The organism is Janthinobacterium agaricidamnosum NBRC 102515 = DSM 9628, assembly GCF_000723165.1.
Lineage (GTDB): Bacteria > Pseudomonadota > Gammaproteobacteria > Burkholderiales > Burkholderiaceae_D > Janthinobacterium > Janthinobacterium agaricidamnosum.
The window spans coordinates 2,640,166-2,754,883 of record NZ_HG322949.1; the positions used below are offsets into that span (position 1 = coordinate 2,640,166).

Genomic DNA, 114,718 nt, shown 5'->3' on the forward strand with positions numbered 1-114,718 from the left:
TGAAACCGTGCGCAATGGCTGGGCCTGGTTTCGGGCCAGGGTCGAGGCCGAAATCGGACCGCTGCTGGATGAATACTGGTACGACCAGCCAGACATTGCCGAGGCCGCCAAGCGCAAACTTTTACAACAGCCGGCCTGATGCAGCCGGCCTCCGTGACGCTTCACGCTGCCGATGCGGCTGATGATGCCGCTTATATAGGACGTATTCCAGTAAGGAATCTTTGGCTGTTGATGCTGTATGCATCGGAACTGACCCGGACTGACGGCGTCTTCAAGGCGATTCTCGATGATGAGTTCAATCAGATACCGGACCTGATAGCACGCCTGCTGGCCGATGCCGTCGAACTTCGGCTGCGCCGCGATTTCAGCCGCGGTTATCGCCAGCGCGCCATGCCGTTGAGCCGGGTCAGGGGACGCATCGATGTACTGGTCACCGAGGCGCGGCAATTACTGTCGAAAGGCGAAGTGTTTTGCCATTTTCAAGAGCTGACCATCGATACGCCAAGGAATCGGCTGGTGCGCGCCGCGCTGGAGTCGGTCGCCCATCTCGTGTCGAATAAACCGCTGGCCCACCGGTGCCGCACGTTGGCGGCAGGGCTGGCCCGGCTCGGCGTCGATCGAACGCGCCCTTCGCGCGCCGAGATGGCGAGCGACCAGATCGGCCGCAACGAGGCGGGAGATGCGTCGATGGTTGCCCTGGCGCGGCTCTGTTTTGATCTTGCGCTGCCGACCGAACAGGCCGGTGCAACATCGCTGCCGTCGCCGGTCCGCGAGGAAGCGTGGGTGCGGCGCTTATTTGAAAAAGCGGTGCTGGGTTTTGCGCGCGTGGAATTGGCTCCGCTGGGCTGGCGCATCAAGGGCGGCACGCCGCTGGGCTGGCAAGCGTCATCCAGTTCCGACGCCATGTCGAAATTATTGCCTGGCATGGTGACCGACGTGATCCTGGACCCGCCGGATGGCGGGCGGCGCATCATTATCGATACAAAATTTGCTTCCCTCCTCGGGACTGGGCGTTTTGGCAATGCGACGCTGAAAAGCGGCTATCTCTATCAAATGTACGCTTACCTGCGTTCCCAGGAGGGATTGGGGCCGCAGTGGGACACGGCGGATGGCTTATTCCTGCATCCATCGATCGATATCGCGATGCATGAGCATGTATCGATCCAGCGGCACCGGATCGGTTTTGCCACGCTGGATCTGGCGGCGTCCGCGTCCGCGATCCGCAATGAGCTGCGCGGCATCCTGCTGTGTTCCAGCCGGCCGGCCTGAACAAGTACCCGGGCTGACAACGCCTGACAAAACCGTAGCGAGCGGATCGGAGGCCGTAAATCACCACGCGCAGCAGGTTTTGCCAGGCGTTCTAACTCGCGATACCGTATTTGTGCTGGGTCGCCGCATATTGCTGGCGCAGCGATTCCAGCGTCGGATGTGTCGGGTCGATCTTGCGGATGGTTTGCAACTGGTGCTGGGCCTGTTCCGCCAGCGTCGCTTCCCAGCCCAGCATATTGAGCTGTTTCAGGATCGCCTCGACCGAGGCGAACAGCACCGGCAGGTTGCCAGGCGTCTTGCGCAGCGCCTGGCGCAGCACGAAGACCGCGCCCTTGAGTTCGCCGCTGTCCGACTTGCTGGCCGCGTCGCTCAGCAAGTCTTGCACCTGCTGGCTGATCTGCGCGCCCATGCCTTGCGCCAGGTCGTGGCGGCCGGCTTTTTCAAACACGTCCACCACTTGTTCCATGGTGATATCGCTGTCGCTGTCGTTCATCAGGTTGAGCATGACGTCCGACGCGGCCTGGTCCAGGTCGTTTTTCAGGCAGCTGTTGGCCAGGCCGATTTTCAGCTGGGTCGACAAGCCCTTGCTCGATCCCAGCGCCGTCACCGCGGTATGCAATTCCGCGGCCGCGGCTTCGCCATTGCCGGCCAGTTCATGCAGCATCGCCGACGACACCGCGCGGCACACATCGACGTTGGCGCCGCCGCGCAGCGAGCGTTCCATGTCGCGCACCACGCCGGCCGCTTGCGCCGCGTCGCCTTTCTGGACCAGCGTCCTGACCAGGTTGACGTGGTCTTCCGGATTGCGGAACTCGGAATACTTGGCCTTGCTGACCACTTGCTTGAAGGCCCGCTCGGCGCCGCCGATGTCGCCCGAATCGAACGACACTTCGCCCAGGCGGCGCAGGCGGCGCACCATGTGCGGCGAAATCGCCACCGCGTCTTCGAGGATTTTCTTGGCCAGCAGCGGCTGGCCCATCGCTTCATGGGTTTGCGCCAGCAAGTCGTAGGCGGCCATGAAACGGGGATTCTGTTCGACCAGCTCGCCCAGCGCCTGCTGGGCTTCTTCGTAACGCTGCTGCTCGTGCAGCGTGCGCGCCAGGCCCAGGTGGGCCCAGGCCATCGGCCGGGTCAGCAGCGTTTCCTGGTAAATCGATTCGGCCTCGCTCCATTCGTTCAGCGTCAGGTGCAGCTCGGCGCGCAGCCGGGCGAAATCGGCGGCGTAGCGCGGATGCTTCAGTTCGGCGTCGGCGCAGGCCTTGATCGCGGCGCGCAGATTGCCCTGGCTGATCAATTGAAACGCCGGCAGGAAGATCGCGCGGCGCTCGATGGCGCGGCCGATGCGGCTGCTCAGCACATCGACGGTAAACGGTTTTAATATATAGTCGGCCGGCGTCAGTTCGGCCGCGCTGACCACCTTGCTGTGGATCGCTTCCGAGGTCAGCATGATGAAAATGGTCCACAGCCCGATCAGCTTGTGGTGCCGCAGGTCTTCCAGCAATTGCTGGCCGTCCTGGCCATCCAGGCCGCTGCCCAGGTCGTATTCGCACAGCACGATGTCGAACGGTTTTTTGGCCAGCATGCGGATCGCCGTGCCGGAACTGGCAGCGTATTCGATCTTGGTGATCGCCGACTGGTTCAGCATATTGTGCAGGTTGCCGCGCATGCTGGGATTCGGGTCGATGATCAGGACGGACAGGTCGCTATATTCTTGCATCGTTTCGCTTTCTTACCTTCACGGAAAGATGGGAGTCATTTCTAGTTAGCATACTGCAACAGAAGTAAAAATTGCCAGAAAATGCACCGGTGTGGCAGCGACTGTTGCCAAACCCTATATAAAACAGCGCCAAATGTTGCTTTGCATAGGCAAGATCGGCGGCGAAGCAGGCCGCCATGATGATAGTTAGACTAATAAAACAGGGGTAAAACGGGTATAATGCGCGCAAAGGAAAATCCGCAACACCATGATCGTGCCGTACCTACCTTTAACCCGCAGCCACGCTGCATCAACCACCTTCCAACCATGTTGATACTGCCGGGTTCCAATGCCCTGTCCGTTTTCCGTAGTCACCGCCTGTTAACCCAATTGCAAACCGTGCTGCCAGGCATCACGTCGGTGCAAGCCCGTTATGTCCATTTCATCGATGCCAGCGCGCCGCTGTCGAGCGACGACCGCAACCGCCTCGATGGCTTGCTGACCTACGGCGAGCCGGCCGAAGCCGACCTCACCGATGGCCTGAGCGAGGAATTCTTTGTGATTCCGCGCTTCGGCACGATTTCGCCGTGGGCCTCCAAGGCCACCGACATCGCCCACAATTGCGGCATGGCGCACATCAAGCGGGTCGAGCGGGGCATTGCTTTCCGTATCAACTTGAAAGCCGGTATCCTCGGCAGCAGCATCGGCGCGGCCCGGAAACTGTCGGACAGCCAGGCCCGCGAAGTCGCCGACTTGCTGCACGACCGCATGACCGAATCCGTGCTGCGCAACGCCGACCAGGCGGCGGACTTGTTCCGCACGCTGGAAGCGCGTCCGCTGGAATCGATCGACGTGCTGGGCGCAGGCAAGGGGGCGCTGGAAAAAGCCAATATCGAACTCGGCCTGGCCATGTCGGAAGACGAAATCGACTACCTGGACGCCGCGTTCACCAAGGCCGGCCGCAACCCGACCGACGTCGAACTGATGATGTTCGCGCAAGCGAACAGCGAACATTGCCGCCACAAGATTTTCAACGCCGACTGGACCATCGACGGCGTGGCCCAGCCGAAATCGCTGTTCGGCATGATCAAGAACACCCACGAATTGCAGCCGAAAGGCACCGTGGTGGCGTACAGCGACAATTCGTCGATCATGGAAGGCGCCACCGTCTCGCGTTTCTACCCGCGCGGCGACAGCCACGAATATGCGGCCTCGACCGAATTGACGCACACGCTGATGAAGGTCGAGACGCATAACCACCCGACCGCGATCTCGCCATTCCCGGGCGCCTCGACCGGCGCCGGCGGCGAAATCCGCGACGAAGGCGCGACCGGCCGCGGCGCCAAGCCAAAAGCGGGTTTGACCGGCTTCACCGTCTCGAACCTGTCTTTGCCAGACGCCGTGCGCAGCTGGGAAACGGCAGCATCCGTGACGGCGCCGCTGGCTGGCCGCGCCGAGGCTGATCAATACGGCAAGCCGGACCGCATCGCGTCGGCGCTGCAAATCATGATCGAAGGCCCGCTCGGCGGTGCCGCGTTCTCCAACGAATTCGGCCGTCCGGTATTGGGCGGCTACTTCCGCAGCTACGAACAAAATGTCGGCCCGAACGGCGTGTTCGGCTACCACAAGCCGATCATGATCGCCGGCGGCATCGGCAATATCTCGGCGCAGCACACCCATAAAAACGATATCCCGGTCGGCAGCCTGCTGATCCAGCTGGGCGGCCCTGGCATGCGCATCGGCATGGGCGGCAGCGCCGCGTCGTCGATGACCACCGGCAGCAACACCGCCGACCTGGACTTCGACTCGGTCCAGCGCGGCAACCCGGAAATGGAGCGCCGCGCCCAGGAAGTCATCAACGCCTGCTGGCAAATGGGGCTTGATAATCCGATCATCTCGATCCACGACGTGGGCGCGGGCGGCTTGTCGAACGCGTTCCCTGAAATCACCAACGACGCCAAGCGCGGCGCGATCTTCGACTTGCGCAAGATCCCGCTGGAAGAAAGCGGCATGGCTCCGAAAGAAATCTGGAGCAACGAGTCGCAGGAACGTTATGTGCTGGCGATTGCGCCGGACAATCTGCCGCTGTTCAAGGCGCTGTGCGAACGCGAACGCTGCCTGTTCGCCGCCGTCGGCGTGGCCACCGAAGAGCGCCAGCTGAAACTGATCGATACCGATCTCGGCAACGAGCCGGTCGACATGCCGATGGATGTCTTGCTCGGCAAGCCGCCAAAAATGCAGCGCGACGTGGTGCGCGTGGCCAACGACTTCCCGCCGATCGACCTGACCGGCCTGGAACTGGCCGACGTGGCGCAGCGCGTCTTGCTGCTGCCGACCGTGGCCGACAAATCGTTCCTGATCACCATCGGCGACCGCAGCGTGGGCGGCATGACCGTGCGCGACCAGATGGTCGGCCCATGGCAAGTGCCGGTGGCCGATTGCGCCGTCACCGCGATGAGCTTCGAAGGTTACCTGGGCGAAGCGATGGCGATGGGCGAACGCACCCCGCTGGCCGTGATCGACGCGCCGGCCTCGGGCCGCATGGCGGTCGGCGAAGCCGTCACCAACATCGCCGCCGCCGCGATTGGCGATATCTCCGACATCAAATTGTCGGCCAACTGGATGGCCGCGTGCGGCCAGCCGGGCCAGGACGCGGCGCTGTACGACACCGTCAAGGCGGTCGGCATGGAATTGTGCCCGGCGCTGGGCATCAGCATCCCGGTCGGCAAGGATTCGCTGTCGATGCGCACTACCTGGAAAGATGAAGAACACAGCAAATCGGTGACGTCGCCGGTCTCGCTGATCGTTTCCTCGTTCGCGCCGGTGAGCGACGTGCGCAAATCGCTGACGCCGCAAATCAGGACCGATGCCGGCGACACCAGCATCATCCTGATCGACCTGGGCCGCGGCAAGAACCGCCTCGGCGCCTCGGCGCTGGCGCAAGTGACCGGCCAGCTGGGCAATGAAACCCCGGACGTCGACAGCGCGGACGATTTGAAGGCATTCTTCGGCGCGATCCAGCAATTGAACGGCGACGGCAAGCTGCTGGCCTACCATGACCGTTCCGACGGCGGCCTGTACGCGACGCTGGCCGAAATGGCCTTCGCCGGCCATACCGGCCTGTCGATCAACCTCGACATGCTGACCCTCGAAGGCGAGCATGCGTCCGACTGGGGCGACGCCAAGAACTGGGCCGGCCAGGTGGCCGAACGGCGCAAGGAACTGACCTTGCGCGCCTTGTTCAGCGAAGAGCTGGGCGCCGTGCTGCAAGTGCGCGCCGAAGAAAAATCGCTGGTGATGGACGTGCTGCGCAGCTTCAACCTGGGCGCATGCAGCCACATCATCGGTAAGCCGAACGAGCGCGACGTGATCGAATTCACCCGCGACGCCAAGCTGGTCTACACCCAGCCGCGTGCCGAACTGCACCGGCTGTGGAGCGAAACCAGCTGGCGCATCGCCCGCCTGCGCGACAATCCCGCCTGCGCCGATGCCGAATACGACCGCTTGCTGGACCAGCACGACCGCGGCATGACGCCGGTGCTGACCTTCGACCCGTCGGACAACATCGCCGCGCCATTCCTGGCCAGCGGCGTGCGCCCGCGCGTGGCGATCTTGCGCGAGCAGGGCGTCAATTCGCACATCGAAACCGCCTACGTGATGCACCAGGCCGGCTTTGCCGCGGTCGACGTGCACATGAGCGACCTGATCGCCGACCGCGTCAAGCTGGACGACTTCCAGGGCGTGATCGCGGTCGGCGGCTTTTCGTACGGCGACGTGCTGGGTGCGGGCGAGGGCTGGGCCAAGACCATCTTGTTCAACAGCAGCCTGTCGGATCAGTTCGCGCGCTTCTTCAGCCGTGGCGACAGCTTCGGCCTGGGCATCTGCAACGGCTGCCAGATGATGAGCAACCTGAAATCGATCATCCCCGGCGCGCATGCCTGGCCTAAGTTCACGCGCAACAAATCGGAGAAATTCGAAGGCCGTTTCGCGATGGTCGAAGTGCTGGATTCGCCGTCGATCTTCTTCCAGGGCATGGCCGGCACCCAGGCCGGCATCGCCATCGCCCACGGCGAAGGGTATGCCGACTTCTCGCAAACCGGCGACATCAGCCAGGTCACGGCGGCGCTGCGTTTTGTCGACCACCAGGGCCAGGCCACCGAAGCGTATCCGTACAACCCGAACGGTTCGCCGCAAGGCTTGACCTCGGTGACCACGCCGGACGGCCGCTTCACGGTGCTGATGCCGCATGCGGAGCGGGTATTCCGCTCGGTACAGCAATCATGGCATCCGCAATCGTGGGGCGAGGACTCGCCGTGGATGCGCATGTTCAGGAATGCCCGCAAGTTTGTCGGGTAAGTGTCGAATAGGTATGGAATAAGCGTGAAATAAGCATCGAATAACAGCCAGGGGCGTTGCGCCCCTGGGCTGGATATTCAGTCCAAAAACCGCTGTCGCGATGACAGCGGTTTTTTTTTCGCCCGCTGGCCATGGCGGAGCATGGCCAGCGCCAAACGGGCGTGCAACAGCCCGCAATCGGGCAGCGATGCATCCGCTGCTCCGGCCTTGAAAAGTGACTATCCAATCAATAGTATCCGCTCAAATAATTATTGTATAGATGTAATAATTCATAAAAACAACATTTTCGGGAAAATTTTTAAATTACGATTAACCGTTACTTTTCATTACATCCGTATGACAAAATCATTGGGCCTGATTAAAAAACATCGGGTTTCAATCATAAAAATTGATATTTTTATAAAAATATCTATAAATCCGGGAGTGTGTTTTGAGTAAACAACTAATACTGAAGAAAAGTGTCATCGCTGTTGCGCTGACCTTGGTGTCCTCGCAGTTTTTTCCGGCATATGCACAATCATCGGCTCAGGCAGAAAATAAAGGCGGCGTAGAAAAAGTCGTCGTCACGGGTTCCAACATCAAGCGCGGCGCGGATCAGGAAACGTCGTCGCCGGTGCAAGTGATCTCGCGCGAGGAAATCACGGCGATCGGCGCCAGCACCGTCAAGGATATCCTCGATACGCTGACGGCGAATACCGGCGCCTTGACCGACCTCGGCGGCGGCAATTCCTTCGCCAGTGGCGCTTCCGGCGTTTCGCTGCGCAACCTCGGCAAGGGTTCCACGCTGACCTTGCTCAATGGCCGGCGTATTTCCAACTACGGTTTTGCCGACGGCGGGCAAGAAACCTTCGTCAATATCGATACCTTGCCGACCGAAATCATCGACCGGATTGAAGTGCTGCTCGATGGCGCCTCGGCGATCTATGGCTCGGACGCCGTCGCGGGCGTGATCAACGTGATCACCAAGCGCGAGTTCCAGGGCGTTACGCTGAAGGGCGGCGCGCGCCAGTCGCTGGTGAACAGCGTGATGAACAAGGATCAAACCGCATCGATCACCGCCGGCATCGGCGACTTGCGCACCGATGGTTATAACGTTTTCGGTAACCTGGAGGCATTCCACCGCTCGCCTTATTCAGACCGCGCGATCGAAAAATCGGTGCCGAGCTGGTATACCGACTACGTCAACCCGAGCTTTGGCGTGAAGTCCAGCTATTCTTACCCAGGCAACTATGTCGGCCGCTATCCGGCCAACTATGCCGATCCGGCCTTGGCCGGCAAATCGTTCAACACGCCTGCGCCTGGTTGCGCTCCAGAAAATATCACCGGCGGTCTGTGCCGTTTCGACCAGTACGACCGCCTGGGCGCCCACGCCGAAGCCAAGCGCTACAACTTCTTTGGCGGCGGACGCTTGAATTTGTCGAATGGCATGCAGGCGTTTTCGGAAGTTACCTATTCCGACACCACCACCAGCTACTACAACGCGCCGCCGATCATGCAATACACCGGTTCGGCCAGCACCTGGTACAGCGTCAAGGACCAGGCGCTGAAAAGCTTTACCGAGCCGCGTTTGCCGGTGGGCCATCCCAATAATCCATACAGTTTCCCGGTCGAATTGCGCTATCGCTACGCCGACGATCCGAACATGTTCAAAAGCGTGGCCCATGCCAAACAATACCGTGTGATGGTCGGCCTGGAAGGCTCGGACTATGGCTGGGATTGGAACACCGCCGTCGGCGCGATGGCGTCGACCGCCGACAACCAGATCCGCGGCCCGAAACACGCGGCCAATTACCTGGCGGCAGTGTTGAGCGGCGAATATAAATTCGGCGGCCAGAACAGCGCTGAATTGTTGAACCGCATGTTCCCGACAGTGGTGTTCGGCGGCGAAACGAAGCAAGTGTTCATCGATGCGCGCGCCACGCGTGAATTGATGGCCTTGCCTGGCGGTCCGCTGAGCCTGGCAATCGGCGGCGATTTCCGCACCGACAAGTTCAATGCCTATGTCAGCGACAATATCGCCAACGCCGAAATCGTCGGTTACGGTGCGATCAATGTCGAAGGCTCGCGCCATATGAGCGCCGCCTACGCCGAATTGAATGCGCCGCTGACCAAGGCGCTGGAAGTGAACGGCGCGGTGCGCGTCGACAAGGTAGGCCAGACGGAAACCTCGATCGTGCCCAAGGTGGGCATGCGTTTCGAAGTGACCAGGGGCTTGATCTTGCGCGGCACGGTAGCCCAGGGTTTCCGCGCGCCGAATGCCGCCGAGACCGGCAAAGTGGCCTTGTCCGCGTTCCAGAACAGCATCCAGGATCCGAAGCGCTGCGCCACCGCGCAGGCCATGTATGCGGTACTGAACGCCAGCAGCAATCCACTCGACAAGGCCGACGCCTTGCGCGTGCGCGACAGCCTCGGTTGCGCCACCAGTTTTGCGGTATCGACCGACGGCAATGCCGGCCTGGCGCCTGAAAAGTCGAAGAGCTACAACTTCGGCGTGGTGCTGGAACCGACCCGCGACCTGACCCTGACGCTGGATTACTACCGCATCGAACGCCGCAATGAAATCGGCACCAAGAGCGTCGACCAGGTGCTGAGCAGCGAAGATGGCGTGCCAGGCAGCGTGCAGCGCGCGCCCGTCTCGGCCGACGACCAGGCCGTTGCCGCGCGCGTCAAGGAATTGTCCGGCAAGGATTTGCAATTCTCGGTGGGCCGCGTCAGCGCCTTGTCGCAGCGTTATGAAAACCTGAACAAGACCCGCGTCTCGGGCCTGGACATGGAATTGACGCACCGCTGGAACCTGGGCAGCGCGGGCCGGCTGTCGTCGTCGATCCGCGCCAATTACCAGCTGGACTATCGCAGCTGGGATACGGTGACCAACGACTACACGGAAAACCTGGTCGGCACCTATGAAAACTATCGCTACAACATCCGCGCCACCAGCAACTGGAAAAAAGGCGCGTGGAACGTGGGCGGCGCGTTGACCTACTTGCCAGGCACCAAGCTGATCACCGACAAGTATGACCAGCGTTATACGGCGCAAGGTTGTGAGGACCGCAATTTCCCGGCCGATTATTGCAAACTCGATAAGGACTATGTGGTGGATGCGAACTTGAGCTATGCCGGCTTCAAGAACTCGACCATTTTGTTCTATATCAATAACGTGTTCAACCGCGCAGCCGTGGTCGACCTGCGCGCCAGTACTTCGATTCCTCCGGTACGCGGCCGTACCGCTCGTGTTGCTTACGAGTACAAGTTTTAATCTCGGCCTGAGCCAGGCCGGGCTGTTCGCATAAAGTCCGGCTGGCCTGATGAAAATCCCCGTTCCAGGACGGGGATTTTTTTTGGAGGAGGGTTAAATTTCCTGAAAAATCGTCATGCCTTGCGCAGCCGGTAGTAGGCGATCGAGGTGGCCACGGCCAGATAAATAGTCAACACGGCCAGCGCGCTGATGACATCAGTGAAGTCGAGCCGCTTGGCGCGCAGCCAATGGGCCATCATGATGACGACGGCGGCGCACAGTGCGTTCCAGCCATGTTTGCGCAACGTATTAAAGAATGCCAGTCGAAGGTTTGTCATTTTTTATGTGATCAACGTTGTGTGCCTGGACCCGCGAGTGATACTGCGCGGCTTATGCTGCGTCGTCGTCAGACCGACTTGCTGTCGATATTGCCACTGGAAAGTTGATTGAGCAATAGCAAAGCCAACTTGGCCACGGTTTACATGATGGATTGTTGTATTGCAGCCTCTACCGTGTTGCCGCCGCTATTTGTAAATTTTTGTTGATCATTCAGATTGAGCGGCGCGGCCTGATATAGTCTGGCAATTGTTTTTCGTGTGCAACACTAACCTGGAAGGTAGGCATTTTATGAAGAAAAGTTTTGTGGCTTTACTCGGCTCCAGCCTGTTGATGGCGCTTGCATTGCAGGCGCAAGCGGCGGATGCGGTGCAGCGCATCAGTCCATCGCCGGCCTTTCCTTATTCCAAGGCCGTGAAAGCGGGCGATACCGTGTACGTGTCCGGCCAGCTGGGTACCGACGCCGACGGCAAGCTGGTGCCGGGCTTCGAGGCGCAAGCCCATCAGGTGATGCGCAACGTCGGCGCGGTCTTGAAGGAAGCAGGGCTAGGGATGGACGATGTGGCCAAGTGCACCGTATTCATCAATGACATGAGTAATTTCCCGGCCTTCAATGACGTCTATAAAACCTATTTCAAGGCGGGAAAATATCCGGCGCGCAGCGCGATGGGCGTGAATGGCCTGGCGCTGAAGGCCGATCTGGAAGTAGAGTGCATCGCTTACCAGCCGGCACATTAAACGACGCGGCTGAAGGCCGGCAGCCTGTGATTGCGGGCCTTCAGCCAATCCGGACTTGCCGCGCAGGTTTGCAAGCAGCCGGTCCGGCGACGTTTTATTCAGCCGGGGAACATGGGTATACCGATTACCTGGCAATCGCCGGGTGATCTTATTCCGGCTTGAATGGCCGGCCAATAAAAAAGCGCCCCGCGGGGCGCTTTGTGGCATCGCAGTAAAAACCGGTTACTGGATTTTTGCTTTTTTGATCAAGTCTTCGCGCAGGGTGCGAACGCGGCCTTGTTGCAGCGATTCGGCGATCTGGCCTTTGACTTGTTCGAATGCCGGCAGCTTGGTTGGACGGGTTTCTTCCAGCTTGATCACGTGGAAACCGTATTCACTCTTGACCGGGGTTTCGGTGATCTGGCCTGGTTTCAACGCGGTCAGCGCATCGGCGAACGGTTTGACGTAGGAAGCAGGGCTGGCCCAGTCCAGGTCGCCGCCATTGGCTGCGGAACCGTCTTTCGATACTTTCGCCAGTTCTTCAAACTTGGCGCCGCCTTTCAGCTTGGCGATGATGTCTTTCGCTTCCGCTTCGGTGCCGACCAGGATGTGGCGGGCATGGTATTCCTTGTCGCCGGCTTGCGCCTTGAACTTGTCGTATTCAGCCTTGATTTCGGCATCCTTGACGGGATTTTTCTTGACGTAGTCGGCCAGCATTGCATTGATGATGATGCTTTGACGGGCGTTCTCGACTTGCGCCTTGACTTCAGGACGGGTGCCGTAGCCTTGTTTGTCGGCTTCCTGTATCAACACTTCGCGGCCGATCAGGTCTTTCTTGATCGCATCGCGCAATTGTGGCGAATCCGCTTGTTTGCCTTGTGCAACCACTTGCTTGACGACCTGGTCCAGGCGCGAGCTTGGAATGGCTTTGCCATTGACGGTGGCGACGTTTTGGGCGTAAGCCGGAATGGCGGCGACCGCGACCAAGGCTAACAACAGGCTGGCTGGCTTCAGATTCATGTATAACATCCTATTAAAGTAATAATCGACACGCTTGCGTTGAAAGACGCAATACGCTGGTTCTAATCACGCAATACGCGACCGGCGCCCACAAGGGGCGCCGGCCGGTATGACATGATTACTGGATTTTGGCCTTTTTGACCATTTCTTCTTGGTACGCTTGCAATTTCTTTTGTTGCAGCGCTTCGGCGATCTGTGGCTTGACTTCTTCCAGCGACGGCAGTTTGGCCGGGCGGGTGTCATCCAGTTTGATCACGTGGAAACCGTTCGGGGTTTGTACCGGGGTTTCGGTGATCTGGCCGTTTTTCAGACCGACGAAGGCATCCGAGAAAACTTTAGGGAAGGACGAAGGCGATGCCCAGTCCAGGTCGCCGCCGTTTTCAGCCGAACCGGTGTCTTTCGACGCTTTGGCCAGGTCTTCGAACTTGGCGCCGCCTTTCAGCTTGGCGATCACGTCTTTTGCTTCCGCTTCGGTGGCGAGCAGGATATGGCGCACATGGTATTCCTTGTCGCCGGCCTGGGCCTTGAATTTGTCGTACTCAGCCTTGATGTCCGCGTCGCTGACCGGGTTCTTTTTCAGGTAGTCGCCGACCAGTGCATTGACGACGATGGCTTGACGCGCATTGTCGATTTGCTGCTTGACCGCTGGATCCTTGCCGAAACCTTGTTTTTCAGCTTCTTGCATCAGCACTTCACGACCGATCAAGTCTTTCTTGATCAATTCGCGCAGTTGCGGCGAATCAGGTTGCTGACCTTGTGCCACGACTTGCTTGACGACTGCGTCAACGCGGGACGACGGGATAGGCTTGCCATTGACAACGGCAACGTTTTGCGCGAGAACAGGTACCGCAACAACGGCGAGAAGTGCGATCAGCAAGCGGGCTGGCTTAAAAGTCATTATTAAATCCTGTTAGGGAAAGTTCGTAAAAAACGCGTTGATGAAATTAAATTGCAATTACTGCTGTTTGTTCACTTTTGTTTAATTGGGTATGGCGATTTTCATACTGCGTTAATCGCTGTCCATTATCATACTTCGGACGGCGCCAAAGCCACAATAGCCAATGCATGAATCTCATTATGCATCATATCGTGCACGGAATCATACACGAGTCGATGGCGCGTGACGAGTCTGAGCCCTTCAAATTGACTAGAAACAATCCGTAAATTGTAATGGCCGCCGCCGGAAGCCGCGCCGGCATGTCCGGCGTGGCGTGCCGAGTCGTCTTCGAGCACACATTCGACCGGGGACAGGGCGCTTTCCAGCCGGCTTTTAATACGTTCGATGCGTTCGCTCATGTTTCCTCCTTGATGTGTTTTGCCAGGAACAGGGTTTGGCAAACGATGAAGACAAAGAAAATCCCGGTTGCGCCAAACGCCTTGAAGCTGACCCATGCCGCCGTATCGCCGGCATAGAATACGAACGCGACAAACAGGTTCAGCGCGCCGATCGCGGCAAAAAACGTGATCCATGCGAACAGCAGTTTTTGCCAGACGTCTTGCGGCAGCTTGACTTGCGATTCCATGGTCTTGCGGATGAAGTTTTTCTTGAAGAAAACGTGACCGACCAGCAGCGCCAGGCCCGACAGCCAGTAGATCAGCGTCGGTTTCCACTTGATGAAGTTGTCGTTGTGGAAGTAGATACTGGAACCGCCAAACACCACGAACACCACCAGCGACAGCCACAGCATGCCGTCGACCTTGCGTTTGCGGGCGATCAGGTAGCCGACTTGCAGCGCGGTGGCGACGATGCCGACCAGCGTGGCAATCATCAGCGGCGCCTGGTCGGGCTTGATGATGCCGCCGGAAATGACGCCGGACAGGTATCGCTCCACCAGCGCATGGGCCGCCGCCTGATCGTGCCCCGCTAATTTATAGGCAATAAAGAAAGCCAGCAGCGGGAAAAAGTCGAACAAAAGTTTCATCGTTTATTTACCGATTGTAGTAATAAGGGAAAGGTGATGCTTAATCTTGCGGGTCAAAACGCAGCGATGCCGAATTGATGCAATAACGTAAGCCGGTTGGCGGCGGGCCGTCCGGGAACACATGTCCCAGGTGGGCGTCGCACACGGCGCAGACAATTTCGGTGCGCACCATGCCATGGCTGCGGTCGACGATTTCAGTCACATGGGCCGGATCGAGCGCCTTGAAATAACTCGGCCAGCCGCAGCCGGAATCGAACTTGGTGTCGGAGGCGAACAGCGGCGTGTTGCAGCAGACGCAAGTGTAGATGCCGTGTTCGTGGTGATCCCAGAATTTGCCGGTGAAGGCGCGTTCGGTGGCGGCGTGGCGCGTGACCTCATATTGCATCGAGTCGAGCATGGCGCGCCATTCGGCATCGGTCTTTTTTACTTTGGCGGTGGTCATAATAGTGGTGGTTTATCAAAAAAGTTAAGAAGAGCAGCTCACTTCCAGATGACTGGCCCAGTCCGGCGGCAGCGCGGCATACTGCTCATGCCCCGGCTGTTCATCGAACGGACGCTGCAGCACCTGCAGCAGGCGCGCCACTTCAGTAAAGTCCTTTTGCTGCGCTTTTTCAATGGCAACTTGCGCCAGGTAGTTGCGCAATACGTATTTTGGGTTAATCAAGTTCATCGCCACGCGGCGGCTGCCGTCGTCGCTGGCTTCCAGGCGCAGCCGTTCGCGGTAGCCGACGGCCCAGGCGTCAAAGGCCGGGCGGTCGATGAACAGGTCGCGCAGCGGCTCGTCTTGTTCCGGGGCATGGCTGCGCAAATCGCCGAGGCGGCGGAAGAACAGTGTGAAATCGACATGATTGGCTTGCATCAGCGCAAACATGCTGTCGAACAGCGCCGTATCGTCGGCTTGCACCGTGGACAGGCCCAGCTTTTTATGCAGCAATTCATCCATCTTGGCGGCAAAGGCTGGCTGGTAGACGTCCAGCGCCGCTTGCGCGGCAGACACTTCGCCAATCAGCGGCAACAAGGCCTGGCCCAGCGCATAACAATTCCAGTGGCCGATTTCCGGCTGCATGGTGTACGAATAACGGCCTTGCTGGTCGGTATGGTTGCAGATATGGCGCGCGTCGAACGCTTCCATGAAGCCGAACGGGCCGTAATCGAGGGTCAGGCCGAGGATCGACATATTGTCGGTATTCATCACGCCATGCATGAAACCGACCGCCTGCCAGTGCGCGATCATGTGCGCGGTGCGGGTCGATACTTCCGCCAGCAAACCCTGGTAGGGATTTTCCTGCTGGCGCAAGTGCGGATAAAAGCCGTCGATCACATAATCGACCAGGACCTTCAATTCGTCTTTTTTATTTTTGTAAAACCAGTGCTCGAACGAGCCGAACCGCACGAAGCTGGGCGCCATGCGGGTGACCACGGACGCGGTTTCGACCGTTTCGCGCATCACGCCCTGGTCGGAACCGGTAATGGCCAGCGCGCGCGAGGTCGGGATGCCGAGTGCGGCCATCGCTTCCGAGCACAGGAATTCGCGGATCGACGAGCGCAGCACGGCGCGGCCGTCGCCCATGCGCGAATAGGGCGTGGCGCCGGCGCCTTTCAATTGCAATTCCATCGGGCCGCTGGGCGTGGCCAGTTGACCCAGCAAGATCGCGCGGCCATCGCCCAATTGGCCGGCCCAGACGCCGAACTGGTGGCCGGAATACACGGCCGACAGCGGCAGCGCGCGTTGCGGTACCATGTTGCCGCTCAGCACGGCGATAAAATCGTCGCTGGACAGGGCGGACGCATCCAGTCCCACCAGTGCCGCAGCGGCGGCGCTGGCGGCGACAAAGTAGGGCGCGGGCAGGGGTGTGGGCATCAAGCGCGTAAAAAACGCGGGCGGCAAGGCCGCGAATGAATTGTCCAGTGGCAGGCTGTGAGCAGTAATGGCGGTTCCGTTCTGTTGGTGGTAAGTCTCGGGTATGGATTTTACCGCACCGTGCCAGTTTATTGACTGGCACATCGATTTAATAGCAAGATTACATCCAATAACTTAACCGTGACTGAAACCGCCCCCTGCCATCAGGCTGATTATTGTTTTGATGCCTGCCGGCCATCCAGCGCTTGCAGCAATTGATATGCGGTCGTCACCCGGGCGTCGACTGGATAGTTTTTATTCGCCAATATCACGATGCCGGTCTTTTTCGCCGGTATAAACACCACGTAGCCGCCAAAACCGTTGGTCGAGCCGGTTTTATTGATCAGCACATTGGCTTGCGGCGGCAAGGCCGGCTCGATACGGGTGGCCGGATTCGGGTGGTAGGCCATGTCGCCGGAATTGCCAGCTAGCAGCGGTTTTAATTCCACCGGATACGCATACTGTTCCCAGATCAAGTCCTGGGTCAGCGTGCCGGACCTGAAGTAGCCGGTCTGGGTGTGCTTGATGGCGCGCTGCCATTGGTCATCGACCTTGGCCAGCTGCATGTTAGCTTCGAGAAATTGCAGCAAGTCGCCAGTCCCGGTCTTGACGCCATAGGCTTCGGCGGCCAGCGGCCCGGGCGACACGCGCACTGGCGCGTCCTTGCTGTTATATCCTTGCGCATAGTGCTTGAATTGGCTGGCCGGCACCTTGATGTAGCTGTGTTTCAAGCCCAGCGCAGGAAACAGTTTTTTTTCAAGCGCATCCTCGAACGGGATATCCATGCTCCTGGCGGCGATCCAGCCCAGCAAGCCGATGCCCGGATTGGCGTAAGTGCGGTAAGTGTCTGGCGCATAAGCCGGTTTCCATTGCCTGAAATAGTTCATCACCTGTTCGTCGCTTTGTACCTCATCGGGGAATTGCAGCGGCATGCCGCCCGGCGTGTGGGTTGCCAGGTTCAACAGGCTGACCTGGTCGAGGCTGCTGCCGCGCAGCGCGGGCAGGTATTTGCTGGCCTTGTCCGACAGGGCCAGCTTGCCGTCGACTTCCGCATAGGCCGCCAGCGTCGCGGTGAAGGTCTTGCTGATCGAACCGATTTCAAACAGCGTGTCCTGGTCGACCGGCAGCTTGCTGTCCCTGGACGCCACGCCGTAGTTATAAAAATAGCGCTTGCCATCGACGCTGATGCCGACCGCCATGCCGGGGATATTGTATTGCTTCATCAGCGCCGCGACGGCGCTATCGACCTGGTCCTTGAGCGGCGGCTGCGCATCGCCGGCGGCGTGGCCGGCAAGGGGAAAGGCGCAGGCCAGCAGGGAGATGAGTTTGATTATTTTCATGCGTTCAGGATTCCTGCTTGATGATACGGAAGTCGTCCACTATAGCCGAAGCCGATGCTGGATGGCGCCGCATAGGAGCGGTTTATCTTGCTGCGACGCAACATCGAAAACCGTTGACTGTTTTGGCAAGACCGCACGACACTACGCTTGATATCAATTTTGCAAACTTTCCGGGAGATTGCATGCCGTCTTACCCTATGAGTCCCGTGATGGGGCAAATGATGAATCAGCCGCTGCTGATTTCCAGCATCATCGAGTTTGCGTCACGCCATTATGGCGCCAGCGAAATCGTTTCCCGCAGGATCGAAGGCGATCTGCACCGCTACACTTACCGCGCATGCCACCAGCGCGCACGGCGCCTGGCGAATGCCTTGCATGGCCTGGGCGTGGCCATCGGCGACCGCGTCGCGACGCTGGCCTGGAATGGCTACCGGCACCTGGAAGCGTATTACGCGGTGTCCGGCTCCGGCGCGGTCTTGCACACGATCAATCCCCGCCTGCATCCCGAGCAAATCGCCTACATTACCGGCCATGCTGAAGATAGATGCCTGTTGTTCGACCTGACCTTCCTGCCGGCGGTGGAAGGCATGGCGTCGCAATGCAGGACGGTGCAGCATTACGTGCTGATGTGCGACCGCGACCGCATGCCGCAACACAGCGCCATCCCCAATCTGCTGTGTTATGAAGACTTGATCGACAGCCATTCCGACGATTACCAGTGGCCGCTGTTCGATGAAAATTCGGCCGCCACGCTGTGTTACACGTCTGGCACCACCGGCAACCCGAAAGGCGCGCTGTATTCGCACCGCTCGACGGTGCTGCACGCCTATGGTTCGGCGGTGCCGAATGCGCTGAATGTGTCGGCGATCGATACCGTGCTGCCGGTAGTACCGATGTTCCACGTGAATGCCTGGGGCTTGCCGTATTCGGTGCCGCTGTCCGGCGCCAAGCTGGTGTTCCCGGGCGCCGCGCTGGACGGCAAGTCGCTGTTCGAACTGTTTGAAAGCGAGCAAGTGACGTTCTCGGCCGGCGTGCCGACGGTCTGGCTGGGGCTGATCAATTACGCGCTGCAAAACCAGCTGAAATTCTCCAGCTTCCGGCGCACCGTGATCGGCGGCGCCGCGTGTCCGCCATCGATGATGGATACCTTGATGGACCAGTTCGGCATCGAAGTGGTGCATGGCTGGGGCATGACGGAAATGTCGCCGCTGGGCACCACCGGCGGCTTGCAGGCGCGCCATTTGACGCTGCCGAAAGACGAACAGCGCAAGATCTTGCACAAGCAAGGCCACGCGATTTATGGCGTCGACCTGAAAATCGTCGACGACGATGGCAAGGAGTTGCCGTGGGATGGCACGAGCTACGGCCATTTGCTGGTCAAGGGACCGTGGATCATTGCATCGTACTTCAAGGACGAGGGCGGCGACGTGCTGCAAGACGGCTGGTTTCCGACCGGCGACGTGGCCACCATCGACGCCGACGGCTATATGCAAATCACCGACCGCAGCAAGGACGTGATCAAGTCCGGCGGCGAGTGGATCGGCACCATCGACCTGGAAAACCTGGCGATGGCGCATCCGGCCGTGCTGCAGGCGGCGTGCATCGGGCTGCCCCATCCGAAATGGGATGAGCGGCCGCTGCTGCTGGTGGTCAAGCGGCCCGGCATGGATGTGTCCAGGGAAGAACTCTTGCAATTTTTCGATGGCAAGGTGGCGAAATGGTGGATACCGGATGACGTGGTGTTCATCGACAGCTTGCCGATGGGGGCCACCGGAAAGGTCCAAAAGAATAAATTGCGCGAGCAGTTCAAGGAGTATTGTTTGCCGGCAGCATAGTTTTGTCAGCTGAGCCCGTTGTGTTGGGAAGCGCCAAGGCTACGCGCTTCCCACTGTATTGCTATGCTTTATTGAAACACTCGAGCGCCGTTCTTTACCCAGTCCCTGGGGATAGTGGTCGGTGTGATCTGGTTGATGATGGACGCTACCTTGTGCACGGTGCGTGTGTCGAAGACGGCAATGTCCTGCCGGCCGTGATGGTCGGGGAATCCAAGCTGTGATCCCAGCGTATTCGCCACCAATCGTTTTTGGTTTTCAAGGTCATGCGCCGGCGCGCCGATAAATGACAAGGGGCTATCTTGTGCCGCTTGTTGTGACGATGGCGGCGTGAAATATACGGTTTGTTGCAAACCAACGTGCACGGTGCCGCTGTCGACTTGACGCGGCGGCGTCGTTTCACGCTCGCTGCCGGGATTTTTGGTGGAGTGGAGGAAGTCCACGTTTTTGTTAAGGCCGAAGACATATTCGCCATAGGTTGCGGTTTCTGGCAGGGTAGAAACCCAGGCGCCGGCTGAACCGGTGCCGGTCCGCGGGCTCGACACTTTGATGCCCGGACGTTCCGAGTAGAGGATTTCTTCGCTGTTTTCCTTGGTCGAGCAATGGTAGTAGCTTGGCAAAGCCACCGGCACGCCGGCCTGGTAGCGCTGCATCATCGTGCTCAAGTACTGGCCCATGCGTTTTTCGTCGCGGTTATTCGGGTCCAGATTATGAATCACGGTAGCCAGCACCGCACCGACGTTCAGCGGCGCCGTTTGCGACGGGCGGCTTTCGTATATTGCATCGGTCAGGGCAAGCCTGTTTGCCTCGCCGCCAGTGCTCATGGTTTGGCGCATCAAATTCGCGACGTCGCCGTTAGGCCAGGATTTTGCCGATTGAGAATATTTGGCTTGTTGTGCATTTCTTATCGTATTGCTTGCCTCCTGCTCCAGCTTGGCGACAATCTGGGATTTAAAATTGTTATCCATGTCAGGGGTATTCATCACCTCGTGTTTCAGTGCAAAGAGGTTGCCGACCGCATCGAAGCCTGTCGCCCCCGTCGTCCCTTGCAAGGCACTATTCACGCGCGATTCCAGCGACGGTGGTGCCGCTGGCGTCGTATTGCTTTTGCTCTTGCCTTGTATGCTTTTCACCATTTTATTCCAGACGCCGGGGTGCTTTTGCTGGCGCGGTGCTTTTTGCGATTGCGAGGTGGAAGCGCTGCCTGTAGATGGCTGGGGCTGGTTCAAGGCCGACCGCGACCCATATTGCGCAGCGGAGGCGGTCGATGTGTTGGTATTATTGAAATTGGTATACATATTGATCCTGTCTATGAACGATATCGTCGGTTCTTTGCAATCTCACATGGCAATGTTGTCCGAGTGCGTAGCAATAAGTTGCGACAGGCTGGCAAAAGGTTCCGTGGCGCAAGCCTCGTCTAAGCGCCCCCGTTTGTTGTGAGTGTAAAAATAAAATTCACTTAAAATTTATACATTATTTAAAAATAGAATAATTATTTTTTGCAATTTATTGCTGTGTCCGCTATGGTAGTCCACGGCGCCGCTGCTGTTTTTTCAGCGGCGTACCGCGATGCATACCGGCTGGCCTGGTGTCGGCAGCCGTCTTGCCATCTCCATAATATCAACGTCAAAAGCTTGGAGGATGTATCCATGAATGCAAAGGACGAGCAGCAAGCCGTGTCACAACGTCGCAATTTCTTGAAAAAAACGGCCAAGGCCGGCGCCGCGGGCGCTTTTATCGCCTGGATGCCGCTAGCGCGCATCAGTTCGGCGCAGGCGGCTTCTTGCAGCGTGCCGGGGAATTTTCCGGTTGAAATTTCCTTGTACAAGCAAACCTTTCACAACTGGGCCGGCGATATCAAGGTCGACGATGTGTGGACCTGCGCGCCGCGCAACGCGGACGAAGTGCTGAAGGTGGTCAACTGGGCCAAGGACAATGGCTACAAGGTGCGTCCGCGCGGCATGATGCACAATTGGTCGCCGCTGACGGTGGCGGCGGGCGATGTATGTCCGGCCGTGGTCTTGCTCGACACCACCAGCCACCTGACCGCGGTCAGCATCGATCAATCGGCGACGCCCGCCACGGTGACGGCGCAAACCGGCATTTCGATGGAAGCGTTGCTGACGGCGCTGGAAGGCAAGGGCCTCGGCATGACCGCGACGCCGGCGCCGGGCGATTTGACGCTGGGCGGCGTGCTGGCGATTAACGGCCATGGCACGGCGGTACCGGCGCTGGGTGAACAGCGCTTGCCGGGCGCTACCTATGGTTCGCTGTCGAACCTGGTGCTGTCCGTCAAGGCGGTGGTGTATGACACGGCCAGCCGGGCGTATGTACTGAAAACCTTGGTGCGCAGCGAGCCGGACATTGCCGCCTTGCTGACCCATGTGGGACGCGCGCTGATCGTCGAGGCCACGCTGCAAGTGTCGCAAAACCAGCGCCTGCGCTGCGAAAGCCTGTTCAATATTCCTTACACTGAAATGTTTGCCGCGCCTGGGTCGGCCGGCAAGACCTTTGCCAGTTTTCTCGACAAGTCCGGCCGGGCCGAGGCGATCTGGTTTCCGTTCACCACCAATCCATGGCTCAAGGTATGGAGCGTGGCGCCCACCAAGCCATTCTGGTCGCGCGAGACCAACGTGCCGTTCAATTACACTTTTTCCGATAATCTGCCGGCGGGCTTGAGCGACCTGGCCTATAAAATCGTCACGCAGGGGCAGGGCGGATTGACGCCGACCTTCGGCCAGCTGCAATACACGGTGGCGTCCGGCGGACTGGTGACCACCGCATCGTGGGATTTGTGGGGCTGGTCGAAAAACCTCTTGTTATACATCAAGCCCACCACCTTGCGCGTCACCGCCAATGGCTATGCGGTGTTGACCAGGCGCGCCGATGTGCAGCGCGTATTGCATGAATTCACCACCTTTTACCAGGCCCGGGTCGCCGCTTACCAGGCGCAGGGCCGCTACCCGATGAACGGTCCGGTCGAAATCCGCGTCACCGGCCTGGACCAGCCGGGCGACGTGGCCGGTTCGAACGGCGTGTCGCCGGCCCTGTCTGCCTTGCGTCCGCGTCCCGACCATGCCGACTGGGACGTGGCGGTGTGGCTGGATATCCTGACCTTTCCCGGCACGCCGTATGCCAACCAGTTTTACCGCGAAGTCGAGCAATGGCTGGAAGCGACGTATAACGGCGCTTATGCGGCGTTGCGCCCGGAATGGTCCAAGGGCTGGGCTTATTCCGACCAGGCCGCCTGGGCCGATCCGGTGGCATTGCACACCACGGTGCCGAACGCCTACCGGGCCGGACAAGCGAGCGGCAGCAACTGGGATAGCGCCAAGGCGGTGCTGGACAAGTATGACCCGCACCGTTTGTTCTCGGCCAGGCTGCACGACGACCTGGGGCTGTAGCCGGGACAGGCTAGGCGGCTGCTTCCGGCATTTCCCTGGACAGCCTTTGCAACAAGCGGTCGCACTGGAAGACGCTCAGCGTGTGCCGCTTGCTGTCCGTGCTGATGTCGATCATTTCGTCCATTTCACCGCGTAAATCCTCGCTGCTATGCTCGTTGCGTATCAATTGCGGCGCGGCATAGCGCTGGCTGTCGGGGATGGTCATGATGTTGTCGACCGCATCGACCAGGAAGCCATAACGCTCGTCACCCCGTTCGACGATCATGATTTTCGATTGGCTGCTGTCTTGCAGCGCCGGCATGTTGTAGAGCAGGCGCAGGTCGATGATGCTGATCATCTGTTGCCGCAAGTTTAGAATGCCGCGCATGAAACCGGGCATGCCCGGCGGTTTGGTGATGGCGCCGCCGAAATCGATGATTTCGCGCACTTGCTTGATTTCCACCGCAAAACTGTTTTCGACCGTGAAGGTAATGTAGACCTGGCGCTGGGCCTTGCGCTTGTCGGCTTGCTGCGCCTTGATGGCTTGCTGGTCCTGGTCCGGGTACAGATTGGCGTGGCCGGTGCGCATTTCAACGATTTCACTGTTCGAAAAGATCTCGCCCTGGTTCAGGAAGATGATGTCGCCCAGGTCCGGTTTCGAGATGCAGCCGCCAAACATGCCGGCGCGCGCCTTGCTCAGCAACGGAATCGGCAATATTTCATCTGGAAAGAAGTGCACGATATTATCGACTGAATCGACCAGGAAGCCGATCGTGGCGTCGTCGATGCGGGCGATGACGATGCGCTGTTCGGGCTTGAAGGTACGCATGCCTGGTTCCGGCGCGGCGTTCAGCAGCGCGGCGAAGTCGACCACGGCGACCTGGTGGCCCCGAAAATTGATGCGCCCCAGGCACAACTTGCTGTTCAGTATTGAATTGTGCAATTCCGGGACATTGATGATTTCCTGGATCGCGCCCATTTCAAACGCGAACGTCGAACCGGCGGCGCGGAAGCTGACGCATTGGCGCCGCTCGCTCTGGGCGTGGTAGCGCTGGCTGTGCAGCTTGCCGCTGACCGCTTGTTGGGCCAGCACGCGCGGCACGTTTTCAATCTGGATCAGGCTGGCCGGATTGAGGATTTGCAGCAAGCGCTTGCCGTCGTCCAGCAAGATGGTGCCGGCGATCACGCCATTGCTGTCGGCCGCGCTGTAGCGCAGCGTGCTGCGCTGTTCCGGCCGCACGCGCAGGATTTCGCCGGTATCGTGGAACAGGATGCCGACCAGCACTTGCTGGTAATCGATGATGGCGATTTTATGCTGCTGTCCGGCGCGCGGCGCGTCCGGATCGAACAGGCGCGCCAGGTTGACCACAGGAATGACGCTGCCGCGCAAGGTGAACATGCCCTCCAGAAAGCTTGGCGACAAGGGCAGGGCGGTCATCTTATCCGGGAAATTGACGACTTCGCGGATACAGCTGGCCGGTAGCGCGAATTCGTCGTTGCCGAGGTAAAAGGAACCAAACAGTTCGCTGGCCGCGGCAGTCGCGGCGGTTTCAATATGCTGCGCTTCGCTCATTTCCATATGCCGGCTCCGGTGATTGTGCGACGATCTTGGTGATGGAATAACTTTGGTCGGCGCAATCGATCAGTATTTGCCGGCCGCATCTGCCGCCCAGTTCGCAATATTCGACGTGCAAGCCGCACTGCGACAGGTATTTGCGCGCCGCCGCGACGTTTTGCTGACCCACCTGCAAGCGTCCGGAGCGGCCGCTGAACATGCTGGCGCCGCCCGCCAGCACGACTTCGATATCCGGGTAGTCGGACTGGCGCGCGCCCATCAGGCGCAGCAGCGACGGCACGGCCTGGCTGACGTAGCGTGCGCCTAGGCTGTTATCGGCGTCCGGCGATTCCGGTAATAAACAATGGGCCAGGCCGCAGCGGCCACCTTTTTTCCAGATGAAGGCGATGCCGACGCAGGAGCCTAGCACGGCTTGCAATTGTTCATCGCGCGCGCCGACCTTCAATTGGCCCATGCCGACTTGCTGCAAATGGTGTTCCATCATATGACCCATTACCTCGTCCCTCCAGTGCGGTACACCATCGGGAACTCGAATTGGTATTCGGTGCCGAGGCGTTTGATGGTTTCGGATTCGCCCAGCACCAGCCGGGCGTCGGGTTGCATGCTGTGGCGTGCCTGTTTCAGCACGGTTTCCTGGTGTTCGGCGTCGAAATAAATCAGTACATTGCGCAGGAATACCAGGTCGAACTGTTGCGCCGGGCGCAACACGCCGAGCAGGTTGTGCTGCGCGAACGACACATTTTTCTTCAGCAGCGGTACCACTTGCACGCTGCTGCCGTCGGTCGTCAGGTATTTTTTCGCCATCTCCGGCTGCGACAGCTTGATGCGCTCGACCGAACGGCCGATATAACGCCCGGCGCTGGCGATATCGAGCATTTGCTGCGAAATGTCGGTGGCCAGGATCTGGTAGCGGAAGCTGGGCGCCTTCAGCTGGAACTCTTCGCACAGCATGGCGATCGAATACAGTTCCTCGCCGCTGGCGGCGGCCGCCGACCAGATTTTCAGCGTCTTGCCCGGATGGCGCAGCAGCCAGGCCGGCAAGAACTGGCGCGCAAAATAATCCCATACCTGCGGCGTGCGGAAGAACAGCGTGTCGTTGGTGGTCACCAGGTCGATAAAGTGCGGTATTTCGGCGCGGTCGCTTTCGACCCGCTCCAGGTAATCCTGGTAGCTGTGCAGCGCCAGCGCTTTCAGGCGCGGCTGCAAACGCCGTTCCAGCAAGATACTTTTCCTTTCCGTCATCGCAATGCCGGTGTGCTTGCGCACCAGCGCGATCAGGGCGCTGAGGATGTCGGGCGTCAGTGCTGCGGATGTGTCCATGGCTACTCCTTACCTTACCTTGTCTAGACCACGAAGCCGGAGACGGTTGTGTTCAAGCCGCCGGCGCGGTCGTTCAAGCTGTCGATGGAGCGGGCGATGCCATCGCAATTGGCGGCCGATTTTTCGGTTTCCTCGGCGATATACTGGATCGCCGCGCTGACTTCCTTGGCGGTCAGCAATTGCTCGTTGGCCGCCTTGGAAATGTCGGAAATCGCCAGCGTCGTCTTGCCCACGCCGGATACGATCTTGTCGAACGCATCGCTGGCCTGTTTCGAGATTTCGCTGCCGGTCGACACGCGCTTGACCGACTCATTAATCAGTTTGGAAATTTCCTTGGTCGCCTGCGACGAGCGCTCCGCCAGCTTGCGCACCTCGTCGGCCACGACCGAAAAACCGAGTCCGTGTTCGCCGGCGCGGGCCGCTTCGATGGCGGCGTTGAAGGCCAGCATATTGGTCTGGTTGGCGATTTCGCTGATGACCTTGACGATTTCGCCGATGTCTTCCGACGAGCGGTTGATCAAATCCATCGCTTCGATCGATTTGGCGACGGCCTTGGCGCCCGCCTCGGCCTCGTGCTGGGTCGACTTGGCCAGGAAATCGGCATTCGAGGTGTTTTCCGCGATCGAATGGATGGAGTGGGTCAGGCCGTCGATCGACGCATTCATTTGCTCGACCGTGGCGCCGAGGGCCTGGGTGCCGACCGCCACGCCGGTCGAGCGTTCGGCGATCAGGTTCGACGCTTCGGCAAAGCCGCTGGCCGCCGACACCACGTTGCCGATCACCGAGCGCAAGTCGGCGATCATCTTGCTGATGCCGCCGGCCAGCAAGTCGATCGGTTCATTGCCTTCCACCTTGATGCTGCAAGTCAAGTCACCTTGCGCCGCGCGCGCCACCGAGGCCAGCAATTCCTCGACCTTGTGGGTATCGCTTTGTGCCTTGACCTTGATGCTGTTTTCCAGATTCACCTGGTCGGTAATATCGATCGCGAATTTGACGATCTTGTAAGGCTTGCCATTAAAATCGAGGATCGGATTATAAGTGGCTTGTATCCATACTACTTTGCCGTGATTGCCGATGCGTTTATAACGGCCGCTGTCGAATTCGCCGCGATTCAATTTCTGCCAGAATTTTTTATACTCCGGGCTATTCGCATATTCAGGCTCGCAAAATATGCGGTGATGTTCGCCCTTGATTTCATCGAGCGTATAACCCATGACGTCGAGGAAATTGTCATTCGCGTCGAGCACCTTGCCATTGATATCGAATTCAATCACCGCCTGCGCCTTGCCGATGGCGCTGACCTTGCCCTGGTATTCGGCATTGCGGATCTTGTTGCAGGTAATGTCGGTGGCAAACTTGACCACTTTCAGCGGCTTGCCGTTGGCATCGAAGATCGGGTTATACGTGGCGTTGAGCCAGATTTCGCGGCCATCCTTGGTCAGGCGCTTGTATTCTCCGGATTCATATTCGCCGGCGCCCAGCTTTTGCCAAAAATCGGCATACTCCTCGGTCTTGACATAGTCCGGGTCGCAAAATATGCGGTGGTGCCTGCCTTTGATTTCCTCCAGCGTGTAGCCGACCGACTTCAGGAAATTATCGTTGGCAGACAAAATAGTGCCGTCGAGATTAAATTCGATGACCGCCTGGGATTTGCCGATGGCATTCATTTTACCTTCGTAGTCGGCGTTTTTCTGCTTGCTGGCGGTAATGTCGCTGGCAAACTTGATCACCTTGTACGGCTTGCCATCGGCGTCGAACACCGGATTGTAGGAAGCGTCGATCCACACTTCGCGGCCATCCTTGGTGATGCGCTTGAAGTCGGCGTGTTCGAATTCGCCGCGCGCCAGTTTGGCCCAGAATTCGCGGTATTCGGAAGAGCGGGCATAGGCCGGGTCGCAAAAAATGGCGTGGTGCTTGCCCTGGACTTCGTCCAGCGTATAACCGAGCAGGCGCAGGAAATTTTCGTTGGCGTGCAAGATGGTCCCGTCGAGCTCGAATTCAATCAAAGCCTGTACCCGGTTGAGTGCGGCATTAATAGCTTGTAAATCCAGACCCTGCGATTTGCTTACGTGGCTAGCTGCGTCCATTATATTTCCTTTGATGTGGGCACTTTCGTTATATTTGGATAGATTTAACCTGCCAGCGATTTCATTTGTGATTATTGGAGAGAATCGGGTGCCGATTGTTTCTCTGGTCTCGAATTAAATTATACCTATCCCATAACAAAGAAAATGAGCCGTCCCGATTATTTGAATGCCGTTGTATAAATACAAGGATGGAACCGGTAAAAGTGGCCTGTAACGCATGTTTTAGCCTGCCTCACGATAATCACGAGGTCATCTTGTCATTATGTTTTGCTACTTGGAAAGTTATTCAATCGATAGTCACTCTTGCTATTGTTGTAGTAGTCGCTGGCGATCCATCGCGGCCGATAAACAAGCTCATCTACGATACACGGAGAAATAATTCAAAATCGTAAAAATTGTCAATATGACTTGCCTGACTTCCCGCCAGCATGGCGCAGCGTGTAACATCGGCCACCCGAGCACGGGTGAATAAAAATAATACGATCGTTCTTTTATGCGGTATAGTCACACATCACACTCCGCATGCTGTTTTAACTACAACAAGGAAGAGACATGAGCGCCGAATATCAAGTCAACGGTTCCGTTGCCGTCATTACCCTGAATAATCCGCCGGTCAACGGCCTCGGCCTGGCTACCCGCAGCGCCGCGGTCGCTGGCATCCAGCAGGCGCTGGCCGATACCAACGTGACAGCGATCGTCATCACCGGCGCCGGCAAGGCGTTTTCCGGCGGCGCCGACATCAAGGAATTCAATTCGCCGAAAGCGCTGGCCGAACCGACCTTGCACACGCTGATCCATGTCGCCGAAAGCGCGACCAAGCCGGTCATCGCCGCGATCCACAGCGTGTGCATGGGCGGCGGACTGGAGCTGGCGCTGGGCTGCCATTACCGTATCGCCGCGCCGGATGCGCAAATGGCGTTGCCGGAAGTTAAACTCGGCCTGTTGCCGGGCGCCGGCGGCACGCAGCGCCTGCCGCGCGTGCTGGGCCTGGAAATGGCGTTGAACATGATTGTGTCGGGCAACCCGGTGGTCTCCGACAAATTGGCGCAGACCGCGCTGTTCGATGAAGTCATCGCCCCGGGCGCCGATCTGCTGGCGGCCGCGATCGCTTTGGCCGGCAAGGTCGCCGATCTGCGCCCGCTGCCGAAAGTGCGCGACCGCAAGGTGGATTATCCGAACCACGAAGCGTTCCTGCAGTTTTCGCGCAATACCGTCAAGGCGATGGCGGGCCCGTTCCCGGCGCCGCTGAAATGCGTCGACACCGTGGCCGCGTCGGTGACGATGCAGTTCGAGGACGGCTTGAAGTTCGAGCGCGACTTGTTCATGCAATTGCTGCAGTCGGCGGAATCGAAGGCGCTGCGCCACGCGTTCTTTGCCGAGCGGGTCGCCAGCAAAGTGCCGGATGTCCCGGCCGACACGCCGGTGCGCGCCATCAAGCAGGCGGCCGTGATCGGCGCCGGCACCATGGGCGGCGGCATCGCGATGAATTTCGTCAATGCCGGCATCCCGGTGATCTTGCTGGAAACCAGGCAGGAAGCGCTGGACAAGGGGTTGGCGACGATACGCAAGAATTATGAAAACACGCTCAAGAAAGGCAAGCTGACGCAAGAGAAATTCGAGCAGCGCCTGGCCTTGATCAGCGGCACCTTGTCGTATGACGCAATCGCCCAGGCCGACATCGTGGTCGAAGCCGTGTTTGAAGACCTGGCCGTCAAGGAAACCGTGTTCAAGAAACTCGATGAAGTGATGAAGTCGGGCGCGATCCTGGCGTCGAACACCTCGACCCTGGACTTGAACCGCATCGCCGGCTTCACCAGACGTCCGCAAGACGTGATCGGCACCCATTTCTTCAGTCCGGCCAACGTGATGAAATTGCTGGAAATCGTGCGCGGCGCGGCCACCGGCAAGGACGTGCTGGCGACCGCGCTGGCGCTGTCGAAAAAACTCAGGAAGACCGGCGTGGTGTCGGGCGTGTGCGACGGTTTTATCGGCAACCGCATGATCGAGCAATACAGCCGCCAGGCCGGGTTCTTGCTGGAAGAGGGTTGCCTGCCGGAACAGGTCGACAAGGCCGCCGAAAAATTCGGTTTTGCGATGGGACCGTTCCGCATGGGCGATCTGGCCGGCAACGACATCGGCTGGTATATCCGCAAACGCCGCTACGTCGAAACGCCGGAAGTGACGTATTCGAAAACCGCCGACTTGCTGTGCGAACTGGGCCGCTACGGCCAGAAGACCGGCGCCGGCTGGTATGATTACCAGGCGGGCGACCGCAAGGCGTATCCATCGGAAGTGGTCAACGACATGATCGTGCGCCATTCGGGCGACATCGGTGTCGAGCGGCGCAAGGTCAGCGACCGGGAAATCGTCGAGCGCCTGGTGTATGCGCTGGTCAATGAGGCGGCGCTGATACTGGAAGAGGGCATCGCGCTGCGCGCCTCCGATATCGACATGGTGTACCTGACCGGCTACGGTTTCCCGCTGTTCCGCGGCGGGCCGATGTTCTACGCCGATACGGTCGGCTTGCCGAACGTGCTGGCGGCGATCGCCCAATACGCCAAGGGGCGCCATGGCGATGCATGGAGACCGGCGCCATTGCTGGTCAGGCTGGCGGCGGAAGGCAAGACGTTCAACGGCTGAGTTGACAACTGAGTTGACAAATAACAGGGCGGTTTCCCCACGGCTGGGTAGGCGGGGAAACCGCCCTGATAATAAAAAGAGGTAGGCGTGAATATCGAACGTATTTTGCAAAGCATGAAATTGCACCATGGGGATGACACGATTCAAGGTGTCCAGACGGCTCATCGTATACAACTGGTAACAGCGATGGGCATCAGGCCCGGCATGCGCGTGCTGGAAGTCGGTTGCGGGCAAGGAGATACCACGGCGGTGCTGGCCGAGGCGGTCGGTGCGCAAGGTTTTGTCAGGGGGATAGACATCGCGGATGCGCAATATGGGATGCCGATTACTTTAGGACAAGCAGCCGAGCACTTGAAAGCCGGTCCATTGGGAGCGCAACTGGCTATCAGTTTCGAAACAGATCTATTAACTCTCCCCCTGTCGGAACAATATGATGCGGTCGTTTTCTCACATTGCTTATGGTATTTTGATGGCAAAAAATTATTGCAACAACTCTTGAGAAAAGCTTCGCTGCATGCCGCTGTGGTTCATGTGGCTGAATGGGATATCGTGCAGGTCCGCCCGGCAGCACTGGCTCACCAGATGGCGGCGTATGTCCAGGCGTTTTATGCGACGCTGGAAAAAAATGACAGCAATATTCGTACCTTGTTTACACCGCAGCAAGTAAAAGATGTCTTGGCGGAGTTATTTGCGGATGTTGAACAACAAACCATCGATGCCAGCGGCCTGCAGGACGGCCAGTGGGAAATCGACTGCGCGCGCAGTTTACATTTTGAAGCGGCATCGGAAGATCAGCAGCATTTTGCAGCGTCCCTGCTGCAATCGATGGAGTCATTCGGGAACGACAGTGTTCAATCCTTAAACAGTTTCTTACTCACCGCCACGCAAAGAAAATAATGCGCAAGGCGATACAGCCAGACTACCCGTATCAGTTAGCATGGTGTCGAAGTGCAGCCCGACGCGGCTGCGCACCAGCAGGTCGTGACGCAGGTTATCCGGTCACGCATACAATCATATCAATACCGCACGAGCTTGCTGACCGTTCTTAGAGCCTATCCCAGTAGTGAGCGTCTTTTGCTGGCCGCGCATCGGGAGCGCGGACCAGGCGTGAGGAGGACGCGTGGCGGGCCACGCGACGACGAGCAACGCAGTCCCCGTTCCTGATGAGCGCCAGAACAGGGCGTATTCATCTACTGGGATAGGCTCTTAGTCAGGCCTGTGTATGGCATACCGCCTCGATGCGGTTGCCGTCCGGGTCGAGCAGGAAGGCGGCATAATATGTGGGGTGGTAGTCGCGCACGCCCGGTGCGCCATTGTCGCGTCCGCCATGCAGCAGCCCCGCCTGCCAAAAAGCGTCGACCTGGGCGCGGGTGGCCGCCTTGAAACAATAATGGCGGCGCGGCGCATCTTCCGGCCTGGGACCCAGCCGCACTGAAAAATAGCTGCGTTCGGGATGCTCGCGGTTGCTGCGTTCGCCATAACCGATCCAGGCGTCGGCATGATCCGAGCCGACCTTGACCACGTTCAAGGCGGAAAACACGGCGTCGTAAAAAAGCTCGGCGTTATACAAGTTGGCAACAGTGATAGAGACATGATCAAGCATGTTGATATTGTAATCGAGAATAGTAACAGGAAGTAATAATTGCCCCTTATCGGGCATAAATGACTTTGCCCTTACGGTAAAATAGCGCAAGTTTTGATTAATATTTCATTCACAGTTTCACTGGGAGATCGTAGCATGACAGCAACAGGTAGTGCCGCAGTACCAGGTCACGCATCGGCCATCGATGAAGACCGTCTTTACAGCAAGGTCAGTTGGCGCTTGATGCCGTTCTTGTGCCTGGGTTTTGTCGGCTCCTATCTCGATCGGGTCAATGTTGGCTTTGCCAAACTGCTGATGCTGAGCGACTTGCAATGGAGTGAAACCGTGTATGGGCTGGGCGCCGGGATTTTTTTCCTCGGATATGTGCTGCTGGAAGTACCGAGCAACCTGATTTTGCACAAGATCGGCGCGCGGCGCTGGCTGGCGCGCATCATGATAACGTGGGCGATTATTTCCGGCGCCACCGCGTTTGTGACCACGCCGATGCAATTTTATATCGCGCGCTTTTTGCTGGGTGTCGCTGAAGCGGGGTTCTTGCCGGGCGTGCTGCTGTATCTGACGTACTGGTACCCGGCCAATCGCCGTTCGCTGGCCACGGCGATGTTCGTCTGTGCGATTCCGCTGTCAGGCATCGTCGGCGGACCGTTGTCGGGATGGATCTTGAAAAATTTCCATGCCGTCGGCGGCCTGGCGGCCTGGCAATGGGTGTTCTTGCTGGAGGCGATCCCGTCGCTGGTGATCGGCGCTGCGATGCTGGTGTACCTGAATGACGGCATCCGCAAGGCTGGCTGGCTCAGCGAAGCCGAAAAACAGCTGTTGGAGCGTAATATCGAAAAAGATACGGCCACCAAGCACAGTCACTCCTTGCGCGCTGCGTTTAGCGACAGGCGTGTCTGGCTGTTGTCCCTGACTTATTTCACTACCGGCCTGGGAAATTATGCCTTGCTGTTCTGGCTGCCGTCGCTGATCCAGGCTACCGGCGTCAAGGATGTGCTCAATATCGGTTTGCTGAGCGCGATACCCTACATCGCCGGCGTGGCCGTGATGTTTTGGTGGAGTAACCATTCCGACCAACGCCAGGAACGCCGCTGGCACGCGATGGCCGGCATCACGCTCGGCGCCTTCGGCCTGGCGCTGAGCACCTTCTTCGGCGATAACACGGCGCTGGCAGTCTTCGCGCTGACGCTGGCGTCGATCGGCATCATGTCGTTCATCCCGGTATTCTGGGGCATGCCGACCGCCTTGCTCGGCGGCGTCGCGGCGGCGGCGGGGATCGGCGTGATCGCCAGCGTCGGCAATATGGCGGGTTTTTTCAGCCCATACCTGATCGGCTGGTTCAAGGATGCCACGCACAGCACCAACAGCGCGCTGTTGATCGTGTCGGCATTGATGATGGCGGGTGGGGTCGTCATGGTGACGGCGTTTCCGGCACGCCAGGAAAGCAAATAAACAGCAAGCTGATGCGCCAACTGTCGGGGTACACTCATCAGCAGGAACATGGGGTGGCCAGGAGCAATGCGCTGCGCCAGTTGCTGGCCGCACAGCGATAAAAAAGCCAGCCATAAAAAAACGCCGCCAGGGCTGATGACCCTTGCGGCGTGCTGGGGCTGCATCAATTCAATTTGCTGAATCAATCATCCGCATAAATATTCCTGTCCTTGGTTTCGCCGACGAACAGCGTGCCGATCACCACCGTGATCAGCGCGACGACGATCGGATACCACAGGCCATAATAAATGTCGCCCTTGAACGCGACCAGCGCGAACGCGGTGGTCGGCAGCAAGCCGCCGAACCAGCCGTTGCCGATATGGTAGGGCAGCGACATCGAGGTGTAGCGTATCCGGGTCGGGAACATTTCCACCAGCATCGCGGCGATCGGGCCGTACACCATCGTCACATACAGCACCAGGATAAACAGCAACAGCACCACCATCGGCTTGTTGATCTGCTCCGGATCGGCCTTGGCTGGGTAACCGGCGGCCTTGACGGCGGCGCCGATTTCTTTCTTGAACTCGGTTTCATGTTTCTTGCTTGCATCGTCGAAGTTCAAGCCGTCCGGCGTCATCACCGCGCTGAACGAGGTGAATTCCTTGTCGCCGATGCGGATCCTGGCGATGCTGCCGGCCGGCGCGTCTTCCTTGGTATAGTTGACCGAGCTGTTCGACAGGAAACCGGTGGCGATATCGCAAGACGACGGGAATTTCTTGGTGCCGGTCAAGTTGAACTGGAAGTGGCACGAGGCCGGATCGGCGACCACCACCACCGGCGAATTTTTCAGCGCCGCTTCCAGTTGCGGATTGGCGAAGTGGGTCAGGCCGCTGAAGATCGGGAAGTAGGTCGCCGCCGCGATCAGGCAACCGCCGAGGATGATGTACTTGCGGCCGATGCGGTCCGACAGGGTGCCGAAGAACAGGAAGAACGGCGTCGCCAGCAGCAGCGCGATGGCAATCAGTACGTTGGCCGTGGCCAGGTCCACTTTCAGCGTCTGTATCATGAAGAACAGCGCGTAGAACTGGCCGGTGTACCACACCACGGCCTGGCCGGCGGTCAGGCCGATCAGCGCCAGGATCACGATTTTCAGGTTTTTCCATTGGCCGAACGCTTCGCTGAGCGGGGCTTTCGAGGTCTTGCCTTCGGCTTTCATCTTGGCGAAGGCCGGCGATTCATTCATCGCCAGACGGATCCACACCGAAATGCCCAGCAGCAGCACCGACACCAGGAACGGCACGCGCCAGCCCCAGGCGGTAAAGCCTTCCTCGCCGATCGCCAGGCGGGTGCCGAGGATCACCATCAGCGACAGGAAAAAGCCCAGCGTGGCGGTGGTCTGTATCCATGCCGTGAACGCGCCGCGCTTGCCTTCCGGCGCGTGTTCGGCGACATAGGTCGCCGCGCCGCCGTATTCGCCGCCCAAGGCCAGGCCTTGCAAGATGCGCAGGATCACCAGGATGATGGGCGCGGCGATGCCGATCGACGCATAACCCGGCAGCAAGCCGACGATGAAGGTGGAGCCGCCCATGATCAGGATGGTGATCAGGAAAGTGTATTTACGGCCGATCATGTCGCCCAGGCGGCCGAACACGAGGGCGCCGAAGGGCCGCACGATAAAGCCTGCGGCGAACGCCAGCAGCGCGAAAATGAAGGTGGTGGTCGGGTCGCCGACGAAAAACTGCTTGGCGATGATGGATGCGAGCGAACCGTACAGGTAAAAATCGTACCATTCGAATACAGTGCCGAGCGAAGATGCAAAGATGACCTTGCGTTCTTCAGGCGTGATCGGCGTTCCCTTGGTGGAACTCTTCCGTACGTCGGCCGGGCCGGAGGTTGATGCCATGGTTTGTCTCCCTATCATTATAAGAACCGCTGCCGCCGATGCGATGTCTGTGCATCATGTGCATCCTGTTCGGCAACTGTTCCGGAGTGTGGGCGCTGAACCTTACGTCATGCTTGCTTCAAACTTACGCCGAACTTACAAAAAACTTATCAAAGGAAAAATCTTGTCGAATTTGCGAACGATCGTGCTGAAATGTGCTATTCTCGTTTCAGCGATTCACCGAGCACCAGATAAAACCATTCCATAAGGAGACAATCATGATAGACGCCGTCATCGTATCGACCGCCCGCACCGGCCTGGCCAAATCCTGGAAAGGCGCATTCAACATGACCCATGGCGCCACGCTGGGCGGCCATGTGCTGCGGGCGGCGATCGCCCGCGCCACTATCGAGGCCGGCGAAGTCGAGGATGTGCTGATCGGCTGCGCCAACCCGGAAGGCGCTACCGGCGGCAATATCGCGCGCCAGGTCGCCATCCGCGGCGGCTGTCCGGTGACCACCGCCGGCATGACCGTCAACCGTTTTTGCTCGTCCGGCCTGCAAACCATCGCGCTGGCGGCGCAGCGCATCATCGCCGGCGAAGGCGACATCTATGCGGCGGGCGGCGTCGAATCGATTTCTTGCGTGCAGCAAGAGATGAATATGCATATGTACAAGGAAGTCTGGCTGGAGCAGCACAAGCCGGAAATCTACTGGTCGATGCTGCAAACGGCGGAAACCGTTGCCAGGCGCTACAACATCAGCCGCGAGCGGCAAGACGCATATGGCGTGCAAAGCCAGCAGCGCGCCGCCGCCGCACAGGCCGCCGGCCGTTTCAATGAGGAAATCGTGCCGATGACCACCGTCATGGGCGTGGCCGACAAGACCAGCGGCATGTTGCTGAGCCGCGAAGTGACGATCACCGCCGATGAAGGCATCCGCGCCGATACCACGCTGGAAGGCGTGTCGAAGATCCGCACGGCGCTGCCGGGCGGCGTCATCAGCGCCGGCAACGCCAGCCAATTTTCGGATGGCGCCTCGGTCGCCATCGTGATGAACGCCAAGGTGGCCGAAGCGAAAGGCTTGCAGCCGCTGGGCATCTTCCGCGGCTTTGCCGTGGCCGGCTGCGAACCGGATGAGATGGGCATCGGCCCGGTGTATGCGATACCCAAGCTGCTGAAAAAGGCCGGCTTGAGCGTGTCCGATATCGGCTTGTGGGAATTGAATGAGGCGTTCGCGGTGCAAGTGCTGTATTGCGCCGACACGCTGGGCATCCCGATGGACCGCTTGAACGTGAATGGCGGCGCGATCGCGGTCGGCCATCCTTACGGCGTATCGGGCGCCCGCCTGACTGGTCACGCCTTGATTGAAGGCAAGCGCCGTGGCGTCAAGTACGTGGTCGTGACCATGTGCATCGGCGGCGGCCAGGGCGCGGCGGGCCTGTTTGAAGTAGTATAAGCAGCGCCAGCTACCAGCGGGCGCCCGGTGCAGGCGCCCGTTTTTTCATACCATCAGGGACACTATGCAATCAACCATCCTGTCGCGGCGCGATATCGACTTCATGTTGTACGAATGGCTGCAGGTCGAGGCATTGACCGACCGGCCGCGCTTCCAGGACCACAGCCGCGAAACCTTCGACGCCGCCATCGATACCGCCGAGCAGATCGCCAGCGAATTGTTTGCGCCGCATAACAAAAAGAGCGACCAGCAAGAACCGCGGGTGGTCGATGGCGCAGTGGTCATCATTCCCGAGGTCAAGACCGCACTCGACGCATTTTCGGCGGCCGGCTTGATGGCCGCCGGCCAGGATTACGAACTGGGCGGCATGCAATTGCCGGTGGTGCTCGAAAAAACCTTGTCGGCCTATTTCACTGCGGCCAATGTCGCCACCGCGTCCTATACCTTCTTGACGGTCAGCAATGCCAATACCTTGCTCACGTGCGGCACGCCGCTGCAAGTGGAGCGTTTCGTCAAGCCCATGTTCGACGGCAAGTTTTTCGGCACCATGTGTTTGTCGGAACCGCAAGCCGGCTCCAGCCTGTCCGACATCGCTACCCGCGCCGAGCCCGATCCGGCCGATGGCCCGGAAGGCGAACGCCAGTATCGTTTGAGCGGCAACAAGATGTGGATCTCCGGCGGCGAGCATAATCTGGCCGGCAATATCGTGCATCTGGTGCTGGCCAAGATTCCCGGCCCGGACGGTCGCCTGATTCCCGGCGTCAAGGGTATTTCACTGTTTATCGTGCCGAAATTCCTGGTCGAGGCCGATGGCGCCTTGGGCGAACGCAACGACGTGGTGCTGGCCGGTTTGAATCACAAGATGGGCCATCGCGGCACCAGCAATTGCCTGTTGAACTTTGGAGAAGGCAAGTTCCAGCCGCAAGGCAAGGGCGGCGCGATCGGCTACCTGGTCGGCCAGCCGCACCAGGGGCTGGCGAATATGTTTCACATGATGAACGAGGCGCGCATCGCGGTCGGGCTGGGCGCGGCGGTGCTCGGCTACACCGGTTATCTGCATGCGCTCGATTATGCGCGCAACCGGCCGCAGGGGCGCCATCCGGCCGCGAAAGATCCGGCCCAGCCGCAAATCGCCATCATCGGCCATACCGACGTGCGGCGCATGCTGCTGGCGCAAAAGGCGTATGTCGAAGGCGGCCTGGGATTGGTGCTGTACAGCGCCAGCCTGGTCGATGAAGCGCGCAGCGCCGAGACGCCGCAAGCGCGGGCCAAGGCCAACCGCTTGCTGGATTTCCTGACGCCGGTCACCAAGTCGTGGCCGTCGCAGTGGTGCCTGGAAGCGAATAGCCTGGCGATCCAGGTGCATGGCGGTTATGGTTATACCCGTGAATATAATGTCGAACAGTTTTACCGCGACAACCGCTTGAATGCGATCCACGAAGGCACGCACGGCATCCATGGCTTGGACTTGCTGGGCCGCAAGGTGGTGATCCAGGATGGCGCGCTGTTCAACACGTTTGGCGACGAAATCGCGGCCACCGTGGACCAGGCGCGCAGCGCGGCTGGCCTGCCGGCGCCGTTGAGGGCCGAATTGCAAGGCCACGCCAGCTTGCTCGAGTCGACCTGGAAGCGGGTCGGACAAGTCACCCGCGGCTTGTATGCGGTGGACGACATGAACCGGACGCTGGCCAACGCCAGTGTCTACCTGGAAGCGGTCGGCCATGTGGTGGTGGCCTGGATCTGGTTGCGGCAGGGCTTGCTGGCGGCCGGCAGGGACGACGACTTTTATCGCGGCAAAGTGCAGGCTTGCCGTTATTTCTTCCACTGGGAATTACCGAAGGTCCAGCAACAGCTTGATTTATTGGAAAGTGTAGACACCACCACGCTCGATATGCAAGATGCGTGGTTTTAATCCGGAGCGCCGAAAAAACGCCGATGGCGGCGTTGCATTGCCCTGAGCATTTTTCGGCGCTGTTACATAATGAGCAAAGATACCCATGATCAAACACATCGTTTTTTGGAAATTAAAGGAACACGCCGAAGGCAACGACCGCGCCACGAACGCCATCAAGGCCAAGCAATTGCTCGATGCTTGTTCGGCACTGGTGCCGGGCATCTTGAAATTCGAGGCGGTGATCGCCCAGCCGGGGCTGGAAGCGACCTATGACCTGGCCTTGTACAGCGAGTTCGACAGCAAGGAATCACTGGACGCTTACCAGAACCATCCGGAACACGCATTGATCAAGCCATTCTTCGGCGCCGTGCGCGAAGCGCGGCAATGCATGGATTACGCAGTCTGAACAAAAAGGGACATGATGCGCACTACACAACAATTGTTCGATTTGAGCGGTAAAACCGCGCTGGTCACCGGAGGCTCGCGTGGCCTGGGCTTGCAAATGGCGCTGGCGCTGGGCGAGCAGGGCGCCACGGTGGTGATTTCTTCCCGCAAGCAGGCCGAGCTGGACCAGGCCGTGGCCTTCCTGGCCGAGCACAAAGTCACCGCCTACGCCGTCGCCGCCGATTTGTCGCAGGACGCCGCCGTCACGCACCTGGTCGATAGCGCGCTGGAAAAGCTCGGCCACATCGATATCCTGATCAACAACGCTGGCGCCACCTGGGGCGCGCCGGCCGAGGATCATCCGGTCGAAGCGTGGGACAAGGTGATGAACTTGAACGTGCGCAGCATCTTCCTGATGTCGCAAGCGGTCGGCAAACGCTCGATGATACCGCGCAAATACGGCCGCATCATCAATATCGCGTCGATCGCCGGCCTGTCCGGCAATCCTCCCGGCACCATGCAGACCATCGGCTACAACACCTCGAAAGCGGCGCTGATCAACTTTACCCGCACGCTGGCTGGCGAGTGGGGCGCGCATGGCATCACCGTGAACGCGATCGCCCCGGGCTTTTTCCCGTCGAAGATGACCAAGGGCATCCTGCAGCAACTGGGCGCAGACGAATTGTCGAAGGGCGTGCCATTGCAACGCATCGGCGACGATGAAGATCTCAAAGGCGCGGCGCTGCTGTTCGCGTCCGACGCAGGCAAGCACATCACCGGCCAGACGCTGGCGGTGGATGGCGGCGTTTCCGCTGTTTAAACAGACTGACAGGAGTTCCCATGACAACCTTCCAACGCATCGTACTGGCATCCCGGCCGCAAGCCGAAGTTCATCCGGAAAACTTCCGGCTTGAAACCCAGGAAATCCCGGCCATCACCGATGGCCAGGTGTTGATTCGCAACCATTATCTGTCGCTCGACCCGTATATGCGCTGGCGCATGAACGAGACCAAAAGCTACGCCGCGCCGCAAGCGCTGGACGAAACCATGATAGGCGGCGGCGCCGGCCAGGTGATCGAATCGAAGAACCCGAAATTCGCGGTCGGCGACTTTGTCACCGGTACCCTGGGCTGGACCGAAATCGCCGTCTCGGACGGTACCATGCTGCGCAAGGTCGATACCACCCATATTCCGTTGTCGGCGTTTGTCGGCGTGGTCGGCATGCCCGGCATGACCGCCTGGTTCGGCGTGAACCAGATCATGGCGCCGAAAGCCGGCGAAACGGTGCTGGTGTCGGCGGCCAGCGGCGCGGTCGGCGGCGTGGTCGGGCAATTGGCGAAATTGCGCGGCTGCCGCGTGGTCGGCATCGCCGGCGGCGCGGAAAAGTGTGCCTACGTGGTCGAGCAACTGGGGTTCGACGCCTGCATCGATTACAAGGCCGGCAATTTGCAAGCCGACCTGGCGGCCGCGACGCCGAACGGCATCGATGCGATTTTCGAAAATGTCGGCGGCCAGGTGTTCGACACGGCATTGCCAATGACCAATGCCTTTGCCCGCGTCGCGCTGTGCGGCTGGATTGCCGGCTACAACGGCGAAGAAACGCCGATCCGCAATGCGGTCTTCTTGCTGAGCAACCGCATCACCTTGCGTGGTTTTGTCGTGGTGGAAAACATGGAATTCTGGCCGCAAGGCTTGTCCGAACTGGGCTTGCTGGTGGCCAGCGGCAAGCTGATTTTCCGTGAAACCATCGCCGACGGCTTGGCCGCCGCACCGCAAGCGTTTATTGGGCTGCTCAAGGGCAAAAATTTCGGCAAACAACTGGTGAAACTGATCTGATGAAAAATTTCCACAATAAGGTTGCCGTCATCACTGGCGGCGCCAGCGGCTTGGGCCGTGAATTCGCGGTCCAGGCCGCACGACTGGGCATGAAGCTGGTGCTGGCCGATGTGCAGCAAGATACGCTCGATGCCACCCGGACTGACCTGGAAGACGCCGGCGCCGATGTGCTGGCGATGCTGTGCGACGTGCGCAAGGGCGAGCAAGTGCAAGCGTTGGCCGACGCCACGATGGCCAAATACGGCGCGGTGCACCTGCTGTTCAATAATGCGGGCGTCGGCTCCGGCGGCTTGATCTGGGAAAACAGCGAGGCCGACTGGGAGTGGGTGCTGGGCGTCAACCTGTGGGGCGTGATCCATGGCGTGCGCATTTTTACCAGGCTGATGCTGGACTGCGCCAGGAAAGATCCCGATTACCAGGGGCATATCGTCAACACCGCGTCGATGGCCGGTTTGTTGAACGCGCCGGTGATGGGCGTCTACAACGTCTCCAAGCATGCGGTGGTGTCGCTGGCGGAAACCCTGTACCACGACTTGAAACTGGTCGAAGCGCCCATCGGCACCTCGGTACTGTGTCCATACTTTGTGCCGACCGGCATCAACCAGTCGCACCGCAACCGTCCCGACGACGTGCGCATCAGCGGCCGGCCGACGGCCAGCCAGTTGGCGTCGCAGGCGTTGACCGATAAAGCCGTGACCTCGGGCAAGATATCGGCTGCGCAAGTGGCGCAGCTCACCTTCGATGCGATCCGCGACGAGCAGTTCTATATCTATTCGCACCCGCAGGCGCTGGGCGGCGTGCAAGAACAGATGGAAGCGCTGGTACAGCATAAAAATCCGCCCGATCCTTACAAGGCGACGCCGCATGTCGGCGAATTGCTGCGCAAGAGCATGAAAGCTGCAAGCTGAGACTTGCCGTGCGACAATCATGGCTTGTTAAACTTTGCCAGATGCAACATGACGATGAGCAGCCATGAAATCCGCTTCGGCGCCTGGGATGCCTTGGGCGCCGACGCGACCGCGATCCGCTTTGAAGTATTCGTCGACGAACAGAATGTGCCGGCCGAGATCGAACTCGACGACATGGATGCGCTATCCCTGCATGCGGTCGCGTACGATGCCGCCGGCATCGCGCTGGGCACCGGCCGTTTGTTGCCGGATGGCCATATCGGCCGCATGGCGGTGCGCAAGGCTGGGCGCGGCACCGGCGTCGGCGGCGCGATCTTGCAAGCGTTGATGGCCAAGGCCCGCGAGCGTGGCGACAAGGTGCTGGTGCTGAATGCCCAGACCGTCGCCGCGCCGTTTTATGCGCAACATGGTTTTGTCCAGCGCGGCGCGGAGTTTTCCGAGGCGGGCATTGCGCATATCGAGATGACGCTGAATTTTTAAGCTCGCAAGCCGGGGCGTCTGCCCCGGCTATCGTCATCTTTACTGAATCACCAGCTCGTGCAATTCCCCCGGCGCATCGGCGTACAGCTTGACCACGGTCGAGGTGCGCGTGCCGTAGCCCGGTGTCTCGATGCAGACCGCCGACAAGACCCGTTCCAGGTCGAGCGGCACGCCAGTGTCCGGCAGGCGGAAATCCGGCGCGCGGGTGGTGTCCGCCAGCATCTCGAAATACGCTTCGTCCGGCGCACCCTGGCATAACAGGCTGGCGAATTGCGCCTTGGTTTTCAGCACTTTCGGCCATGGCGCGTCGAGCAGCGCGTTCGACAAGCCGTAAATGCCGGGTTCCATCGGCAAGCCGTTGCGCTGGTCGCCGTCGCCGCGGTTGGAAAACCAGATCAGCGTATCGCGGTCGCCCAGCACCAGGTTAAACCCGTTATACGCCTCGCCGCCATCCTTGATCTGACGCACGTATTCCTGCGCGCTCATGCTGCCGGCCAGGTAATCGGCCACCAGCGCGCCGCGCGACGGGGCGTCGCTGCGCCGGTCTTGCGGGCTGCGGATATTGGTGATGGCGGCAAAGCGCGAATTGCCATTGCCTTCATCGGTGATGCCCATCCAGCTGCCGCCGGCGCGCAGGTCACGTCCGCCATAGATTTTCGGGTTTTCCGGCCAGGCGCCGGCCGGTGCGCTGGCGCGTTCATAAAATTCGTCGCGGTTGGCGGCGGCGATCAGCGGCACGCCGGGAATGACTTTCCAGGCAAAAACAATCAGGCACATGGCGGCAGGTCCATAAAAATTTCTGTATGGCGCGGCCCTGCGGTCCAAGCCGGCAATCCGGCATCCAGCACGGCGCTGTCGAGCGCGAACTGGAAGCCGTCCGGCGTGGCCGGATACACTTCCATCCAGGTCAGCATGCCGTCCTTGCTGCCGGGACGGCGCTTCAACTGGCCAGGCACGCCGTGTTCCTGCGACAAGCGTGCTTGCATGCCGGTCACCAAGCCTTGCAAGACGGGCGCATGTTCTTCCCGCACCTGGTAATAAATATAGAGATCGATCATGGCAGCCGATTACAGATCGAGTGCGTCCAGCACGTACGGCATGCTCAGGAAGCGCAGCGGCGCGCCGGATGCGGAACCGAGGCGCACCGATTGCTCCAGGCCGTGGCCTTGCGAAATCGCCGCCAGTTTCATTTCCACCAGCGCATCGATGCCGCCGTCGCCATTCGGCGCCGCGTTGACGATCATGCCGCATGGCTGTTCCGGATCGGCCACCGCAAACACTTCATCGCCCGGCTTGGCGCTGCTGTCGGCGATGCTGACCAGCGTGGTGCGGCGTTTCAGTTTGCCGAGGTATTGGCTGCGGGCGACGATTTCCTGGCCCGGGTAGCAGCCTTTCTTGAAATTGACGCCGCCCAGCAATTCGTAATTGACCATTTGCGGCACGAATTGTTCTTGCGTGGCGCTGCCGATTTGCGGCACGCCGGCATGCACCTCGGACAAGCGCCAGGCATCGTTGCCGCCCTTGGACAGGGTCTGGACCAGCAATGGCCAGACGCTGGCCGCGGTGCTGGCCGACATCAGCCACTGGTAGCGCGGCGCGCCGAACGCGTCGGCCACGCGCAGCAGCGTGCCGTGTTGATGATCGAGTTTTTCATGGGCCGCGCCAGGCAGGCTTGCAAACCAGCGCTGCAGCGCCACATCGGCCTTGGCGCCGCCGATGCCGAGGATGACTTGATTGGCTTCGTCGGCGCTGGCGTCGTGCAGCTTGGCCTTGGCGCGCAGCACGAACATCTGCAAACGCTTTTGCAACGCGGCCTGGATGTCGCGCGGCAGTTGCAGATAAATCGTCGTTTCATTGCGCCACATCAAGAAGCTGGCCAGCAGCCGGCCCTTGGGCGAGCAATAACCGGCCAGGCGGACTTGGGTCGAAGTCAAATGTTCTACGTCATTGGTCAATTGACTATGCAGGAAGGACGCCGCGTCGTCGCCAGTGATGCCGATCAAGCCCTGGTCGGTGACTGGCGCGACAAAACCGTCGGCCAGCTCGGCGGCCGTCAGCGTCTTGCCAAAGTCACTGATACGCTCGTCGCTGATATTCGCGCCCTGCAATACTAAAAATTGATTCCAGTTGTTCATAATTTCCAATAGATTGACGATTAAAGCATTATCATTACGGGCTCATTATAGTGATGTCCCGCGAATCGCGCCGGGCAGTGGAAAAACAGGACCAGCGGCAACGGTGGTTACCAGCAATAACAACATGCACAAGATGAATCGTTACGATGGCTTTTATAAAAAAAATTGTAGTTAGCTCCATCATTGCCGTACTGGCCGCCGGCGGCGGTTTTGCGTACTGGGCGCGGCAAGCCATCATCCAGGACGAGCCGGCGATCGACTTCACGATCGCACCGGGCAGCGGCGCCCACGCGGCCGGCCAGCAAATCGCCGAAGCCGGCGTGCCGATCGAACCGTTGCTGTTCAATCTGCTGGCGCGGCTCACCAACCAGACGTCGCGCCTGAAGGCCGGTTCCTACGAATTGAAACCCGGCACCACGCCGCTGCGCTTGCTGGCGCAATTGGCGCGCGGCGAATTCGCCCAGGAATCGCTGACCATCATTGAAGGCTGGACTTTCAAGCAGATGCGGCTGGCGATGGCCAATCACAAGGGCTTGAAGCACGATACCGAAAATCTGAACGATGCGCAGCTGATGGCCAGGATCACGCCGGAATATCAAAAGCCCGAAGGCTTGTTTTTCCCGGATACCTATCTGTTTGCCAAGGGTTCCAGCGAGTTACAGATTTTCAAGCAGGCGCACACGATGATGATGGCGCGCCTGAACGAGGCGTGGGAAAAGCGCGACCCGGCCTTGCCGTATAAAAATCCGTACGAGGCGCTGATCATGGCCTCGATCGTCGAAAAGGAAACCGGCCAGAAATCCGAGCGCGCCATGATCGCCGGCGTGTTCGTCAACCGCCTGAAGGTCGGCATGCTGCTGCAAACCGACCCGACCGTGATCTACGGCATGGGCGACAAATACGATGGCCGCATACGCAAACGCGACCTGGAAACCGACACCCCGTACAATAGCTATACCCGCAGCGGCTTGCCGCCGACGCCGATCGCCTTGCCGGGCGTGCAATCGCTGACGGCGGCCTTGTCGCCAGCCAGGACGCCGGCGCTGTATTTCGTGGCCCGCGGCGATGGCACCAGCCAGTTTTCCGGCAACCTGGCCGACCATAACCGGGCAGTGAACCAATATATACTGAATAAATAATAAACTAAATAAATAACAAGTTCCGATAAGAAGCGACGTTTCATGACACAAAGCACCACACCCGCCCGTTTCATCAGCTTCGAAGGCATCGATGGCGCCGGCAAATCGACCCATATCGGCTTTGTCGCCGCGTTCCTGCAGCAGCGCGGCATCGCGCTGGTATCGTCGCGCGAACCGGGCGGCACCGAACTGGGCGAAAAGCTGCGCGATTTATTGCTGCACCAAAAGATGCACCTGGAAACCGAAGCGTTGCTGATGTTCGCCAGCCGCCGCGAACACATCGCGCAAGTGATCGCGCCGGCGCTGTCCCGTGGCGAGTGGGTGATTTCGGACCGGTTCAGCGACGCCAGTTTTGCCTACCAGGGCGGTGGCCGCGGCCTGGATTTGCAAAAAATGGAAGCGCTGGAGCAGTGGGTGCATCCGCATTTGCAGCCGGACCTGACCTTGCTGTTCGACGTGCCGCTGGAAGTGGCGCGCGCGCGGCTCGACGCGACCCGCGCGCTGGACAAGTTCGAGCAGGAGCAAGCCGACTTTTTCGCCGCCACGCGGCGCGAATACCTGCGCCGCGCGGCGCAGTTTCCCGGCCGCTTCCGCATCATCGATTCGACCCGCGGCATCGCCGACATTCAAGTGCAACTGGCGGCCATACTTGAAGTATTACTTGAGACAGGTGTTCCAGGGTATTGATTTCAATTTCTGGAATTCACTTCAATATAGCTTCATAAGTATTTGTTTTTAAAAAGAATATCATCATGAGCAGTTCACTTTATCCATGGCAGGAAGCCGCCTGGACGCAATTGCAGCAATTGCGCCAACGCATGCCGCATGCGATCCTGTTCCATGGCGCGGCCGGCATCGGCAAGTCGGGCTTCATCGAGCACTTTGCCCAGTCGCTGCTGTGCGAAGCCGTGCGGCCGGACGGCCATGCCTGCGGCGCTTGTGCATCGTGCGGCTGGTTTTCGCAGCACAACCATCCCGACTACCGCCGCGTGCGGCCGGAAGCGCTGGAAGACGAAGCGCCGGCCGATGGCGAAGAGGGCGAAGCGGATGGCGCGAGGAAAACCGCCAAGTCGACCAAGGCGCCGTCGAAAGACATCAAGATCGAGCAAATCCGCAACCTGGCGGACTTCATGAATATTTCGACCCACCGCCAGGGCTTGCGCGTGGTGGTGCTGTATCCGGCCGAGGCGCTGAATACGCCGGCCTCGAACGCCTTGCTGAAAACGCTGGAAGAGCCGCCGCCGGGCACCTTGTTCTTGCTGGCGTCGAACAGCCTGGATCGTTTGTTGCCGACCATCTTGTCGCGCTGCAGGAAATTCGCCTTGCCGATGCCCAGCCATGAACAGGCGCTGGCCTGGCTCAAGGGACAGGGCTTGAACGACGCCGACAGCTGGCTGCGCGAGCAGGGCGGTGCGCCGCTGGCGGCGCTGGCCCAGTCCGAGACCGGCAGCCGCGACGATACTGAAGCGTTGCTGCAATTATTGGCGCATCCAAGCGTTGAAGGCGCGTTGAAAATTGCCGACAAATTGCAGAAAGCACCGCTGGCGCCCTTGGTTGCCTGCTTGCAGCGCTGGCTTTATGATGTCTTTTCGTACAAACTGGCAGGAAACATCCGTTACTATCCGCGTTATCGGCGTGAACTGGACAGCTTGGCCGGCAAGATCCATATCGGCCGGCTGATGGCCGCGCTCAAGAGCGTCAACGACCGGCGCGCGATCGCCGACCATCCGCTGTCGCCGAAGCTGTTCATTGAAGACATGCTGCTCGATTACGCCGCATGCTGCGCCTGAAAGGATTTGCATGAGCATGAACGACAGCCTGCCGGAAAACAAGACTGCGCCGTTGGCGCGGCCGACGGTACTGTCGCTGGCGATCCGTGAAAAGGCTGCCTTGTACGCCGCGTATATGCCATTCCTGAAAAATGGCGGCATGTTCGTCCCGACCCAGCGCACCTTCAAGATCGGCGACGAGGTCTACCTGATCATGCTGCTGATGGACGACGCCGACAAATACCAGGTGGCCGGCAAGGTCGCGTGGATCACGCCGGCCGACGCCAACAATAACAAGGCGCAAGGCATCGGCGTGCATTTCCCGGACGACGACAGCGGCCAGCGCACCAAGGCGCGCATCGAAGACATCCTCGGCGCCGCGTTGCGCTCGTCGCGCGCCACGCATACCTTGTAGAGTTTCCTGTGCTGGCGAGCCGCGCGCCGCTCGCGTACAATCGTGGCATGTATATCGATTCCCATTGCCACATCAATTTCCCCGAGCTGGCCGCTCGTATGCCTGAAATCCTCGCCAGGATGGCGGAAAACAAGGTGACCCACGCCTTGTGCGTATCGGTCGATTTACCGGACTTCCCGCAAGTGCTGGCGTTGGCCGAACAATATCCGCACATCTACGCTTCGGTCGGCGTGCATCCCGATTATGAAGATACGCCGGAACCGGGCGTCGAGGAGCTGGTGCGTCTGGCCGATCACCCGAAAATTATCGCCATCGGCGAAACCGGCCTCGATTATTTCCGCCTGACCGGTGACCTGGAATGGCAGCGCGAGCGTTTTCGGACCCACATCAAAGCGTCAAGAATCACGCGCAAGCCTTTGATTATCCACACCAGAGCGGCCAGTGAAGATACCATTCGCATCATGCGCGAAGAGGGCGCCGGCACCGAGGCGGGCGGTGTGGCAGGCGTCATGCACTGTTTCACCGAATCGCTGGAAGTGGCCAGGGCCGCCATCGACATGGGTTTTTATATTTCATTTTCCGGCATCGTGACCTTCAAGAGCGCCAAGGATTTGCAGGCGGTGGCGTTGGCCGTGCCGCTGGAGCGCATCCTGATCGAAACCGATTCGCCCTATCTGGCGCCGGTGCCGTTCCGCGGCCGCATGAATGAACCCGGTTATGTGATGCACGTGGCGGAATACCTGGCCACGCTGAAAGGCATTCCGCTGGCCCAGGTGGCGCAGCAGACTTCTGATAATTTCTTCAAATTATTCAATCAGGTACGGTGACCTTTTGATGTTCAATATAACGGTAAAACGCAGCATTGCAGCCATCCTGACGGCCTGTGTCTGGTCGGTTCACGCGGTTGCCGGTGCGGCTTCCGACGAAGTGGCGTTTTCCCGTTCGGCACAGATCGACGACGTGCGCACCGTGCAACAGATGATGGAGCAGGGCATCGATCCCAACATGAAGGAACGCCAGCGCGGCGATCCGATGATGGTGCTGGCCTTGCGTGAAGATTCCAACAAGGTATTTCAATTACTGCTGGAACAGCCGAAGATCAACCTGGAAGCGCGTTCCGGCAATGGCGACACGGCCTTGATGATGGCGTCGTACAAGCATAACAAGCCGGCGGTGCTGGCCTTGCTGGCCAAGGGCGCGCAGGTCAACCAGACCGGCTGGAGCGCGCTGCACTATGCGGCCGCCGCTGGCGATGATGAGATCGTCAATATCTTGCTGGCGCGTCAGGCCGACCTGAACGCCCGTTCGCCTGACCAGATCACGCCGCTGATGTTCGCCGCGCGCGAAGGGCAAGACCACATCGTGGCTGTGCTGCTGGCGGCCGGCGCCGACGCCACACTGAAAAGCGTGCATGGCTGGGATGCCGCCCAATTCGCGCGGGCCGCCGACAAACCGAAGATCGCCGCCGTCATCGACGCGCATCTGAAGGCCGGGGGCGGTCAATAAGCAAGTAAACGTAGTAGTAGCTTCCTGATATCTTTCCCTGGCGCCAACAGTTGAATTGGCGCACTAATCCCAGCCATCTCCCCGCTTTGGTTTTGCTCCTGATTAACGATAATGGCCCTGTCGCCATATTCCATCAATCAGGAGAAAACTGCATGGGCCGGAAACATCACCTTGGACGCCGCTGGTATTGCAGGCGTCCTGAACCCAGTCCTTGCGATATCACTGCTTTTTGGAACGACAAGACCAGCCGGTTTTCCTTTGAGGAAGAAGCTGGTGCACCCGCAGTAGTATCCAAAAGGACAGATATGCTGAACGAACGAGAAATCGAGAGCTGTTACCTGGGACAATTTATTCCCGTCCATTACCATCACAATATGCTGATGGACCAAAATCGCATGCACGGCTTCAAGTCGGCCATCGATTATGCGGTCAAGCCCGGTATGAAGGTGTTGGAATTAGGCGGCGGCACCGGCGTCCTGTCCTGGTTCGCCGCCGCCAAGGCGGAAAAAGTATGGTGTGTCGAATTTAATCCCGACATGGTCAAGGAAGCGCGCAAGATGTTGGCGCTCAATCCGAACGGCGAAAAAGTCGAAGTGGTGCACGCCGACGCGTTTGAATACCTGCCGCCGGAACCGGTCGATGTCGTCATTTGCGAAATGATCCATGTCGGCATGCTGCGCGAAAAACAGGTCGAGGTGATCGAATCGTTCAAGCGCCGTTATGCGCAGCGTTTTGGCGGTCCGATGCCGGTATTCTTGCCGGAAGCGGTGATCATGGCGGTCCAGCCGATGCAGCAGGAATACGATTTCGAAGGTTTTTACGCGCCGATCGTCAAATTCCAGGAAACCACGGCGATCCATCCGGGCACGCTGGAGCTGGCGGCGCCGGCGGTGTACAGCATCATCGATTTCAGCCAGCCGACCGACAGCGTGTTTGGCTACGACGGCAAGTTTGTCGTCGAACGCAGCGGCACGCTGAACGCGATGCGTTTTGTCACCAAGAATATCCTGGCGGTGGTGCCCGAGCGCTCGACCACCATCGACTGGCTGAATCACTACATGACCTTGCCGCTGGCCGAGCCGATCGACGTCAAGGCCGGCGACATCCTGCAAGTGAGTTTCCAATACCGCGCCGGCGGGTCGATTCCGTCGCTGGAAGCGTCGCTGCGCGCCACGGTGATTTACGATGCGGCCTTGCAGCCGGTGATACAGACGCCGGTCTACGCCTGAGACTGCTTTCTGCGGAAGCGGCGCTTATGCCGTAGCGCCGCTTCCGGCATATTTATAGGCGAATATGTCATGTGTCAGGTATATTCCGTCTTTTCTCTTTTTACAGACAATTTGATATGGAACAGATCGATCAGCGTTATCTCGTGCAACAAAACAAAATCAGCGATGCGGAAACCAAGCCGCCGGTGTTTGCCAAGGTAATGCGCAGCAAGGAAGGCGTGTTTGAAGGCGTGTCCTTCATCAAGTCCAAGGAAAAAGCGACCGTGATGACGATCGCCGAAGCCAACCAGGCCATCAAATGGGCCGCGATGAAAAAGCCCAACGCCCACGAATACATCACCAAGATTATTTGCGTCGGCCAATAATCCCTGCCCGATAGCCGCTTCTTTATTGAAGCACCTGCTGTCCATTCCCGTTTTTCCGCCGTTTATCCGCTGAATCCGCAGTTTGTCGCATCGCCGTTGCCGAAGCAATACCGTGTTTTATATAGTGTCGTCACAGTAGCGGAGCAAGCACAGCTTGTTCCGCACATTTATTTGAAAGGCGACGCGATGCTCGGATTTTTGCTGTGGCTGTTACTGCTGATGGCGTGCTGGCCGCTGGCCTTGCTGGCGCTGATCCTGTATCCGCTGGTCTGGCTGCTGCTGTTGCCATTGCGCCTGATCGGCATCGGCGTCGACGCGGTGTTCGACTTGCTGCGCGCGATAGTGATGTTGCCGGCCCGCGTACTGGGCGGCAGCCCGCGGCGCTGACCGTACCCTATCGTTTCAAAAAAGCCAGGCTCCTTGAAGGAGCCTGGCTTTTTGTTTTGGCATGACGTTGCGCTTAAAAGTCGATCAAGAAACCCGCGCCCAGCGATTTTTGCGAATAGTTGTAATCGATCAGGCTTTGGCCATATCCCGAAAATAATTGCAGATAGCCTTTCAGGTTGGACACCACCGGGAATGCCCAGCCAGCCTGGATCGAACCGTGGCGGGTGCTGAAATTGCGCCGCGCGGTCATCGAAAACTCGTGGCCGTTATGGCGGTACGCCAGGCGCAGGTCGCCATGGCCCAGGTAGTCGGTGATATCGATGTTGTCGTTGTCCGACTTGTCATTGTCGAGCCGGCGCCACAGCCGCAGCGCGCCGCTGACATCGCCCCGGTCCACGCCCAGTTCGCCATAGATCCGGTTCCAGCTGCGCGACAGCGTCGAGGTTTGGCCGTTCGACTGGTGCACCAGCCCGAAATTGAGATAACGGAAATCCAGGCCGGCAAAATTCTTGTTGATCGGAAGCACCGCCATCAGCTCGGGCTGGTAATTGGTTTCGCGGAACGGGCTGGACGCGGCGCGGTTATACGCCTGCCAATAACTTTGCTGGGTGTAGCCGAACCACAGGTCGACCGGCGAGCCGGCAATTTCTTCCAGCATCTTCATCTTGAAGCTGAGCTGGTAAGTCAATTCCACGTGCTTGCTCTCGATGCCGGCCGGCGTGAAATCCTTGAACGGTTCATCGTTCGACGAGGTGCTGTAATTGGCCAGCAACAGATAATTGTCGCGGTGCGGGCGGAAGGCGAACACGCCGCGCTTCGATGGCTGGTCCAATTCCCATAATTGGGTGGTGCGCGAAATCGGCGATTCCGGCGGTGCGCTATTTTGCGAGGCGATCGCCGGGATATGGCCGGGATCGGCTTGCGCGGCCGCCGCACCGACTGCCGCGGCCGGCGCTGCGCCTGGCGCCACGGCGCCGGTCGCGGCGCTGGTCCCGCCACTGGCGATGGTGGCAACTTCCGCCGCTTTTGATAATGCGTCGAAGCATCCGAGCCGCGCGCTGGGGTCGCCGACCACTGCGCACTGCTGCAGTTGCCGCTCCAGTTCGCCGGCCTGGACCAGCATCGGGGAGAGCAGCAGCGAGGTAATGATGACTGCGTTCTTTTTCATCACGCCTAACACGGAATTCTGGTCCGGAATTTGATTACGCATAATGTTCTAAGAAATATAAGTCTTGAAAGTATATAGCATTACCTCATTTATCCTTTGCAATAAACAGCAACCGTGTGCACCCTGATTCCTCGGTATTCGACCGGGTTTGCGTGTGCCGGTCACCTGCTAAATCTTTGTCTGATACACTGAAATACCACTCCACAATTGAGTGCCGTGGCTTAAGGAGATTGTGATGACCCGCAAGACACCCATTGAGCGCTACCGCAACATAGGCATCAGCGCCCATATCGACGCCGGTAAAACCACCACGACCGAGCGGATCCTGTTTTATACCGGCGTGAACCATAAAATTGGCGAGGTGCACAATGGCGCCGCGACGATGGACTGGATGGAGCAGGAGCAGGAACGCGGCATCACGATCACTTCGGCCGCCACCACGGCCTTTTGGAAAGGCATGGCCGGCAATTTGCCGGAACACCGCATCAACATCATCGATACGCCGGGCCACGTCGATTTCACGATCGAGGTGGAACGCTCGATGCGCGTGCTGGACGGCGCCGTGATGGTCTACGACGCGGTCGGCGGGGTGCAGCCGCAATCGGAAACCGTGTGGCGCCAGGCCAATAAATATGGCGTGCCGAGGATTGCCTTCATCAACAAGATGGACCGGGTCGGCGCCGACTTCCTGCGCGTGCAGCAGCAAATCCGCGACCGCTTGAAAGGCACGGCCGTGCCGATCCAGATTCCGCTGGGCGCCGAAGAGCATTTCGAAGGCGTCATCGACCTGGTCAAGATGAAGGCCATCAGGTGGGACGATGCCAGCCAGGGCGTGCAATTCTCGTATGGCGAGATCGCGCCGGACTTGCTGCCGCTGGCGCAAAAGTGGCACGACAATATGGTCGAGCAAGCGGCCGAGGCGAGCCCGGAATTGACCGAACGTTATCTGAACGGCGTAGCGTTTACCGAGGAAGAGATCAAACACGCCTTGCGCTTGCGTACGATCCGCAATGAAATCGTGCCGATGCTGTGCGGAAGCGCCTTTAAAAACAAGGGCGTACAAGCGATGCTTGATGCAGTGGTCGAATATCTGCCGTCGCCGCTGGAAGTGCCGCCTATCATCGGCCATGATCAAGATGATCAGGAAGTCGAGCGCCACGCTGCCGACGACGAGCATTTTTCGGCGCTGGCGTTCAAGATCATGACCGACCCGTTTGTCGGCCAGCTGACTTTTTTCCGGGTCTATTCCGGCGTCGTCAATTCGGGCGACATGGTGTACAACCCGACCAAGAGCCAGCGCGAGCGTCTCGGCCGCATCTTGCAGATGCATGCCAACGAACGCAAGGAAATCAAGGAAGTGTATGCCGGCGACATCGCGGCGGCGGTCGGCCTGAAAGCCGTGACCACCGGCGACACGCTGTGCGCGCCGGACCATATCATCGTGCTGGAAAAAATGATTTTCCCGGAACCGGTGATTTCGCAGGCGGTCGAGCCGAAAACCAAGCCCGACCAGGAAAAGATGGGCATCGCGCTGAACCGGCTGGCGCAGGAAGACCCGTCCTTCCGCGTGCATACCGACGAGGAATCGGGCCAGACCATCATGTCCGGCATGGGCGAGTTGCACCTGGAGATACTGGTCGACCGGATGCGGCGTGAATTCGGCGTCGAGGCCAACGTCGGCAAGCCGCAAGTGGCGTACCGCGAAACCATCAACCGGCCGGTCGAAGACGTCGAAGGCAAGTTCGTCAAGCAATCGGGCGGGCGCGGCCAGTACGGCCACGTGGTGCTGAAGCTGGAACCGCTGGAGCCGGGCAGCGGCTACCAGTTCGTCGATGCGATCAAGGGCGGGGTGGTGCCGCGCGAATTCATTCCGGCGGTCGACAAGGGCATCCAGGAAACCCTGAAATCGGGCGTGCTGGCCGGTTATCCGGTGGTCGACGTGAAAGCCACGCTGACCTTCGGCTCTTACCATGACGTCGATTCGAACGAAAACGCGTTCCGCATGGCCGGTTCGATCGCCTTCAAGGAAGCGATGCGGCGCGCCAGTCCGGTGTTGCTGGAACCGATGATGCAAGTCGAGGCGGAAACGCCGGAAGACTTCATGGGCAACGTGATGGGCGATTTGACGGCACGCCGCGGCATGGTGCAGGGTGTGGACGACATCCCGGGCGGTTCCGGCCGTATCGTGCGCGCGCTGGTGCCGCTGGCGGAAATGTTCGGTTATTCGACCACCTTGCGCTCATTGACACAAGGGCGGGCCACCTACACGATGGAGTTCAAGCATTATGCCGCCGTGCCGAAGCACATCCTGGAGCAGATCGCCGCGAATGGGCGTTCTGCCAAGTAGCTAAGTTGAGTGGCAGGAAATTGACAGGATGTGCATCAAGAGGAGGGCACATGGATATTGCTATATTTGAAGGAATATAGCGAGTCTGTCAAGGCCGTGTGGAAAAGGGCTATCGTGGCGGGGAGATAACGATTAAATCAGCGGAAAGGAGCGGACGGGAATACGAAAGCTCAGCGAGAGACGGAACCAAACAGGCGACTTGGTAACTTAGTAATACACAAAACTCGAGGCCACCTCATGTATTCAATCCGTAATACCGCAAACCCGTATATTCCGTCGCAACCGGAGCCCACCAGGCAAGACCCTGTCCATGCAGCCGTTGTCAGCGGCGATAGCCAGCGGGTGCTGCAACTGCGCGCCGCGGGCTGGCGCGCCAATGTGCTGGACGGTGCGCGTCGCTCGCCGGTGGACGTGCTCGACACCATGCGCGGTATCGACAATCGCAGCTATTCGGGCATGCGCCAAGCCTTGCTGCAATCGCTGAACCCCACGGCGCCCAAGGGCTATACAAAGCCTGAAACGCTGCATGGATCGCCCTGGGGCCTGGAGATACTGGTGTCGGGGGCACTCAAGGGCGGGGTCAACGATGAGAAGGGCGGCGCCCAGTCACTGAATGGCAAAGTATTCTTTTCCGACCGCACGCCGCAGGCAGATACCGATACGACAACCCGGCAAAATTTGCGTACCAAGGCCCGTACCTATGCCCAGGGTCATGTGAGCGTGAGCGCTTCCGCGTCATCCCGTGCCCAGCAGCACCGCTTAACGCAAATCATCGGACAGACGCTCGATAAAGGCATGCCGTTGTCGCTCTCCGAGCGGGGCGGAGTTTTACGCGTAAGCGACCCGGGAAATATCCAGCAGGAGGCGGCCGCCTGGATGGAGAGTTTTCTTCATGATAAATACATCTATGGCAAAAGCGCGTTGCCGCTGCTTGCCGCGCCGCTGGAGCAAAGCGCCAAGGCGCTCAAGCTACCCGGAAAATTAACCCTGAAGTCCGAGCATGGCCCCGATCAGGTTTTGGAGGGCGCGCAGCTGCAGAGCTTTTACAAGATGGCGGCCGGCGGCTTGCGCAAGTCGTTGGAAGGCGGCAAGGCACCTTACTTGAGCATGCTTAACCAGGGTACCGTGGTGCCGGTCGTGTTCGGCTTTGACAAAGTCAGAAACCTCGGTTCCCACGGCATTCAAAGCATGATTACTAAATCCTACAGTTATTATTCCTACCAGAATCATGATCACCCGCTGTCCGGCAGCGCCAATGGCGGCAGGCTCAAGGAAGTGGAAGTGCGCAGCCTGGCGGATCTGGCGACGCTGTACCTGGGGTGCGAGGTCAAAGGCGCGCGGTTGCCGGATGACGTGCTGGTACGGATCAAAGGTGCGAAAAGGGACAAGGCCGAATACCTGGCGCCAGGGCAGTTAAAGCAATTCCGGGCCAATGTGCTGGCCCAGGCTGCTGCCCATAGTCCGGACAGGGGCGCCCGGCCTCTTCGGAAGCAAGCCTTGAGAGACTTGCAACAGATCAATACGACACTGCGCAGCCACGATCTCAGGGCTTACTTGAGGAGTCCCGAAGCCCATGTGCGGAAAGCATAATGGATCGGGCCTTGGCTGGTATAGAATCGGGCTGGCAGGAAGCGCCATGCGCACTGGACAAACTCATGTATCAGGAGACTATATAGATGAGCACGACAACAGAAAGCAGTGAAGAATTTGTCGTTACCCGCATCCTGGATGCGCCGCGCGAACTGGTGTTCAAGGCGTGGACCGAACCGGAGCGCCTGGAGCGCTGGTGGGGGCCGGCCGGTTTTGTCTTGAGCGTGCTGACGCTGGAACTGGAAGCGGGCGGCGTGTTCCATTACGGCATGCGTTCGGCCGACGGCCATGAAATGTGGGGCAAATTCACTTACCGCGACATCGCGCCGCCGGAGCGCATCGTGTCGGTGCTGTCATTCGCCGACCGGGAAGGCCATCCTGTCCGTCATCCGATGAGCCCGACCTGGCCGCTATTTACCTTGAACAAGCTGACCCTGGTCGAGGAAGATGGCAAGACCGTCATGACGCTGCGCTCGGTACCGCTGGAGGCCAGCGAGCTGGAGCGTGAAACGTTCAAGCAGGGCCATGCCTCGATGGCAATCGGGTTTGGCGCCACCTTCGGCCAGCTGGAAGCGTACCTGGATACCATCAGGCCCTGATGGACACGCTTATATGCCGAGCGCCTTGCGGATCTCGGCCAGTATCAGCGGCCACGACGGTGAATGGACCGCCACTTCATCGTAATGGCTGGCGCCCGGCAAGATCAGCACCTGCGCCTGATCGCCGGCCTTGATCGCGCGCGCCGCGTAATCGTGGGCCGCGCGCGGCGGCGACACATCGTCCAATTCACCGGTGATCAAGACCGTCTTGCTACCGTTCGGCATCAGCTCGGCCGCGTTGGTATCGGCAAACACGTCCGGCCGCTGCGGACTTGGCACGCCGGTCAGTTGCGTCAGTTCACACTGGCAACTCGATTGGATCAAGCCCGCTTCATTGCGCAAGTCGGCCAGGCCGCCCAGGCTGATGATATTGCTTACCGGCAAGAACGCAGCCTGATACAGCGGACTGCTGTGCGGCAAACGGGGGCGTCCAGCCAGCCATTGCACCAGCTGCCCGCCGGCCGAATGGCCGACCGCGACCACGCGGCGGGTATCGAGCCGATACGTGGCCGCCTGTTTTTCCAGCGTATCGATGGCGGCGTTGATGTCCAGGTAAGTGCCGGGATAACCGCCGCCTTGCTCATCGGCCCGGCGGTACTCGACATTGAGCACGGCGATGCCTTGCCCGGCCAGCGCGCCAGCCATATTGCGCATCTGGCGGATGCCGGCGTATTCCACGGTCCAGCAGCCGCCGTGTACCAGCAGCACCACCGGGAACGGGCCATTTCCTTGCGGCTGGAACACTTCGACGAATTGCGACGGCGCCTTGCCGTAGGCGATGTGCGCGGTCGGCTCCGGCCCGCTCAATGCCAGGTAATCCTGCACCGTCATTGGCGCGGCGGTGGCTGTACCCAGCGCCAGCCTGGACAGCAAGGTGGCGGCGATGGCCGGGAGGCGCGTGTGCTGGGACATGTCTGTTTCCATGGAAAGAATGGCGGGATGTATTTCTTATTTTCATATTGTAACGGCCCGGCTTGCCACGGGCCAGTCCATGGCAAGCGGCTGTGTGAATACCGTTGCTTTCGTATCATGGGAAACCGCTTGCACATGGTATATTCCTGCATCCCTCACATGGCATAACGATATCGTGCACGCAAATAAAATCATCGCGCTCCTCGACGCCGAGCACGCCGCCATCGCCGGCATCGCTTCCGGCGCGACGCTGGCCACCGGGCTGGAACGGCTGGCGGCCGCGATCGAAGCGCAAGCCGACGATGCCATGCAAGCGTGTTTTTTGCTGCTCGATGAAGCCGACCGGTTTACCGAATTGATCGGCTGCGGCTTGCCGGCTGCGTTCAGCGCGCTGTTGCCGGGCAGTGAAGCGGGGCCGCGCACCCATCCTTTCGGCGCCGCCGCGTTTTCCGGCGCGCCGGTATTTTGCAGCGATATCGGACAAGACCTGAGCTGGACCGTGGGCCGCAAGGATGCCCTGGTGCATGGCTTGCGGGCTTGCTGGGCGGCGCCGGTGTTCAGCGCCAGAGGCCGTATCCTCGGCGTGCTGGGCATGCTGTTCCATGCGGCCAGGCATCCGACCCAGCCGGAAACCGAATTGATGCATGTAGCGGCGCGCGCCGGCGCCCATGTGATCGAACGGTATCTGTCGGAAAAGAGCCTGGGCGACAGCGAAGACCATTTCCGCCACGCGTTCGAGCTTAACGCGCAAGTCTTGTGGACGGCGGATATCGACGGCCAGCTCGACTATGTGGCGCGGCGCTGGCGCGAATGGACCGGTAATTCCGGTCTCGGCGGCAGCTGGAGCGAGGCAATCCATCCGGCCGACCTGGTCCGCACGCAGCAGGCCTGGCGCCATGCAGTCGCCAGCGGCGACCCATGCGATGTCGAACACCGGGTGCGCATGCAGGATGGCCGCTATCGCTGGGTGCGCTCGCGCGCCATGTGCCGCCGCAATGAACGGGGCCACATTGTCAAATGGTATGGCTCGACCGAAGACATCAACGAATATTGGGTGGCGCGTGCCAACTTGCTGAAAAGCGAGGATGAATTCCGTTCGCTGGCGGAGGCGATGCCGAACCAGGCCTGGCTGGCGCGCAAGGATGGCTTGATCTATTGGTTCAACGAACGGGTCCATGAATACAGCGGCACCGTGGCCGGGGTCGCGCAAGAGGGCGACTGGAACCGCATCATGCATCCGGACGATTTCCCGGGCGCGCTGGCGGCGTGGCGCCAGGCGGTAGCCAGCGGCCAGGGTTATGAAATCGAATTCCGGCTGCGGCGCGCGTCCGACCATAGCTACCGCTGGTTTTTGGCGCGGGCGGTGCCGGTGTACGATGAAAGCGGCGCCGTGGTGCGCTGGGTCGGCACCAATACCGACGTGCAGGAACAAAAGAATGTATTTGAAAAGCTGGCTTACCTGAATTCCTCGCTGGAAATCGAGATGGCCAACCGTACCGCCGACCGCGACCGCATGTGGCGCTTGTCGACCGATATCATGCTGGTTGCCGATTTCAGCGGCAGCATCATGGCCGTCAACCCGGCCTGGTCGGCGCTGCTCGGGCGCGCCGAGGGCGAATCGCTGGGCATGGACTTTGTGCGCCTGGTGCATCCGGAAGACCGGGCCAGTACCTGGTCTGAAATTTCCAAGCTGGAACGCGGCGCGGCCAAGCTGCGCTTTGAAAACCGCTACCTGCACAGCGCGGGATCTTACCGCTGGATATCGTGGACCGCCGTCGCCGCGCAAGAATTGATCCACGCCATCGGCCGTGACGTCACCGATGAAAAGGAAGCGCGGCTGGCGCTGCTGCGCAGCGAACAGGCGCTGTTGCAGGCGCAAAAGCTGGAATCGATCGGCAAGCTGACCGGCGGCGTGGCGCACGATTTTAATAATGTGCTGCAAATTATTTCCGGCAATTTGCAATTGCTGGAACTGGCGGTGCAAGACAACCCGCTGGCATTAAAACGGATGGAATCGTCGGCCGCGGCGGTCGAGCGCGGCGCCAAGCTGTCGTCGCAATTGCTGGCGTTCGCCCGCCGCCAGCCGCTGAAGCCGCTGGTGACCAACCTCGGCTTCTTGCTACGCAGCATGGAAGAACTGGTGCGGCGCGCCATCGGCGACGGTATCGAGGCTGAAATCATGGTCAGCGACGACTTGTGGCATACGCTGGTCGACCCGAGCCAGATGGAAAACGTGCTGCTGAATATGGCGCTGAACGCGCGCGATGCGATGAATGGCAGCGGCAAGCTCAGTTTTGCGCTGAGTAATGTGGTGCTCGACGACGTCTATGCGGCTAATCATGCCGATGCGCAAGCCGGTCAATACGTGTTGCTGTCCATTAGCGACACCGGCCATGGCATCGAGCGCGACATCATCGACCAGATTTTCGAGCCTTTCTTCAGCACCAAGAAAGAAGGCGAGGGCACCGGCCTGGGCCTCAGCATGGCCTACGGCTTCATCCACCAGAGCGGCGGCCATATCAAGGTGTACAGCACTGCGGGGCAAGGTTCGACCTTCAAGGTTTACCTGCCGCGCTCGCTGGAAGCATTGTCGGTATTACCGGCCAGCCTGAGTGGCCCGCTGCAGGGCGGTACGGAAACCATTTTAGTGGTGGAAGATGATGCGCAAGTGCAAAGCACCGTGGTCGACATGCTGCGCGGCCTCGGTTACCGGGTGTTGAAAGCCTACGACGGCCTCAGCGCGCTGACGATCTTGCAGAGCGGCGTGCCGGTCGACTTGCTGTTTACCGACGTGGTGATGCCCGGCGAACTGCGCAGCCCGGAGCTGGCGCGCCAGGCCAAGGCCTTGCTGCCGCGGCTGGAAGTATTGTTTACGTCCGGTTATACGCATAACGCCATCATGCATGACGGCCGCCTCGACCCGGGGGTGGAATTGCTCAGCAAGCCCTATCTGCGCGAAGACCTGGCGCGCAAGGTGCATCATCTGCTCTCCAGCCGCCAGCCGGCCGGTGTGCGGGTGGAGGTGGCGGCCGACGCGCCATCGTTGCATGGACGCCGGATCTTGCTGGTCGAAGACAATCCCGACGCGCGTGAATTGACCACCGAATTGCTGCAATTGCTGGGCCACACCGTGCATGGCGTGTGCAGCGCCGAAGAAGCGCTCGGCATGCTCGATATCGCCGGCCTCGACGTATTGATCACCGACATCAGCCTGCCGCACATGTCGGGCATCGAACTGGCCAGGCAGGTACGACTATCGCGGCCCCAGCTCGATATCGTATTTTCCACCGGCTACGACCGGCGCAACATCCTCGTAAAAGACGAGGCCGCCCGTTTCTTGCCGAAGCCGTTCAGCCTGGAAGAACTGGAAGCGGTATTGAGGGTCTAGGAATCCACCGCACCCGACAGCGGCAAGGTCACGCAAAACAGCGCGCCCTTGCCAGCCTGGCTTTGCAGCGTGATCGCGCCGCCGTGGGCGCTGACCAGTTGCCGGGTAATGAATAATCCCAGCCCCAGTCCGCCGGTACCGTCTTGCTGCGCGATGCGCTCGAACGCGTCGAAGATGCGTTCCTGGTCGGCGGCGCTGATGCCGATGCCATGGTCGCGCACTTCGATGACGGCGCTGTTGCGGGTCGCGCTGACGCTGATGTGCACGCTTTTGCCATCGCCGTAGCGCAACGCATTGGTCAGCAGGTTGACGACGATCTGTTCGACCCGGAATGCATCCCAGCAGCCTTCGACCGCTACCGGCGCGCGCACTTCCAGCGTACTGCCGAACGAGGCGCCGTACGGCGCCAGGTCTTCCGCGACCCGCGTCACCAGCGCCGCCAGCTCGACCGGCTGACGCCGGATCGACAGCTTGCCGCTGTTGATGCGCGACACGTTGAGCATGTCGTCGATCAGCCGCACCATGCTGCGGATCTGGCGGCCGTCGCGCGCCACCATTTTTTGCAATTGCTCCAGCCCGAACGCGTCGTGATTGCCGCGCTCCAGGTTCAGGGTGCGCATCTGGGTTTCCAGGAACAGCGTATTGAGCGGGGTGCGCAATTCATGCGCCACCATCGACATGAATTCGTCGCGCATCTTGAGCGAGCGCTGCAATTCGGCCTGGGTGACGCGTAACTCCTGCAATAACGCCTCTTGTTGCAGCCTGCTTTGTTCCAGCGCCAATACCTGACGCCGGGTTTCATTACGCTGCTGGTACAGCGCGACAAACACATTGACCTTGCTTTGCACCGCGTTGATGTCGAGCGGCTTGTACAGGAAGTCGACGGCGCCGCTTTCATAACTCTGGAAGGCGTAATTCATTTCCTTGCCGGCCGCAGTGACGAAGACAATCGGAATATGGCGGGTTTTATCGGTGCCGCGCATCAAGTGGGCCAGTTCAAAACCGTCCATGCCCGGCATTTGCACATCCAGGATGGCCAGCGCAAAATCGTGTTCCAGCAGCAGGGCCAGCGCTTCTTCGCCGGACGATGCCTGGTAGACGCTGCGGTCGTCGGCGCGTATCAGCGCATTCAGCGCACGCAGGTTTTCCGGCAAGTCATCGACGATCAGCAATTTGGTGCTGGTTTTACTCTTCATAAGCTCTTTCAGACGCTACGTTTACGGTATAGTTTTTGATGCAACTTGTCATTACCCAACGCTTCGAAGCTGGCCGCATGGGCCGAAAAATTGGCGCTCTCTTTACTGCCCAGACCGAGGAAGCCGCGATGGCACAGCGATTCCCGGAACAAGCCCAGCGCCCGGTCTTGCAAGCTGCGCTTAAAATAAATCAACACGTTGCGGCAGCACACCAGCTGGGTTTCGGCAAATACGCTGTCGGTCGCCAGGCTGTGGTCGGCGAAAATGATGTTGCTCGATAGCGTGGGATCAAATTGCACGGTTTCATGCACCACCCGGTAATAATCGGACAAGGCTGACAAGCCGCCCGCTTGCTGGTAGTTACTGGAGTACAGGGCCATTTTTTCCAGTGCAAACACGCCCTTGCGCGCCTTGTCCAGTATCTGCGGATTGATGTCGGTGGCGTAGATGGTGCTGCGCTCCAGCAAACCTTCTTCCTTCAATAAAATCGCCAGCGACAATGCTTCTTCGCCGCTGCTGCAGCCGGCCACCCAGATTTTCGGTGACGGATAGGTTTTCAGCACCGGCACCACCTGTTCGCGCAGCGCGGCGAAAAACTCCGGGTCGCGGAACATTTGCGTCACCGGTATGGTCAGCATTTGCAGCAATTGCATGAAGGCGGCGCTGTCGCGCACGACCAGCTTTTGCAGGGCGGGAATGCCATCCACATGCAAACCCTCGACCGCGCGCTTGACGCGGCGCCATAAGGACGCCACCGAATAGTCGCGGAAATCGTAGCTGTATTGCTCGTAAATCGCGTCCATCAACTGGCGCATCTGCTCCAGTTCCGGCCCATGCTCGTGCTGGCGGTGCGACATACCAGGTGCCCCCTTAAATCCGTTCCATCTTCGGCATCCACACGCGCAGCAGGGAATACAGGCGGTCCAGCTCGATCGGCTTGGCCAGGTAATCGGACGCGCCGGCCTGCAGGCATTCTTCCTGGTCGTTTTTCATTGCCTTGGCGGTGATCGCGATAATCGGCAGCTTGGCAAAGCGCGGGTCGAGCCGGATCTGGCGCGTCGCTTCCAGGCCATCCATGCCCGGCATCATCACATCCATCAGCACCAGGTCGATATCGCTGACGCTGGCCAGCTTGCTGATCGCTTCAAACCCGTTGCGGCCGATTTCGACCACCACGCCTTTTTGCTCCAGCGCATTGGTCAGCGCAAAGATATTGCGCACGTCATCGTCGACCAGCAAGATCTTGCGGCCTTCGAATACCCGTTCGCGGCTGCGCACCTGTTGCAGCATGCCTTGCCGTTCGCTCGACAGTTCCGACTCGACCTTGTGCAGGAACAGCGTCACTTCATCGAGCAGGCGTTCCGGCGAACGGGCGCCCTTGATGATGATGGAGCGCGAATATTTCATCAAATCCGCTTCTTCTTCGCGGCTCAGGTTGCGTCCGGTGTACACGATGACGGGCGGAAAGGAACACAGTTCTTCATGTTCCATGCGTTCCAGCAACTCGTTGCCTTGAATATCCGGCAACTTCAAGTCGATGATCATGCAATCGTAGATATTCTTGCGCAGCAACTCCAGCGCTTCCTCGCCTAGTGCCACGGCGGTGATTTCGATATCGTCGTCGCTGATCAGATGCATCACGCTTTCGCGCTGGCGTTCGTCGTCCTCGACCAGCAAGATACGCTTCATCTTTTGGGTGAACTTCGATTCCAGCTTCAGGAACACGTCTTTGAGTTGCTCGCGGCTGCGCGGCTTGGTCGCATAACCGATCGCGCCCAGTTGCATGGCCGCTTGCACATGGTCGTTGCCGGATACGATATGCACCGGAATATGGCGCGTGGCCGGATCTTCCTTTAACTTTTGCAGAACCAGCAAACCGGGACTGTCCGGCAAGCCCATGTCGAGCAAGATGGCATCCGGCAAGTATTGCGCCGCCAGCTTCAAGCCTTCGTCGGCGCCGTGCGCGACCAGGCAGCGGTATTGCATTTCATGGGCCAGGTCGAACAAAATGCCGGCGAACGACGGTTCATCCTCGATCACCAGCACCGAGCGCTGGCCGGGGCGGCCGTTGTTGCGGTCATCGTTGAATGAGGGGACCGCGGCCGGCTGCGGTTTGGCTTCGGCCGTTTCCGGCGCCGCCGGCGCAGCGGCAGTGGCGGGCGGCTGCAAGGTGGCCGGGACGATCGCTTGCGGCGCGCGCCATTCCAGCGGCAGCGTCAAGGTAAACGTGCTGCCCTGGCCCGGCGTGCTGCTCAGGCTGATGGCGCCGCCCAGCAAGGCCGCCAGGTCGCGTGAAATCGACAGGCCCAGGCCGGTGCCGCCATAACGCCGGCTGCTGGTGCCGTCGGCCTGGTGAAAGGCGTCGAATATTTTTTCCTGCTGGTCCAGGGCGATGCCGATGCCGGAATCCTCGATGACAAAGGCAGCGCAAGCGTCGCCGTCCAGCCTGACGCTGATGCCGACCTTGCCGTGGTCGGTGAACTTGATCGCGTTCGACAACAGGTTCTTGAGGATTTGTTCCAGGCGCTGGGTATCGGTGACCAGCGACGGCGGCAATTGCGGCGCCAGCTGGACGCTGAATTCCAGGCCTTTTTGCTCGGCCGACGGCCCGAACAGCATCTTCATGCTGGTCGTCAAGGCGGCGAATTCGACCGCTTCCGGCCGCAATTCCAGCTTGCCGGCCTCGACCTTGGAAATATCCAGGATATCGTTGATCAGGTTCAATAAATCATTGCCGGCCGAATAAATGGTTTGCGCAAACGTCACTTGTTCCGGCGTCAAATTGCCGCCGTTATTATCGGCCAGCAGTTTCGACAGGATCAGCGAGCTATTCAGCGGCGTGCGCAATTCATGCGACATATTGGCCAGGAATTCCGACTTGTAGCGGCTGGCGCGCTGCAATTCGCCGGCGCGCGCTTCCAGTTGTCCATGGGCTTCGACGATCGCCATATTCTTTTGATCGAGCGCCAGCGCTTGCACCGCCAGTTGCTGGTTCGATTGTTCCAGCGCCGCTTTTTGATTCTCCAGGTGGGCTTGCGATTGTTCCAGCACGCGCGATTGTTCGCCCAGTTCTTCATTGGCGGTCCGTAATTCCTCTTGCTGGACCTCCAATTCCTCATTCAATTGCTGGGTTTCTTCCAACACATCCTGCAAACGCTGGCGGTATAGCGCCGCTTCCAGCGACATGCCGACATTGCTGCCGATCAGGTGCAGGAAGTCCAGTTCACGGGCGGTCGCCGGACGCGTAAAACCCAGTTCGATGACGCCATTGACCTTGCCTTCATTGACCACCGGCACCAGCACCAGGTCGAGCGGGGCGCCGTTGCCGAGGCCGGATGAAATGGTCAGGTAATCGCGCGGCATCTGGCGCACGTGCATCAAGCGGTGTTCGCGCGCCGCTTCGCCGACCAGGCCTTCGCCGCGCTTGAATACCTGTTTCTGCTGGCCGCCTTCGCTGCTGAAACCGTACACGGCGGTGCGCCGCAAGCTGCCGTCGTCGTCGCTGACATACATGGCCGCCACGCCCAGGTCCAGGTAACGGGCCAGGAAATCGAGGATCTGGCGCCCCAGTTGCGGCAAGGCCAGTTGCCCGCTGGTAAATGCCGCCAATTCACTCTGGCCAGTGCGCAGCCACGCTTGCTGCTGCAATACTTCATTATTGGCCGCTTGCTGGTCCAGCGCGGCATTGTAGATTCCCGACAGGCGCAGCAATTCGCGGCGCCCGAAAAACGCCAGCAAACCACTGAACGACAGGCTCAGCACCACGAAAACACCCACCGCGATCGCGCTGCCTTGTTCGGCGGCATCGCTGTTTTCTTGCCGCATACGCTGTTCCATCGCCAGGAAGGACTGCACTTCGCGCCGGATTTCATCGAACTCCAGCTTGCCTTCGCCTTGCCGCACGCGGGCCAGGTATTCCTGGTTGTGCTTGCGCTGTTCGATGATGCTTTCGGCATAGATATTCCATTGCTTTTGCAGCGCGCGGACGCGTTTTAAACGGTCCACTTGCAGCGGGTTGTCGCTGACCAGGTCCAATAACGTGTCCATTTCGACGCTGATCTTGGCCTTGCCGGCCTTGTACGGCGCGAGGAAAGTTTCATCGCCGGTCAGCAAGAAGCCGCGCATGCCGGTTTCCAGGTCGACCGACAGTTTCATCACTTCATTGGCGTTGCCGATCACCCGTTCCGAATGCTCGACCGAGCGCAGCGCCGACAGCAAATACAGGATCAGGCCGACAAACACGGCGGCGGTGACCACCCCGACCAATAGCGGCAGGGTGACGTTGCGGGCCAAAATACGGCGGAAGCTGAAGGGATCGATCGCGGCTTTGGAGTTCATCATTGAGCATGACTGCAACAAATAAAGGTGCACGATTTTAACGTATCTATAAAAATTGCAAGTATTGCAAACGTGCGTGCGCTGCCTTGCGCTGCCTGTGCACGGCAGCCAAAAATGAGGGTGTTTGACAGGAATTTCGGCATTTTGTTATGATGCGCAAGTCTATAACCGCTACGCCGATGAAAACATCCCGCCCATTCCGCTTTGTGACTGTGCTGATTGCACTGTTCAGCATGCTGTTCATGCAGCTTGCGGTGGCGGCGTACGCCTGTCCGAATACCGGCATCGCACCCGATAGCGAGGCGGTGCTGAAGGCGTCTGTCGCTGGCATGCAAAACATGCCAGGGTGTACCGGCATGGACGTTGAACATCCGAGTTTGTGCCACGCCCATACGCATGGCGAAAAGCAATCGCTGGATAAACCCGATTTTCCGCAAGTCCCGCCATTCATGGCAGTCGGCCTGACGCTGACCCTCAGTTATATCGAAGCGGCCGATATTGCGCTGCCGGCCCAATCGCCGCCGTTGTTATTGCTGCGCAGTACCGCGCCGCCGCTTGCCATCCGCCACTGCTGTTTCCGAATTTAATCTTCCAGACCGCTTAGTCCGCCGTCGCCATGCGCTGTGCATGGCCGATGCTGTTCCATGTCGTCTGGAGATTTATCATGTCTTACCTGATAGGCGCGCCGAAAGCGGCGCGCACCTTGTCCTTGTTTGCCGGCCCGGCTTTTGCCGCGCTGCTGGCTTTTTCCATCCATAACCATGCGCATGCGGGCGAAATCAGCGGCATTCCGCTGACGCTGGCCCGCGCCCAACAATTGGCCATCGAACGCAGCCGGCAACTGGCCGGCCAGGACGAGGCGGCCGCCGCATCGCGCGACATGGCGGTCGCGGCAGGCCGCTTGCCGGACCCGGTCTTGAAGTTCGGCATCGATAACTTGCCGGTCAGCGGCGCCGACCGCCTCAGCGTGAATAGCGATTTCATGACCATGCGCCGGGTCGGCCTGTCGCAGGAATTGACCGGCGCCGACAAGCGGCGCTTGCGCAGCGGCCGGCTGGAACGCGAAGCCGAAAAATCGCTGGCTGAAAAAGAAGTATCCAGCGCCGCCATCGAACGCGATACCGCGTTCGCGTGGCTGGACCGGTTTTATGCCGAAGCAATGTTGACGCTGATACGCGAGCAGGGCACGGCGGCGCAGCTGGAAGTGCAGGCCGCCGACGCCGCGTATCGGGGCGGACGCGGCAGCCAGGCCGATTGGCTGGCGACGCGCGCTGCGCTGGTCGCGCTGGACGACCGGGCCAGCGAGTACAAATTGCGTGTCCGCAACGCCAATACCATGCTGCTGCGCTGGGCCGGTCCCGCCGCGGATACGTCACTGGCCAGTGCGCCCGATATGAGCGCGATCCCGCTCGACCATCCGCGGCTGGATGCGCAATTGAAGCATCACCCCGAACTGGCGCTGCTGGCCAGGCAGCAGGAAATCGCGCGCACCGATGTGGCATTGGCCAAGGCCGAGCGCAAACCGGATTGGAGCGTCGAGTTTGCCTATCAACAGCGCGGTTCGGCATATTCGAACATGGTCTCGGTCGGCTTGTCGGTGCCGTTGCAGTGGGACCGCAAGAATCGCCAGGACCGTGAATTGTCGGCCAGGCTGGCCATCGAGCGTCAGGCCGGCGACGCGCTGGAAGAAGCGCAGCGCATGCACCTGGCCGATATACAGGGCTGGATAGCCGAGTGGAACAACAAGCGCGAACGGAGCCAGCGTTATCAGGATGAATTGTTGCCGCTGGCCAAGGAACGCACGGCGGCGCTGCTGGCCGCCTATCGTGGCGGCAAGTCCGGCCTGGCCGATGTGCTGGCCGCGCGGCGCGCTGAAATCGAGCTGCGTTTGCAGGCGCTGCAACTGGCGGCGGACACTGCCCGGCTGTGGGCGCAACTGACTTTTATCTTTCCGGACGGCGATAAATCAACTGCTCCGGCCCCTATGCCCATGTCGCTGTCGCTGAAAGGAAATACACCATGAAACCACGCATGATCATCATCGCCTTGCTGGCGGCAGGTGTACTGGCCGCCGCCGGCGCCGGCTTGTACCGCCTCGGCGCCAGCCACGCCATGCAGGCGGGACCGGCCATCGACGCCATCCAAGCAGAACCGGCAGCAGGCGCGGGCGACAAGAAAGTACTGTATTGGCACGACCCGATGGTGCCGGCCCAGAAATTCGACAAACCCGGCAAATCGCCATTCATGGACATGCAACTGGTGCCGGTGTATGCCGATGGCGCCGATAGTGGCGCTCATGAAGGCGGCGTCAGCATCAACCCGCAAGTGCAGCAAAACCTCGGCATCCGCACCGCGCCAGTGACGAAAGGACATCTGACGGCGCCGTTCGACGTGGCCGGCAATATCGCCTATAACGAGCGCGACGTGGCGCAGCTACAAGCGCGCAGCAATGGTTTTGTCGAAAAACTGTATGTGCGGGCGCCGCTCGATGCGGTGCGCCAGGGCCAGCCACTGCTGGACCTGTATGTACCGGAATGGGTCGCCGCGCAAGAGGAATACCTGTCGGTACGGCATATGGCGGGACCGGGCAGCGAGGGCTTGCTGGACGGCGCGCGCCAGCGCATGCGCCTGGTGGGCATGACGGAACAGCAGATCGGCCAGGTCGAGCACAGCGGCAAGACCCAGCCGCGGCTGACCATCACCGCGCCGCTGGGCGGCGTGGTCACCGAACTGGGCGCGCGCATCGGCATGACGGTGGCGCCGGGGATGTCGCTGTTCCGCATCAATGGCCTGGGCACGGTGTGGGTCAATGCGGAAGTGCCGGAAAGCATGGCTGGACAAGTACGTCCCGGCAATACGGTCGAGGCGCGCCTGCCTGCCTTGCCGGATACTGTATTCAAGGGCACGGTCGGTGCGATCTTGCCTGGTGTGAACACGACCACCCGCACCTTGATCGCCCGCATCGAACTGCTCAATCCCGGTGCGAAATTGACGCCCGGTATGTTTGCCACCATCAAGCTGAACCCCTCCGCACGTGGCGCTCAGGGTGAGGTGTTGCTGGTGCCGAGCGAGGCCGTAATCCAGACCGGCACCCGCAGCGTGGTGATGCTGGCTGTGGGCGGCGGCAAGTTTGCGCCGGCCGAGGTGGTGGTCGGCCAGGAAGCCGGCGGCCAGAGTGAAATCCGCAAGGGATTGCAGGAAGGCCAGCAAGTGGTGGTGTCCGGCCAATTCCTGATCGATTCGGAAGCCAGCCTGAAAGGCACGCTGACGCGCATCGGCGATCCGGCGGCTGCCGCTAGCGGCGCCGGCGCGATGAATATGCCGATGAGCATGCCTGAAAAGGAGGCGCCATGATCGCCAAACTCATCCGCTGGTCCATCGTCAACCGCTTCCTGGTCTTGCTGGCCACCGTCATGTTGAGCGCATGGGGCATCTGGTCGCTGGCCCATACGCCGCTCGATGCGCTTCCCGATTTGTCGGACGTGCAAGTCATCGTGCGCACCTCGTATCCGGGGCAGGCGCCGCAAATCGTCGAAAACCAGGTCACGTATCCGTTGACCACCACCATGCTGTCGGTGCCGGGCGCCAAGACGGTGCGCGGTTATTCCTTCTTCGGCGATTCCTTCGTGTATATCTTGTTCGAGGATGGCACCGATCCGTACTGGGCCAGGTCGCGGGTGCTGGAATACCTGAACCAGGTGCAGGCGCGGCTGCCGCCGCAAGCGAAGACCGCGCTGGGGCCGGACGCCACCGGCGTCGGCTGGATTTATGAATACGCGCTGGTCGATCGCAGCGGCAAGATGGATTTGTCGCAACTGCGCGCCTTGCAAGACTGGTTCTTGAAGTATGAATTAAAGGCGTTGCCGAACGTGGCCGAGGTGGCCAGCGTCGGCGGCGCCGTGCGTCAATACCAGATCGTGCTGGATCCGGCCAAATTGGTGGCCTACAACATTCCACACGCGATGGTGATCGATGCGGTGCGCCGCGCCAACCAGGAAACCGGCGGTTCGCTGCTGGAACTGGGCGAAGCCGAATACATGGTGCGTTCGTCCGGCTACCTGACGTCGCTGGACGATTTCCGCAAGATACCGTTGAGCACCAGCACCGGCGGCATCACGGTACGGCTGGGCGACGTGGCGCGGGTCCAGGTCGGGCCGGAAATCCGCCGCGGCATCGCCGACCTGAATGGCGAAGGAGAAGTGGCGGGCGGCGTTATCATCATGCGCTCGGGCAAAAACGCGCTGGACACCATCGCCGCCGTCACGGCCAGGCTGGAACAATTAAAACCCGGCTTGCCGGCCGGCGTGGAGATCGTGCCGGTGTACGACCGTTCCCACCTGATCAGGCGCGCGGTCGATAACTTGCAGCACAAATTGATCGAGGAATTCATCGTCGTCGGCATCGTCTGCGCGCTCTTTTTATTCCACGCGCGTTCGGCGCTGGTGGCGATCGTCACTTTGCCGGTCGGTATCTTGATTGCCTTCATCGTCATGCATTATCAGGGTGTCAACGCCAACATCCTGTCGCTGGGCGGCATTGCGATCGCGGTCGGGGCGATGGTCGACGCGGCGGTGGTGATGATAGAAAACGCCCATAAACATATCGAAGCGTGGAACCATGCGCATCCGGGCCAGAAACTGCAGGGCGAGCAACATTGGCGGGTGATCGGCGATGCGGCGGCCGAAGTCGGCCCGGCGCTGTTTTTCTCGCTGCTGATCATCGTGCTGTCATTTATTCCGGTATTTACGCTGGAAGCGCAGGAAGGGAAGCTGTTCGCGCCGCTGGCTTTCACCAAGACGTATGCGATGGCGGCCGCGGCCGGGCTGGCGGTCAGCCTGATTCCGGTGCTGATGGGATATTTGATACGCGGAAAGATTCCCGATGAAAGCAGCAATCCGCTGAACCGTGTCCTGATCAGGCTGTACCGGCCGCTGCTGGAACGCGTGCTGCGCTTCCCGAAAACCACCGTGCTGGCGGCGGCGCTGCTGGCCCTGGTCACGTTATGGCCGCTGGCCCGGCTGGGCGGCGAATTCCTGCCGCCGATCGACGAGGGCGACTTGCTGTATATGCCCTCGGCCTTGCCTGGCATTTCGGCCGGCAAGGTGGCGCAACTGTTGCAGCAAACCGACCGCCTGATCAAGACCGTGCCGGAAGTGCAAAGCGTGTTCGGCAAGGCGGGCCGCGCCGAAAGCGCGACCGATCCGGCGCCGCTGGAAATGTTCGAGACCACGATCCAGTTCAAGCCGCGCGATCAATGGCGAAAGGGCATGACGCCGGATAAGCTGGTCGATGAGCTGGACCGCATCGTCAAGGTGCCGGGACTGTCGAATATCTGGGTGCCGCCGATCCGCAACCGGATCGACATGCTGGCCACCGGCGTCAAGAGTCCGGTCGGCATCAAGGTGTCGGGCGCCAATTTGCAGCAGATCGACCGCGTCACCGCCGCCATCGAAGCTGCCGTCAAGCATGTGCCGGGCGTGTCGTCGGCGCTGGCCGAGCGTCTCAATGGCGGGCGCTACATCGATATCGACGTCAACCGCGACGCGGCGGCCCGTTACGGCATGAATATCGCCGACGTGCACAGCATCGTCGCGTCAGCCATCGGCGGCGACAATATCGGCGAGACAGTAGAGGGCTTGCAACGTTTCCCGATCAACTTGCGCTATCCGCGCGAAGTGCGCGATTCGGTCGAAAAACTGCGCCAGTTGCCGGTACTGACCGAGCGCGGCGCGCAAATCCACCTCGGCGACGTGGCCAGCATCCGCATCAACGACGGGCCGCCGATGCTGAAAAGCGAAAATGCACGCTTGTCCGGCTGGGTGTATGTCGATATCCGCGAGCGTGCGCTGAGCGATGCGGTGCATGATATGCAGCAAGCCGTGACTAGCCAGGTCAAGTTGCCGCCGGGTTATTCGATCGCCTGGTCGGGCCAGTTCGAATACCTGGAACGGGCCACCGCGCGCCTGAAAATCGTCGTGCCGGCCACCTTGTTGATTATTTTCGTGCTGCTGTACCTGACCTTCCAGCGCATCGATGAAGCGGCGCTGATCATGGCAACATTACCGTTCGCGCTGGCCGGCGGCATCTGGCTGCTGTGGCTGCTGGGCCACCATCTGTCGGTAGCCAGCGGGGTCGGCTTTATTGCGCTGGCGGGGGTGTCGGCCGAATTCGGCGTGATCATGCTGCTGTACCTGAAACAGGCGTGGCAGGCGCAACTGGATCAGGGCCGCGATGGCGAAAGCGGCTTGCTCGATGCGATACGGGAAGGCGCGGTGCTGCGCGTGCGGCCCAAGGCGATGACGGTGGCGGTCATCATCGCCGGCCTGGTGCCGATCATGCTGGGTAGCGGCACCGGTTCCGAAGTGATGCAGCGCATCGCCGCACCGATGGTCGGCGGCATGATTACCGCGCCGCTGCTGTCGATGTTCGTGGTGCCGGCCGTGTATTTGCTGCTGCGCCGGCGGCAACTGCGGCGCAAGGAGCAACAGTCCGGCGTCTGACGCAGCTCATTTGATTTATATCAAATGCTCGTCATGCTGTAATCCTAGGATGGAAAGACGTCGCCGCGCCCCAGGCCAGCAGCAAGCTGGCCAGCGGGCCCGGTGCCCTTCTATGCGTAAAGGAGCACACCATGACTAACAATCTGACATCCCGCGATCCTTTTGGCGGCTTGGCCCGCTTCGACCCGTTTACCGATATTGACGATATCGTGCGCGATTTCTTTTCGCCCCTGTCGCTGCGCCACCGCGACGTCGCAGCACGCATGCGGGTCGACATTTCTGAAACCGAGCAATCGTACCAAGTCAATGCCGAAATTCCCGGCGTCAGCAAAGAAGACATCAAGGTATCGATCGACGGCCACCGCGTCTCGATCAGCGCCGAAGTCAAGGAAGAGCGGCGCAGCGACGATGGCGCCGGCAAGAGCGTGCGTAGCGAGCGCATCTATGGCCAGCAATACCGCAATTTCACTTTGCCCCAGGAAGTGGACGATGGGGCCGCGCAAGCCCGCTACCAGGACGGCATCCTGGAATTGACGCTGCCCAAGAAGGCCGGCAGCGGCGGCAAGCAATTGACGATTCAATAATGCCGCCTGCCGATGCCGGGCTGGCGCCTGGCAGCCACGGGGAGGGCGCTTGATGGCTACGCGGCAGCTGCGTTTCCGGCTGGCGCTGATCCTTGGCTTGGCGCTTTCCTTGTTTTTGCTGCTGCTGTTGGCCGCCTATGGCGCGTTGCGCGCCAGCTTGCCGGCGCTCGGCGGCGATGTCACGCTGCCCGGCTTGAGCGCGCCGGTCAGCATCCAGCGCGACGCCGGCGGCGTGCCGATGATCGCCGTAGCGGATCGTAACGACGGCGCTTATGCGCTGGGATTCCTGCACGCGCAAGAGCGGTTTTTCCAGATGGACTTGCTGCGCCGTTCGTCGTCCGGCGAACTGGCGGCCTTGTTGGGGCCGGCCGCGCTGGAACAGGATAAAAACCATCGGCGCTTCCGTTTCCGGAGCCGGGCCGTCGCGGCGCTGGCCCAGCTGGACCCGGCCAGCCGGACGCACCTGCAACACTATACGGCCGGCATCAACCAGGGTTTGCAGCAACTGACGCTGCGGCCGTTCGAATACCTGGCGCTCGGTGCGGCGCCGCAGGCATGGCGCGCCGAGGACAGCTTGCTGGTGGTGTGGAGCATGTACCAGCTGTTGCAAGGCAATCTGGAACCGCGCGAATTCGCCCGCGGCTGGATCAGGGAGCACAGCAGGCCGGAACAATTGGCGCTGCTGTTGCCGGAAAGCAGCCGTTTCGATACGCCGCTCGACATGGATGGCATCGCCAGTCCGACTCCGCCATTGCCGGCCATCGGTCCCGGCTGGATCGGCCATGCATCCGGCGTGGCGATGCGGACGCCGCAGTTGGCGGTCGGCAGCAATGCCTGGGCCTGGTCCGGTCCGGCCAGCGGACACGGCGGCGCGATGCTGGCCAACGATATGCACCTGGGCTTGCGCTTGCCCAATACCTGGTACCGCGCGGCGATGCGTTATCCGGCCGATGGCGGACAACGGCGCGTGGTCGGCCTGACCTTGCCCGGCACGCCGCTGTTCGTGGTCGGCAGCAATGGCAAGCTGGCCTGGGGCATGACCAACAGCTATGGCGATTACCTCGACCTGATCGAAGTGCGGCGCGATCCGGGCCACCCCGGCCAGGTCGATCGCGGCGCCGGATGGCAGCCGGTCAGCGACTATCGCGAAACCATCGTCGTCAAGGGCGGCGCTCCGTTCATATTGATGGTGCAGGAAAGCGCCGGCGGCCTGTTGCGCCAGGTCGCCGGCCGCGAATACGCGGTGCACTGGATCGCCCAGGATAATAACGCCGTCAACCTGCAATTGTTCGGCATGGAGTCGGCCGCCAGCGTCGCCGAAGGCGCGACCGTGGCGGCGCGCGCCGGCATTCCGGCACAAAACATCACGCTGGCCGATGCGGCCGGACACATAGGCTGGAGCATTGCCGGTCCGCTGCCGCGCCGGCTGGCGACCTTCGGCGCCACGTTTCCGTATGCGGCGGGTGGCGGCCCGGACTGGCACGCCATGCTGGACGGCGCGGACTATCCGCGCGTATTCGATCCCGCCAATGGGATCTTGTGGAGTGCCAACAACCGTCAATTGGGCGGCGCCGATTACGCGCGGCTCGGCGACGGCGGCGCCGATCTTGGCGCGCGGGCGCGCCAAATCCGCGACCGGCTGCTGGTGCTGCGGGAATGGCGACAAGACCAGCAGCCGGAAGCGGCATTGATGGCGATCGCGCTCGACACCAGCCCGAGCTACATGGCCGAATGGCGCGCGCTGGCGCTGGCCGCGTTGACGCCGGCGGCAGTTGCCGGCCATCCGGCGCGCGCCGAATTGCGCCGCTTGCTGGAATCGGCCTGGGATGAGCCGGCCGGCGTGCGCAGCGTCGCCTACCGGCTGGCGCGTGGCTACTCGCGCGCCATTTACGATGCATTGTTTGCCGATGCCGATGCGCGCATGGCCGCCGCCGGGCTGGCACAAGCGAGCGTCGAGATCGCCAATCCGCGCTGGAGCGAACTGGCGATGCGGCTGCTCGGCGAGCGCCCGCCAGGCTGGCTGCCTGCGGGAACCAGCTGGCAGCAGCTTGAACTAAGCGCGATCGACAGCGTCATCGGCACCTTGACCGCGCATGGCCAGCGGCTGGCCGACGCCAGCTGGGGCCAGCGCAACCGGGCCGACATCCGCCATCCGCTGGCCACGGTATTGCCGTTCGGCGACTACTGGCTGGCCGCGCCGCGCGATCCCTTGCCGGGCGACGACGACATGCCGCGCGTCAGCGCCCCGCAGTTTGGCCAGTCGGAACGGCTGGTGGTGGCGCCAGGCAGGGAAGAGCAGGGCTTGTTCAATATGCCGGGCGGACAGAGCGGCCATCCGCTGAGCCCATTTTTCCTGGCCGGCCATGCCGACTGGGTCCATGGCAAGGCGCAGCCTTTGCTGCCGGGTGCGGTTCGATATACGCTGACGCTGCGGCCGCGCCGACGCTGAATAAACGATGCTGTTAGATTGGATGCCGATTATCAGTGCCGATTATTCGGTGCCGATATTGGTAAACGTCTTGTTGACGATGCTCCATTTGCCCTCCAGCCGGCGCAGCGTCAGGTACAGCTGGTAATTAAAACCCAGCATCGGCGAATGCAGCGTGGCGGTGGCGATGCTGCCGAGCTGGTCGACGGCCAGCAAACGCATGCGGTAAGGCTCGCCCAGCGCCTGCGGACTCTGGCGCGACGCGACGCCGTTGAGGTAGGCGGCGATCGGCTTGTGGTAAGCGTTGCCGTCAATTTCGCCGAAAACCTGGGCGTTGACATTGAATAACTGGGCCAGCGTGGTTGTGTCGCCGCTGTAGACGCTGCTTAAATAAGCGTCGACGATGGCCTCGATACTGGCGTGGTGGTCGCTCTGCATGGCATGGTTCCTCTGATGACACTATGGAAATAGGAACGGGAAGGGCCGGGCGGCGCCTTCCCGTGACTGGCCTTTCGGCAAGATGGCTGAAACTTATTTGCTCTCGCTGAAGGTCGCTTGTCCCAGGTTCTTTTCAATTTCCCCTGGCTGTTGCAAGCCCTTGTCGATCAGCGCCTTCAAACGTTGCCGGGCGGCGGGACGGTGCACCGAAGCGATGAAGGCGTCCCATCCCGGCTGCATCTCGGCGTCCGGCGGCAGGCTGGCGCGGTTCACCAGTTTCTTGGTGTCGATGATCGCCGCGCGGTCGAACGAGGCGATGCGCCTGGCCATGGTATCGACAAAACCGTCCAGTTCGGCGTCTGGCAGTGCGCGGTTCACATAACCGTAGCGCTCGGCGACGTCAGCGTTGATGTCATCCGACGCGATCAGGATTTCCAGCGCGCGGCCACGGCCGACCAGGCGCGGCAAGCGGGCCATCGGGCCGCCGCCGGCAACCAGGCCGGCGCCGACTTCCCACTGCGACAAGACGGCTTTTTCGCGGCTGGCGAAACGCATGTCGGTGGCCAGCACCAGTTCGCTGCCGATGCCGGTGGCACGGCCACGAATCGACGAGATCGTGACGATCGGCAGGCGGGCGATGCGCACCATCATGTCCGGCACCGGATGCATGCCGGTCGGTCCCGGTTTCATGCCGGTCGATTCCTGCAACGGCGTCAGCAAGTCGTAGTGGGCGATGAAATAGTCAGGCAGGGCGCTGTCGAACACCACCACCTTGACTTGCTTGTCGGCCTCGATCGCTTCGACGATCTTGACCAGTTCGCGTACTTCGGCCGGGCCGACGATGTTCAGCGGCGGGCTGGCGAAGGTGACTTTCCAATAGGCCGGGCTGACGCGGGTCAGGCGGATCTTGGCATCCGGCGCTTCGGCGGCGATCGGCGCGGTGCTTTGCACGACGGCTTCATGCGCCGCGGATGCCGGCGCGGCGGAAGCCCCGGCGGCGTACAGTGCCACGGCGGCGGCGATCGCGCCGGCCGCGCTTTTAACCAGGGTAAGCTGTCTCATGGTCTCTCTCTATCTTGATGGAATCAGGTTCAATGGAATCCGGTTGCAGGGATCAGGCCAGGCGCGCCGTGACGTCGCGCAGGCGTTCGCCGAACAGGCGCGCGGTGGCCAGGTCGCCGGCCGGGATTTCGTCGGGCGACGCATCCGACGGCGAGGCGGTGGCCAGGCCGGCGAACGAGGACAGGTAATTGATGTCGTGGCGGGTGGCGCTCTTGGCGTTACTTGGCATCATGCCGGTGCCGGCCCACAACATGCCGTGCTGCTGCGCCAGCGTGAACAGGGTGTACAGCGTGGTTTGCTTGTCGCCGGCGACCGACGCCGAATTGCTGAAGGCGGCGCCCAGCTTGTCCTTCCAGCCCTGGCGCGCCCACACCGCCGACGACGCGTCGGCGAAACGCTTGAATTGCCAGCTGACGTTGCCCATATAAGTCGGGCTGCCGAAAACGATGGTGCGCGCCTTGTCCAGCACATCCCAGCCGTCGTCCGGCAAATTGCCTTCGGCGTCGATGGCGAGCAATTTGGCGCCGCTGCCCGCGGCGACGGCTTCGGCAATCCTGGCGGTATGGCCGTAACCACTGTGATATACGATGACGATATTCGAACTCATGAATTTTCCTTTGAGATAGTTAAAAAACTGTTCATGTCGGGCACGCGCAAGTGTCGGTAAAGATCAGTCTTGCGGCTTGTCGCCGGCCTTGGCGCGGGCTTCACGGGCGCGCAGCGTGGTGATGTTTTCGCGGTTCAAGCCCCAGCTGTCGGTTTCGACTTCATCGATGATGACGAAGGTGGTCGCAGGATTCTTGTTCAGCACGCGGGTCAGCAAGTCGGTGGCGCCTTCGATCAGTGCCAGTTTTTGCTCGGGAGTGACGCCTTCTTTGGTGATCCGAATATTTACGTATGGCATGGTAAGACTCCTGTTTTGTTGTTTGAGGAGTTCACTATACTTATGCCGTTTGAGTAGATAAATGCCGTTTTCTGAAAATTACTTGATACCCTGTGTAATATATTGAGGCGAAATCAACGTTCTATATTCCATGCAGATCAGGAGGCGGGGGAGGGGACGCCATGCTGTCCCTTGCGCTTGAAGTGCTGGGGTGGCTGGTCGAAGATGCGGCGGAATGCCCTTCTCATGCGCTCGGGGTCGCCAAAGCCGGTCGAATCGGCGACCCGTTCAATCGAATGGCCGCCCGATTCCAGCAGCATGCGGGCGCTTTCGACACGGATACGCTCGACGGCCTGCGCCGGCGGTTGGCCAATTTCCATCTGGAATTGCCGAGTGAATTGCCGCTTGCTCAAGTTGGCGATCCCGGCCAGGCGCTCGACGCTCAGCTCATTGCGCAGATTATCCTTGATGAAGATCAGTGTTTTGTGGATGCGGTCGGACTGCGGCTCCAGTTCCAGCAGCGCCGAAAACTGGGCTTGTCCACCCGGGCGCTGGTGATACACCACCATTTGGCGGGCAATAAAACGCGACGCGGCCAGCCCCAGGTCGTCGCCGACCATCGCCAGCACCATATCGATGCAGGCGGTCATGCCGGCCGACGTCCATATCCGCCCTTCGGCGGTGAAAATGCGGTCTTCGGTGACATGAATTTTCGGGAAGCGCTGCTGCAGCTGGCGCGCCAGCGCCCAATGCGTGGTTGCATGGCGGCCGTCCAGCAAACCGGCTTCGGCAAAGATAAACGCCCCGGTACACACACTGCCGAGCCGCCGGGCATGCGGTGCGGCGCTGCGCAGCTTGTTCAGCAGGCCGGGCGGCGCCGTCAGCACCTGGGTACTGCCGGCCATTAATAAAGTGTCGAATTCCTGGTCGGCCAGCGCGACCGTGCGGATCTCGACCCCCATCGAACTTTTCACCAGGCCGCCATCGACGGACAACACTTCCAGCGTGTAGTGCGGCTTGGGCGATGCCGCATTGGCCATCTCGAATGGCGTCAACGCGGCAAGTTCAAGAAGTTGAAATTCGGGAAATACGATCAAACCGATGCGTTTCATGGTGACTCAAAAGGAGGGCTAAATGGCAATTGGGGCGTTGTTGCCGCTACTACACTTGTTAGTGTCAATGTCGACGCGGCAGCGGCCAGGTCCGCTGTCTCTTTTCCAGCTATTTCTAAAGGAGTATAAATTAATGAGCACCCAACTTCCGCCACTGTTACTCGAAGCGATCGCCGCCCATGGCGGCCTGGCACAATGGAACAAGTTCAGCCAGGTCTCGGCATCGGTCGTGGTCGGCGGCTTCCTGTGGAGCATGAAGGGCATCGACATGGATGACAAGCCGCGTACCGCCACCGCCGACCTGCAAAAACAATGGCTGCGGGTGGATGGCTTTGGCGATCCGAACTGGCAAATGACTTTCACTCCAGAAAAAGTATTGATTGAAACCAAGGCCGGCGAAGAAATCGCCAGCCAACCCGATCCGCGCGCCACCTTTGCCGGCCACACTTGGGAGAGCCCGTGGACGCCAACCCAGCTGGCTTATTTCAACGGCTACGCCACCTGGCTGTATTTCGTGACGCCGTTCTTGCTGGCACGGCCGGGTTTCACTTTCAGCGACGTGCCGCCGATCAGCCATAACGGTGAAACCTTGCGCGGCCTGAAAGTGCGCTTTCCCGCACACATACACACGCATAGCCAGGAACAGGTCTTGTACTTTGGCGACGATGGTTTGCTGCGCCGGCATGACTATAAGGTCGACGTGGCCGGCGCATCGCCGGGCGCCCACTTCCTGTCGGAGTACCAGGAATTCCAGGGCATCCGCTTCCCGACCAAACGCCGCGTGTTCGTGCGCAATCCGGACGGCAGCCCGCAATGGGACAAGAACACGGTCACCGCCGACTTTTCCAACTATCAACTGAGTTAAGCCAGGGAGGCGGGCGCTGCTCATCATGGGCCTCCGCCTTTTCCCTGATGCGCAACGGCAGGGCGCTCAGCTCCGGTAGCCGGGCTGCACCGAATCAATCTCGGCGCTGAAAGCCGGCAAGTCCTTCAGGCCGTTCGGATTGAGCGCGCGCGCAATCGACAGCACATCCAGGAATTCGCGCAGATGGGTGATCCGGCCACCCTCGACCACCATCCTGGCCGCGAAAAGATAGCGGACTTTCCGCTGTGTGCCGCGGGTCGTCACGCGTGTGACATATTCGGCGTAGAGCTGTCCCGGCGTGTCGATCAGCACCCTGGTCTGTGCGCGCGAAAAACCGAAATCCACATACAGGTCTTTCAGCGAATCGTAGAATGCGGCGATCGCGGCCCGCCCGACATAGCGCGGTTCCAGGCCCAGCGAGTACAGATAGGGCAGTTCAAGAATACCGTCCGGCGCGAACAGTCCGGCGGCCTTGGCGCCGTCCGGAATCGCGTCGATCAGCCGGTACAGCAGGTCGCTGGCCCCGGGCGTGGTTTGCGCCGCGGCAGCGCAAGGGCTGAAGCCCAATTGGGCGCTTGCGATCAGTCCGCCTATCGCGGCGCTTCCGCCCAAGAAATGGCGGCGCCCCAATCCGCAGCCGGCGTCGTCTTGCGGTCCGATAAGTTGTTCTTGTTGAGACATGTGATGGCTCCTTTCTTGACGTGTTTGCATGATGCGAGTGAGCTTAACGCGGCAGGAAATGCGCTGAATGCCATCTGTCCCTCGTTTTACGCCAAAGGCATCGCCGCAAGGCTGCCAATAAAAAAGGCCGCCGGGCAGGTATCTGCGCGGCGGCCTCCGGTTTTGTAAAAACTTACAAAACGTTGTTTACATCATTACAGCGACTTCATGAACGTCAGCAGCGCATCGCGATCCGCTTTCGACAGCTTCTCGAAACGTTGACGCGATGCCTCCGCTTCACCACCGTGCCACATGATGGCTTCGGTCACGTTACGCGCACGGCCGTCATGCAGAAGACCTGCTTTACCGGTACCGCCGGCGACTTTATCGGCGTAACCGATGCCCATCAATGGGGCGGTACGCCAGTAACTGCCCTTGGCCTGGCCTTCGATAAACTTGTCGGCCAGCTTAGGACCCATATCGTGCAGCAACAAGTCAGTGTACGGACGGAAGGTCTGATTGCGCAGTTCCGCCAGCAGGTGGCCAGAACCCGTCTTCATTTCGACCGTATGGCAAGCCGCGCAGTTCATGCTCTTGAACACCTGGGCGCCCAGGTTGACTTGCGCCGGATTGACATCCAGATCTGGAAGCGGAGCAACGCCTTTCGGGAAACCGCTGGCTACACTGCGTTGTGCCGGTACGGCGAGCAGCTCGAGGTAGTGAGTGATCGATTGCAGATCAGCCTCGCTGATACCTTTCTGCGTGCCACCGGCCGCGCAACTGACAGGACCGTTGGCGCAAGCGCGGTTAGGATAGATAGGCGAGGTCACCGACATATCCAGCAGCAACGCTTCGGCGCTTTGCTGACGCAAGCTCGCTTTGGCTGCTTTCCAGCCGAAGCGGCCCAGGCGCACTGCACCGGTTTCCGGATCGTAGGCGAAGTTAGCCACACCCTTGACGCCATCGGCATCAGGAGTGGTGCGGACGCGGGCAAGAATGTCCGCTTCCGGCACGGCTTCCAGCAGACCCACGCCGACCATCCGCTGGGCGGAGCGCAGCGAGAAGTTTTCCGGTACCGGACCATCGAAGGCCAGCGTCGGCTTGCGCAGCTCGACGGAGGTACCGTCGGCCAGTTTCACCGTGCTGGTTTCGAAGCCCGCTACACGCACACCAGTACCCCAGTCTTGCGGCGCGCCGTTGGCGGCGGCGCCGTTCATCTGGATCGCGGTGCCGTATTGCGGATGCGGCACTTGCTGGCCGTTGGCGTTGGTGACGGCAACCCGTACCGACATCTTGTCGAGGCGCTGGTTCACTGCTAACGGTGCCGGACTGGTGCCGTTGCCGTCATGGCAGGCGAAGCAGGAGGACTGATTGAAGCGTGGTCCTTGCAGGCCGGCCACTCGCGTGAAGCGGTCATTGCCTGGCTCGTTGTGTTCGCCGGTCGTCAGGTTGGTATGAATCAGGCGACGGCCTTCGACAAAGCGCTGCATGTTCTGCATGCCGATGTTGGTTGCAGGCTGCTGGAACATCCAGCTGCCGTTATCCGCGTAGTCATACGACACCGAACCCAGGCCACCGGTCAATGTTTCAGCCGGCAATGGCGCGGAGTTCAGGCGCGGGAAAACGCCGACCCATGGCCGCAGACCCTGGCCGACCACATACATCATCTCGGTCGAGTAGTAGCGGATGCCGCCGTTGTCGCCCTTGGCGGGCATCGCACCCGGTGCGGCGAACATCGACGGCGACATTTCGATCGCATCGCCGACTACCAGCGGACGCGCCGGTACGTTCTTGCCGTTCGGGTAACCTTCTGCATCCAGGTCGCCATGGCCCGGGTAGTCACGGATCAGCAGCGTACAGGAGCTGTTGATGCCGTTGGCACTGTACAGCCGGCCATTGGCCGGATAAGGCGTGGATTTGCAGACCTTGCCGTCGTTCACGGCCAGTTCGCCATTGTTCATCCAGCCGTAACCGGTTGCACCCGGCCGGTCGAACGCGCGGAAGAACGCGATGCCGCCAGCGAGGTTATCGGTTTGCATGTACTCGTTGACCTTCAGCATAGGCTTGGTTACACCGGGCACGCGGCTGTTATCGATCACCTCGATACCCCAGGTACGGTTCTGGAAGTAGTTCGGCACGAAGGTCAGGTAATTGCCCGGGCCTTTGTCCACCGGCATGCCGGTGATTGGATCGATGGTCTGGTTGATGGCGCCTGGGAAACCGACTTCCCAATCCTCACCGCGCTCGCGGCCATGGCGGCCGACGCCGCGTACGCCGAAGCGTGTCACCAGCGTACCGTCCGCCAGCGTGAACTGCAACGTTTCCAGCGGCTCGTCGTAAGTCGGCAGCGGAGTCCAGCCATTGCCGCTGGCCGGGAATCTAAATGCCGACGTTTCAGCGGTCGGCACCGTGTTGTCGCTGCCTGGCGATTTGAACTCGACCTCGAACAAGGAATAGCCATACTGCGTGGCGCGCTGTACGCCTTGCAATTGGATATAACGGGAATTGACGCCGAGGTTAAAGAATTCCTCGGTACCGCCCTTGCCATTGGTGATGTAACGCAGTTGCGACCAATTGACGCCGTCATCCGACACGCGCAGCTTGTATTGCTTGCCGTAAGAGTTTTCCCACAGCAGCTTCATGTAGCCGACTTGCGTCTTGACGCCGAAGTCGAACTGGATCCACGCGTCGTCTTCGGACTTGCTGGCCCAGCGGGTATTGGCTTTGCCGTCGATCGCCAGTGCCGCCGACAGACCGCCGTTTTCCGGGGTCGACGAAGTTGCCGCCACCGGTTTGACGGGGACACCCGGCTTGGTGGTGTCGATCGGACCAGGATCCGGCAACGGAACAGGATCCGGATCCGGTTCCGGAGTCGGATCAGGCGCTACCACCGGCGTGCCGGAGAATGCCTGGATCTCGAAGATCGAATAACCGTATTGCGACGAACGCGCGACACCCTGCATGCGCAGATAGCGTCCCTGGCCGTTGACCAGCACGTCTTCGGTGCCGCCCTGGCTGTTGTCCACGGTCTTGATGGTGGTCCAGTTCTGGTTATCGTCGGACACTTGCAACAGGTACTTGGTCGCGTGGGCGTTTTCCCAGTCGATGCGTACCCGGCTGATCTGTTCGGATTTACCGAAATCGAGCGTCAGATACTCGGTGTCGGAAAATCCGCTGCCCCAGCGGGTATTCATATTGCGGTCGATGGCCGCCGCGCCATTCAGGTCGCCACGCTCGGACGAACTGCCCGTCGCGCTCACCGGGGTGAGCGCGACTTCCGCCGCGGCATTTGCCGAAACCTGGGACTTGAGCGAGGTGTTACCGCTGGACGATGAATCGCCGCCGCCGCAAGCTGCCAGCAACAACGTCAGCGCCAGTGGCAAGCCGTGTGTTGAAAGATGCCGTAACCGCCCAGAGTTCAGACCGCTACGAAGTGGTGTTTTTTTCATGATTCTCCTTTTTTGGTTTATTACTGTTACTGCTGATACATCTGCTACTGGTACATCTGCGTCGAAAAATCGACCGCATCGCGAGCGGTCAAAATCATCCCTTGGTTACTTGCCAATAAAACATTTTCCATTGCAAGTATGACACTCGTCATGTTTGTTTCTTAAATAAAAGCCACTGGAATGCGGCTGTACTTAAATTCTATGAGCAATGAAAACATTGCCACATGGAAATATTTTTGGGTAAGATATCGTGAGTCTTTCGACATGTCAAGCTTTCAATTCTCCAGTGCGCAGGCTGATTTAATGGCCATGTTGGCAAAAGATGGCGGTTTCAGTCTTAAAGCTTTGGAAACGGTTCCATAGAAGGTTGCAAAATAACAACTCACGTTACAACTTTTGCGTTGCCCAGTATTGATCGGTGTAAGATCTCGGCTTGATAAAAAAGAATCTTTCGGGTATCGCGTGTGAATTTGCAGCCTGACGCATAGCGTAAAAGGAGCGCTGAAGATGCGAGCTTCTCATGTTTCATCCACCACGGAATCCAGGCACCCGGGGAGCTTCATCGGCCAGCGGCCACAGCTGGTGGCGCAAGGCAAGCTTGTCGGCCTGATCTTTCAAAGTGCCCGGATGGCCACGCAGGCATGAACAATTCCGGGGGAAAACACTGATGAGAACTTCAAGTCAGACATGCTGGAGGACAGCGACAAGAGCCGTGCACAGCTGCAAGACTACGGCACAGCGCTGCAGGCCGATACCCCGGTATCCCTGGGGAATACCATTGACCAGACTCAGCTCCGGTCATTAATGAAGGCCATGAGGAGCATGGGTTAAGTACTGGGTGGCAAGAAGAGATGATCCCGACTGGAAATCGTGTTTGCGATTGGGATACATGCTGAGGCGACTGGCCGTGTGTGGAAGGTTTGTCCATGGGGACATGGGCCGTAACGGTATTTTATAATTTCGCATAATTTATATTATGTTAAATTGTCTACAGGAAACACTGCGATTTTCATCGTCCTGATATTAGTACGAACGCTCTGATGTAAAGGTATCGGGTTGATTGATCTAATCGTACCGGGTATGGCCGAAACCGCATTTTCTGGACTTACCCGGTATGTATAGATCAAAGTACGCCAACATGAGTCTGGGTGTTTTGCGACATCATCATGGGGTGTTTGCGAAATCGTCGAAAAGGTACCACTAGATGTCGCGCGGCTTCTCCGCTTTGTCGCCAAGATACGAAAGTCACTAAATTTGTTCTTTCCACCATGTCTTGACAACCGCAGAGATGGCGGTGATCGCTGCGAGGTAAAAAGCATCTACTTGCGCTCGAGCTTCTGCCCGCCATACTAGGTGACAGCCGGTAGTCGCTGATGGCCCCTCATATTTTGTGTACCTGTCCATGCTGCTGTATCGCCGCTAAAAAGACACTAGAATTGTTCTCAATTTATGTGAAAGTCCATGGCTTGGTCGGATATGCCCCATATTAGCTGTACAGCTAATATGGGGTAAGTCCCTAATTTAGGTGTAATCCTGAGTCTAGCGGCGCCTCGAAGGAAAAATGAGATACATGCAGCTGGCCGATGCTAAATCAACGCGTTGCCGCTGTCTAGCATGCTTCTCCCGACTTCGACGACTCGACGTCTTCTCTTGCAGCACGTCCGTATGCTCGAAGTTGGATTTCGGGCTGGAAAGTTACGCTGCGAAAAAGCATTATAGATTTATCCCCCTATCAAGAGCAAAGAGCAAGCTCCATTTCCAACGGCCTCCCTGGAATGATTCATTCCACATTGCGACGTACTTCCCACACATCTTTCCGGCAGCGTCTCAGGCAAGAAAGTCACTAAAATTGTTGGCCTCTTTAAAGGCCAGAGAAAGCCGGGCTATACAGGATCATAAGACCGCGTGGCAGGATTTTCTGGTGACAGAAAATCTCACCATTGTTGTCGACGAATAATAAAGTCTGACACAACGGTCCATTAAAAATCAATGACTTATCCCTTTAGCTTCGTACCGACGAGCGAAATAAAGTTTGACACAAAGGACGACTTTCACGCTGGTGCCTAGATTCTTGCAATAATAAAGTTTGACACAAATGCGTCGAAGCTTGGTCGGCCATGGCTCCCTCTCGGCGCACCTCATAACTGCAACGCCAGCACGTTAAAGGTCTGTGCCGCAATGGGCCGGCCAACTGGCGCGCCTTCCGGAAGTCCTTATCTGCCGCAGGGTAATGGTGGGCGCCGAGTGCTCGTCCAGCATAATGTCTCAAACAGGCAAGCCTTACAGCAGACACGTTCATCAATTAGAGGGATTTGACAACGCGCTTCTCTGCGATCTTGGATCCCCTGATGCGCGCAGTGGTGTGGTTGTTCGTCAATGAAGAACGACCTGGGCTTGCCAGTGCGCGGCATGGAAATGGCTCCAGTTTCTCCCCCCTCTCCGTCTGCATGACATTCCCTCCAACGATGGTAACGGCAAGCGACTTCGGGTGCCAGCTTTAGAAAGTGCGTTGCTGTCCCCGTGATTAACAACCAGTGGTCTAATGCTGTTGGATGTCGCCGCACTAATAATTTTCTTCTGACGCCAACTTCGCCTGAGTTACTCGGATAGCCAGGGAACTCATCCAGGCTCGAGGTCGGTACGTCACGTCCGAGATACTCGTTGACTCGCCTGAGTAGAGCCTCGGCTGCATTTGCCACCTGGGTCAAGTGAGGCTCTAGCGCAAGGTTCATATCATCAACCGCTCGGTTGTAGGACAACTCCAGCGGTTCGGCGCCTTCGATAACAGTCAATAGCGCGCCGTCATTGCTCCGAAGCACAAGCGCCGGGTAAACCAGAATGCGCGGGCGAGGGGAAAACAGCTGCGATCCGCTAGCTTCATAGCTGAGATGAAGCGCATGGAAGCAATCGACGACGGCCTCGGGAGCGACGTAGTTGAGCACCTGCGCCGCGCGAATGCGAAACGGAAGTTCAACTCGAAGTGTTGCCGCGGAGAGTAGGCCATACAGCTCGCTTGCCCTCCTGACGAAGTCCACCTTGCGAAACACTTCGATGTCGGTTGCGCTTGGCACCTCGCGACAAAACGTCGCGATGGGGCGCTTAAAAACGACTAACCACTGTCCACTTGTTAAGACCGCCCGCGGAAGCTCGTGTTCGTACCGGTCAAGAAGTCCACACACGTAGCCGCCGACCTGCTCAACATAGTCATGCCATTCCGCTGTCGCTGGCGACGTGGCCCGATCCCCCTCATTTCGCCAATGATTGATCGCTTGAGCAATGAGGGACGAGAATTCGTAATTGGTATTCGTTCCACGAGGCGTAATAAATGGCTTATCCCAGGCCTTTGCTTCAATAAGAAGGACAGGCGTGTTCGTCTCGGACGCGACGCCTAAGTAGTCCATGCGCGTCACAGTGCCATTTCTCAGCCGGGCCTCTTCAGCCATATCACCGCCAAGCCCAAGCTTCCAGCCAAGCAGCTCCACAAACTCGTCGAGCAGATGTACGCGCGTCACATGCTCATTGGGGGCGCCAGCGGCCTCCCCAATGTAGGGCCCGGGCGCGTCGCTCTCGAGTGAGCGATCGAATCTCGTGAGCAACTCGGTGAGATCACGCTCGAAAGTTACTTCGTCGGTCTCGCGCGTCACTGGATGAGCTCCGGCAAGCGGTACAGCAGGCGCCGCGCCGCAGTCCATCCCGCGTCCATAAAGATCTCAAGACAATCAACTAGTGCCTTACGGCGTGTTTCGTTCTCGAAAATCTCCTTGTTATCCGCTAGGAAGGTACCTACCATTCGAACCATCAAATCGGCGCCAAGTGACTCGAAATGGTAGCCCCCTTCGACGCCACCAGAACGGATTGCGTGAACGGTGAGATCGAAGGCCTTCGCCGCGTCATAAGGGGCAAGAATTTCGATCAACTGCATAAGATAATAGATCGTGTGTGGTGACGCACGATCACCGATGCGTTCAATTGTTTCCGCCGTCTCAGCGAGGAAGGCTGTGCAGGCAGCGTTGCTCAGCCCCGCAATTTCTCCCCCTGCTCTCCCAGTTGCGAAATACAGTTCCGAGCCTGCGGAATCCAAAAGATCCATACACGCGCGAAACGCGTCCACCTGTTCCGTTGGCACCTCGACCCGAGGGTCGTAATTGATAAGCACACCGTTCGCGGACAGTACGATTTGGTGCAACACTGCCTGCGCGCGGTGACGGACGCTGCTGTCGTCCGGTTCGCCGGGCCGAAGCCCAAGTGCGATGGCTCCTCTAAGCGTCGCGATGATCTTACGCAGCGGCTTGACATACGAAACAGGGTCTCCGATCCACCGAGACTGTAAAGCCACTGCAGCTTCACTCGAATACGTTATTGCCAAAATAGCGACAATGTCGGCCGTCAGCTCAACAATCCTGGCGTGGTTTACTGTACCGTCGAAGCGCTGCAGAGCAACAAGAAGTTGAGACTCCGTTCGATCATGGTCGGCATGAAGTACTCTTCGCAAGAGATCGGCGAGATGGCTTAGTACGCCGAAGTTGGTCTCATTTCTGAACCGCGCATCTAGACGCGTCCAAAACGACTCGCGGTCGATGTCCCAGATACGTATTAGGTGAGTCGCCGCTTGCAGGCGCGTCGCGGGGTGCTGATCACCGAGTAAGCGATCGATATCGTCGCCCAGACGAGCGTATAGTTCCGGGCGCGATAAACATACGTCGAGTGCTGCCACTGCAGCCTCAACGCGCGGGGCAGGCGAGCCCCATGCTTGAGATTTCTCGAATTGAGCTTCGGTTTCATCGTCCACCGTCGGGTTTTCCGACTCAACGGCTATCCGCAGAAAGCTCAGGAAGCGGTCAGCGGGATCGCTCTCCTCATCATTGCAAACAAGTCGCTCACCCTCAGCGAGCAAGGCGCAGGCCTGACCTATGATGCCTTCGCCCATTCGCCGGAGGTCAATATTAAGTTCCTTTGGTAAGAGGCATTGCGCGACCGGCTCCAACACATCGAACACCCTTGATGTTTCTACCTCGTGTTTTGTCGGCTGCCCTGATTCGCCCAGGTAATCTCTCGCCGCTTCAATTGCCGTTATCATGGAAGCGTTGCACGGCAACGACCGGTCAAGATTCCGAATCCAGTCAAATGCGCCGCTCACAATTGAGCGAACATCGACGCGGAAGATACGCTCATTATTTTGATGAGTTTCCTCGAGCCCGGAAGTGACATGCATTCGAGCCTCATTAGTAACGAGCTGATCAGCGCCTACCGCGTTGAAGAGCCGCCCTAGGAAGGCTTCTTTTGCCGCTACTGGGTCCATATAACCACTCGTGTCAAATGTAAGTGCCATCTGTTCGAGAGCTTGCTTTTCGACAGGCGTGCGCTTCGAATATCCGGCGGCCACCACGTCGATCGCGTCTTTACGTGTGTCTGAGAGTGTCAGCCAAGATCCGCTTGCAGCGATAGGCCACAGCAGATCGACGAGACTGTCCTGTCGGCGCACGGCAGCAAGAAAGAGCCTTGCCCAAAAGATCGCCGACTCAATTCTTGAGAGCATATAATTCGCCACCGAGACTGCAGCCGTCTCAGGCAGGGCTATGAGCGCTTTGGTGAACTTCGCAATTAGAGCTTCGCCGTCTTGACCATATTGGCTGTCGGGGTCGTGAGCCCAAATATGGCTTCCATCTGATTTGAGGCGCAATATTCTCCCGTCAATGCTTACTGGCACGACTTCGCCTTCGGCGCCTACGAGATTTGCATGCTCCCTAGAGATATATGCATCGACCGCGCCGACCAGCGCATCGACTGCTTCCGCTGGATGACCAGATAGAAAGTCTGGGAAGTACTCCGACAGCGAGTACAGCGCCATGCTGTAGTCTTGCCCCGCGTTTGAAGTAAGGGAAAGGATTTTGCTCTCTCCCAGGCGAGTCACTACGTCGGAGTTGACGCTGCCAGCATAGGTATTGGAATAAACCTGAGCTACAAACCCGGGTGCTACCTGCGCAAGCTTTTTGATCTCCCTGCATAACGCAGGTACGTCTTCCCACCGGTGAGTTGCAGCGCGCGTTGGATCGAAGACTTTGTCGAGTAGCGTAGTTGACTCGGTTGGGTCGGTCGAAAATGTGGCGACGACTAGTGGAATGAGAGATGCAGCACGCCCCCCGACCACTTCGCGCGTAATGGAGTCACGAAGCAAGGCACGCGCGGCCTTGCCAACCTCCACCGTTAGCTGCGGCGGTTTGGCGGCATTTACGAGCAAGTGAGTTAGGAATCGTAGAATGTGAGACACCCGCTCTACGTTATCCGCAATCGCCCCGGCCAAAGTGACCCAAGGGTTGAAGAAGACGTCTGAATCGTCCTCCAGTCGAACTGCCAGGGCTGCGACAACGTGACCGAGTGCTGTCAGAGCGCGCACATCTCCTGTCATCACGTGCTGGGCTAGAGACCTGGAATCCTCTGAAACCTCGGGGAGTTCCGCACTTAGTCGACCAGCCGCACTTCGCAGTACAGGATCCCCTTCCTTATCGCCGATGATTTGCTCGACAGCTGTCCAATAGCGACTGCGGTCTGTCTCGCTCGCCCACAACTCTTGCAGCAGGAATCCAAGTGCTGGAGCTAGCATTAACCCTTTCGCCTCGGCCTTCGGAAACCTCATTCGTCCAGAGGTAATGGCATCTGGGTCTAGTAGCAGGCGAGAGGCAACGTAATCGAACAGTAGGTGGTGCCGAAATTGCACATAACGATCATTTTCGACTCGGATCAGCACGCCGCGGTGGCAAAGCTCGTCAAACGCATGCGAGTTCGTAGCACTTGCAGCCTGTGCTGTAGAACGGAGCATTCGGGCATCGAGCATAGTTTGTACGACTTGGCGCAGACATGCTTCCGCTCCTACCCCAAGGGAAAGGACTCTGTAGTCCCAAAATAGGTGCAAGAGGTGTGCCTGACTGCCTAAACTCCGCAAGGTTTCCGCGACAACTCCATTCTGAAGCAGCTCGTAGATGAGCCGCGTGTTGAAGGGAACCTCCGCTAGATGTTGCAGTTTCGTGGGTGCACCAGCCAGTGCGGTGGCCAGTTCCGGCGCCTGAACCAGTACTTGCTTGAATTCGTGCTCCGACCATGCAGGGACGAGCACGTGCCGCACGTTAGGAAAGGTCGGGTCACGGTATCCGGCATCGGGAGCCTGTCCGGGAAAAAGTTCACGAAACCTGATTCCCATTCGTAAATCGAAAGTTCTAATAGATGCGACTACCTTCCAACGCCCTTTAAGCGCTAAAACGCGTTCAATCAGCGAGCGGAAGGCCCCTTCGCCCCGTCCTCCCCGAGTTGCATCAAGGGCATCGATGATCAGCCATCCGTCGGTCGGTCCATCCCAAGCTTCGATTACGTTGACAAGGCTGTTTTGGAGTCCAAGTTCAACACGCAGATCATCTAGGCTCTCGACGTTGTAGCGATCCACAGCGAGCTCAATCACATCACCCTTTTGGCGAAGCTCTCTCGCTAGCGCATTGATAACCGCGCTCTTGCCAGCCCCAGGCTCGCCAATAAGCAATACCGACTGCTGCTCTGCCGCCAATAGAACCGCGCCTTGGCACTCACGTGCAACTTTAATATTTCCTGCTGCCCAGTCGATAGACTCGTATCGTTCCAATTCTTGAGCGATCTCGCGAGAATGCTTTTGAAGAACGCCAATATCTTCGGTGAAGAGCGGCGGCGCAGCTAGTGACACATGCTCTTGCATCAACGCGAGTCGTAGCCGCCCCGAATCGGCACCACCTCGTTCAGCCATCCAACGACTACAAAGGTTGAGCAAAGCAGCTAAAAGCGCACGTGACTGACCGGGTGCTGCGACCATCTCCGCGATGGTTACCATTACCCTCGAGTCTGCACCATCGGGATCAAACGTCCAAACGACGACAAGGCGAGCAAGTTCGTTAACGTATTCTGGGTTCCAAGGCTCGGAAGTCGTTCCAGTCCACGCCAGCTCGGCGCACTTTTCAAATACCCGAAATGCATGCTCTTGGTCTCGGGTCAAGGCAGCAGATCCAGGTTGAAGCCGTAACCGAAGGGCTGCTGGCAAATCGCTACGAACAGATGCCGGGGTGCCTGGGCCTACCGCGAGAACGAGCCGATCTCGGTCTGGGGCCAGCGGGCGGTTCCACGCTTGCGAGCCATCTCCGTCTCGGCATACGAGCCAATGTCGCACAAATTGTTGCACTGTCTTTGCTAACCCGCCATTTGGCGCGGCCGAAAGGTTGACAGAGGTCTTGGCCTGAACGGCAACGAAACCGCCTACAGACGTTGCGACCAGAATATCGTCTACAGGCGCTTCGGACTCGAATCGCATCCAGAGCGGAGCAGTATTCCCTAGTCCCAGTACGGGGTCGATCGCGCGCGGGTTAATGATACCAAGGGCAAAATAGGCGCCGAGCTGCGCCTGAAAGCGCAGCCCGCCAGCGGCCGCTGCACCGCCGCTGGAAACGGTTGTTTCAGGATTGGGTGGGAATGATGAATTTACCATGTTAGATTTTAGCACTTGCGTTAAATGCAGCCCGGTGCAGCTGATGTATCATGCTCTAATGCCATCAATAGCTTCCACTGTCAATCGTTCGCCCCGGGCTGTTTTCTCTCCTGCTATGACCGCATAAAGCGACGCACCAACGTCATCGGTATCTTCCCCAATGACCAGGCCATTATCCGACTCGTCGGCGCCATGATGCTCGAACAAAACGACGAGTGGTCGCTGCAGTCGCGATACATGCAGCTTAAAGGATTGCAATCCATGAGCGGAAATCAGTCTGCACGGCTCTCTGCCGTGATCAACTGACCAGGGACCCAGCCCCTTGAGAATCACATCTCATACACCACGTCTAGGGACACCATTACACAAATCGGAAATTATGCCCTGATGGGTCTAGGGCACTGGCAGGCCCAGAAGTACGCCTGCTGTGCCTGGGCAGACCTTATTCTTTGATTGACATGAGGAAGGAAACACACCGCTTGAAAGCCGCTGCCAGGGCCAAAAGCCACGCCAGGCGGCCTTTGTCAGACTTTATTATTTATTGTCAGACTTTATTGTTTGTCCACAATTGTTACTCATTTTTCATCAAAAAAACAAGTCTTAAATCCAGAATTCCTTTGTAATTTTAACTTACCTTAATGCGTGCTAAGGTAAGCAGTGATATTTGACAGTTATATTTATGACTGTTATCGTACTCGTAGATTATCTTGAAATGCCACCATGTCTAGGCCTGCCTTCTCCCTTACAGACGCGCAAGCCCGTGCGCTTTCCTTGCGAACGGCCGAGCTTCAGGCGCTCTTTCCACTTGACCCGCGCAATCACCGCTCTTTTGTGCGTGCCTTTCTGCGCGCCGTGCAGGAAATTACGGGCAATTTTTATATAGCCCTGCCATTTACCATCGCCTACTGAGCGCCTACGCGCAGGATCGGCGCCCTTCAACCAGTACGCTCGCTGCAGAGAAGCAGGCGCTGGCCAATGAAGTCGCTTCGATGCCCACCACCGTGGCTACTCTTGACGAGCGAGACGCGCCGCGGCCGCTCGACGATTCCGGATCCCTGCGAGCAGTGGTCGCAGAGGTGATCGAATCGACATTGTTGAGGGTTACTCGCGGTACCGGCCAGGCAGACCTGGCGCAGGTCAATTTCTACGCATCGAGATTACGGGAAGCTGAGGTACAGGTTCGTGATCTGCGCGTCAGCTGCGCGCGGCTGACAGCTGAACTGAAAGTCGCGCACCAAGCTATACAGGCGCAAACGCAGGAAGCTGAAGGCTCCGCTCGAGTATTGAGTCAGCATCTGGTGACCGTGGTGAAACTGACCGGTGAAGTGTCCGACATACGTACCTTCGCATTGCAATCGATCGATGAAGCACGAAGCGAAGCTCGGGCATGGAAGGAGCGCTACGCTGCGATCGAGGCGCAGCGCCAAAAGGATTTGTTGCTTCTGGAAACGTTTCGACAGCAAGCATATCGTCATGGCGCATCTATTCCATCTTCTCTCTCCAAGGACACATTACCGTGAACGAAATTCGTGTCTTGGATTCGGCCACATTATCAACCGCCCTGCCCGTTTCTCATGGACTGGGACCAGTGGAAGACGACTGGGAAGCAGCCCAGGTATGGCTTCGCGCCATTGCCAGCCGCGGCCGGCGAAATTCCCCGGAGACTGTGGCGACCTACGGCTATCATCTGGCAAAACTGCGCTGGTTCTGTGAAAACGTGCACTTGGTACCACCCTCTCGCTGGGCTGCCCAGGACGTCGAGACATTTTTCGCATTCCTCAACGATTTGCCTGAAAGCGCCTTGTGCGCGCAGGATGCTGAAACTTTGCGATACGCACGGTCTGACGAAGACGGGCATACGCCCTTCCGCACGCGACCGTCTAAGAGTAGCCGTTCTGACATCCAGCGATGTATCCATGCGATGTTTCGGGCCTGGCGAGAGATGGGCTACATTCAAATCAATCCAATGGGATTGCATGGTGCTGGCTCGGTCAGAAAAGTGAATACCAATCGTGCTGTAGCTCCCGACCTGTATGACATCGTGCTCGAAGCAATGGATGCCGAGGAAAAGCCCACCTTTAGCCGGCGCCAGGCGTATGCCCGCGACCGATTCATCTTTATTGCACTGAGGGAGTTGGGTCTTCGCACGAGCGAGCTGGTTAAGGCCACGATGTCTGCCTTTTATCGTCTATCCGATCCGCAGGATGGAAAAACCTATTGGGTCATGGTGGTTCGTGAAGAAACTGCAAAGGGCCAAAAAGAACGAAAGATACCAGTGCCCCGCTCGGTGCTTGAGGCACTCGAAATCTATCGCGAAGCCTTTGGGATGGCGGCACACCCTGATACAGCCGAGAACAGCGCATTATTACTGTCAACGCGAACGAATAGGACCGCTGTGCTATCAGGCGGTAGCGCAATCAAAGACGTGCAGTCACGGCGCTATTTTCAGGCTTGGCTACCTGTAACAACGCGACATGGCCTATACCACATTGTGAAGAAACGCCTTGGTGAGGCCGCAGCTTTTCTGGAATCTGTTGGCGACATTGAACGGTCAATTCTATTACGTCAAGTATCTCCACATTGGCTGAGACATACCTTTGCGAAGGCAGCGTTACTGACTGGCCAAGACATTCGACATGTAGCCTCCTTGCTAGGACATAGTGACTTGACTACCACGATGGTATATACAGAACAAGATGCCTTGGATTTGATACGGTCAACTAACCGAATAGTGCCCGGCTTACTGGCAACCGATATGTCCTCCGTCGTTTAGCTATCTTGCTTAGCCTGAGCATTTTTACTTAGTCAAGGTCTGCTCGCTAGTGTTGCCGTCCGCCAGATGCCGCTCCCATGGTTATTTGGAATGTAATCGCCAGGTGTGTTTTATAGTTGGTAGCCGTGCATTCATATCAGGGCTATAATTCTAGCTGGTTACCGTCACCTGCCGCACGCGCCTGAGAGGGTACGACAAAGACGGGGTATACCCAGAATCCTTCCATATCGTGGTTTTTAACTATGGGCGGCCCGCAAAGCGTGCACCGGAAACACCGCCCGTGGAGAAACCATGAATACTCAACAGCTCAAGCAGTTGGCGGTGCGCCTGCGCGCCCTTTTAGAGGACGCCGCCGTCGAGATCGGACACGGCCAGGCACTGGACCTCAGCGCTTCGCTCGTCGGACTGCGAAATTGGCCTGAAGTCCAGGCATTCCCCCAGCGCGTTCAAGCACAAGAACTTGACCTTTCAGCTACAGCTCGCCTGGCCTATCGGCTTGCTAATAAATACAATCACGAAGCCAGTTCTACTGAACTACTGCAGTTGCTACTTCCACCTGCTGACCTGAGAAATGCCTCGACACCCTATATCTGGCCAGCAGGCCCTGAAGCCGGGGTATATATCACAACGACGCAGACGGCAATCGATGCGTTGGTGGAGCGGTACCAGGAGGCGACGGACGGCGCTGTGTTCTATGCCGAACGCGCCGGCATGGAACATGACGCCGCCATTAACCTCGGTGACGACGGACTCTGGTCGGGTGGACTGGAACGAGTCCCTAGCGGTACATTGGTCGTGCTTGGGCCGATCGAACTCGATCAGCAGTCGTGGCGCGAAGCGAGTGACCGGGTCGAGATGGCCTGCATTCGGGCCGAGAGTTCCGGTCATCGGGTAGCGATCCTGTTCGACACGCTGTTGCCTGCAATGGTAGGCGCCGACGCAACCGTAATGTTGCTTAACAAGGGGGACGACGACCTTCACGAAAATTTGGTCGGCACTGTAGGAGACGACGGCAATCTTCAGCCTGGCCTCGTTCGCCAGTACAGCCAACCGATCAAGGGGGCTACAGTGACAGATACGAGCGCCCTTCCAAAGCCGGTGGCAGACCAGCTAAAGGCAGTGTTTACGAAGAAAAATCGAGGCATCATTGCGCTGGGATCTATAGAGGACGTCGAGAATCATGGTACCAAAATTGGTGAGGCTGTCCTTGCCTTGACGGAGCATCTGGGCTTGGCAGCGCGCATTTTGCCGCGACACCGCAGCACGATGAGCAAGTTCGATCAAGTACCGGCGGCCGTAAGTCAGCTACCTTTTCTTGCATCGATCGAAAGTGCATATGCTCAAGGATACAGGCGGTTCTTGATCGATCCACGCTATACCAAACCCGAGGTGCTGGCCCGGTTTGTCGACGATTCCTTGTTCATCGCCTGTACCTACGCAGCAACCGTCGAAGAACTCGCCATGTGCACTGTGGCAGCAAATGGCCGCAGCCCATCACTGTTACCCTGGCTGCTCGCTGCTGTTGTGGTTGCGCCCATGCAGACTTCAGAGGGGACGGAAATTTTGACGGACGTTTATATCGGTGTCGAAGACGTTCACATCGACAATGCCGGCCACGTTTTTGACTTCGTGGCTAGACACCGAACGATACGAATTGAAGATCAGTTCAAGGCGTTGGTCGACAGTGGTGAAATTGATATCGCCGTCGCAAGCGATGCCGGGATTGGACAGCGAACGATAAAGCGTCTCGCACGGCTTTTCGACGCGGAGAGGTAGCGCAAGGCGAAAGGGGAGCTTTTCCCCTTTCTTCCTTCCAGGACCTTTGGGGTTAGCGTATCTCCTGTATTGTCTGCACTCCCTTATCAATTTCAGTCATGACATCATTGCAATGTGGGAAGATTTAGGTGCTCATTCAAAAAATCGATTAGTGTCCGGGGCAATCTTGGCATACGCTGTCGAGAAAGATATACAGCAAACATGCCTAAATTTTCCGTCTAGGCTTCGGAAAACAATTTTTATAAAAAGCAGGAAGATTTGAGCACCGACTAGGCTATTGGCTACCAAACTGCGAATCGAACGCTGATTCTCTCGGCCTTGCGGTGCGCCCATTTGGGTAGGAAACCAACGTTGCATGTCAGCCACTATGGACATGGCGCATCGCGGCAAACTATTCGCTCGTGTACGGGAGACCTGTCACACGGACGAGTGCGGCATTTCGGTCGAGGCTAACGACAGCGCGAATTGTTTTTGCTTGAAAATTTCCGTCAGCAAGGGTATCGCAATGGTGCTGCCATCCCTGCTCCCCTGGCAAAAGATCATTCGGAATGAGTGAATTGATATCTGTTCAAAATTAGCCAGAGGCAGTTTCCTTACCTGTGTGTCATGGATTTTTTATGTATCATTTTGATAATGTTGAGTATCAATAAGCTCCAACGCTTCTTTGACATTTGAGGCGACTTTCACGCCGATCCCACGAAATCCCGTGTTCATGAACACATGACGTCCGCTACGGGCGCAATGGAGCTCGCATTGCTCACCTGCGGCATCGGTCCTGGCGACGAAGTCATTACATCGACGCAAAGCTTCTTTCCGACGATGAACATGATCGTCAAGGTGGGGACGCGTCCGGTCTTCGTCGATTGCGATCTGGTCACGCGCGATCAGGTCAGGCTAAAATTTCCAAACAACAAAATGGATTGTAAGATATGCCATAATTCGAGGGTCGGCCGGGATTACGGTTTTTTTCGCAGAAAGATACTTAACTAATTGATTTATTTGGAGAATTCCACTTTGTAGTTCATCGGCGCCACTCCTAGCCTCGGCCGAGATGGGCGCTGCAAAGGACGAAGCTCAGAAAGCTCGCGCGATGGCCGCCAAGGCACGCGAGGCTGAGGCCGAATGGAATGGTAATGTCGAGGAGCTGCGCGCCCAATTGGTTGTACACGCCGCAACTGAGGGGGGCGGGTCAAAAGTCTAGGGCACCGGAGCGCCGAACTCAGCTAGTGGGCCGAGAACGATCTGAGACTGGACGATGCTGGCAATGGTGAACGATCAACGGGCGGCGTTAACGGCATGGGTCGTCAATTAACAGCCTTAATCCAGTCAAAGCACTTTTTGAATTCAGGCATTTTCAAGTCTAACTCAGCTGCGTCCAACTCGCGTAATTCCGCTTCCTGAGCAATTATCGCGTCCTCCCCTTTCTGATCATACCGGGTTACCTGCTCAATGCAGCCGTTTGGCCACATCCAAATTCCCAACGTCTTCAGTTCATCATGAACACTCGTTGCGATGCCCTTACCGACGTCATCTTGTGCCCACAGCGCCCATGTGTCTGCTGCTTGCCAGTTTGATTTTTTATCTTTTGCTGGCAGTCCATTATCGCCCAAATGGAACTTGTGAACTTCCTGCATTCGTTTCAATGCATCCTTCGTGTTTTGCACATCTGCGCGATCCTTTGGCAACAGCGAGGCATTGCCTTTACGAGCATCAACAAAGGCAAAATCCAAGTCAACAATGGCACATGCCTTGATTCCCATCGCGGCTAAAACTGGCATCGCTTTGGGAATATCCGAGCAAGCCCCCATTGAGACAAATGTGATTTGATGCAGTTCAGGAGCCACGCCAAATAGTCGTTCATAGGCAAGCGGCAGTAGACGCCGATCAGTTTTACCTTCGCATAAAACTACTCGTTCGGAAAAATATATTTCAGCTACATTGCCAAGCTCAAAGAGTGTTCTTGACTGAGACTCAGCATCATCTAACGCTGATTGCACTGCAGCCCGGAGTGGAATGCGAGCCGTTGTCCCTTGATCTTTCGTCTTGCCAACAATTACGGTGTCTGATGCGTTTTCTCTGCTTAGCATCAACGGTGAATGTGTGGAAAAGACAACTTGAAAACCTGCCTTCGACAGCTCAAAAAGCGCTTGCCGTAACCTGCGGACCCCTTGCGGATGCAAGTACAGTTCGGGTTCGTCAATTAAAAGTACGCGGCGGGCTGATGTAGCGGGATCCGCCGTTTTAACCCTTGCCAAGTAGCGAATCAATGCCATTTGAATGGCCCTTTGCGCCCCCGTCCCGATTTGATCGAATTTACGGCGGTCCCCAGTGATTTTATCTGTCACATGAAGGTCTCCAGCCTTAAAGAACTCTTTGATATCAACAATTTGGAGATCTAAATCGAGAGCTAAACCAGGAAAAAATGGCTCCAGAGCAGTAGTAACGCCGGTGTCGAAATCCTTCAGATGCTCTGATCTGTTGGCCCCCTTTGCAGTGAGAATTCCTCTCACGGTTGTCATAGCTTCGTTCAACGCAACATGAGTCTTGAGAATCGGGGCCATGATCTCATCAAGTAATGCCTTAATTGTCGTGCCAGCCTTTGCCTTACCTAAATCCTCTCCAATGTCATCCATCGCTTCAATATGCAGTGGCTCTGGAAGCAATGCCGACACCGCTTGAGGCAAGCCAGTAGGATAGTCTCGCCAATTCACAGGCACGCCAGTGCCTGTGTAACTGTCGAAGTCATAAACCTCAGCTTTCCACGCCTTAGCGCCCGTGCCTGTGGCACTTGCCCGAATCCAAAGGCGGCCGCCATTACAGTACGGTGATATGGCTGTCCGGTGCTTCTGTTCGGGTAAAAGGTCGATAATTGCCTGGCTAATTCCATCAATCCGAGCACACACTTCTACAGGCTGACTCGCATCCAAGAAATCGGTTTCAGCTAGCGCTCCTGGCTTCAACACCCACTTTATCGCATCTAGTATGCTTGACTTGCCAGTGTTGTTTTGGCCTACCAAGGGCGTAAATCCTTCAAGTGGCAGCTCTACTTCCTTGCAAGCGCGGTAGTTTTTAATTCGTATGTAGCTCAGGGAATGCATGTTATTCCTTATCGTGAAAGATACTTGCATTATTGACAATTTGCTGCCGAACATAATAACTGACAATAATCACAAAGCACAACAAAAAGCTACAGACAGACAAAGAATTAGATTTTCGCGTCCGCGAAAATCATGGTAGCGCTTGCGCCCGGCAGCTTCTCCACCGCGAACACGCCCAAGGCATGCAATACCTTGCCGATCAGCGCGACGCACTCGGAAATGAATTCGTCTGTCATGTAGCATACCCAGGGTTTGGAATCGCTCGTCGCCCACGCGAACCAGTGATCTGGCCATTTATCGTTGACGATGAGCGCGCGGAACTTTTCCCGTTCATCCATTGGCCATTCGAATCCAAGGTGGAACATCTTGTTGCGGTACGCGAACACCGCGCCCAGCGTTTTTCGAAGGTCGGACGGCAGAAATTCCTCCAGTCCGGTCGCGTTGGACAGCTGCATGATGCCTTCGATCAGATTTCCCCTCCTTTCCCCATTTTTCCAAATAAATCGGCAGTCCCAGCAGACCTCCGGATCCGCCTTCCATCTCGGATGCTCGGGCAGCAGATCGGTCGAATCGCCGAAGTGGGTCCGGGCGGATTGGAACGCCTGGTAGAAAACCGATTCGATGAACGGTGCCAGCATTCCGATTGCGGCCATGCTGTGCGCCGCGTCCGCATACACCGACGTGTTCAGGAGGTCGACCCGCTCGTCGTTCGCTTGGTGGCTTCGCATGCCGCTCAGGCGCGGCAGTTCACGCTCGATCTCCAGGATCCTTTCGCTGCTGCGCCGTTCGTTCTGCCTGTGCTGTTCCAGCAGGGAGCCGATGGCTTGAAGCTGCGACTCGTAGTCGACGGCCGGAAGCAGGATGCACGCGAAGTCACGGGGCGCCATGCTGAAGGATTCCTGGGAGCTGGTTATATCAGAAGGCTGCCCTTCGATGTTTTTCATAGATCCACCTTCCTGAATCCAGAGCTAGCGCTTGCCGACTTTGTAAAGTAGCGCATATGGACGCCGAAGATGTCCTTGAGGCGCGATACGGTCTCCTGTATTGGCTGGCCTTTCATCGCGCTCGCCTCGTCGCGGAGCATGAGGTGGTAGAAGGCCAACCAGAAAATCGTGGCCCGGTCGAAGTCGATCTTCCTGTACGGGCCGACCACGGAAAGGCATCCGGTTTCCGAGAACAGAGACGCTGCGCACTCGGCATTGGTGACGGAGCAAGACGAAAAGAAGACCCTACGGCCCTTCAGTGCCGGCGCGAGGATCTCGCCCAATTCGTCGAACGATAAATTGTCCAGCGTAAGGGCTATGCCATGCCGGTTGCCGTGGCACGATATGTGCAAATATCGGAACCTGCTTTTCTCAAAGAGGGCGACGGCCTTTTCGAGTTCTCTGCGCGTGCGTAGGTACATGTACTCGGGCTCGGAGCCGCTGAGCCGGAGCATTCGGGAAAGGATGCCACCTTCGAAGCGGTCCTCCTTCTCGTCGGAGAACCCGAGGGACTCGATAATGAAGACGCGCGGTAGGGTTGCCATGTGATCGTATCCGGAATTGGCGCAGTGCAGGCGCCGGGTTATGCTGCCTCGGACGTCACGAAGACGGCCAGGTCCTGTTCGGAAATCGGCGGCACGGCCGCCCCACGGACTCCGCCTTGCCGTAACTTACGGCGAGCTGCTTGCATCGTTCGTAGATCGTGGCGTCGTGGTAGTCGGACCGCATTTTGGCGACATGGCTTTCGAGCGCCCGCCACCAGTAGCGGACCGGAACCGAAAAGCTGTTTTCGATAAGGCCGTCGTCCAGCCATTTTCTTTGGTGGAGATTGGAAACGGTTTCAAGCACGTCCAAAAGCGGCACAAAAACCTCCTTGAGGGACGGGCCAGAATGGTTAAGTCCAATTGCCAGTCAGAGATAATTGGTCGAGGGATGCTCGCCGCAGCTTGCCGCTTGAACTCTGGGTTTGAAGCGGCGCCATGGGCTCAGGGGGCTTGCGATACCAACGCGTAGTGATTTCAATTAGATCACGGTACATCGGCTCTTTCAGGAAATACTGCACCATATACTGCGACAACGCTTGATTTGCCAAGAAGTGGCAGTCTCCTTTTCTCTGTAAGTTGTAATGATGATCTGCGAGGGTCGACTTCGGACGTTGCAGCATCCAACGTGGAACGTCTTTCCTATACCCCCTCGCGCGCATGGCATCGCCATACAGTGGTGCCATGAAATCATGGGGTACCCTGACTTTTTCGGACACTCTGGTTTGGTAAACTTCACCAACTGGAGAACATATGACACGCTCAAAAACCTACACACCGGAGCTTCGGGAAGAAGCGGTAAAACTGGTCCTGACACAAGGCCTGACGCTGGAAGACGCCGCGTTGCGCCTGACCATTCCAAAGGGCACGCTGGCCAACTGGGTGAGTGCGGCAAAGCGCGGTACGTCGCCTAAAGTGGCTCCTGGCAGCCGCTCCGTGCCTGAGCTGGAAGCCGAGGTAAGCAAGCTGCGCAAAGAGCTCGCCGAGGCACGCATGGAGCGCGATATCGTAAAAAAAGCGGCAGCGTACTTTGCGCGGGAGTCGCTGCCAGGTACGCGGTCATGAAGACCTTGCGACTCGAATTTCCCGTCACCGTCATGTGCCGCGTCTTTAGCGTCTCGCGCAGCGGTTTCTACGCTTGGGCGAACGGCAAACCGTCGCAGCGGGCGCAGGACGACGCGCGCCTGAAGGTCGCCATCGAGGCCGTGCACGCGCAGAGCCGGCAGACCTACGGCCCGTTGCGCATGCAGCCGGAACTGACGGCGCAGGGCTTTCCGGCCGGCCGTGATCGTATCGTCCGTCTGCGTCGCGAGCTCGCCTTACGCTGCAAGCAAAAGCGCAAGTTCAAGGCCACTACGAACTCGAACCATGACTTGCCGGTGGCCGACAACCTGCTCAATCAGACCTTTGCACCAACCCGGCCGAACGAAGCCTGGGTGACCGACATCACCTATGTAGCCACCGGCGAGGGCTGGCTTTACCTGGCCGGCATCAAGGACGTGTTCACCTGCGAGCTGGTGGGCTATGCGATGGACGAGCGCATGACGCAAACGCTGACGGCAACGGCCCTGTGGAAGGCTGTGCGCAACAAACGTCCTGCGCCGGGCCTGATTCACCACTCCGACCGCGGCAGTCAGGGCGGATTCAACCGGTCGTCGCAACACTACATTGTAGAACAGATTTTAGGTGCTCGTTCAGTGCTTCGGCCGGTGTCTTCCAGCCAAGCGTTTTCCGTGGCCTGGAATTGAGCGCGTTGGCAACGGCCTGCAGCTCTCGTGAGCTCCAACGAGACAGATCTGTCCCCTTTGGAAAGTACTGCCGTAGGAGGCCGTTCGTATTTTCGTTCGTGCCGCGCTGCCATGGACTGTGTGGGTCGGCAAAGAACACCTGCACCCCGGACTCGATCGTGAAGCGGGCGTGATCGGATAGTTCCTTACCACGATCCCAAGTCAATGACTGCCACAACTGGGCAGGCAATTTAGTCACCGTTTTCTTGAGCGCGTTGGTCATCGTAATAGCTCCATAGCCAGCCAGCGCGGGGCCATTCTTTGTTCTGGGAATCACCCCGTAGCCTTCCTCACGAGGTAGGTGAACAAGCATAGTGAATCGGCTTGACCGCTCAACCAGCGTCCCAATCGCGGACCTGTTCAGTCCGATGATCAGGTCCCCCTCCCAATGGCCCGGGACAGCACGATCTTGCGCTTCTGCAGGCCGGTTAGAGATCATCACATCCTCGTTGACGTGTGCCCATGCCTTCGCTTGCGCCCTTGCCCTGGGCACGCGCAACGCCCGTCCGCTACGCAGACAGCTAACCAGTTCACGCTTGAGAGCCCCTCGTCCCTGAATGTAGAGTGCTTGATAAATGGCTTCGTGAGAAATGCGCATAGATTCGTCATATGGGAAGTCGGTCTGCAGTCGGTTCGAAATTTGTTCGGGTGACCAAGCATTGACCCATTTGCGGTCACCGCGATGCGGCTTGTTTCTTCCTATGAACGGTGCTTGCACCGGTCCAGAAACGTGACGGCCCCTAGCGTCGCGAACCATGCCCTCCAACCTATCTTGCACGTACTGGCGCAACCGTGGATTAGTCGCGAGTTTGGATGGCTTGGGTCTTTTAGCAACCAGCTCCGCTTTCCACTGCGCAACCGAAGCGCGATACTCAAGTCGGCCGCCACGAGTTGCAGCGTTACGTGTTAGTTCTCGCGAAACCGTTGATGGGTTGCGTCCAATACGGCGCGCAATCTCTCGTATCCCGACACCTTGGCACGAAAGCAGTCCAATTTCCTCTCGCTCCGCGAACGACAAATACCGCCCGGATATCGGGCTTAACATGGAAAGTGGCATGCCGCCATTATGACGGAACCAGCGAGTCCCCACTGCCTGCGACACGTCCACTGCCTCTGCAGCCTTCTCAGTTGTAATGCCTGTTGCAATTTGCTTCCAGAATTGCCGCTCAGTTTCCCGTCGATGCGAAGGTGCACCTGGCGAACGCATCGCTCCTCGCCCCGTCAACTTATACATCCACCCCGCTGGTCGTCCCATAAACACCTCCTCGAATAAGGTGTTGCGACGACCGGTTGAATCCGCCCAGTACTGCGCTCATGACTATCAAAAACTGGTGAAGCAGTTCGGCATGCAGCCGTCCATGTCGCGCCGGGGAAACTGCTATGACAACGCGCCCATGGAGAGCTTCTGGGGTAGCCTGAAAAACGAGCTGGTGCACCATCAACGTTACGCCACCCGGGCCGATGCGAAAGCTGCAATACAGGAATACATCGAAAGCTTTTACAACCGCCAGCGGCGCCACTCGCGCCTCGGCAATGTTCCGCCCGCGTTGTTCGCTGAAAAATTCAGCAAACAGCCACGGGCGGCTTGAAACAAGAGTGTCCGCTATTGACAGTACACCTCATCAATCACGTACTCTCCAGCATCGACCCACGCATGATAGTGGTCTGGGTCGCTACCTACGTCATCACCGTCCAGCTTCCCAAAACTGAGAACATCCCGTGACACATCGTCGAGGAGGAGAAATGCAGCGCCGAACATTGGTCTGGCGGCGATCTGATAGTGCGTAAATAAAATGGTCGCACCCATCAAGGCAAAAAACTGGCAGGCATGAGCAGTAGCGGCGTCCTCGCTGTCGAGGACGGTTTTGATGGATTGGGTGATGCGTTGGTAGTCTGCTATTGGGAGCATGGGGGTGTACTTATCTCTTATGCTTGAAATAGGATTTTTTGCACTCGGCACGCGAAAAGCATACTTAGTCACCAACTCTAGACGCCGCTGAGCCGGCGGCCATTTTGTCGAGGTAGGTTCGCAATTGCTCGCCAATTTGCTCTTGTACCTGTAATTTCGCGTTGGCTTGAGCGTAAGCGTAAAGCCAGCGCCGTCTTGAACCCGGCAATGAATGAGAAGATGATGGCATCGCACCGCTGGGAAGCGGCGTGTTGTTTAAGCCGAAGGGAGCTGTGCGGCGCAGTTCCAGGGCAGGAAGTCGTCGACCCGGTTGACCGGATGATCGGCGATGTGGGCCAGCACATGGCGCAGCCAGGCCTCGGGGTCAACACCGTTGAGTTTGGCCGTGCCGATCAGCGAGTAGATGGCGGCGGCACGCTCGCCACCGCTGTCGGCACCGGCAAACAGGTAGTTGCGCCGGCCGATGGCAACACCACGCAGCGCCCGTTCAGCGGCCGAGTTGTCGATCTCGATGATGCCGTTGTCGCAGTAGCGCAGCAGCGCCGGCCACAGATTGAGCGCGTACTGGATCGCGGCCGCTGTGTCCGACTTGCGCGACAGCTTTTCAAGCGTGGCGCGTAGCCAGTTGCCGAAGTCGTCGAGCAATGGTCGTGATCGTTGCTCGCGCACCTGCTGTCGTTCATGCGGCGGTCTGCCGCGTATCTCGGCCTCGATCACATACAGCTCGGCGATCCGGTGCAGGGCCTCGGTCGTGATGGCCGATGGCCTGGCTGCATGCAGATCGTGGAACTTGCGGCGCGCATGTGCCCAGCACGCCGCTTCCTGGATGGTGCCATCGATATAGAGTGCATTGAAACCGGCATACGCATCGGCCTGCAGCACGCCCTTGAAGGTGGCCAAGTGAGTTTGCGGGTGGATGCCTTTGCGGCCCGGCGTGTAGGCGAACCAGACGGCCGCCGGCGTGGTGTCGCCGGCGGCGCTGTCATCGCGCACGTAGGTCCATAGCCGTGCCGTCCTGGTCTTGCCGTTGCCCGGCTCCAGCATCGGGATCGGGGTGTCGTCGGCGTGCAGCTTGGCGCCAGCGAGCACATGGCGCCGGATCGCGTCGACCAGCGGGCGCAACAAGGCGCTGGCGGCACCCACCCAGTTCGCCAGCAGCGCTCGCTCCAGTTCAACGCCTTCGCGGGCATAGATCACCGACTGCCGGTACAGCGGCAGATGGTCGGCAAACTTGGCCACCAGCACATGTGCCAGCAAGCCCGGCCCGGCGATGCCGCGTGCAATCGGTCGGCTTGGCGCGGGCGCCTGCACAATGGTGTCGCAGCACTTGCAGGCCAGTTTCGGACGCACATGACGGATCACGCGGAAGCTGCCTGGTATCCACTCCAGTTGCTCGGCGACGTCCTCACCCAAGGGACGCAAGCTACCGCTACAGGCGGGGCAAGCTTCGCCTGGCGGCGGGTACATTTTCTCGTCTCGCGGCAAGTGTTCTGGCAAGGGACGGCGCACCGATTGCTTGCGCGGCGCCTGGTCGGCCGCTGGCATCTCGCGCGCCGCTTCGCCCTCGTCAGCCTGCAGGTCTTCCAGCTGCAATTCCAGTTGCTCGATCTGGTGGTCGAGCTTCTCCGACTTGCGGCCGAACTGCATGCGCCGCAGTTTGGCGATCTGCAGCTTGAGATGCTCGATCTCGACATCGCGCGTGTTGAGCTGCTCAGTCAAGCCGGCGACGACCTGCTGCTGCGCGAGCAGCAGTGCTTTCAAGGCATCGATATCGTTGGGCAGGTCGGCGAGGTTGAGCATGGACCGAGTTTACGCGAGGGCGCCGACGTTTACAAGGCCGATGATGGTTGCCAGGTACGCTCTGGCCGCCGCCAGTCGATGCCTTCGAGCAGCATCGACAGCTGTGCCTGCGATAGCAATACCGTGCCGCTGGTCGCCTGCGGCCAGACGAAGCGGCCGCGTTCAAGCCGCTTGGCCAGCAAACACAGCCCATCACCACTCCACCACAGCACTTTGATCATGTCGCCACGCCGCCCACGGAACACGAACACGTGACCGCTGAACGGGTCTTCGTCCAGGGCCGTTTGCACCCTGGCCGCCAGGCCGTTGAAACCAGAGCGCATGTCGGTCACACCGGCTGCGATCCAGATGCGTGTGCCCGCCGGCAAGCCAATCACGGCCGCAGGCTTTGCAAGACGAGCTGGAGCAGCGCGGCGTCGATGCCGGCATGCAGACGCACGATGGCATCGCCAAGGATGATCTCGATCATGCTGCTTGGCTCAACCGTGTGCGGTGATGGTGACCGTGTCGTGGCAGGCTGAATATGCACCGGCAGCAGCGCAGGTGCGACCGGCTCAAACAAACCGGCACGCAACTCGCGGCGCCACTTGAACAGCATATTGGCGTTGATGCCGTTCTGCTGCGCCAGCTTCGACACCGAAATACCAGGTGTGCAAGCCTCGATGGCGAGACGCCGTTTGAAGTCAGCCGGATAGTTGGGGTGCCCTTTGCGGTTGCCTGCCGTTTTATCTGTATCCAAAGTGATTCCCATCAAAAAAGTGACGGAAACTACTTTGGGGTATGTGGACTTTTAAAGATAGACGGCGGTGGGAAGACGCTTACGCTTGAGCGAGCAAAAGCTCAAGTTCACGAACCTGTTCCTTCACCGGCGCCATCTGGTCGTTCGCCTCTCTCAACTGCCCGGCGAGCACTTCCACTTCGGCAATTTTACTGGCAAGTTGCCGCTCTGTGTCGGAAGCGTTTACCTGCAGCGATTGCAGCATGTCGATTTTCTGCTCCAGCTTGCGATTTTGCGTGATTTGCTCGTACAGGCCCTGTTTTGTATGGGACAGTTCCGCCACGCGAGTGAACATGGCCGGGTTCCCAGCCACGTGTGGACAAACAATAAAGTTTGACAGAAGCACTCCTGTGAGGAGATCAATTACAACACGCTCCGTATGCAAATAAAGTTCGACACAAACGCCAGCTGAAGCACCTGCAACCCTCGATTGCAACAATAAAGTTTGACACAACCTACGGTTTTCGCTGGACCTACGCAACTTCTATCTGCAATCGTCGTCATAATTGTCGGGATTATTCATCCAGTCAGGTTCAATATCGTTGAAGTACATGCCCTGTGTTACGGGCAGCAATTCGACACTATCTAGTGTCAACCCATCTGCATCGATCTGAACCGTCACTAGCGCCTCAAATCTAATATCAACGTCTTCATGGATCGTGGTGCTGCCCATAGCAACATAGTCGCGATCAATGCTGTCAAATTTTTCGAAGCTAAAGTGTGCGTCAATTTGCAAGAAAGCGGTTCCGCTAACTTTAATCACTGCCTGCCCGTCGTCATGGGATATCGTATCTAGCGTGGCGCCGGTTGCATCGGGAATGTCGAGGCTGATATCGTCAACTGTTAGCTCAACGCCATCCTCTTCCACTGAGAACTGGGAATTGGCTTCGATACGAAATTCAAACTTGTCTACCTGATCTCGGATAGCTTCGAGTACGGCTACATGAAGCTGGATAGCGTCTCCGGTCACAAACAGTGTAGCCAGGCGTACTGCAGGCTCACGGGCCACTCCCAACCCTTGAACGGTCGAGAGCGCATCGGCGAGATCGTCGATAACAACGAGACGCTTTGATTGCGCACCGTATCGATGCCAATCTTTGTCATGCGCGACAACCAGAATTTGCGTGTTGCGGTCCTCCGCCCAGCCTTCGAGGGTCGCCAGCGCTACTGCATCCGGGAATTCTTGTTTCTTCTCGCCGGTTTCTGCGAACGGTGGCTCACCTGCCTCGTATCGCCGCATAATCTCACCTATGGAAGCAAATTCGTCCTCGTGAAGAATCTCCGCGCCTACACGCTGCGCCCAGTCGTCAAAGCGCTTGCGGGCCCGCGTATCATCATCGGACACTGCGAGATTGATTAGCTCGGTCAATGCTTCCTGATGCTTCGAACTCAACGCTCGATGCTTGGCGGTATGGGCCAGCGCAATGCGCAAAGACTTTGTTGCGTCCGTTGCATTTTTTGCGAGATGCCGTTTCACCTCGTTAGCCACGGTGTTCGTTACGACAAGTTCAAAATCGCTTTCACGAAATTGCTCCAGCTGTGCCAGCAGCCCGCTTTCCAGCGCGAGGCTGTTACGTTCGAAGATGGATGTATCGATTGTCAACGCGGTGATCTCACCGGCGAGGATCTGATTATTGATTTTCTCGTCCATGAACGTTTGTGTATTTATCCTATCGTTTTTCGAGTACTTATGAATGGCAGTAGAAGTTCCTATGAGCATGTCCGTCCCAGGCTCTTGTGTCAAACATTATTGTTTTGTGTCAAACTTTATTGTTTTATGTTCAACTTTATTGTTCATCCACACCACGTACTTGATGATCCAATTCTTTTGAGTAGCCACGGTATTTCCCCATGTATTGTGAACCGTCAGTTCGTCGTATTAATTGCAACCCATTTATGCCCCCATTCCTTCACAGTTTTTCGGGAGCGACTTTGAACTAATGGGAAGTAACGAATCTGGTACTTGCAACCATTGTGGCTAACGACGGACTTTGCGGCAGCATTTGGGTATAATCCGTCAAGTTCATCATTAAGTTTTTCTTCCTCTGTCTTCTCAATTATTCCTGAGAGCTTGAGAAGCTCAGTAATTCGCCTAACCTTGGACCCCGCATCCCGCCGTTGCGCCGCGTACTTGTTCGGATTGTTACTGCTGTCGTTTGCGAACGCATCGTTCCAGCGCTCAAGTTCATCTTTTGCTTTGGCAAGGTCATCCAATGTGTACATAGCCCTTGTTTCCTTCACGTGGTTCGGTCAGCAATCATCATAGCGCTAACGTTTTCGATAATGACTTTTGCAACCTTTGATTTGAGGTGGGATACTCCAATGTTGATACGGGCCAAATACGGAAAAGGCCGCCCCAATTCAGAGTATTGTTCAGCTGTAGGGTCAATGATTTCGCCAGCGGCATTCTCCAGCCAGTAGTGTTTTATTCCAAGTTCATCGACCGCCTTACGTACTTTGTATCCTTCAGCCTTCCCGCCCAGCAGGTTGTACATCGCAATGGTCGCATGGTGACAGTGGCCGCAATACTCACTATCTACTACCCCACGATATTCGACGGGAACGTATTCTGCTTTCAGCTGACTTCGAACCAGGTCGAAGACACGTTGTTCAGATGGATTCATGTTTTCCTATGGCCGGCTCATGAATTGGAGGAACGGATTTAGACTCGTGAATTTGCTGCAAGCAGCCTTCAGCTCGGGAGCTGCATTATCCCAAAAAACCACGTGTACCACGTAGCCTTCCTGGACTAGATCTTCAACGACAGGACAGAAGTCTTTATCACCGGCGACAAGCGTAATCTCATCCAAACCCTTGCGAATTTTTCCGGAGTAAGCATCCTTGGTAATCTGATGTGCGATTGCGACATCTACCTTTTTCTCTTTACCGGCGAAATTCTTATCAAAAGTTTTAACATCGAAACCTTTGCGACCAACCATAGTCCAGAATGTATCGCTCGGCGGTGGAGACCCCCATAGTTTAGCTCCGCCAATTTCAGCCTTGTCACCACAAGCGAATTCGTGCAGATGCCCGTAGTCGAGGTTCCAGTCACGATCTACAACTTGGTTGTTCATCGCCTCCACGTAATTCTCAGCACCAGAGAGCTTCTTTGCTACAGCAGATGCACGGCAGCCTTCGGCATACACGTTGGAATTATCCACGTATGTGAAATTCATCTAAGTTCTTTCCAAAAAATCCGGCAACTGCCGGGTGCGTTGCGCCAGGTGGCACGTTTTCCTAGTTATACTTTAGTCGCCTGGCAAACCACTATTACAGTACCAGTAGTACTTTCGCGTGGTGCCTTCAATCGTAGATTGATAGGTGAAGGTCGCACGCTTACTTTGAAGTCTGGCTATTCCTTGAATTTCGCTATTCGATCATGAATCAGGTTGTTAACTTGATCGCCCGTCACCCCAATTTGAACCATCCGTACTTGCTCTGCTCGCATCCGTCCGATTAATGCCTCACGTTTTGGATCGTGCAGGGTCATCCTACGAAGTTGGTTGTGCAATTCAAAAAGGGGCCTTAAGCGTTTGTCGTGTAATACCATCATCCCGAATTTTTTCCTAGCAAGCACTGACGAGAGATGCAATTGTGCATCTGGAATTGCACAGGTATGTCCGGTTGCCAGCTTTACAAGCCCATCCCCTTACTTTATTTTCAATGGTTTTCCGTATTCGTCAGGTTGCTTCTATGTAGTGGTTTAAGGGCACCTCGAAAAACCTTGGCTGACATAGCAGCAGGTCGGTAGAATTCTGACATCGAACGAAGCCCAAGAGTTGCGTGATGATGAAGCCCCGAATCAGCCTGTTTGCCGAGCAAGAGCGCGAAGAGCGCCGGTCGAAGATCGGCGATCCTTTGGTCGGCTTGGCCGAGCATGTGGACTTCGAGGCGCTGGCAGCACGGATCGATACAGCTGCACCGCGGCCATCACGCGCCAAAGGCGGCCGGCCGCCATATCCGACGATCTTGATGATCAAGATCCTAGTGCTGCAACAGCTCTACAATCTGGCTGATGATGCGCTGGAGTATCAGTTACTGGACCGCCGCAACTTCCTGCGCTTCCTCGATCTGACCGAGAGCAGCAGCATCCCAGACGCGAAGACGATCTGGCTGTTTCGTGACCGCCTTGCCTAGGCCGGCGTCGGTAATCAGGTATTTGAGCAAGTCCAGCAGCAACTGCTGTCGCAAGGTTATCTAGCGCGCTGCGGCCAGATCGTTGATGCCTCGCTGGTGCAGGAGCCGATTCAGCGCAACAAACGAGAAGAGGCCGATACCGTCAAGGCAGGAACGATGCCGCTGGAGTGGAAGGCACACAAGCGCGCCCAGAAGGACGTCGATGCGAAGTGGACGAAGAAGCACGGCAAGAGCCACTTCGGCTACAAGCTGCATGCCAGCGTGGACAAGCGTTGCAAGCTGATCCGAAAGATCGCCGTCACGCACGCTGCGGTAGCCGACACGAATGTCTTTGAAGAGCTGCTCGACCCAAGCAACACCAGCCGTGATGTGTACGCTGACCGGGGTTATCCCAGCATCGGGCGTGAGGCCAGATTGAAACAGGCTGGTTGGCGCGTGCATATTCAGCGCCGGGGGCATGCCACGAAAGGCATTTCAGAAACGCAGAAGCAGCGCAACCGCGCGATCGCCACGCCACGCGCCCGGGTTGAACACGTATTCGGGGCGCTGACCCAGATGGGCGGCAAGCTGGTGCGATGCCTGGGCATCGTGCGCGCCACATTTGCTTTGCAGCTGAAAGCAGCCAGTTACAACCTCAAGCGCCTCGTTTTCCTGAAAGAGCGCGGCCTGGCACCGCTCTAAACCGCGAAGCTAGCGGCCTACGGCCGCCTTCTTGAATGTCCCTGCACTTTATTGTATTCAATGCTGCATCGGCGCCACGACAATCAGCAGCATAGCGGTTGACGTGGCTGCGCGAAAAGCGAGTTATTCGAGGTGCCCCTAATGTACCTGGACACCAATTTAGGCGAGAATGCTCGCCATGGAGAGGTGTTTGATGAGCAAGCAAAGACGTACATTTTCCCCTGAGTTCAAACAGCAGACGGCACGCCTGATGGCCTTTTAATCTCACCGAAGCTGCCTTGCTCGGACTGGAGCAAGCAAATGCAAATCATCGATCGTGGGGAACGCGGTTGCTCCTTCCCACCATAGTTGTTCATTCTCATCCTCCACAATTTCGCTCCACTGTATCAACGAGGCGCCCTCTGAGCTTTCAGCGTATTTTAATGAGCGCAGAGGCTTGTTTACCGAATTCAAGATTCGAAGGTACCAAGTGGCGTACATTGCTAGGAATGAGATGAACCACCCTATGCGAGGCGTCCTGTCTTGATGAAGCCCTAGGTCAATCGCGGGTTCGTCGCGGAGCGTCGTTAGATATGGTGTCCACGGGCCACCCGCCCAAGCTCGATCTTCAAGCTGTTGTCTCATGCATAGGAAAGCCAGCAACCGTGGCTTGAAATCCCTGATCTGATCACAATCGGAGATTAGAGCCGCATTAAATTGCATTTCGCTCCACCCTTCCCGCTCGCAAATCCAGCGCTGTAGACGGCGTAGAACACACCGATATACAGCTGACGGTGTGCGTACCCGATCTTGCCAATCCCGCCTGTATTTTGGCCAAAGAACTCTAGGAATTACCTCCGTAGCAATGCGAATGCGCCAAGGTAAGATGGTGATGGATGTGACACTTGGCATATCAAAGCAGTCAGGAGGTGGGATCTGCAGTAGCGTTAGGCCGCGATGTTCGTTTGCTGGCCGGATTGACCCTCTCAGTTTGACCCTCCCTCCAAGTCCTT

General features: G+C 58.6%; 90 protein-coding genes and 5 pseudogenes (1 of these 95 cut by a window edge). 46 read left to right on the forward strand and 49 right to left on the reverse strand.

Going from position 1 to position 114,718, the window contains the following annotated elements:
- Together GJA_RS11175 and mcrC are read left to right on the forward strand one after the other, a co-directional pair.
- Positions 1-139, forward strand: the 3' portion of a protein-coding gene (locus GJA_RS11175) for an AAA family ATPase (RefSeq protein WP_038492116.1). Its footprint begins 1,634 nt before the window's first position; the window shows 139 of its 1,773 coding nt (coding positions 1,635-1,773); the start codon falls outside the window, past its left edge; it ends in the stop codon at positions 137-139.
- Positions 139-1,269 carry a 5-methylcytosine-specific restriction endonuclease system specificity protein McrC gene (mcrC, locus tag GJA_RS11180; protein ID WP_038492119.1) on the forward strand — a complete coding sequence of 377 codons (1,131 nt, stop codon included), beginning with the start codon at positions 139-141 and terminating at the stop codon, positions 1,267-1,269. The genes GJA_RS11175 and mcrC overlap by 1 nt, the downstream gene beginning before the upstream one ends.
- Before the next feature lie 91 nt (positions 1,270-1,360).
- On the opposite strand, the gene GJA_RS11185 is transcribed toward mcrC, so the two are convergent.
- Positions 1,361-2,986 (reverse strand): response regulator, encoded by a 1,626-nt coding sequence (locus GJA_RS11185; protein WP_038492122.1) that lies wholly within the window; start codon positions 2,984-2,986, stop codon positions 1,361-1,363.
- Between the two features lie 306 nt (positions 2,987-3,292).
- On the opposite strand from GJA_RS11185, the gene purL reads away from it, so the two are divergent.
- The 3 genes from purL (at position 3,293) to GJA_RS11195 (ending at position 10,577) form a co-directional block, all read left to right on the forward strand.
- Complete coding sequence (gene purL / locus GJA_RS11190; protein ID WP_038492125.1) at positions 3,293-7,321, forward strand: phosphoribosylformylglycinamidine synthase; 4,029 nt, start codon at positions 3,293-3,295, stop codon at positions 7,319-7,321.
- Positions 7,322-7,462: 141 nt separating this feature from the next.
- Positions 7,463-7,759 (forward strand): hypothetical protein, encoded by a 297-nt coding sequence (locus tag GJA_RS27275; protein WP_144241488.1) that lies wholly within the window; start codon positions 7,463-7,465, stop codon positions 7,757-7,759.
- Positions 7,752-10,577, forward strand: a complete 2,826-nt coding sequence (locus GJA_RS11195) for a TonB-dependent receptor domain-containing protein (RefSeq protein WP_081905349.1) — start codon at positions 7,752-7,754, stop codon at positions 10,575-10,577. Before GJA_RS27275 ends, GJA_RS11195 begins: the two co-directional genes overlap by 8 nt.
- Positions 10,578-10,690: 113 nt before the next feature.
- Here the strand turns inward: GJA_RS11195 and GJA_RS27280 are convergent, their stop codons facing one another.
- The gene (locus tag GJA_RS27280) at positions 10,691-10,894 is read right to left on the reverse strand and encodes a hypothetical protein (protein ID WP_144241489.1); all 204 of its coding nucleotides are present in this window, start codon (positions 10,892-10,894) and stop codon (positions 10,691-10,693) included.
- A gap of 289 nt (positions 10,895-11,183) precedes the next feature.
- Here GJA_RS27280 and GJA_RS11200 point away from each other — a divergent pair, with 289 nt between their 5' ends.
- Positions 11,184-11,630: a RidA family protein gene (locus GJA_RS11200; protein WP_081905350.1), complete on the forward strand. Its 447-nt coding sequence runs from the start codon at positions 11,184-11,186 to the stop codon at positions 11,628-11,630.
- A 222-nt stretch (positions 11,631-11,852) separates the two neighbouring features.
- On the opposite strand, the gene GJA_RS11205 is transcribed toward GJA_RS11200, so the two are convergent.
- The 7 genes from GJA_RS11205 to ampC form a co-directional block, all read right to left on the reverse strand.
- Positions 11,853-12,629, reverse strand: a complete 777-nt coding sequence (locus GJA_RS11205; protein WP_038492130.1) for a peptidylprolyl isomerase — start codon at positions 12,627-12,629, stop codon at positions 11,853-11,855.
- A 118-nt stretch (positions 12,630-12,747) separates the two neighbouring features.
- The gene (locus GJA_RS11210) at positions 12,748-13,527 is read right to left on the reverse strand and encodes a peptidylprolyl isomerase (RefSeq protein WP_038492133.1); all 780 of its coding nucleotides are present in this window, start codon (positions 13,525-13,527) and stop codon (positions 12,748-12,750) included.
- Between the two features lie 128 nt (positions 13,528-13,655).
- A complete protein-coding gene (locus tag GJA_RS11215) occupies positions 13,656-13,925 on the reverse strand; it encodes a BolA family protein (RefSeq protein ID WP_038492135.1) in 270 nt (89 codons plus the stop codon).
- Positions 13,922-14,551, reverse strand: a complete 630-nt coding sequence (locus tag GJA_RS11220) for a septation protein A (RefSeq protein ID WP_038492138.1) — start codon at positions 14,549-14,551, stop codon at positions 13,922-13,924. Before GJA_RS11220 ends, GJA_RS11215 begins: the two co-directional genes overlap by 4 nt.
- Positions 14,552-14,591: 40 nt before the next feature.
- The gene (gene msrB, locus GJA_RS11225) at positions 14,592-14,993 is read right to left on the reverse strand and encodes a peptide-methionine (R)-S-oxide reductase MsrB (RefSeq protein ID WP_038492141.1); all 402 of its coding nucleotides are present in this window, start codon (positions 14,991-14,993) and stop codon (positions 14,592-14,594) included.
- 24 nt (positions 14,994-15,017) lie between these two features.
- Positions 15,018-16,412 (reverse strand): protein adenylyltransferase SelO, encoded by a 1,395-nt coding sequence (locus GJA_RS11230; RefSeq protein ID WP_038499522.1) that lies wholly within the window; start codon positions 16,410-16,412, stop codon positions 15,018-15,020.
- A 212-nt stretch (positions 16,413-16,624) separates the two neighbouring features.
- Positions 16,625-17,791 (reverse strand): class C beta-lactamase, encoded by a 1,167-nt coding sequence (gene ampC / locus GJA_RS11235; protein ID WP_038492143.1) that lies wholly within the window; start codon positions 17,789-17,791, stop codon positions 16,625-16,627.
- Positions 17,792-17,973: 182 nt separating this feature from the next.
- Between ampC and GJA_RS11240 the strand changes: the two genes are divergently transcribed.
- Positions 17,974-19,626 (forward strand): 3-(methylthio)propionyl-CoA ligase, encoded by a 1,653-nt coding sequence (locus GJA_RS11240; RefSeq protein WP_038492145.1) that lies wholly within the window; start codon positions 17,974-17,976, stop codon positions 19,624-19,626.
- A gap of 68 nt (positions 19,627-19,694) precedes the next feature.
- Here GJA_RS11240 and GJA_RS11245 read toward each other — a convergent pair whose 3' ends face one another.
- Positions 19,695-20,921, reverse strand: a complete 1,227-nt coding sequence (locus GJA_RS11245; protein ID WP_038492149.1) for a hypothetical protein — start codon at positions 20,919-20,921, stop codon at positions 19,695-19,697.
- A gap of 351 nt (positions 20,922-21,272) precedes the next feature.
- Here GJA_RS11245 and GJA_RS11250 point away from each other — a divergent pair, with 351 nt between their 5' ends.
- Positions 21,273-23,027 (forward strand): cholesterol oxidase substrate-binding domain-containing protein, encoded by a 1,755-nt coding sequence (locus GJA_RS11250; RefSeq protein WP_038492152.1) that lies wholly within the window; start codon positions 21,273-21,275, stop codon positions 23,025-23,027.
- 10 nt (positions 23,028-23,037) lie between these two features.
- Here GJA_RS11250 and GJA_RS28690 read toward each other — a convergent pair whose 3' ends face one another.
- The 5 genes and pseudogenes from GJA_RS28690 to GJA_RS11270 all read right to left on the reverse strand — a co-directional run bounded on the left by GJA_RS28690 (position 23,038) and on the right by GJA_RS11270 (position 27,989).
- On the reverse strand, positions 23,038-23,574 hold the full coding sequence (locus tag GJA_RS28690; protein WP_422567932.1) for a chemotaxis protein CheW: 537 nt from the start codon (positions 23,572-23,574) through the stop codon (positions 23,038-23,040).
- Positions 23,575-23,637: 63 nt separating this feature from the next.
- Positions 23,638-24,585, reverse strand: a pseudogene (locus GJA_RS28695) (chemotaxis protein CheW); the annotation flags it as partial.
- On the reverse strand, positions 24,557-25,075 hold the full coding sequence (locus GJA_RS11260; RefSeq protein ID WP_051780675.1) for a chemotaxis protein CheD: 519 nt from the start codon (positions 25,073-25,075) through the stop codon (positions 24,557-24,559). The gene GJA_RS11260 and the pseudogene GJA_RS28695, both read right to left, overlap by 29 nt.
- Entirely contained in the window at positions 25,075-25,902 is an 828-nt protein-coding gene (locus GJA_RS11265; protein ID WP_038492155.1) for a CheR family methyltransferase, read from the reverse strand. The genes GJA_RS11260 and GJA_RS11265 overlap by 1 nt, the downstream gene beginning before the upstream one ends.
- Positions 25,903-25,925: 23 nt before the next feature.
- On the reverse strand, positions 25,926-27,989 hold the full coding sequence (locus tag GJA_RS11270; protein ID WP_081905352.1) for a methyl-accepting chemotaxis protein: 2,064 nt from the start codon (positions 27,987-27,989) through the stop codon (positions 25,926-25,928).
- Positions 27,990-28,541: 552 nt separating this feature from the next.
- On the opposite strand from GJA_RS11270, the gene GJA_RS11275 reads away from it, so the two are divergent.
- Together GJA_RS11275 and GJA_RS11280 are read left to right on the forward strand one after the other, a co-directional pair.
- Positions 28,542-30,629 carry a 3-hydroxyacyl-CoA dehydrogenase NAD-binding domain-containing protein gene (locus tag GJA_RS11275; protein ID WP_038492157.1) on the forward strand — a complete coding sequence of 696 codons (2,088 nt, stop codon included), beginning with the start codon at positions 28,542-28,544 and terminating at the stop codon, positions 30,627-30,629.
- Between the two features lie 87 nt (positions 30,630-30,716).
- On the forward strand, positions 30,717-31,526 hold the full coding sequence (locus tag GJA_RS11280) for an SAM-dependent methyltransferase (RefSeq protein WP_144241490.1): 810 nt from the start codon (positions 30,717-30,719) through the stop codon (positions 31,524-31,526).
- A 313-nt stretch (positions 31,527-31,839) separates the two neighbouring features.
- On the opposite strand, the gene GJA_RS11285 is transcribed toward GJA_RS11280, so the two are convergent.
- Positions 31,840-32,232, reverse strand: a complete 393-nt coding sequence (locus tag GJA_RS11285) for a VOC family protein (protein WP_038492160.1) — start codon at positions 32,230-32,232, stop codon at positions 31,840-31,842.
- A gap of 135 nt (positions 32,233-32,367) precedes the next feature.
- Here GJA_RS11285 and GJA_RS11290 point away from each other — a divergent pair, with 135 nt between their 5' ends.
- The gene (locus tag GJA_RS11290; RefSeq protein WP_038492165.1) at positions 32,368-33,681 is read left to right on the forward strand and encodes an MFS transporter; all 1,314 of its coding nucleotides are present in this window, start codon (positions 32,368-32,370) and stop codon (positions 33,679-33,681) included.
- A gap of 181 nt (positions 33,682-33,862) precedes the next feature.
- Here the strand turns inward: GJA_RS11290 and GJA_RS11295 are convergent, their stop codons facing one another.
- A complete protein-coding gene (locus tag GJA_RS11295) occupies positions 33,863-35,563 on the reverse strand; it encodes an MFS transporter (protein ID WP_038492167.1) in 1,701 nt (566 codons plus the stop codon).
- Between the two features lie 257 nt (positions 35,564-35,820).
- Here GJA_RS11295 and GJA_RS11300 point away from each other — a divergent pair, with 257 nt between their 5' ends.
- From GJA_RS11300 to GJA_RS11330, 7 genes are all read left to right on the forward strand, one after another.
- Positions 35,821-36,999, forward strand: a complete 1,179-nt coding sequence (locus GJA_RS11300) for an acetyl-CoA C-acyltransferase (RefSeq protein WP_038492171.1) — start codon at positions 35,821-35,823, stop codon at positions 36,997-36,999.
- 64 nt (positions 37,000-37,063) lie between these two features.
- Positions 37,064-38,911, forward strand: a complete 1,848-nt coding sequence (locus GJA_RS11305; RefSeq protein WP_038492174.1) for an acyl-CoA dehydrogenase — start codon at positions 37,064-37,066, stop codon at positions 38,909-38,911.
- Between the two features lie 85 nt (positions 38,912-38,996).
- Positions 38,997-39,299 (forward strand): Dabb family protein, encoded by a 303-nt coding sequence (locus GJA_RS11310; protein WP_038492177.1) that lies wholly within the window; start codon positions 38,997-38,999, stop codon positions 39,297-39,299.
- 15 nt (positions 39,300-39,314) lie between these two features.
- Positions 39,315-40,097, forward strand: a complete 783-nt coding sequence (locus GJA_RS11315) for an SDR family oxidoreductase (protein ID WP_038499536.1) — start codon at positions 39,315-39,317, stop codon at positions 40,095-40,097.
- A 20-nt stretch (positions 40,098-40,117) separates the two neighbouring features.
- On the forward strand, positions 40,118-41,113 hold the full coding sequence (locus tag GJA_RS11320) for an NADP-dependent oxidoreductase (RefSeq protein ID WP_038492180.1): 996 nt from the start codon (positions 40,118-40,120) through the stop codon (positions 41,111-41,113).
- A complete protein-coding gene (locus GJA_RS11325; RefSeq protein ID WP_038492183.1) occupies positions 41,113-42,021 on the forward strand; it encodes an SDR family oxidoreductase in 909 nt (302 codons plus the stop codon). Before GJA_RS11320 ends, GJA_RS11325 begins: the two co-directional genes overlap by 1 nt.
- Positions 42,022-42,075: 54 nt before the next feature.
- The gene (locus tag GJA_RS11330) at positions 42,076-42,501 is read left to right on the forward strand and encodes a GNAT family N-acetyltransferase (RefSeq protein ID WP_422567933.1); all 426 of its coding nucleotides are present in this window, start codon (positions 42,076-42,078) and stop codon (positions 42,499-42,501) included.
- 39 nt (positions 42,502-42,540) lie between these two features.
- Here the strand turns inward: GJA_RS11330 and GJA_RS11335 are convergent, their stop codons facing one another.
- Genes GJA_RS11335 through ygfZ form a run of 3 tightly spaced genes read right to left on the reverse strand, consistent with a single transcriptional unit; the run spans position 42,541 to position 44,636 of the window.
- Positions 42,541-43,278: an NRDE family protein gene (locus GJA_RS11335; protein ID WP_038492190.1), complete on the reverse strand. Its 738-nt coding sequence runs from the start codon at positions 43,276-43,278 to the stop codon at positions 42,541-42,543.
- A complete protein-coding gene (locus GJA_RS11340; RefSeq protein WP_051780679.1) occupies positions 43,269-43,559 on the reverse strand; it encodes a DUF4936 family protein in 291 nt (96 codons plus the stop codon). The genes GJA_RS11335 and GJA_RS11340 overlap by 10 nt, the downstream gene beginning before the upstream one ends.
- 9 nt (positions 43,560-43,568) lie before the next feature.
- Positions 43,569-44,636, reverse strand: coding sequence for a CAF17-like 4Fe-4S cluster assembly/insertion protein YgfZ (ygfZ, locus tag GJA_RS11345; RefSeq protein WP_038499542.1), 1,068 nt, complete (start codon positions 44,634-44,636; stop codon positions 43,569-43,571).
- Positions 44,637-44,782: 146 nt separating this feature from the next.
- Here ygfZ and mltG point away from each other — a divergent pair, with 146 nt between their 5' ends.
- From mltG to GJA_RS11390, 9 genes are all read left to right on the forward strand, one after another.
- Entirely contained in the window at positions 44,783-45,775 is a 993-nt protein-coding gene (gene mltG, locus GJA_RS11350; protein ID WP_174525973.1) for an endolytic transglycosylase MltG, read from the forward strand.
- A gap of 42 nt (positions 45,776-45,817) precedes the next feature.
- Complete coding sequence (gene tmk / locus GJA_RS11355; protein WP_038492193.1) at positions 45,818-46,462, forward strand: dTMP kinase; 645 nt, start codon at positions 45,818-45,820, stop codon at positions 46,460-46,462.
- A gap of 65 nt (positions 46,463-46,527) precedes the next feature.
- On the forward strand, positions 46,528-47,565 hold the full coding sequence (locus GJA_RS11360) for a DNA polymerase III subunit delta' (RefSeq protein WP_038492196.1): 1,038 nt from the start codon (positions 46,528-46,530) through the stop codon (positions 47,563-47,565).
- A gap of 16 nt (positions 47,566-47,581) precedes the next feature.
- Positions 47,582-47,959: a PilZ domain-containing protein gene (locus GJA_RS11365; protein WP_038499549.1), complete on the forward strand. Its 378-nt coding sequence runs from the start codon at positions 47,582-47,584 to the stop codon at positions 47,957-47,959.
- 47 nt (positions 47,960-48,006) lie between these two features.
- Entirely contained in the window at positions 48,007-48,786 is a 780-nt protein-coding gene (locus GJA_RS11370; protein ID WP_038492199.1) for a TatD family hydrolase, read from the forward strand.
- Between the two features lie 7 nt (positions 48,787-48,793).
- The gene (locus GJA_RS11375) at positions 48,794-49,465 is read left to right on the forward strand and encodes an ankyrin repeat domain-containing protein (protein WP_038492202.1); all 672 of its coding nucleotides are present in this window, start codon (positions 48,794-48,796) and stop codon (positions 49,463-49,465) included.
- A 305-nt stretch (positions 49,466-49,770) separates the two neighbouring features.
- The gene (locus GJA_RS11380; protein ID WP_038492205.1) at positions 49,771-50,694 is read left to right on the forward strand and encodes a class I SAM-dependent methyltransferase; all 924 of its coding nucleotides are present in this window, start codon (positions 49,771-49,773) and stop codon (positions 50,692-50,694) included.
- A gap of 116 nt (positions 50,695-50,810) precedes the next feature.
- Entirely contained in the window at positions 50,811-51,059 is a 249-nt protein-coding gene (locus GJA_RS11385) for a hypothetical protein (RefSeq protein WP_038492208.1), read from the forward strand.
- Positions 51,060-51,245: 186 nt separating this feature from the next.
- Positions 51,246-51,446 carry a hypothetical protein gene (locus GJA_RS11390; RefSeq protein WP_038492211.1) on the forward strand — a complete coding sequence of 67 codons (201 nt, stop codon included), beginning with the start codon at positions 51,246-51,248 and terminating at the stop codon, positions 51,444-51,446.
- 73 nt (positions 51,447-51,519) lie between these two features.
- Here the strand turns inward: GJA_RS11390 and GJA_RS11395 are convergent, their stop codons facing one another.
- On the reverse strand, positions 51,520-52,656 hold the full coding sequence (locus GJA_RS11395; protein WP_081905353.1) for a phospholipase A: 1,137 nt from the start codon (positions 52,654-52,656) through the stop codon (positions 51,520-51,522).
- 193 nt (positions 52,657-52,849) lie between these two features.
- Here GJA_RS11395 and fusA point away from each other — a divergent pair, with 193 nt between their 5' ends.
- The 3 genes from fusA (at position 52,850) to GJA_RS11410 (ending at position 57,150) form a co-directional block, all read left to right on the forward strand.
- Entirely contained in the window at positions 52,850-54,961 is a 2,112-nt protein-coding gene (fusA, locus tag GJA_RS11400) for an elongation factor G (protein WP_038492214.1), read from the forward strand.
- A gap of 237 nt (positions 54,962-55,198) precedes the next feature.
- Entirely contained in the window at positions 55,199-56,551 is a 1,353-nt protein-coding gene (locus GJA_RS11405) for a hypothetical protein (protein WP_038492217.1), read from the forward strand.
- Between the two features lie 86 nt (positions 56,552-56,637).
- On the forward strand, positions 56,638-57,150 hold the full coding sequence (locus tag GJA_RS11410) for an SRPBCC family protein (RefSeq protein ID WP_038492220.1): 513 nt from the start codon (positions 56,638-56,640) through the stop codon (positions 57,148-57,150).
- Positions 57,151-57,159: 9 nt separating this feature from the next.
- On the opposite strand, the gene GJA_RS11415 is transcribed toward GJA_RS11410, so the two are convergent.
- Positions 57,160-58,062 carry an alpha/beta hydrolase family protein gene (locus GJA_RS11415; protein WP_038492223.1) on the reverse strand — a complete coding sequence of 301 codons (903 nt, stop codon included), beginning with the start codon at positions 58,060-58,062 and terminating at the stop codon, positions 57,160-57,162.
- Positions 58,063-58,237: 175 nt separating this feature from the next.
- On the opposite strand from GJA_RS11415, the gene GJA_RS11420 reads away from it, so the two are divergent.
- Positions 58,238-61,450, forward strand: coding sequence for a PAS domain-containing protein (locus tag GJA_RS11420; RefSeq protein WP_038492226.1), 3,213 nt, complete (start codon positions 58,238-58,240; stop codon positions 61,448-61,450).
- On the opposite strand, the gene GJA_RS11425 is transcribed toward GJA_RS11420, so the two are convergent.
- The 3 genes from GJA_RS11425 to GJA_RS11435 are packed head-to-tail and all read right to left on the reverse strand — an operon-like array spanning position 61,447 to position 66,984.
- Entirely contained in the window at positions 61,447-62,646 is a 1,200-nt protein-coding gene (locus tag GJA_RS11425; RefSeq protein ID WP_038492229.1) for a hybrid sensor histidine kinase/response regulator, read from the reverse strand. The genes GJA_RS11420 and GJA_RS11425 overlap by 4 nt on opposite strands.
- 8 nt (positions 62,647-62,654) lie before the next feature.
- Complete coding sequence (locus GJA_RS11430) at positions 62,655-63,503, reverse strand: CheR family methyltransferase (protein WP_038492231.1); 849 nt, start codon at positions 63,501-63,503, stop codon at positions 62,655-62,657.
- Positions 63,504-63,516: 13 nt separating this feature from the next.
- Positions 63,517-66,984, reverse strand: a complete 3,468-nt coding sequence (locus tag GJA_RS11435) for a response regulator (RefSeq protein ID WP_038492235.1) — start codon at positions 66,982-66,984, stop codon at positions 63,517-63,519.
- A 179-nt stretch (positions 66,985-67,163) separates the two neighbouring features.
- Between GJA_RS11435 and GJA_RS11440 the strand changes: the two genes are divergently transcribed.
- From GJA_RS11440 to GJA_RS11465, 6 genes are all read left to right on the forward strand, one after another.
- Positions 67,164-67,571 (forward strand): hypothetical protein, encoded by a 408-nt coding sequence (locus tag GJA_RS11440; RefSeq protein WP_038492238.1) that lies wholly within the window; start codon positions 67,164-67,166, stop codon positions 67,569-67,571.
- Positions 67,572-67,648: 77 nt separating this feature from the next.
- Positions 67,649-69,007, forward strand: coding sequence for a TolC family protein (locus GJA_RS11445; RefSeq protein ID WP_081905354.1), 1,359 nt, complete (start codon positions 67,649-67,651; stop codon positions 69,005-69,007).
- Entirely contained in the window at positions 69,004-70,338 is a 1,335-nt protein-coding gene (locus GJA_RS11450) for an efflux RND transporter periplasmic adaptor subunit (RefSeq protein ID WP_081905355.1), read from the forward strand. Before GJA_RS11445 ends, GJA_RS11450 begins: the two co-directional genes overlap by 4 nt.
- Positions 70,335-73,484: an efflux RND transporter permease subunit gene (locus GJA_RS11455; protein WP_038492241.1), complete on the forward strand. Its 3,150-nt coding sequence runs from the start codon at positions 70,335-70,337 to the stop codon at positions 73,482-73,484. Before GJA_RS11450 ends, GJA_RS11455 begins: the two co-directional genes overlap by 4 nt.
- 131 nt (positions 73,485-73,615) lie before the next feature.
- A complete protein-coding gene (locus GJA_RS11460) occupies positions 73,616-74,068 on the forward strand; it encodes an Hsp20/alpha crystallin family protein (protein WP_038492244.1) in 453 nt (150 codons plus the stop codon).
- Between the two features lie 52 nt (positions 74,069-74,120).
- Positions 74,121-76,517: a penicillin acylase family protein gene (locus GJA_RS11465; protein WP_242404518.1), complete on the forward strand. Its 2,397-nt coding sequence runs from the start codon at positions 74,121-74,123 to the stop codon at positions 76,515-76,517.
- A gap of 42 nt (positions 76,518-76,559) precedes the next feature.
- Here the strand turns inward: GJA_RS11465 and GJA_RS11470 are convergent, their stop codons facing one another.
- From GJA_RS11470 to GJA_RS11490, 5 genes are all read right to left on the reverse strand, one after another.
- Positions 76,560-76,934, reverse strand: a complete 375-nt coding sequence (locus GJA_RS11470; RefSeq protein ID WP_038492251.1) for a nuclear transport factor 2 family protein — start codon at positions 76,932-76,934, stop codon at positions 76,560-76,562.
- A 93-nt stretch (positions 76,935-77,027) separates the two neighbouring features.
- A complete protein-coding gene (locus GJA_RS11475) occupies positions 77,028-77,996 on the reverse strand; it encodes an enoyl-CoA hydratase/isomerase family protein (protein ID WP_081905356.1) in 969 nt (322 codons plus the stop codon).
- A gap of 52 nt (positions 77,997-78,048) precedes the next feature.
- Entirely contained in the window at positions 78,049-78,603 is a 555-nt protein-coding gene (locus GJA_RS11480; RefSeq protein WP_038492255.1) for a flavodoxin family protein, read from the reverse strand.
- A 63-nt stretch (positions 78,604-78,666) separates the two neighbouring features.
- Positions 78,667-78,900, reverse strand: coding sequence for a 2-hydroxymuconate tautomerase family protein (locus GJA_RS11485; RefSeq protein WP_038492258.1), 234 nt, complete (start codon positions 78,898-78,900; stop codon positions 78,667-78,669).
- Positions 78,901-79,037: 137 nt separating this feature from the next.
- Positions 79,038-79,991: a GlxA family transcriptional regulator gene (locus GJA_RS11490; protein WP_038492261.1), complete on the reverse strand. Its 954-nt coding sequence runs from the start codon at positions 79,989-79,991 to the stop codon at positions 79,038-79,040.
- Between the two features lie 133 nt (positions 79,992-80,124).
- Between GJA_RS11490 and GJA_RS11495 the strand changes: the two genes are divergently transcribed.
- The gene (locus GJA_RS11495; RefSeq protein ID WP_038492264.1) at positions 80,125-80,856 is read left to right on the forward strand and encodes a hypothetical protein; all 732 of its coding nucleotides are present in this window, start codon (positions 80,125-80,127) and stop codon (positions 80,854-80,856) included.
- A 66-nt stretch (positions 80,857-80,922) separates the two neighbouring features.
- Here GJA_RS11495 and GJA_RS11500 read toward each other — a convergent pair whose 3' ends face one another.
- The 4 genes from GJA_RS11500 to GJA_RS11515 form a co-directional block, all read right to left on the reverse strand.
- The gene (locus tag GJA_RS11500; protein WP_144241491.1) at positions 80,923-81,537 is read right to left on the reverse strand and encodes a nuclear transport factor 2 family protein; all 615 of its coding nucleotides are present in this window, start codon (positions 81,535-81,537) and stop codon (positions 80,923-80,925) included.
- Between the two features lie 194 nt (positions 81,538-81,731).
- Positions 81,732-84,965: a di-heme oxidoredictase family protein gene (locus GJA_RS11505; protein ID WP_081905357.1), complete on the reverse strand. Its 3,234-nt coding sequence runs from the start codon at positions 84,963-84,965 to the stop codon at positions 81,732-81,734.
- 2,213 nt (positions 84,966-87,178) lie between these two features.
- Positions 87,179-88,609 (reverse strand): hypothetical protein, encoded by a 1,431-nt coding sequence (locus GJA_RS11510; protein ID WP_051780685.1) that lies wholly within the window; start codon positions 88,607-88,609, stop codon positions 87,179-87,181.
- Positions 88,606-92,976 (reverse strand): ATP-binding protein, encoded by a 4,371-nt coding sequence (locus tag GJA_RS11515; protein ID WP_051780688.1) that lies wholly within the window; start codon positions 92,974-92,976, stop codon positions 88,606-88,608. The genes GJA_RS11510 and GJA_RS11515 overlap by 4 nt, the downstream gene beginning before the upstream one ends.
- Positions 92,977-93,585: 609 nt before the next feature.
- Here GJA_RS11515 and GJA_RS27980 point away from each other — a divergent pair.
- The 5 genes and pseudogenes from GJA_RS27980 to GJA_RS28700 all read left to right on the forward strand — a co-directional run.
- Positions 93,586-93,768, forward strand: a pseudogene (locus GJA_RS27980) (transposase); the annotation flags it as partial.
- A 683-nt stretch (positions 93,769-94,451) separates the two neighbouring features.
- Positions 94,452-94,982, forward strand: a complete 531-nt coding sequence (locus GJA_RS27790) for a hypothetical protein (RefSeq protein WP_167541101.1) — start codon at positions 94,452-94,454, stop codon at positions 94,980-94,982.
- Positions 94,979-96,235: a tyrosine-type recombinase/integrase gene (locus GJA_RS11535; RefSeq protein WP_167541102.1), complete on the forward strand. Its 1,257-nt coding sequence runs from the start codon at positions 94,979-94,981 to the stop codon at positions 96,233-96,235. Before GJA_RS27790 ends, GJA_RS11535 begins: the two co-directional genes overlap by 4 nt.
- Positions 96,236-96,526: 291 nt before the next feature.
- Entirely contained in the window at positions 96,527-98,011 is a 1,485-nt protein-coding gene (locus GJA_RS11540) for a glyoxalase superfamily protein (RefSeq protein ID WP_051780690.1), read from the forward strand.
- Positions 98,012-98,731: 720 nt separating this feature from the next.
- The gene (locus GJA_RS28700; protein ID WP_038492275.1) at positions 98,732-99,001 is read left to right on the forward strand and encodes a DegT/DnrJ/EryC1/StrS family aminotransferase; all 270 of its coding nucleotides are present in this window, start codon (positions 98,732-98,734) and stop codon (positions 98,999-99,001) included.
- Between the two features lie 314 nt (positions 99,002-99,315).
- Here the strand turns inward: GJA_RS28700 and GJA_RS11550 are convergent, their stop codons facing one another.
- From GJA_RS11550 to GJA_RS28705, 5 genes are all read right to left on the reverse strand, one after another.
- The gene (locus GJA_RS11550; protein WP_038492279.1) at positions 99,316-101,109 is read right to left on the reverse strand and encodes an ATP-dependent nuclease; all 1,794 of its coding nucleotides are present in this window, start codon (positions 101,107-101,109) and stop codon (positions 99,316-99,318) included.
- Between the two features lie 107 nt (positions 101,110-101,216).
- Positions 101,217-102,053 (reverse strand): hypothetical protein, encoded by an 837-nt coding sequence (locus GJA_RS11555; protein WP_038492282.1) that lies wholly within the window; start codon positions 102,051-102,053, stop codon positions 101,217-101,219.
- A complete protein-coding gene (locus GJA_RS11560) occupies positions 102,050-102,637 on the reverse strand; it encodes a CHAT domain-containing protein (RefSeq protein ID WP_038492285.1) in 588 nt (195 codons plus the stop codon). The genes GJA_RS11555 and GJA_RS11560 overlap by 4 nt, the downstream gene beginning before the upstream one ends.
- A gap of 55 nt (positions 102,638-102,692) precedes the next feature.
- Positions 102,693-102,956 carry a hypothetical protein gene (locus GJA_RS11565; RefSeq protein ID WP_038492288.1) on the reverse strand — a complete coding sequence of 88 codons (264 nt, stop codon included), beginning with the start codon at positions 102,954-102,956 and terminating at the stop codon, positions 102,693-102,695.
- Positions 102,957-102,987: 31 nt separating this feature from the next.
- Positions 102,988-103,320 carry a DUF2026 family protein gene (locus tag GJA_RS28705; protein ID WP_144241493.1) on the reverse strand — a complete coding sequence of 111 codons (333 nt, stop codon included), beginning with the start codon at positions 103,318-103,320 and terminating at the stop codon, positions 102,988-102,990.
- Between the two features lie 67 nt (positions 103,321-103,387).
- On the opposite strand from GJA_RS28705, the pseudogene GJA_RS28280 reads away from it, so the two are divergent.
- Positions 103,388-104,271, forward strand: a pseudogene (locus tag GJA_RS28280) (IS3 family transposase); the annotation flags it as partial.
- Between the two features lie 7 nt (positions 104,272-104,278).
- On the opposite strand, the gene GJA_RS26670 reads toward GJA_RS28280, so the two are convergent.
- Positions 104,279-105,655 carry an IS30 family transposase gene (locus GJA_RS26670; RefSeq protein WP_081905627.1) on the reverse strand — a complete coding sequence of 459 codons (1,377 nt, stop codon included), beginning with the start codon at positions 105,653-105,655 and terminating at the stop codon, positions 104,279-104,281.
- A gap of 64 nt (positions 105,656-105,719) precedes the next feature.
- Between GJA_RS26670 and GJA_RS27285 the strand changes: the two are divergent.
- Positions 105,720-106,010: pseudogene (locus GJA_RS27285) on the forward strand (integrase core domain-containing protein); the annotation flags it as partial.
- Between the two features lie 14 nt (positions 106,011-106,024).
- Here GJA_RS27285 and GJA_RS11590 read toward each other — a convergent pair.
- The 9 genes from GJA_RS11590 to GJA_RS11630 form a co-directional block, all read right to left on the reverse strand.
- Positions 106,025-106,330: a DUF2026 family protein gene (locus GJA_RS11590; protein ID WP_051780693.1), complete on the reverse strand. Its 306-nt coding sequence runs from the start codon at positions 106,328-106,330 to the stop codon at positions 106,025-106,027.
- Between the two features lie 255 nt (positions 106,331-106,585).
- Complete coding sequence (gene tnpC / locus GJA_RS11595; protein WP_038492296.1) at positions 106,586-108,130, reverse strand: IS66 family transposase; 1,545 nt, start codon at positions 108,128-108,130, stop codon at positions 106,586-106,588.
- Between the two features lie 29 nt (positions 108,131-108,159).
- Positions 108,160-108,507, reverse strand: a complete 348-nt coding sequence (gene tnpB / locus GJA_RS11600) for an IS66 family insertion sequence element accessory protein TnpB (RefSeq protein WP_038492299.1) — start codon at positions 108,505-108,507, stop codon at positions 108,160-108,162.
- Positions 108,504-108,869: an IS66-like element accessory protein TnpA gene (gene tnpA / locus GJA_RS11605; RefSeq protein WP_242404519.1), complete on the reverse strand. Its 366-nt coding sequence runs from the start codon at positions 108,867-108,869 to the stop codon at positions 108,504-108,506. The genes tnpB and tnpA overlap by 4 nt, the downstream gene beginning before the upstream one ends.
- Before the next feature lie 79 nt (positions 108,870-108,948).
- Positions 108,949-109,203 carry a hypothetical protein gene (locus GJA_RS11610; RefSeq protein ID WP_061301587.1) on the reverse strand — a complete coding sequence of 85 codons (255 nt, stop codon included), beginning with the start codon at positions 109,201-109,203 and terminating at the stop codon, positions 108,949-108,951.
- Positions 109,204-109,392: 189 nt separating this feature from the next.
- Entirely contained in the window at positions 109,393-110,559 is a 1,167-nt protein-coding gene (locus GJA_RS11615) for a PIN domain-containing protein (RefSeq protein WP_144241495.1), read from the reverse strand.
- Positions 110,560-110,774: 215 nt separating this feature from the next.
- Positions 110,775-111,131, reverse strand: a complete 357-nt coding sequence (locus GJA_RS11620) for a hypothetical protein (protein WP_038492309.1) — start codon at positions 111,129-111,131, stop codon at positions 110,775-110,777.
- A gap of 14 nt (positions 111,132-111,145) precedes the next feature.
- Complete coding sequence (locus GJA_RS11625; RefSeq protein ID WP_144241496.1) at positions 111,146-111,532, reverse strand: hypothetical protein; 387 nt, start codon at positions 111,530-111,532, stop codon at positions 111,146-111,148.
- 6 nt (positions 111,533-111,538) lie between these two features.
- Complete coding sequence (locus tag GJA_RS11630) at positions 111,539-112,084, reverse strand: NYN domain-containing protein (RefSeq protein WP_038492312.1); 546 nt, start codon at positions 112,082-112,084, stop codon at positions 111,539-111,541.
- 613 nt (positions 112,085-112,697) lie between these two features.
- Between GJA_RS11630 and GJA_RS11640 the strand changes: the two are divergent.
- Positions 112,698-113,726, forward strand: a pseudogene (locus tag GJA_RS11640) (IS5 family transposase).
- Positions 113,727-114,718: the final 992 nt, after the last annotated feature.

Coding starts and splice junctions, on each gene's coding strand:
- GJA_RS11410 (WP_038492220.1), top strand. CDS start 56,638: ATGAGCACGACAACAGAAAGCAGTGAAGAATTTGTCGTTACCCGCATC.
- msrB (WP_038492141.1), bottom strand. CDS start 14,993: ATGACCACCGCCAAAGTAAAAAAGACCGATGCCGAATGGCGCGCCATG.
- GJA_RS11220 (WP_038492138.1), bottom strand. CDS start 14,551: ATGAAACTTTTGTTCGACTTTTTCCCGCTGCTGGCTTTCTTTATTGCC.
- GJA_RS11455 (WP_038492241.1), top strand. CDS start 70,335: ATGATCGCCAAACTCATCCGCTGGTCCATCGTCAACCGCTTCCTGGTC.
- GJA_RS11485 (WP_038492258.1), bottom strand. CDS start 78,900: ATGCCATACGTAAATATTCGGATCACCAAAGAAGGCGTCACTCCCGAG.
- GJA_RS11395 (WP_081905353.1), bottom strand. CDS start 52,656: ATGCGTAATCAAATTCCGGACCAGAATTCCGTGTTAGGCGTGATGAAA.
- GJA_RS26670 (WP_081905627.1), bottom strand. CDS start 105,655: ATGTATAAGTTGACGGGGCGAGGAGCGATGCGTTCGCCAGGTGCACCT.
- tnpC (WP_038492296.1), bottom strand. CDS start 108,130: ATGCTCAACCTCGCCGACCTGCCCAACGATATCGATGCCTTGAAAGCA.
- GJA_RS11260 (WP_051780675.1), bottom strand. CDS start 25,075: ATGGGTCATATGATGGAACACCATTTGCAGCAAGTCGGCATGGGCCAA.
- GJA_RS11390 (WP_038492211.1), top strand. CDS start 51,246: ATGCTCGGATTTTTGCTGTGGCTGTTACTGCTGATGGCGTGCTGGCCG.
- GJA_RS11335 (WP_038492190.1), bottom strand. CDS start 43,278: ATGTGCCTGATTGTTTTTGCCTGGAAAGTCATTCCCGGCGTGCCGCTG.
- GJA_RS11405 (WP_038492217.1), top strand. CDS start 55,199: ATGTATTCAATCCGTAATACCGCAAACCCGTATATTCCGTCGCAACCG.
- GJA_RS11380 (WP_038492205.1), top strand. CDS start 49,771: ATGCTGAACGAACGAGAAATCGAGAGCTGTTACCTGGGACAATTTATT.
- GJA_RS11230 (WP_038499522.1), bottom strand. CDS start 16,412: ATGCCCACACCCCTGCCCGCGCCCTACTTTGTCGCCGCCAGCGCCGCC.
- GJA_RS11440 (WP_038492238.1), top strand. CDS start 67,164: ATGAAAACATCCCGCCCATTCCGCTTTGTGACTGTGCTGATTGCACTG.
- GJA_RS11435 (WP_038492235.1), bottom strand. CDS start 66,984: ATGAACTCCAAAGCCGCGATCGATCCCTTCAGCTTCCGCCGTATTTTG.
- GJA_RS11425 (WP_038492229.1), bottom strand. CDS start 62,646: ATGAAGAGTAAAACCAGCACCAAATTGCTGATCGTCGATGACTTGCCG.
- GJA_RS11445 (WP_081905354.1), top strand. CDS start 67,649: ATGTCTTACCTGATAGGCGCGCCGAAAGCGGCGCGCACCTTGTCCTTG.
- GJA_RS11285 (WP_038492160.1), bottom strand. CDS start 32,232: ATGCTTGATCATGTCTCTATCACTGTTGCCAACTTGTATAACGCCGAG.
- GJA_RS11475 (WP_081905356.1), bottom strand. CDS start 77,996: ATGAGACAGCTTACCCTGGTTAAAAGCGCGGCCGGCGCGATCGCCGCC.
- GJA_RS11590 (WP_051780693.1), bottom strand. CDS start 106,330: ATGCTCCCAATAGCAGACTACCAACGCATCACCCAATCCATCAAAACC.
- GJA_RS11385 (WP_038492208.1), top strand. CDS start 50,811: ATGGAACAGATCGATCAGCGTTATCTCGTGCAACAAAACAAAATCAGC.
- GJA_RS11340 (WP_051780679.1), bottom strand. CDS start 43,559: ATGATCGATCTCTATATTTATTACCAGGTGCGGGAAGAACATGCGCCC.
- ygfZ (WP_038499542.1), bottom strand. CDS start 44,636: ATGAACAACTGGAATCAATTTTTAGTATTGCAGGGCGCGAATATCAGC.
- GJA_RS11495 (WP_038492264.1), top strand. CDS start 80,125: ATGAGCACCCAACTTCCGCCACTGTTACTCGAAGCGATCGCCGCCCAT.
- mltG (WP_174525973.1), top strand. CDS start 44,783: ATGGCTTTTATAAAAAAAATTGTAGTTAGCTCCATCATTGCCGTACTG.
- GJA_RS11305 (WP_038492174.1), top strand. CDS start 37,064: ATGCAATCAACCATCCTGTCGCGGCGCGATATCGACTTCATGTTGTAC.
- GJA_RS11450 (WP_081905355.1), top strand. CDS start 69,004: ATGAAACCACGCATGATCATCATCGCCTTGCTGGCGGCAGGTGTACTG.
- GJA_RS11430 (WP_038492231.1), bottom strand. CDS start 63,503: ATGTCGCACCGCCAGCACGAGCATGGGCCGGAACTGGAGCAGATGCGC.
- GJA_RS11275 (WP_038492157.1), top strand. CDS start 28,542: ATGAGCGCCGAATATCAAGTCAACGGTTCCGTTGCCGTCATTACCCTG.
- GJA_RS11295 (WP_038492167.1), bottom strand. CDS start 35,563: ATGGCATCAACCTCCGGCCCGGCCGACGTACGGAAGAGTTCCACCAAG.
- purL (WP_038492125.1), top strand. CDS start 3,293: ATGTTGATACTGCCGGGTTCCAATGCCCTGTCCGTTTTCCGTAGTCAC.
- GJA_RS11630 (WP_038492312.1), bottom strand. CDS start 112,084: ATGAATTTCACATACGTGGATAATTCCAACGTGTATGCCGAAGGCTGC.
- GJA_RS11615 (WP_144241495.1), bottom strand. CDS start 110,559: ATGGACGAGAAAATCAATAATCAGATCCTCGCCGGTGAGATCACCGCG.
- GJA_RS27790 (WP_167541101.1), top strand. CDS start 94,452: ATGCCCACCACCGTGGCTACTCTTGACGAGCGAGACGCGCCGCGGCCG.
- GJA_RS11360 (WP_038492196.1), top strand. CDS start 46,528: ATGAGCAGTTCACTTTATCCATGGCAGGAAGCCGCCTGGACGCAATTG.
- GJA_RS11210 (WP_038492133.1), bottom strand. CDS start 13,527: ATGACTTTTAAGCCAGCCCGCTTGCTGATCGCACTTCTCGCCGTTGTT.
- GJA_RS11270 (WP_081905352.1), bottom strand. CDS start 27,989: ATGGACGCAGCTAGCCACGTAAGCAAATCGCAGGGTCTGGATTTACAA.
- GJA_RS11505 (WP_081905357.1), bottom strand. CDS start 84,965: ATGAAAAAAACACCACTTCGTAGCGGTCTGAACTCTGGGCGGTTACGG.
- GJA_RS11490 (WP_038492261.1), bottom strand. CDS start 79,991: ATGAAACGCATCGGTTTGATCGTATTTCCCGAATTTCAACTTCTTGAA.
- GJA_RS11610 (WP_061301587.1), bottom strand. CDS start 109,203: ATGTTCACTCGCGTGGCGGAACTGTCCCATACAAAACAGGGCCTGTAC.
- GJA_RS27275 (WP_144241488.1), top strand. CDS start 7,463: ATGGCCAGCGCCAAACGGGCGTGCAACAGCCCGCAATCGGGCAGCGAT.
- GJA_RS11320 (WP_038492180.1), top strand. CDS start 40,118: ATGACAACCTTCCAACGCATCGTACTGGCATCCCGGCCGCAAGCCGAA.
- GJA_RS11365 (WP_038499549.1), top strand. CDS start 47,582: ATGAACGACAGCCTGCCGGAAAACAAGACTGCGCCGTTGGCGCGGCCG.
- GJA_RS11370 (WP_038492199.1), top strand. CDS start 48,007: ATGTATATCGATTCCCATTGCCACATCAATTTCCCCGAGCTGGCCGCT.
- mcrC (WP_038492119.1), top strand. CDS start 139: ATGCAGCCGGCCTCCGTGACGCTTCACGCTGCCGATGCGGCTGATGAT.
- GJA_RS11310 (WP_038492177.1), top strand. CDS start 38,997: ATGATCAAACACATCGTTTTTTGGAAATTAAAGGAACACGCCGAAGGC.
- GJA_RS11245 (WP_038492149.1), bottom strand. CDS start 20,921: ATGTATACCAATTTCAATAATACCAACACATCGACCGCCTCCGCTGCG.
- GJA_RS11625 (WP_144241496.1), bottom strand. CDS start 111,532: ATGAATCCATCTGAACAACGTGTCTTCGACCTGGTTCGAAGTCAGCTG.
- GJA_RS11375 (WP_038492202.1), top strand. CDS start 48,794: ATGTTCAATATAACGGTAAAACGCAGCATTGCAGCCATCCTGACGGCC.
- GJA_RS11215 (WP_038492135.1), bottom strand. CDS start 13,925: ATGAGCGAACGCATCGAACGTATTAAAAGCCGGCTGGAAAGCGCCCTG.
- GJA_RS11460 (WP_038492244.1), top strand. CDS start 73,616: ATGACTAACAATCTGACATCCCGCGATCCTTTTGGCGGCTTGGCCCGC.
- ampC (WP_038492143.1), bottom strand. CDS start 17,791: ATGAAAATAATCAAACTCATCTCCCTGCTGGCCTGCGCCTTTCCCCTT.
- GJA_RS11500 (WP_144241491.1), bottom strand. CDS start 81,537: ATGTCTCAACAAGAACAACTTATCGGACCGCAAGACGACGCCGGCTGC.
- GJA_RS11300 (WP_038492171.1), top strand. CDS start 35,821: ATGATAGACGCCGTCATCGTATCGACCGCCCGCACCGGCCTGGCCAAA.
- GJA_RS11555 (WP_038492282.1), bottom strand. CDS start 102,053: ATGAAAAACATCGAAGGGCAGCCTTCTGATATAACCAGCTCCCAGGAA.
- GJA_RS11185 (WP_038492122.1), bottom strand. CDS start 2,986: ATGCAAGAATATAGCGACCTGTCCGTCCTGATCATCGACCCGAATCCC.
- GJA_RS28705 (WP_144241493.1), bottom strand. CDS start 103,320: ATGGCACCACTGTATGGCGATGCCATGCGCGCGAGGGGGTATAGGAAA.
- GJA_RS11330 (WP_422567933.1), top strand. CDS start 42,076: ATGAGCAGCCATGAAATCCGCTTCGGCGCCTGGGATGCCTTGGGCGCC.
- GJA_RS11550 (WP_038492279.1), bottom strand. CDS start 101,109: ATGCATTCCCTGAGCTACATACGAATTAAAAACTACCGCGCTTGCAAG.
- GJA_RS11240 (WP_038492145.1), top strand. CDS start 17,974: ATGCCGTCTTACCCTATGAGTCCCGTGATGGGGCAAATGATGAATCAG.
- GJA_RS11265 (WP_038492155.1), bottom strand. CDS start 25,902: ATGGACACATCCGCAGCACTGACGCCCGACATCCTCAGCGCCCTGATC.
- GJA_RS11290 (WP_038492165.1), top strand. CDS start 32,368: ATGACAGCAACAGGTAGTGCCGCAGTACCAGGTCACGCATCGGCCATC.
- tmk (WP_038492193.1), top strand. CDS start 45,818: ATGACACAAAGCACCACACCCGCCCGTTTCATCAGCTTCGAAGGCATC.
- GJA_RS27280 (WP_144241489.1), bottom strand. CDS start 10,894: ATGACAAACCTTCGACTGGCATTCTTTAATACGTTGCGCAAACATGGC.
- GJA_RS11325 (WP_038492183.1), top strand. CDS start 41,113: ATGAAAAATTTCCACAATAAGGTTGCCGTCATCACTGGCGGCGCCAGC.
- GJA_RS11470 (WP_038492251.1), bottom strand. CDS start 76,934: ATGCAGAGCGACCACCACGCCAGTATCGAGGCCATCGTCGACGCTTAT.
- GJA_RS11205 (WP_038492130.1), bottom strand. CDS start 12,629: ATGAATCTGAAGCCAGCCAGCCTGTTGTTAGCCTTGGTCGCGGTCGCC.
- GJA_RS11250 (WP_038492152.1), top strand. CDS start 21,273: ATGAATGCAAAGGACGAGCAGCAAGCCGTGTCACAACGTCGCAATTTC.
- GJA_RS11560 (WP_038492285.1), bottom strand. CDS start 102,637: ATGGCAACCCTACCGCGCGTCTTCATTATCGAGTCCCTCGGGTTCTCC.
- GJA_RS11200 (WP_081905350.1), top strand. CDS start 11,184: ATGAAGAAAAGTTTTGTGGCTTTACTCGGCTCCAGCCTGTTGATGGCG.
- GJA_RS11315 (WP_038499536.1), top strand. CDS start 39,315: ATGCGCACTACACAACAATTGTTCGATTTGAGCGGTAAAACCGCGCTG.
- GJA_RS11620 (WP_038492309.1), bottom strand. CDS start 111,131: ATGTACACATTGGATGACCTTGCCAAAGCAAAAGATGAACTTGAGCGC.
- fusA (WP_038492214.1), top strand. CDS start 52,850: ATGACCCGCAAGACACCCATTGAGCGCTACCGCAACATAGGCATCAGC.
- GJA_RS11415 (WP_038492223.1), bottom strand. CDS start 58,062: ATGTCCCAGCACACGCGCCTCCCGGCCATCGCCGCCACCTTGCTGTCC.
- GJA_RS28700 (WP_038492275.1), top strand. CDS start 98,732: ATGACGTCCGCTACGGGCGCAATGGAGCTCGCATTGCTCACCTGCGGC.
- GJA_RS11480 (WP_038492255.1), bottom strand. CDS start 78,603: ATGAGTTCGAATATCGTCATCGTATATCACAGTGGTTACGGCCATACC.
- GJA_RS11540 (WP_051780690.1), top strand. CDS start 96,527: ATGAATACTCAACAGCTCAAGCAGTTGGCGGTGCGCCTGCGCGCCCTT.
- GJA_RS11465 (WP_242404518.1), top strand. CDS start 74,121: ATGGCTACGCGGCAGCTGCGTTTCCGGCTGGCGCTGATCCTTGGCTTG.